Raw genomic sequence first — 112394 nt, 5'->3', positions numbered from 1 at the left:
GGACGAAACGGCCCTCGCGTATCGAAACCCTTACTCTCCGGAAGGCGGTTCGAACAGGTATGAGCGACGACGCCGTCAGTCCCGAGGAGGTCCGCCACGTCGCGGAGCTGGCTCGCGTCGACCTCGAGGACGACGAGGTCGACCAGTTCGCCCGGCAGTTCGCGGACATTCTCGAGTACTTCGAGACGCTGGACGAGGTCCCCGAGGTCGACCGCGAGGCCGACCTCGCGAACGTGATGCGCCCCGACGAGGAGCGCGACTCCCTCGACAAGGAGGCGGCCCTGCGCAACGCGTCGGAAACCGAGGACGGCTACTTCAAGGGGCCGAACGTCTCGTAATCCAGATCCACAATGTCCGAAAACATCTACATCACGGAAGAGCGGATCGAGGGCGCCGACGACGGCCCGCTGGCCGACGCCACCGTCGCGGTCAAGGACAACATCTCCACCGAGGGCGTCCGCACGACCTGCGGCTCGGCCATGCTCGAGGACTACGTCCCGCCGTACGACGCGACGGTCGTCGAACGCCTGAAAGAGGCGGGCGCGACCATCGTCGGCAAGGCCAACATGGACGAGTTCGGAATGGGGACGACCACCGAAACCTCCGCGTTCGGCGCGACGGACAACCCCGCCGCGCCGGGTCGGGTCCCCGGGGGCTCCTCGGGCGGCTCCGCCGCCGCGGTCGCCGCGGGCGAGGCCGACCTCGCGCTCGGCTCCGACACCGGCGGCTCCGTCCGCTGTCCGGCCGCCTTCTGCGGCGTCGTCGGGATTAAGCCCACCTACGGGCTGGTCTCGCGGTACGGCCTTGTCGCCTACGCCAACAGTCTCGAGCAGATCGGCCCGTTCGCGAACACGGTCGAGGACGCCGCCGCCCTGCTCGACGTGATCGCCGGCGAGGACGAGCGCGACGCGACCACCCGCGAACCGCAACTCGAGGGCGAGAGCTACGCCGCCGCCGCGACCGGCGACGTCGACGGGCTCACGATCGGCGTCCCGACGGAATTGCTCGAGGGCGCCGACGAGGGCGTCGTCGAGTCCTTCTGGGACGCGATCGCGGACCTCGAGGATCGAGGCGCCGAGTACCACGAAGTTTCGCTGCCGTCGGTCGAACACGCCGTCGAGGCCTACTACGTGATCGCGATGTCCGAAGCCTCCTCGAACCTCGCGCGGTTCGACGGCGTCCGCTACGGGCATTCGGGCGGCTACGACGGCAACTGGAACGAGGCTTTCTCGAAGGCCCGCCAGGAGGGCTTCGGCGACGAAGTCAAGCGCCGCATCCTGCTGGGTACCTACGCGCTCTCGGCCGGCTACCACGACAAGTACTACAAGCAGGCCCAGGACGCTCGAGCGTGGGTCAAGCAGGATTTCGACGAGGCCCTGTCCGAGGCCGACGTGCTCGCCTCGCCGACCATGCCCGTCCCGCCGTTCGAACTCGGCGAGAGCCTCGCCGACCCGCTGCAGATGTACCTCGCCGACGCCAACACCGTCCCGGTGAACCTCGCGGATCTGCCCGCGATCTCGGTGCCCGCAGGCGAGACCGACGGCCTCCCCGTCGGCCTGCAACTCGTCGGCCCGGCGTTCGGCGAGGAGCGCCTGATCCGGGCGGCGAGCGCGCTCGCCTGAGGGAGCCGGCGATCGGTACCGGACAGGTACAGACTTTTTACCGTGGGACGCAAAGTCACGATCCGCTGACCCTCCCCTGAGTAAACTGGTATGAAAATCACACAGCAAGCGGTCGAATTCGACGAATTCTCTCGGGTGTGCGACCTCGTCGAGGAGTACTTCGGCGAGACGCTCGACGACGTCGCACTCCACGCCCCCGTATCGCGCCGCCAACTCGTCGCGGTCCTCGCACGCGCCCAACTGTCGGGCCGGCGTCTCGCAAACGAGGGCGCCGGACTCACCGATGCGGGCGACATCGTCTACCAGTCGAACCGCGAGACGCTCTACTGGCTCGACGGCGACTTCTGGTCCGACATGCGCGGGCGTCACCACCTCGAGCCCGACGAAGGCCGCGCGGCGCGGGAAGTCCACCGGCGGATCCTCGAGGCGATCGACGGTGACGTTCCGTACTACAATCGCGAGCGGGACCCGTTCGTGCTGATCGAGCGATTCGGTCTCTACGAGTAGCTGCGGTCGCGACGCTCGATCTCGGTCGAAAATCGAAAACTATCGAATGCGCAGTTGCAGCGACCGTCTCGACGGTCGAGTCGACTACTCCTCGTACGCGAGGTTCATGATCCACTGCGAGAAGGCGTCGCTGTTGGGATCGACCTCTTCTTCGCCGATAAACGGCGAGAGCATGTCGCCGGCCATCAACAGCGTGAAATCCAGATCCCGCGCCGTCGGGCTGATGTAGTAGGTGTTGTGACCGTCGTAGATCGTCTCCTCGCGGTCAACTAATCCCTTCTCGACGAGCGATTCGACGATCCGGCTGCCCTTCCGCGAGGAGACGCCCAACTCCTTCCAGAAGTCGCTCTGGTGGATACCGCCGGTCTCGCGAACGAGTTCGAGGCCGGCGCGCTCGTCCTCGGAGAGTTCTGCTTCGGCCGCGGAAACGCTCACGGTGACCACCTCTCCGTGCTCGCCGCTACAGGCAGGAGTGCGTCCATGTCCATAGGAGCGTTCGGGAGCCGCTTAAATGTGCCCTTCGGCGTCGCTCGCGAACGCAGACGCGTCAGCGACTGCGGAGAGGTCGACAGTCTCGTAGCTCGTTCGACACGGCGGGCCGTCGGCGAACGCGTACCGAGCGCCGACCACACCTTCGCCGTCGCCGGCGCGGTCCCCGTCACGGATCGCGATCAGCGACGACGAGCGAGTTCCGAACCCGTCGCCGTGGATGCAGACCCCGTAGTCGTGATCGCCGAGCACCGATCCCGCACGTTCGAGCCACTCCGAGACCGACTCGGTCGCTTCGAGTTCGCCGCGCTCGTCGATGTCGACCCCGGAAACGGAGAGTTCTCGACGCACCGTTCGAGCGTTCTCGGCCTGCGCTCGAGCGGCCTCGGTCCGGAACGACGGGATAGCAACGTCGTCATCGACGGCGACGTTGACCACGACGTGAACGCCGGGGTCGAAGTTCGTCCGGACGAGGTCCCCATCCCACTGGAGGCAGAAAGCGTCGTCCGCGTCGGCGACGACGAGGTTGAACCCGTCGTACTCGTCAGTGGCGGTCGCATCCTCGACGATCGAGGCCGCCTCGGCCGCCGAGCGCGCCTCGAGCGCGTCGGCGACGAGCAAGCCGCGCGAGCGCTCGCCCGCCAGATCGGCGTCGGTCCACCGGTTGGTGATGCCGGCGAAGACGCCGAACTCGTTGTAACCGATCCAGGTGCCGCCGGCTTCCGCGTCTCGTGGGGCGACGATCAGCGGCTCCTCCCGGTAGACGCTCGGCGGCCGGGACTCGCGACCGACTGCCTCGTCCCGGTTCGCCGCGACGGCGACCGGCGCGTCGTCGAAGACCTGCCAGGCGAGAGTCAGCGTGCACACGATCCGAAGTAGGGGCTCGAGCGTCTTAACTCCAGTTTCGAAACGAAGTGGTGAGTCGCTCGAGGGGCGGTCACCGCTCAGTGACGTCGATCCCGCCCTCGAGCAGCCGTTTACGAGTAGCCTCGCGGTCGACGGTCCCCGATGCGGTACGTGGCAGCGAGTCCGCGAAGCCGACCGTTTTCGGTTTCTTGAATCCCGCGAGGTGTGCGTCGCAGTGTGCGAGCAGCGTATCGACATCGGGTTCGGTCTCCGCAGCCGGTACGACGAGCGCCGCGACGCGCTCGCTCCACTCGGGATCCTCGAGGCCGACGACGGCGGCGTCTTCGACGGCGGGGTACTCGCGCAGCGCCGCGACAACTTCTCCCGGATCGACGTTCTCCCCGCCGGTAACGATGCGGTCGCTGCGCCGGTTGAGGATCCAGAGTCGGCCGTCGTCGTCCCGGTAGCCGACGTCGCCGGTGTGGAGTCCGCGGTCGCCGAACGCCTCGTCGGTTCGATCGGCGTCGAGATAGCCCGGGGTCACAGTTGGCCCTGAGACGACGAGTTCTCCCGGTTCGCCGGCCGGAACGGGATCGCCGTCCTCGTCGACGATCGCGACATCAGTGTTCACGAGCGGCTGGCCGACCGTCCCTTCGTGCTCGCGAACGGCGGCCGGCGTCGCGGTCGCGACCTGCGAGGCCGTCTCGGTCATCCCGTAGGTCGGGTGGACCGGCACGTCCGCTTCGAGACAGCGCTCGAGCAGCTCGCTCGAGGCGGGTGCGCCGCCCAGCAGGACGAACCGGAGCGATTCGGGCGGCTCCCAATCCGCGTCGAGCAGCCGCTTGCACATCGTGGGCACGATCGAGACGCCGGTCACGTCGTACTCGTCCATCACGCGTGCTGTCTCTCGAGCGTCGAATTCGCGCTGGATCACGGCGGTCGTGCCGTACAGCGTCGACCGGACGACCGGCGCGAGCCCGCCCATATGGTACATCGGGAGACAGCAGAGCCAGCGGTCGTCGCGGTCGACGCCCAGCCGGAACGCCGAGGCGGTCGCGCTGGCGACCAGATTGCCGACGGTCAACCGAACGATCTTCGGCTGGCCCGACGTGCCCGAGGTAAACATCAGGAGTTGCGTGTGGTCGCGCTCGAGCGGGACGGGATCGACCGACGGCGAACTCGAATCGCCGTCCGCGGTCGTCTCGAGGAACCGGACGTCGGCGTCGGTCTCCGGTTCGGCGGCAGGGTCGTCCACGGAGAGTACCGGCAGCCGACGCCCGTCGGTCGTACCCGCAATATCGAGCGCCGTCGTCTCGGTCTCGCGCTCACAGACGATCGCCTCGAGTTCCGTGCGGTCGACCTTCGATGCGAGTTCGGCGGTCGTCTCGCGGACGTTCAGCGGGACGACCGTCAGTCCGAGCCGCATCGCGGCGAAGAAGACGGTTCCGAAGGCTGGTCGCGTACCCACGAGAACGCCGAGCCGGTCCTCTGCGACGTCCGCGGCCTCGAGCGCCGCCGCGGTTCGGTCGACGCGGCGGTCGAATTCGGCGTAGGTCCACGTCGCACCTGCGTCGCCCTCGTCCGCGTCGGCGTCGATCAGTGCCGTCCGTTCAGGCGTCGTCGCCGCTCTGTGCGCGAGGAGGTCGCGGGTGGGCCACTCAGTCGCCCCTGCCGGCCCCGTCACTCCTCCCACACCCCCTCGACGCCCAGACCCTTCGCCTGCGGCACGACGGCCGCTCCCTTCTCGAGCAGGACCGGATCGCGGCCGAGATCCTCGGCGAGCAGTTCGGCGGTGGCGAGCCCGCAGGCCGGCACGTCGGGGATCGCGGCCGCGAGGTGGACCGCGCCGGTTCGGGCGACGACGCCGTCGATGGTCGTCGTGACGATCGGCGTGATGTCGACCTCCATCACCCACGCCGCGACCCGGCGGGCGACGTCGACCCCGCCCAGCGCCATCGGCTTCAGCACGACGGCGTCGGCAGCCTCGGCCTCGCAGATCGCGTCCACGCCGTGTTCGAGCAGCCCCTCGTCGAGCGCGATGTCGACGCCGTTGCTCGCGGCGCGGAGGTCGGCGTGGCCCTCGAGTGCGCCCGCGGGAAGCGGCTGTTCGACCAGCGAGACGCCGAGGTCGGCGAAGGCCTCGAGGGCCGACTCGGCTTCCTCGTAGGTCCAGGCTTCGTTCGCGTCCGCGCGGAGTTCGACCTCGTCGCCGACCGCGTCGCGGGCTTCCCGGACGCGTTCGATGTCTGCCTCGACGCTACGCAGACCGACCTTGAGTTTGCAGCAGGCGTAGCCCCGCTCGCTCGCTTCGCGCGCCGCCGTGCGGGTCTCCGCGGGCGAGCCGTCGCCGATGGTCGCGTTTACCGGGACGCGTCCCACCATCGGTCCGTTGCCGAGGTAGCGGTACAGCGGCGTCGCGTGCCGGGAGGACTGCAGGTCCGCGAGCGCAAGCGAGACCGCGTGGCGGGCCGCAACCTGCCGGTCGACCGCCTCGAGCGCCTCGTTCGGACCGCCGGTACTGAAGGCGTCCTGCGCGCGCTCGAGGGCCGCTCGACAGTCGTCCCGGGATTCGGTCCAGCCCGGCAACGGGGTCGCCTCGCCGTAGCCGACTGCGCCGTTTTCGTCGGCCAGTCGGACGAGGAATCCCTCGCGGGTCTCGATCGTCTCGTTTGACGTCTCGAGCGGGCTGGCGAGGTCGAGCGAGAACGGCCGGAACTCGAACTCGAGAGTGGCGTTGGGGTCGGCGTCAGGGTCGTCGGGGTCGCGACCCGAACCCGGATCGGAATCGCTCATAGCACCACCAGCCCGGCGGCGAACAGTACCGCGTAGAGGGCGAGCAGCTTCCCGGTCCCCTCGAGGGCCGGGTTGAGCGCCTCCCCGTCAGTTCGGGTCAGGACCGTCCGCGCCACCGACGCGGCGTAGGGCAGCGAGATCAGCGGGAGCAGGGCGCCGAGGCCGAAGCCCTCGAGCCAGAACCACAACGGCGTCAGGTAGGCCAGCGCGAGCAGCGCCAGGTACTCGACGCGGCTCCACCGGTAGCCGAGCCGAACCGCGAGCGTTCGCTTGCCGGTCTCGGCGTCGGTCTCCTTGTCCCGGATGTTGTTCACGACGATGATACAGGTCGAAATGGCGCCGATGGGGAGGCTGGCGACGAACGCCTCGAGAGTGATCGTCCCTTCGGGAACGGCCGTCGGCAGCGGCCCGACGGGGGCCACAGCGGCCGCCTGCACGTAGAACGTCCCCATCACGGCAACGATCCCGAAGAAAACGAAGACGAAGGGGTCGCCGAGGCCGTGGTAGCCCAGCGGGTAGGGACCGCCGGTGTAGGCCCAGCCGCAGAGGACGCTGACGAGGCCGATCACGAGGATCGGCACGCCGCCGACGTAGACGAGATACGTGCCGGTGAGGATCGCCAGCGCGAACGTGACGATCGTCGCGAGTTTGACCTGTTCGGCGGGGATCAGTCCCGACTGCGTGACGCGGGTGAACCCCTCGCGGTCCTCCGTGTCCGCGCCCTTGATCGCGTCGTAGTAGTCGTTCGCGAAGTTCGTGCCGATCTGGATCAGCGCCGCGCCGACGAACGCCAGTAGCGCGGGCACCGGGGCGAATACGCCCTCGGAGACCGCGAGTCCGGTACCGACGATGACGGGCGCCGCGGCCGCGGGCAACGTCTGCGGGCGCGCCGCCATCAGCCACGCCTTCGTCCGTGACGTCTCCACCTCGGTCATACCTCGAGTGTCCCACTCGAGAGAGTGTCAACGTTGGCATTGCAGTCGAGCGATTGCGGCCCCGATCCCGCTTTCGCGTTCCGGGACTACGCTCCCGATTCCGGCACCGTCAGCTCGACCGGCGGCATCTCGAGAAACGCCGTCTCGTACCCCTGATGGCGGGCGACCTGCGGCGGCGACTCGATCTCGATCGTTACCGAATCGCCGGGCTCGAGGCCCTCGACGCCGTCGACGGCCGGCAGCGAGAGGCCGTAGTGCAAGCCGTACTCACCGTCGAGGGTCTGCTCGAGCGGCGCACCGCCGAGTTCCGCCCCGTCGCGTTCGATCGTCGCGCGCAGGGACATATCCGCCAGCGGCGCGCGGTTGTACGGCGTCCGCGGCGAGACGAGGAGGTACTGTCCGTCGTCAGCGAGCCGGTGGTCCGACTCGAGCAGCGTCGCGAGAAACGCCGCGTCACCGCTGCGGGGAAGGTCGGTCGTCTCGAGGGCCTCGCGGTCGGAACCAGCGTTCTCGTCGTCGGCATCGGACTCGAGGAGCAGCGTCCCGGGATAGGCGTCGACAGGCGGTAGCGTGGAGTAGGGAATCCCATCCTCTTCGTCGTGCTCGCCCGTCACCATCATCTCCATGGGCTCGAGGGCACCGCGCTCGCCCCACCGCTCCTCGTCGAGGTACTCGACGCCGCTGACGACCGACTCGCGGAACTCGTCGTCGTAGTCGAACTCGAAGGTCGCCGTCGCGCGCTCGTCCAACCGCCCCTCGAGGGCACCGGTTTTCCGGGTCGAAATCGGCGGGAGCGTGACCTCGACGGTGTAGGTGCCGTCGCCGGGGAGTCCGACGTTGTCGCCGAAGTGAAAGCCCATCTCCTGGGAGAGCATGGTCCAGGGCTGGCGCGGCGCACCGACCTGTTCGCCGTCCTGTCGAATCCTGATCTGGACGCCCTCGTCGACCGGGAGGACGGTTCCCGTTTCGGCGTCCCAGGCGACGAACATCACGTGGACGCCGCGGGCCTCCTCGGGCGTCGTCCGTTCGACCGCGTCGTCGGTGTCGCCCGCGATCACCCAGAACTGGTGGGGGTAGGAGAGCATCGCCGCGACCGCGTAGTCGCCGGCTTCGACTGGCTCGAGGGTCCGCATCGACTCGCGGTGGGTCGGCAGATAGACGGCCTCGGGTGGGTCCTCGACGGTGATCTGTCGGGGGAGCGCCGCGTCGCCGGCTCCGGCCTCGTTCTCGCTCTCGTTTCCGGCGTCACCGCCCGACCGATCGCTTTCGTTCTCGTCGGACTCGTCGTCAGTACTCGTACAGCCGGCGAGCGCGAGCGTTCCCGTGACCGCTCCCGTTCGGCGGACGAACGTTCGTCGGTCGATGGCGTCGAACCCGTGCTTTCGGTTTTGCATGTGTCTCGCGTCGTGTCCTCGTGAGCGTTGGTTTCGTTCGATTCCGGTCCGCGTCCGCGGCTCGAGTCAGTCGGCGTCGTTGTCAGCCTCACTCTCGGGAGTCGCCGGCGGCAGAGCGCGCAGCGACCGCGGCGGCACCAGGTAGTTGCCCCGCCGCTCGACGAAGATGTAGTGGCGAATGCCGTTGTTCGCCATCGGCACGTCCAAATCGGCGCCCGTCATCGCCTCGCGCGTCCGGACGAAGTCGTCGATGCCCCGCTGGAGCGCGAGGAAGTGGACGCCGGGCCGGTCGCCGTCGACGGTGTTGAAATCCCGGCGCAGGAGCGGCGGTTCGCCGTCCTCGCGGGCTCGAGCCGCCTTCTGCGCGTGGCCGACGACGTTGTGCTCGCGGGCGTCGGCCTCGGTGGCGTCGATCCGCTCGGTGGTCAGCCCGTTCGCCGTCGTCAGCTCTTCCCCGACGTCGCCAGTCAGACCTTCTTCGGCGTGTTCGCGGCTGAACAGCTTCGAGACGCGCTGGGTGTGGTTCTCCTGCTGGAACCACTGCTCGAGGTTGATCTCCAGGGACTCGACGTGCTGGGTCGTCCCGCCGGCGAACGGGCCCGACTCGATCGTAACGCGATCTTCGGTCGCCTGGCTGGCCCGGAAGCCCGACCGAAAGCCCATGAAGAAGGGCGCCTCCTCGGGTACCGACTCCGGGACGCCCGGGACGTCGGTGTGCTCGGCCGGCAACCCTGCGCCGACGAAACCGGTCCGGCGCCGCTCCTCGAGGCGCTCGAAGACGCCCGTGAGGTCGGTCTCGATCTCGAGCCCGTTGAGCTGGTCGCGCTCACCGAACAGCCACTCTTCGGCCTCGAGGACGACCTCGGGACGGTCGCTCGCGAGGTGGAGGACGGCGTCGAAGTCGTCGAACTCGGGGGCCTCCTGTGCGGTCAGTGCCTCGGGGTCCGGCAGGTCGACCGCGTCGGACAGCGAGGCGTCGAACCGGTGGAAGTACGCCGGCGTGTAGCCGAGCGTGAAGACGAGGCCGTCGTTACTCCACTCGTAGGCTCGCTCGAGCGTTCGGAGTGCGGATTCAGTCGTCTCTCGAGCGTCTGCGTCGATGGGGTCGCCGTCTCCGTTCCCGTCACCGCCGCCGGTGTCCTCGAGCACGTCGTCCCGGAGCGACAGTGCCACCAACACGTGGTGTTCCGGCGGCTGGACGTTGCCGTCGTCGTCCGTCCCCAATGCCTCGTTCCACGCGTGTTGGCGGTCCGGGAGCGACTCGGGGTCGTCCGTTCCGGTCGGCACGTCCGGGTCGCCGTCCGCCCCGTCGCTGGCGAACTCGAGGCAGGCGCTCAACGCCGTCGTCCCGCCGACGGCGACTAATGCACGGAGGTAATCCCGGCGGGGCAGCGAGGACCGATCGGGAAGCGTCACTACGTGAACAACCGGCCGTGAAGCCCAAATGGCTTTCTCTCAGCGGCTACGTACGTCTCCGCTCGAGTACGTTTCCCACCGTTCTCGCGGAGCCTCTACGTCGAGCGTCCGCTCCTCGAAAATCGACCCGGCCGTCAGTAGTGCCACGGGAAGTCGTCGAAATCGGGCTCGCGGCCCTCGACGAACGCGTCGCGGCCTTCCTTTGCCTCGTCGGTCATGTAGCCCAGCCGCGTCGCCTCGCCGGCGAACACCTGCTGGCCGATCATCCCGTCGTCGGTCATGTTGAACCCGTACTTGAGCATCCGCATCGCCGTCGGGCTCTTCGAGTTGATGCGCTCGCCCCACTCGAGGGCCGTCTCCTCGAGGTCCTCGTGGGGGACGACCTCGTTGACCATGCCCATCTCGGCGGCCTCCTCGGCGTCGTAGGTCTTCCCGAGGAAGAACACCTCGCGCGCTTTCTTCTGGCCGATCTGCTTGGCGAGATACGCGGAGCCGAAGCCGGCGTCGTAGCTGGCCACGTCGGGATCGGTCTGGAGAAACTTGGCGTGCTCCTCGCTCGCGAGGGTGAGGTCGCAGACGACGTGCAGCGAGTGACCGCCGCCGACGGCCCAGCCCGGAACGACGCAGACGACGACCTTCGGAATGTGGCGGATCAGCCGCTGAACCTCGAGGATGTGGAGGCGTCCTTGTTCGGACGCTCGTTCTTCGTCTCCTTCGTACTGGTAGCCGTCCTCGCCGCGGATCGTCTGATCCCCGCCGGAACAGAACGCCCAGCCGCCGTCCTTCGGCGACGGCCCGTTGCCGGTCAGCAGGACGCAGCCGACGTCGGTCTGGCGTTTCGCGTGCTCTAAGGCGTCGTACAGTTCGTCGACCGTCCCCGGCCGGAAGGCGTTGCGCACCTCCGGGCGATCGAAGGCGATCCGGACCGTGCCGGAGTCGACCGCGCGGTGATACGTGATATCGCGAAAGTCGTCGTTGAGCCCGACGGGCTCCCAGCGCTCGGGGTCGAACAGTTCCGAAACCATCGGCTCGTTGTTGGTCGGCGACGGCTGAAATAGATTCGCGTCCAGCCGAAAGCCCCTGACCCGGTCGATACGGTCGGTCGACCGGGTCAGCCCCTTTCAGTCCCGCCCGTTTCGGCCGTTTCCCGGGGTACCGGATCGAAACGAGAGGGGGACGTGGTCCGAGTTCGCCGATCAAAACCGTGTAATCGAGACCGGGTCAACTCACGCTCGAGTGGCGTTCAGTCCCTCCTGAATATCGACCGCGTACGTCTCGTCGACCTCGAGCGGCGTCGCGCTGTCGCGGACCGTGTTCGTCGCGACGACGCCCGCCGCGCCGGAGCGGATGCGGATTCCGGCGGCGCCAGCGCCGTTGATCGAGTTTCCCGTCACGGTGAAGCTGTGGGGACGTTCCGTCTCGCGGGTGGATTCGTCCTCGGGGTCCGCGGGGACGGTTCGGGCGAGGATCCCGACCGGACAGTTGTCGACCTGATTCCCCGAAATCGTGATGTCGTAGGACCGAGCGCGGTCCGTCCCGGCGATCTCTTCGCGGACGTGGGTTTCCTTGTACTCGATCTCGATCCCCGCCTCGCCGCCCGGATCGGGGGCGTACTCCTCGAGGTCGCGACAGACGTTGCCGACGATGGCGCCCTGCTGGGCGGGCGAGCACGCGATGAGGCTGTGGCCGCCGTCCTCGACGACGTTGCCGGAGACGGCGAAGTTGCTGACGTTGTAGGTCGCGATGTTGTTGTAGGTCACGCCGGCGACGTAGTTCTGCGCGACGAGCACGTTCTCGGAGCGGCGCAGGTCCCGTTCGTCGTCGGCGGCCCGAGCGGTGATGCCGTACCAGTTGGGATCGAGGACCTCGTTGCCGACGACCCGCACGTTCCGGCACCGCGAGAACGAAATCGCCATCTGGAAGCCGTCGACCGTGCGGTTGTTCGCGATCACCAGCCCGTCGCAGTCGTCGGCCTGAATCGCGTGGTTGTCGGTCTGCGTGCCGTTGGCGTCGAACTCGACGTTGGCCACCGTCGCGCCGTCGCCGCGAACGCGGAGCAGGTCGTGGCCCGACTCCCCGCTGGCACCGGCGACGACGAACCGGGTTCCGCCGCTGCCGACCAGCGCGGTTCCGTCGCCGGCCGTGGCCGGGCCGCCGAACTCGAAGGTGTCGCCGCTCGCGACGACGGTGCCGCCGGACCCAGAGAGTTCGTCGAAGGCGTACTGGAACGCCTCCTCGGCGGTGCCGTCCGTCGTAAATGCGATCGTTCCCGTCTGGCCCTCGAGGACCAGGTACTCGGCGTCGGTGAGTCGACCGCGTGCGTGTTCACCGTTGTTCGCGCCGTTGTGGTTTCCATTTCCGTTTTCACTCCTGTTCCATCCTCGTTTGCGACCCGGAAGCTCGAGATCGCCGATTCGGGCGACGTAGTACACCGTTCCGTCCGGGCTAGAAGCGCCGGTCGGCTGCGCTCGGCCGGAACCGGTCAGCGCGCCGAGTCCGACGGTCGCGCCGAGTCCGCCGAGGAACGATCGGCGCGTCGACTGTCCGTTTGCAGCAGGCCATCCGCCCGTCGTACCGGTATCGTCGAACATCATCCGGGACTGTCCGGGGGCGGCCGATAGCGTTTTATAATAGTCGTACGGTTGAATTTTAACTATTATGTCGAGAATATATCGGGCCCGACGGCTACGTACCGGGCAGCGTCGCTCGTCGAGAGGGGGCACGGCGAGCAACGCTGTCCACCGTATTCACCCTCGAGTCCTGCGCTTGTCACCGCGACCAAAACGCCTGGTCAGGCCCAGGCGGAGCGCGACCAACCGCGAGAAACATAGTCGTCGATTCCGTACCCCCGCCGATGGCAGACGACGACTCCGCGAGCGACGAGCGAACCGTCATCCGAGCAGGCCGCGAGTTCGAACAGGAGTACCGGCTCGACGCCAGCGAGGCGGGCGAGTTCCTGATCGCGCTGGGCGAGCAGCTTCGTGACGGCGACGAGCTGACGATCAGCGACACTACCGACGGCGAGGCGTGGGAACTCCCCTTCGCCTTCGGCGAACCGGTCGAACTCGAGCTCGACTTCGACGGCATGGGCGAGCCGGAACTCGAGATCGAACTCGAGTTACCCGGCCGTACGGACGAAAAGGCGCCCCAGATCGACTGAACGCAACGGCTCGAGCGGCTGGCGATCTCATTTTCGGCCTCGACGACGCAGTGACTCGAGCGTCGGACCGAGCCGCGGGACGGAGACGAACCGCGCCGCGAGCGAGCAATCGAACCGTTCTTGGCGCGGACTTTCGTGGGGTCGCGATATGGATGCCGGACTCGGAGTCGCGCTGGTCGCCGCCCTCGTCTGGGGCGTCTACATCTACGTGCTGAAGCGGTCGTTCGACGAGTATCCGCCGGCGGCGTTGACCGTCCTCATCAACGCCTTCGGAATCGCGTGGTACCTGCCGATCGCCGTCACGCAGGTCGACGGGTCAGCGGCGGCGCTTGGACGCTTCGGCGCCGCGGAAGCCGGTGTGACGGCGCTCACGATCGTCGCGACCGCCGCCGCGTTCGTGCTCTTTCTGCGGGCCATCGCGGAGGGCGACGTCTCCTACGTCACCCCGATCAACAAGCTCGTCCCGATGTTCGTGTTGCCCCTCGAGGTGGTGGTGCTCGGGCAGGTGCTGACGCCGCTCGAGGTCGGCGGCGTCGTCGTCGCGACGCTCGCCGTCTACGTCGCCAACTACGATCCCGGTGGCTTCTTCGAACCGTTCCGGAAGGCCGCGGCCTCGCGGCCCGCCCAGCTCGCGCTGCTGAGCGCGATGTGTTACGCGGTCAGCGACCTCGGCAAGCGCGTATCGCTGCAGGAATTGGCGATCCCCGAGCGGCTCTGGGTGCCGCTGTTGCTGTTCGGGGTCGCGGTCGTGCTCCTCCCGATCGCGGTTCGCAATCCGCCGACCGCGATCCGCGGCGACCTGCCGAAGCTCGCCGTCGCGGGCGGGATGGTCGCGCTCGGCGAGCACCTGACGACGCTCGCGTTCGCGATCCTGCCCGCTAGCATCGCCTCGCCGGTCATCAACACGCAGGCGATCGTCGCGGTCGTCCTCGGCGGCGTCCTCCTGGGCGAGCGCCACTTCCGGCTTCGACTCGCCGCCGCCGTGCTCGCGGTGATCGGCGTGACGCTGATTGCCGTCTGACGAATTCAGGGAGTAGATTGCGGACCCGAATTAAGCCCTGTTTGATATAGCGATATGAGATTTATTCGGTCGGTATCGGTCAGCGACCGTGGCCGTCGCGACGCAGCCTGAAGCAGGCAATCAGCAGGTCAACTCCTCGAGACTAGCCGGAGAAGGATCAACACTCAGTCGCGTCGCGTCTCGTCAACGCTGTCGGCCACACGCTCTGCGAGTTCCTCTCGCCGCCGATGACTCCGCTCGGCGTCGAACCCGACGGACAGCACCTGCGTTCCCTCGCGCTCGAGCGACTCGCAATACGCGTCGTCGAACTCGTGGGGTTCGACCCGCTCGAACTCGAGGCCGTACGCCTCCCCGAGCGATTCGAACTCGATCCCGTGGGGCGTCTTGAACTGGTCGGTAAACGGCGGGTCGAACGCCTCGATGGGGAGTTTGTGGAAGATGCCGCCGCCGTCGTTGTCCAGCAGGACGATCGTGGCGTCGACGTCGCATCGGTCGACGGCGAGCAACCCGTTCGCGTCGTGGTAGAAGGCCAGATCGCCGGTGACGAGCACGAGCGGTTCGTCCTGGTCGGTCGCGCTGCCGGCCCCCAGCGCCGTGCTCTCGATGCCGTCGATACCGCTGGCGCCGCGATTCGCGAGGACCGTCAGGTCGGCGGCTCGAGGCCGGCCGAACCGTTCCGCATCTCGGATCGGCATGCTGTTCGAGACGAACACCGTCGCCGGATCGGGCGCCGTTTCGAAGACCGACGCGAGGACGGCGCCCTCGAGCGGCTCGGACTCGAGCGCGTCGTCGGTTCGCGCCTCGTCGTGGACCGCCCAGTGGTTCCGCTCGGCGGCGGCGAACTGCTCGAGCCATGCGTCGTCCGTGTCCGTCTCGGCAGTAGATCCAGAGTCGAGCACCTCGAGTAGACCCTCCACGACCGACGCGGACGTCGCCGCGAGCAGATCGGTCGCGGTAAAGGTCGCCTCGCGCCACGCCCCCGCGGGGTCGACCACGAACTGGCGGGCGTCGGCGTCGCGCAGCGCGTGGCGCAGCGGTTTCGACGTCGGCGACGCGCCGAACCGGAGGACGACGTCCGGATCCTCGAGCGCGTCGACGTAGGTGTCGTAGCCGCCGTAGATCAGAGGATCCTCGCGCGCACGAACGTGCGAACCGAACCGCAGCCCCGACAGGGGATCGGCGAGGATCGGCGCGCCGACGCGTTCGGCGAGGTCGACGACCGCGTCGGGCTCGAGTTCCTGCAGGTCCCGCGGATCCGCGGGCCCGGCGACGATCAGCGGCCGCTCGGCGGTCTGAAGCGCCTCGGTAAGCGACCGCAATCCGTCGGCGTCCGCCTCGAGCGTCCGCCGCCCGCGATCCGTTTCGACGAACGGACCGTCCCGCCCGCGTCCGGCGAGCGTCTCACCGAAGGACTCGGGGACGGCGTCGGGAACCTCGAGCGGCTCGAGGGGTTTCTTGAACGGGCAGTTGAGGTGGACGGGGCCGGGTTCGACGCCGACGGTCTCCGAGAGCGCCCGCGCGGCGGTCGTTCGGAGGCTGCGGACCTTCCGCTCGTCGGCCTCGGGTTCGGGAAGCTCGGCGTACCACCGGACGGCGTCGCCGTAGAGCTTGACCTGGTCGATCGTCTGGTTCGCGCCGCTATCGCGGAGTTCGGGCGGCCGATCGGCGGTGAGTACGAGCAGCGGCACGCGGGCCTGGCTCGCCTCGATGACGGCGGGGTGGAAGTTCGCCGCCGCAGTGCCCGACGTGCAGATCAGGGCCGTCGGCTCGCCGGTGCGACGCGCCCGGCCGAGCGCGAAGTAGGCCGCCGAGCGCTCGTCTAAGTGCGAGTAGACGTCGATCTCTGGGTGTTCGGCGAAGGCAACCGTCAGCGGCGTCGAGCGGCTCCCCGGGGCGATACAGGCGGCCTCGAGGCCGCCGGCGGCGAGTTCGTCGGCGAGGACGCGACCCCAGAGGGTCGCGCGGTTCGGTGCGCTCATGCGTGTTGTGGAGTTGCAAACGGCAATGGAATCGTTATCGTAACTCGTCGAGAATCGGCCGGAACTTCAACTGCACTTCCTCCCACTCCTCGTCGGGGTCGCTGTCGGCGACGATGCCGCTGCCCGCGAACAGCGTGACCGCCTCGTCGGTCGCGATTCCGGAACGGAGGCCGACCGCAAACTCGCCGTCCCCGTCGGCGTCGAACCAGCCGACCGGCGCGGCGTACCAGCCGCGATCGAACGGTTCCGTCTCGCGGATCGTTTCCCAGGCCGCGTCGGGCGGCATCCCGCCGACGGCGGGCGTCGGGTGCAGCGCTTCGACGATCTCGAGGACGTGGCGATCACCGTTCAGCGTCGCCTCGATCGGCGTCCGGAGGTGCTGGATCGTCGCCAGCTTTCGGATCGTCCGCTCGTCGATCTCGAGATCCCGCGCGAGCGGCGCGAGCTGGTCGCGGATCGCGTCGACGACCAGTTCGTGCTCGCGTCGGAGTTTGTCGCTCTCGAGCAGCCGATCGGCGTGTCCATCGTCCTCCTCGGGGGTCTCACCCCGTGGCGCGGAGCCCGCGAGCGCCTCGGTCGCCACTCGAGGGCCGCGTTTCGCGACCAGCCGCTCGGGCGGCGCGCCGAAGAAGGTGACCCCGCCCTCGCGACCGATCCGGAACCGGTAGCAGTTCGGATACTCCCGGCGGAGCCGTTCGAGCGTCGCGCCGACGTCGATCGGGCCCTCGAGGTCGACCGACAGCGCCTGCGCGAGAACGACCTTCGTGAGGCGGCCGTCGGCGATTCGCTCGAGGGCGGTTTCGATCCCGGCTCGCCACTCGTCGGGTGCGGTGGTTCGGTGGGTCGCGGCGACGCCGGGACCCGCGCCGCTTGGCTGCATCGCCGGGAGCTCCGCAACGTGATCGTGCCAGCGCTCGAGTCGTGTCGTCGCCTCGTCAGCGTCGGCGCCGACGGCCGTGAGCCACGTGCCCTCGTCCTCGCCGTCGGCGCTTCGGACGACGAACACGCGGGGGATCACGAAGGAAGCGGCGTCGAACTCGTCCCAGTTCGGATGCGGGTTCGGCGTCGAACCCGCAGTAGCATCGGAATCCGTGCGGTCGGCGGCGTGATAATCGTGGAATGCGAAGCCGCCGACGGCCCGCGGGCGAGCGACGTCCGGGCCGTCGTGCTCGAGGCCGTCGAACGCGCGGCTCGCCTGTCGTCGGACCTCGGCGAACCGCTCGGGCCCGGTTGCGACGAATCGCGCGGCTACGCCGCGACCGACGAGCTCGAGGCCGTCGGGTGCCGCCCACTGGATGCGTGCGCGGTCGGTTCGGTCGGCCGCTGTGGCGGTGTCAGCATCGAGCTCGTCGACGTCGGCGGCCGCAATTGCGCCGAATGAGACGTCCTCGAGTTCACGGCTGCGGCTCACCAACTCGCCGTCGGCCGCCACACTCCGGGTGGCAGCGTCGCCTACCAGCCGGCCTTCGACCTCCCGCTCGCCCGACGTCCGGTCCATCGCACGATGGTCAGGACCGCCGCGCCTTCAGCCTAACTATATCGCTCCTCTCGCCACGGGTTCGCCGTCTGGGAGTAGCCGCGCTTCTCCCAGTAGCCGCGCTCGGGCTCCGTGAGGAACTCGACGCCGTCGACCCACTTCGCGCCCTTGTAGGCGTACTTGTGCGGCGTGACGACTCGGAGCGGGCCGCCGTGGTCTTCGGGGAGTTCCTCGCCGTTGAACGCCCAGGTGAACAGGACCTCCTCGCGCATGCAGTCCTCGAGCGAGAGGTCGGTCGTGTAGCCGTCCAGTGCGGAGAACATGACGTGAACGGCGTCGTCGTGGACGCCGGCACGATCGGCGATCTCGGTGAAGGGAACGCCGGTGAATTCACAGTCGAACTTGCTCCAGCCGGTCACGCAGTGGAAGTCCTGTCGCTGGGTCTCGCTGGGCAGGTCGCGGAACTCGTCCCACGAGAACGACAGTTCCTCGTCGACCGCGCCGGTGACGGTGAACTCCCACGTCTCGGGGTCCCAGTCAGGGGTTCCGCTCTTCGAGAGGACGGGAAACGCCGAGGTTTCGCGTTGTCCCGACGGGAGCCGATCGTCGCCGAACTCCTGGTAGAGGTCCGTAACGTCCTTCGTCATGTCCATCACTTCGTCCGGATAGCCGTAGGTGTGACGCTCTGCCCTGCTGGCTCGAGCAGCGCGGCGGACGCCATCAGCCGTTACCGAACTAATCCGGTCGCAAATGAGAGGAACGGCCGGAGAAAGACTCTGTTACCCACTGTAACGGGGGCTCGAAACGGTGTGAAACGGTCCTGCGTCCGTTATAATACCAGCATACGGGCTGAAACCCTCGTCATCCCTTAGTAGCAACTCGCCCACCAACGCAATGCATGGCGAGTAGACAACAGATGACGGAACAGGAAATGTCCGGAGAGGCAGCCGAGGAAGTCGGCGAACAAGCGATGGGGCCCGCGTTCCTCGCGTCCGCGGCATCAGTCGCCCTCTCGTGGTACTACTTCTTCCTGCGCGGAGAGACCGAACGCGGACTGTTCGTCGGCCTCTGGCCGCCGACAATCCTCGCGTTCGCGAGTTACTTCAACCAGCGCAAGATACGCCAGCAACTCGATTCGATCACCCAGCCCGGGACGACGCTCAAGAACGCGTTCGACTCGATGATGGGCAACCGGTAATCGGTTTCAGGGAACCGCTAACCGCTGACGACCGCGACATTCGAGTCGCGCCCTCCGTTGCGGATTCCGTTTCTGCGTCCCAGACCGAACCTCGTGAGCCGCTGGTGGCTCCGCGAGCGGATCGGAATGTGGCACAAACCGCCGATTCGAACGCCGACGCAAGGCTTTTCTGCGCGTGCAGAATCCCCGTCAAACCTAAATACCCCCTCACCGAAAGCCGAATCAGATGCCGAAAGTAGAGATCACCATCCCGGAACACCTCGAGATGCAGATCGCCCAGATGGTCGAGCGCGGCGAGTTCGTCAATCGCGAGGAGGCGATCGAGGACCTCCTCTCGACGGGCATTAAGGCCTACAAGACCAGCGGGCCGATGGACGAAGAGGAAGGTACAGGCACCGGTGGCGGCACCGGTCTCGAAGACGACGGAATGATGGGCCACGACGACGAATACGTCTTCTAACTCCGGCCTACAGCGCGATCGTGAGGAGGGGGATGCCGAAGGCAATCGCCGCCCCGACCACGAGCACGAACGCGCCGACGCCGACGGCTCGCGAGGAGTAGTCACTCATCGGTGCCGTCGTCCGCTCGGCCTCGAGATCGTGGCCGACGTCGGCGCCCGTGTCGCTCCCGTGCTCCGCTGGACTGTCGTGCGTATCGTCCGTGTCTGCCATACTCGCGTGTTGACCCCTCGCGGTCTTAAAAACACCTACACGGGAGAGAGCAGCCGTCGGATCATATCAAAGTATTTACTAACGGCGGGAGAAGCGGCGGCAATGCCCTCCACAACGGTTTCTCGCAGACGACTACTCGCTACTGCGGGCAGTACGCTTGCACTCGCCGTCGCAGGGTGTGCCGGCAGCGACGGCAGCGGTACCACCGTCGAACACAGCGCGAGCGAAGGGACGACGCTCGAGTCGAGCCACGAGTACGAATCGATCGCGGTCCGGTCGGCCGAAAACGAGATTTTCGTCCATCAGGACGAGGAAGCGGCCGAGGCGGCCGCCGACCGCGACGGCTACAGGAGCAGACGGGAGCGAGTATTCGTCGTCGACGACGAGGCTGCGACGGCCCTGCGAATCGAGACGAGCGAGCCCGACGCGAGCCGAATCCGCGAGTTCGTCGAGGCGACCGACTTCGAGAACGAATCGGTCGTCGTCGAACAGCGGTCGATCGAGGACTGCTACCGGCGGCGCCTCGTCGCGGTTCGGGCCGGCGACGACGAGTTTCGAACGGAGTACTGCCAGACGCTAAAAGACGCCACGACGCCCTGCGAGGCCGACAAAGAACTCGTCGAAGCGATCGTTATCCGCGTGCAGCGGCCTTACGACGAGGCGCCCTCGAGTTTCTCGAGTTCCGAGAGCCACAGGTGTCGGGATTCAGAGCGGGCAGCTCGCTACGGTGGTGAGTCGGCAGGCGAGGGGAACGAGTCGACCGAGTCGAACGCGACGGCCGGCGAATCGAATTCGACGGCAGTCTCTGGGGGAACGGAGGGCGGGGACGAATGACTGCTGACCGTCAACCGCGTCTCCGACGCCGCGGATTCCTCGCCGCCCTCGCGGCCGGCGGCAGCGTCGCCATCGCCGGCTGTGGCAGCACCGACCTCCCCTGGGAAGACGACGCCGCGCCGTCGTTTACCGCAGCGGACGCCGAAACCCTGTTGGCGGACCTGACGGGACCGACGATCGAGTGGCCGGCGCCGGTCCAGCCGACTCGAGGCGCGCTCGAGGACGAACTCGAGCGGATCGACTCGCTCCTCGAGTCGGTCCCGTCGTCGCTCACCGCCGACGACGTTCCGAACGGCGTCGTTCGCGAGGAGATCGCCGACGATCGGGACGAAGCCCGCGAAATTCGGGACCGCGTCAGTGCCGAGAGCGACGATTCGGACCCGGCCGCGAACCGGTACCGCCGACTCCGCGAAACGAGGGGCGCGCGGGACGCGGCTCGAGCGGCGGCGACGGCGCTGACCGCAATCGACGCCGATCGGGCGCAACTCGTCGGCGAACTCGAGGATGAACACGAAGCCGTTCGCCCGACGATCCGAGACCGGCGGGCGGCGACCGACTATCGGGGAGTCGATACCGATAGCGGACGGCTTCGAGCGGCGCTGTACTGGCACCGACGGGAGGACGACCTCGGGTGGGCCGAGCACGTGCTCGAGCAGTGGACCGTCGATCCGGCCGCGAGCGTCGTCGACATCGGGGACGCCGCGGGTGAGCTCGAGTTCGCGACCGCGACGGCACGCGTCTGGGACCACTTCGACGGCCGGTACGCAGCCGACATCGACGACGCCGCGACAGGGCCGATCGACCTCGAGTCGGCGTTCGACACTGCGCTCGAACGCTCGATCGATCGCGCCGACGAAACCGGGTTTCCGAGCCAAGACGGTGAGGAGTGGTACGAGGCGGTCGGGCTGGACGACCTCGAGGACCAGCGTCGTCGACTGTTCGCCTGGGACATCGGTCGGCGCGTCGAGGACGCCCGCGAGGGGATGACGGACGCCCGCGATGACGGTGACCTCGCGACGGGACTCGCACGCGCGCTCGAGTTCGAGCAGACATACCGGGCGTTCGAGACCGTCCGCGACCGGTTGCAGGACGGGGCGATCGCGACGCCGGAAACGATCGACGAGATTCGGACCGAGCGAACGGCCGCGCTCGAGGCGGCGACTGCGGCGCGCGAGGAGTTTCCACCGGATGTGCCATCACCGGGCGCGTTTCGCCTCGCCGAGACCCTGCGGTCGCTCAGTTGGGTCGACGACAACGTTCGGCGGGCCGCCGACAACGATCCCGACGTGGTCGTCTCGCTCGGCGAGGAGGTCGGTAACTACGCCCGCGTCCGGGCCCAACTCGAGGCCCTGCCGGCGGCCGTGACGGCGCTCCGAGAGCGGTTGTTCGCCGCGTGATCCCGTCCAGCAACTGACGGCGCGAATTGTCCGATCCAGACGCCTTTACTACCCCGGGTGCCAACACCCGATAAGAACCACCGTTCATGGCACTGACAAAGCGAATCATCCCGTGTATCGACGTCGACCTGGACGAAGACGGGGATCCGGCGGTCTACACCGGCGTCCACTTCGAGGACCTCGAGTACACCGGCGACCCCGTCGAGATGGCCAAGGCGTACAACGAGTCCGGGGCCGACGAGTTCGTCTTCCTCGATATCACCGCCTCCGCGGAGGGCCGCGAGACCATGCTGGACGTCGTCCGCGACGTCGCCGACGAGGTCTTCATTCCGCTGACCGTCGGCGGCGGCATCCGCACCACCGAGGACATCAAGGAAACCCTCCGCGCCGGCGCGGACAAGGTCTCGATTACCACCGGCGCCTTAGAGCGCCCCGAACTCGTCAACGAGGGTGCGAAGGCCTTCGGCAGCCAGTGTATCGTCATCAGCGTCGACGCCAAGCGCCGGTACGACGAGCGAGGCGAACACTACGTCGAGGTCGACGGCGAGTCCTGCTGGTTCGAGTGCACCAAGAAGGGCGGCCGCGAGGGGACCGGCATCGACGTCATGGAGTGGGCCGCCGAAGCCGAATCCCGCGGCGCGGGCGAACTCTTCGTCAACTCGATCGACAAGGACGGCACCAAGGACGGCTACGACCTCCCGCTGACGACGGCGGTCTCGGAGACCGTCGACACGCCGGTCATCGCCTCCTCGGGCTGTGGCGGTCCGGAGGACATGTACGACGTGTTCACCGAGGCCGACGCGGACGCCGGGCTGGCGGCGTCGATCTTCCACTTCGGCGACTACTCGATCGAGGAGACCAAGGAGTATCTGGACGAACGCGGCGTGCCGGTCCGGCTCTGAAGTCGCGTTCGACGGGTCGTGACGGCTACGCCGTCGTGGCCGTGCCGTCGTGCCGTCGTGCCATCGACCCGACACGCTTATTCTCTCGCAGTCAACCGCTAGAAGCAGTGAAGTGGCGGTGCACCTGGTGTGGGAAGCCTCACGCGGAGAACGACCCACCCTGCGACGAATGCGGGCACAACGTCTTCGAGAAGGCCGTCGTCCGCGCGGACGAGGACTCGAGCAACGCGAACGGCGGTGCGGGCACGAGCGGTGCGCCCGACGAACTCGACGGCGCCACACCGGGAACCGTCGACACCGGCACCCAGTACGTCTGGCGATGCCCGAACTGCGGGCGGGATCACGTCAGGAACAATCCGCCCTGTTCTCGCTGCGGCAATCCCGACCTCGAGCAAACCGAACAGACCTACGACGAGATCGATCGGGAGCTCGAAACGCCGAGCTGGCTCGAGTTGGCGAAGCCGTACGCGCCGATTCTGGTCGTCATCGGGCTCGTCGTCGCGCTGTTCGCGACCGGCATCGTGCCGCCGTCGGTGCTGCCGGGAATCGGGCCGCCGTCGCCGCCGGACGCACCCGGAAACGGGAGTCAGGCCGGCGGGATCGACCTCGATCGGACGGCGGAACTGGTCCACGAGGAACTCGAGACCGATCGCGGTGCGGCCGATTCGCGAACCTACGACGCCGACCTCGCGGCGTTCGCCGAGTACTGGAATCGAGCCCTCATCGCGAGCGACTACGGCGACGCGAACCCCGAGCCGGCCGATCCCGACGCGTTCGGCGTCGACTGTGCGGCCGAGGACGTAGTCGCCGTGCAGTTACCGCAACTCGAGGAGGATATCGACGGCTACGACGACGAATCGGACCTCGCAGCCGAGATCGCCGATGCCCTCCGACCGACGGCCGACAGCGGCTCGAGCGGCGACCTCTCCGCAGAAGGACTCGATCTGCACGTCACGGACGACGGAGAAATTCACGGGTTCTACGCGACGTGCTGAGGCGTCTCCGCCGACTGTTGCGACGCGATAGAGAGGAGAAATCCGAACGAAAACCGGAGCCGATTACGCCGCCTGCGCAGCGTCTTCGAACGTCTCGCGGAACGACATCGCCTTCTCGCGGACGTCGACAGCAGCTTCCTCGAGGGCCTCGAGCGGATCGACGCCGCTCTCGGTCTTGATCGTCAGGATCGGCTCCGTCTGACCGCCCGACTGTTCGGGGTTCACGTCGTAGGTCGCTGCGCTGACGTCCTCGTGCTCGAGCAGTGCGCCCTTGAGGACGTTCATGAACGTGTGATCCTCGCCCGCGATTTCGATCGAGAGTTCGTCCTCGGTGCTCTCGGTGACCCGCAGTTCCATACCCCTGTATCCGGCCGTCGGCCGCTTGTACCTTTCGAAGGCGGGCAGCCCTCGATCGCGGGTACCGGTCGCTCGAAGTGAGACGGGTACCGGCGGCGGGGTCTACGGACGAACGGCGGACAGCGAACGGTATATGGGCGTGCGGTCGCACCACAGGGATATGCGCTGGACCGCGGTCGCGCTCGCAACTGCCCTCGCGGCGACGGTCGCCCTCTCGCTCGCTACCGTCAGTCGGCTCGACCGTCCGGCCCGCCGCTGGCGCGACGTAGCCGGCGAGCGGCTCGTCATGGGGGTGCCGTGGGGAACGCTGGTCGTCGTCGCGTTCGTCGTCTGCGTCTACCTGTTCGTCCAGGACGGTGTCACCGACGTCAGCGATCCGGTGACGATTCCGTACCGGGCGTGGTCGTTCTTCTATCCGTTCGGGCTGGCGACGGCCGCGTTCTCCCACGCCGACCTGGGCCATCTCGTCGGCAACATGGCGGGGACCGTCGTCGCCGCGCCGATCGCCGAGTACGCCTGGGGTCACTACACACCCGATCGAGACGTCGACCCGACGGCTGACGGCCGCCGCTTCCTCGAGCGGTGGCGAACGAACCCGTGGATCCGGGCCCTCGTGCTCTTTCCGCTCGCGGTCATCGGCGTCGGGCTGCTCACGAGCGTGTTCGCGCTCGGCCCGATCATCGGCTTTTCCGGGGTCGTCTTCGCGATCATCGCCTTCGCGATCGTCCACTACCCGATCGCGACGCTCATCGCGGCGATCGGGCTACAGAGCGTCCTGCTGACGATCTACCGCGCGATCCGAAACCCGGTGTACGTCCACGTCGTCGAACAGAGTCCGCCGACCGCACCAGGGTGGGCCGGCATCGCGATCCAGGGGCACGCGCTCGGCTTTTTCATCGGACTCGTCCTCGGCGCGGTGGTCCTCGAGCGCCGCGACCGCCGGCCGAACGCACTCCACGTCTGGATCGCGATCCTGGTCTTCGCGTTCTCGCGGGGGCTGTGGCAGATCTACTGGTACGGCGAGGGGAACTCCTTTATCCTCTTTCGGGGTCCCGGCGTCGTCATCGTCACCGTCCTCGCGCTGGTGATCACGGTCGCGCTAGCAGGATCCGATAAGCCGGTCGTCCCACGGCGCGTCGGTCGGTTCGTCGCACGCTTGCGGGGTCAAGACGACCGTCGCTCGAAGTCGCTCGTCGATCGACCGCTCGAGATCGCCGCCGGCGCGTGGCCCCACAGTGCGGACGGCGGAGGCACTGACCGCGGCCCGAGGCGACTCGAGCGGATCCGCGAACTCGCCGGCGGCGGACGAACGCACGACTCGGACCGGTCGCCGTTGGCGGACGCGACGCGGCGCAGTTCGGCGTTTCTGGTCGTTCTCCTCGTGCTCGCGGTGCTGGCCGGGACGGCGATCCCGGTCAACCTCGCCGTCTACGAGTCGACCGAGGCCTCGAGCGACGCGATCCGCATTCAGGACTACACGATCGAGTACGGCGAGGAGGTCGAGAACGAACTCGTCTCCGGCATCGGCATCGACGCGGTGGTCGACGACAGCGGGCTCGAGGCCAGCGGCGTCATCGTCTCGAGCGAGCGACGGAACATCTGGATGGAGGCGGTCACGAGTCAGCGGCTCTCGTTCACCGGCGAGGAGACCATCGCGGTCGGCGGCCCCGGCTGGCGCGAGACGGTCCACGTCGAACGCGTCGGCTGGGAGCCGGTCGGCAACGAACCGGTGTACCAGATCCGGATGTGGGAGGCGGGCGAGGAGTCCGCGGTCGTCCACGAATCGGCGGGGTCGATGGCCGACGTCCTGATCGAGAATCGGCTGGTGACGATCACCTCGCAGGACGGCGCGTTCGTCATCGAGGTCGCCTCGAACGAAACCGGCCTGATCGCGACGACGCCGCTCCCCGAGGAGGGCGACACGACTCGGGCCGGCGGACTCACCTTCGAACGCAAGGACGGCACGCTCTACGCCGCCTCCGATGGAACGGCGGTCGCCGTCGCGAGTAAAGAGACGTACGACTAACGCCGACTCGTACGGGCCGGTTTCCTGCCAACTCTGGAACGTGTTTGCGGTGATTTCTCGAGACCGGAACCGATACTCGAACAGCGATTTGACGATATCGTCCGATACCCTCCGCGAGCAGCCGATTCCTGGGTCCGGCTCGTTTTCCTCGTCGAATATGTCACGGACGGCGAACAGTCGACTGTACGTGGATATTTCAGGCCTCGAGCGCGCCTCGAGCGATTGGCCCGGCGAACGCTCGCGATCGGTTGCCGCGGCGGCAATCGATTAACCGCCACGTGGCAGCGGGAAGTCGGCGTGAAACAATGACTCGACGGGGCGTTCGATCGGGTGAGTTGAATCCGGAGAGATGAGCCACCGTTCACTCCCGAAATCGGCGTCGGAGACGACTGACGCCGATGCCGACGCCGACGTCGATGCCACGTCCACCCGAGACGACGGCCGCGCCGATCCCCGGTCGCCGGCCGCCGTCCGTCTCGAGAACGTCACTCACGAGTACGGCGCCGACGGCGGCTTCCGATCGAGCGGGGGCCGGTCGGTGACCGCGCTCCGCGACGTCTCGCTGTCGATCCGCCCGGGCGAGATCGTCGGCCTCGAGGGCCCGAGCGGCAGCGGCAAGTCGACGATACTCCACGCCGTCACGGGGCTGTTAGTGCCGACCGACGGAACCGTCGAGGTGATGGAGACGGACCTCACCGCCCTCTCGGAGCGGGAGCGAACGCGGATGCGCCGGCGCCACGTCGGGATCGTCTTCCAGCGGTTCCACCTCCTGCCGTCGCTGTCGGCCCGCGCGAACGTCGCCCTGCCGCTGGTGCAGGTGGGCGTCCCCAAAGCCACCCGCCGCGAGCGCGCCGCGGAACTGCTCGAGGGCGTCGGGCTCGACGATCGTGCGGGCCACCTGCCCGGCGAACTCAGCGGCGGTGAACGCCAGCGGGTCGCGATCGCCAGGGCGCTGGCGACCGACCCCGACGTCATCGTCGCGGACGAACCGACCGGCGAACTCGATACGGCGACCGGCCAGAACGTGCTCGAGCTGTTGACCGACGTCGGCCGCGAGCGCGACCGAGCGGTGCTGGTCGCGTCCCACGACGACGACACGCTGGCGGTCGCCGATCGAGTGATTTCGCTCCGGGACGGGCGGGTGGTGACGGATGGCGGATAAGCGCGGCGACGACGGGACGACCGGAGAATCGGGCGACACGAGTACAGCGATCGACGGCACGCGCCGCCGGCGCTGGAGCGACCTCGTCGGGTTTTCGGTTACGCGGCTGTGGAACCGCGCGACGCGGACGCGATCGGGCCGCATCGCGGCGACGATCAGCGCGGTCGCGTTGACGATCGCCCTGTTGGTCGTCGTGACCGGCGTCGCGATGGGGCTCGCGGATGGGGGCGTCGTCAGCGACGACGATGCTGATGTCTGGATCGCACCGGAAGAAAGCGGCGCGCTCTCGGCCGTCGACGGCGTCGAACGACCTCGGCTCGGTGAGACGAACTCGCGCGCGGCGACCATCCGCGAGCGAGACGGGGTCGACCACGCCTCGCCGGTGCTCACCGAGACCGCTCGGCTCCAGCCGGCCGGCGAAGCCGACGGTGCGTCCGAATCGAAGCACGTGCTCCTCGTCGGCGTCGTTCCCGACGACGAGACCCGGACCGTCGCCGGCCTCCCGACGGACGCGCTCGAGCCGGGCGATCCCCACTACGCCGACGGCTCCTACGACGGCGTGCCGCGCCAGGAGATCGTCCTCTCGGAGGCCGCGGCGAGCAGACTCGGCGCCGAAGCCGGCGACGAACTCGAGCTTGCAGGCCCCGGTTCCGGTGCCGGGAGCGGGGACGGTATGAGTGTCGCGGGCGGCGAAACGACGCCGTCGGTCACGGTAACCGCCGTCGAACCGGCCGGCGACGGCGGCTCGGACGGGCAGGACGCGGAGAAGGCGGCGCCCGTCGCGCTCGTCCACCTGAGCGAACTTCAGACCGCCTCCGGAGCGGACGACGGCGAACTCGCGAACCGCGTCCTCGTCTGGGGCGAGTCCGACGCGGCCGAAGCGGCGGCTACCGACGCCTACCCCGACGCGGCCGTCGAATCGGCCGCCGAACTCGACCTCGAGTCGCTGTTCGACGACGGACTGGCGCTGGCGACGAGCCTGCTGGCGCTGCTGGCCAGCGTCGTGATCTGTGCGTCGTTCGTCGCGACGACGATGGGGATGACCGTCGACCAGGACCGGCGGACGCTGGCCGTCCTCGAGGCGGTCGGCTTCCCGGCCTCGAGCCGGCTGCTGGTCGTCGCGCTGTCGACGCTCGTCACGACGGTCGCCGGCGCGGTGCTGGGCGCCGCGATCGGAATCGGCGGCGTTCACGCCGTCAACGCCATTGCATCGGCGACGGTGGCGCCGGGCGCGGTCGCGACCGTCCACCCGCTGTTCGTTCCCTACGCCGTCGGCGTCGCCCTGCTTTCGGGGCTGCTCGCGGTTCCCTATCCGCTCGCGGTCGCCTCGCGCACGTCCGTCCTCGCGGAGGTGGGACGATGAGCGCGAGCGTCAGCGCCGCCATCGTCCGCGGAAAAGCGGTCGTCGGCCTCGCGCTCGCCCAACTGCGGCGCTCACCCGGCCGCACTGCGCTGACGGTACTGGCGGTAGCGGTCGCCGTGCTCGCAGTCACCCTGCTCGCGAGCCTCGGCGTCGGCGTCGTCGAGACCGGTGAACGAGGGCTGGACAACGCCGATCAGGACATCTGGATCTCGAGCGATCCCGTCGATCCCGCCGCCAGCGGCACCGAGAACCCCATCGTCGGGTCCCACGGGATCGCGGGCCAGCTCATGCAACGCGACGACGTCAGCTACGCCGCGCCGATCGGGATGTACGACGTCTACGTCGGGACGGACCCGAACGATCTCGAACGCCACCCCGCCGTGGGCGTCCGGGAAACCCACGAGGGGTTCGACTTCCAGTCCGGCGGCGGATTCGAAACGCCGCCGGAGGCCTACGAGGGCGGCCGCACCGAGGAGCCGATGACCGAAGAGATCGTGCTCGATCCGCGGGTTGCCGACGAGATCGGCGCCGAGGTCGGCGACACGATCTACGTCGGCACCAGCCGCCAGACGGCCCCCGAGTACGAGTTCACCGTCGTCGGCACCTCGAGCTACTACTCGCAGTACCTCGGCTCCGAGACGGTGACGATGCCGCTCGTGGATCTACAGGCCGTCGCCGGGACGACGGGGACCGATCGGGCGACGTTCATCACGGCCGACGTGGCCGACGGCGCCGACCGGGAAGCCGTTGCGAACGACCTCGACGAGGAGTATCCGGGCTACGACGTCCGCACGAGCGACGAGCAGATCGAGGCGATGTTCGCGGAGCGGCCGCTCGTGCTCGCCAGCGGCGCGACGCTGGTCGGACTGGCGATCGTCGGCGGCGTCGTCCTCACGGTCAACCTGTTCGTGCTCGTGGCCGCCCAGCAGCGCGACGAACTCGCCGCACTGCGAGCCGTCGGCCTCTCTCGACGTGTCCTCGCGGGGACGATCGCCGTTCAGGGGCTCATCACCGGTATCGTCGGGGGCGTAGTCGGCCTCGTCGCGACGCCGTTGCTCACGAGGGGATTCAACCGCGTCGCGGCGTCGATCGCCGGCTTCGAGAACCTGCTGCAAACGCCGCCGAAGGTCTACGCCGTCGGCCTCGCGGTGGCCATCGTCGTCGGGACCGTCGTCGCGCTCGTCGCCGGTTGGCGCGCCGGAAAGTACGCCAGTATCGAACACCTCGAGATCTGAGCCGTTACACCGGGCCGTCCCATTCAGCGCCACTCGATCCGGAACACTTCGGCCGCGAGCGTCTGCTCGGCAGCGTCGTGGAACTCGAAGCGGCGCTCGATCGGGAACTCGGCGCGGAAGGCGTGGGTCACTTCGCCGCCCTCGTCGGCCGCGAACGATTCGACGAATTCCTGGCTCCCCTCGTTGTGGATGGTGTAGGAGACGGTCGCGATCGAACTGGCGGTCTCGAGAAAGCGCCGATCCGCGTGGCGGTTGCCGCGCTGGGCGCCGAAGGGCGGATTCGAAAGGACGGTGACATCGGAGCGAGCGAGCGGCGGGCGGGTCGCGTCGCCGAGGATCCAGTCGATCGAGGTCGACCCCGTATCGACGCGAGCGGCGTTTTCCCGGGCGACGGCGAGCGCGTCGGGGTCCACGTCGATCCCCAGCACGCGGTCGGCGCCGGCGAGCGCAGCCCCGATCGCGAGCATGCCCGTCCCCGTTCCGAGGTCGACGACCGGGCGCTCGAGGTCGCCCGAGAGGGCGGCGCGGTGACAGACGTGGGCGGCGATATCGGGCGGCGTGAGGTACTGTTCCAAGGAAGCCGAGGGATCGGAAAAGTCCGCGAGCGACTCGAGGTCCCGGGCGAGCGAGCGACGCGAGGGGCCTGCCATGCCCGACCGTTACCGGTCGAGCGTAATCGGTCCGTCGACCTCGAGGACGAGACCCTCGCGCTCGGCCCGTTCGGCGCAGGCCGCGAGCGCGGGGCGGACCTTCTCGTCGTTGGCGACGTCGTCGACGGCGACCGTAACGGCGTTGACGCCGAGGAACGAGCCGGCGCGGACGTAGCCGCGGATGCGGTCGACCTCGTCCTGCGTCGCGAGCGAGCAGTCCTCGTCGAAGCAGGCGTCAACGGTTAGCTCGACCGGCGAGAGGTCTTCGGCGGCGAACTCGTGCTTGAGATCGCGGAGGTACTCGGGTGCGGTCGACTCCAGCGCGGTGGCCTCGAGGGTCACGGGGGTGACGTCCGCGGGTGAACAGCGTTCGATCGCTGACTCGCCGTCGGCGGGTGACGTGGTGCTCATTACGAGACCATACATAGGCTGCATACAAAAATGTTGTTGGATTCGTAGTAGTAATACACGAGCGGCGAGAGGGTGGCCGACCGACGGCGGATACGTTCTTCTTTCGTGATATAATCGAATAGAGTTAAGGACGGGCCGTTCGAAGTCTACGTATGGACGAGTGCCCCCGGTGCCAGGGCTCGCTCGAGGAACTCTCGCTCGGGGACGTCTCGACGGTTAGCTGTCCGCACTGCGAGTACGCGGACATCCCCGTCGAACACGAGAGCGTTCCCGAGACGCCCGAGTCCTGGCGGGACGCGCTCAATCGCTTTTACGAGGAGACGGTTCCCAAGGTCGATCCCGTCGAGGTCGAGTCGGCGCCGAATGCGAACGAGGAGCCGGAACCGATCGCTCGAGAGGACTGAGAAAACGAAGCGGCGTACGTAACGCTCGAGACGGCAAAGCGGCTGCGCTGTTGTGAAAGAGCGCCAGCCCAAGAAAATGAAAGCGAGAGGGAGAGTGAACGAACCGAAACGTCCGAACCGAGACCGCGAGGTTACTCGGCGGCGGCCGCTTCGGCTTCCTCGCCGTCGACGTCCTCGTCCGAGCGGGCGGCGACGAGGCCACCGCGAGCGACGCTGTAGAGCGGCTCGTCGGCGTGGGTCACGCCGCTGATCGAGAACGGGATGTTCGCGTCGTTGAGGTGGTCGCGGAACAGTTCCTCGAAGCCGTCGGGGCTCGAGGTGCCGCCGGTGACGACGACGGGGACGTCCAGGCCTTCCTCGACGTCTTCCTCGTCGACTTCCTCGACGATGTTGTCGATGACGTAGTCCAGCAGGTTCTCGTAGTAGATCGACAGTGCGCCTTCGACGCCGCCGACGTCGGTGGTGAAGTCGAGTTCGAAGTCGTCCTCCTTGATGGAGGTGACCTTGTCGACGGGCGTGCCGGTCGCGCGGGCGGCCTGCTCGTCGACCCAGTCGCCACCGCGGGCGACGGAGAACTTCATGACGGGGACGGCGTAGTAGGCCAGACAGACGTTCGTCATGCCGGCGCCGAAGGAGATCCCGAGGCCGGTGAAGTTGTTGTCCGCGAGTTCGGAGTAGATGACGGACATCCCCTCGTTGATGGGCTCGGCATCGTAGCCCATGTCGTCGAGGAAGGATTCGATCGTCTTCTGGTGGTACAGCGTCGAGAGATCGGAGTCGATCGGGTCCGCGGGCGTCGAGAAGTACAGTTTCTCGTCCGGATAGGCGGGCTCGCCGACGACCTGTTCGATGATGAGCTTCATCATCGGGATCGCGCTCTGCTCGTCGTTCGAGAGGATCCCGTGTTTCATCGGGCGGCGGGTCTCCTTATTGAAAATGTTCGCAAAGTTGAGGGCGTCGTCGCCGACGACGTAGACCTTGTCGTCCTTGCGAATGTGGAGGACTTCGCTTCGCGAGAGCATCTGCTCGGCCATATCCGAGTACTCGATCTCGACGAAGGAGTTGCGCTGCTGCACGAATACCGTGTCGTTCCCATCCTGCTGTGCAGACAGGATGTTCATCGTACCGACGTCCAGGCCTTTGGCCATAGTTGGGCAAGGCGGCCGACGGATTATAAATCTATGTGCGTTGATTTCATTTTCTCAAAATTAGGAAAAATATAGTGTTTACTGCGGTTTACGAGGTATTAATTCCTCTTGAGGAGGTTCCGCAAGGAGTTTCGCAGTGACGTCAGGAAGCCGCGACCGCCGTCGTCCGCCTCGGCGAGTTCCTCCGCTCGGCGCTGCTCGCGCAGTTCCTTTAACTTCTGGGTCTGGTCGTCGACCGTCGCGCTCGAGGTGGTGGTCTTCGTCTCGCCGCCTTTCAGCCCCTTGAGGCCGGCGACCTGCGCGTCGACGCCGGAGGAACGGGTGGTCGTCGTCCCGGCCTCGCTGACGTTGACTTCGTCGAACTCGTTTTCCGAGAAGCTCAGGCGCTTGTGCTCGGTCTTCTCGACGCCGCCCCAGGAGAGTTCGACGTCCTCCATGGCCTCGTCGATGTCCTGTTGGATCTCCTCGTCGGAGTAGGACTCGCCCTCGTCCTCGCTCGAGTCGACCGCGACGCGGTCGGCCTCGCGGGCCATATCGAGGTAGTGAGCGATCAGTGCGGCGCCGGTCGAGGCGGTCAGTCCCGCGAGGCCGACGGCGTAGGTGGCCGTCACTTCGACGGTGTAGTCGGTCTCGGCCATGAAGTTCCAGTTGTCCGGATAGGCGACGAGGAATCCGAGCGTCGCGCCGACGGTGACGGCGGCGCCGGCCGCCGAGACGCCGATCGTTTTGCGGTCAGCGGGCAAGAGGACGACCACGCCGAGGATCATCGCCGGTAAGGAGAGCATCCCGAGCGCGTAGGCCGGCTGGACCCACGTGAAGTAGGCCGGATCGGTTCTGCTGAACGTGCTGCTCCAGAGGAAAAGGAGCAGTGCGACGACCGCCAGACCGACGCCGCCGAGGAACAGACCGAACCCGAGATAGACGTCGGTCCGGTTCTCCGGCTCGCCGATATAGCGGCGGTAAAGGTCGAAGAGATAGCCGTCGAGGGGCTGTTCCGCTGGCATTAAGGCCTCGTTTACGCTCCAGTACTATGACTGTTGGGTCGCGAACGTATCGTCGCACCCGCGTCGCTCACACGTTACCGGGACGACGGATCGCGTCACCGAACGCCGGCGCGGACTCGGCTGTCGGCTCGAGGTCGAAGGTCGCTGGCGGCCTCCGAAATCGATCCCGTCTCGCCCTGCCAGACCAGATAGCGAAAAGCGCCGCCACTACTACGCGCTGTCAGTCAGTATCCGAATTCGCCGGCAAGTCGGCGAATTCGTACCGATTGTGACAGCGTGCAGTATATACGTCCGTGGCCGTTAGGACGGCTAATGAGTCAGGAGTCGGAGTACACCGAGGGGGACCTCCGTAACACCGGAATGCAGCTGCGCCACGATCGCGAGTGGGACTACGAACTGGACCGGATCGTCGACGCGATCGAGGAACGCGATGCGAAGAAAGTCGGCCTGCAGTTCCCCGAAGGACTGAAGCGGCGCGGCCCGGCCGTCGCCGACGACCTCCGCGAACTCGCGGACGACGACGTCACCTTCATGCTCTCGGGCCAGCCGTGTTACGGCGCCTGCGATCTCGATACCTATCTGATGAAACGCACCGACGTGTTCGTCCACTTCGGCCACTCGCCGATGAAGAACACGGACAAGGTGATCTACGTCCCGCTGTTCTCGAACGTCGAAGTTACACCCATCATGGAGGAGGCGCTGGACACCCTCGAGCCGCCCGAGGAGACCGAAGGCGTCGGCCTCGTGACGACGGCCCAGCACATGAACCGCTACGACGAGATGAGCGCCTTCCTCGAGGAACGGGGCTACGAGGTTCACAGCCGGCGCGGCGACGAGCGACTGACCCACGAGGGGCAGGTGCTCGGCTGCAACTACGCGAGCGCGGACGTGCCCGCGGATCAAGTTCTCTATGTGGGCGGCGGGAAGTTCCACCCGCTCGGGCTGGCGATGGAACACCCAGACAAGCACGTCGTCATCGCCGACCCCGTCAACAACGTCGTCACCGTCGCGGACACGGAGAAGTTCATGAAACAGCGGTACGCCTCGGTCCACAAGGCGATGGACGCCGAGAAGTGGGGTGTCATCTTCTGTACCAAGATCGGCCAGGGTCGCTGGGAAGTCGCCCAGGACATCCTCGAGGACAACGACGACGCCTACCTCATCACGATGGACGAGGTGACGCCGGACCGCCTGCGGAACTTCGACATGGACGCGTTCGTCAACACCGGCTGTCCGCGGATCACGACCGACGACGGTCCGCAGTTCCACAAGCCGATGCTCACGCCCGGCGAGTACGAGATCGCCGTCGGCAACAAGCCGCTCGACGAACTCTCCTTCGATACGTTCCACGGCACCTGGTAAGCCGGCCGATACGATCCGGTACGGCGCATCGCACTGCTGAATTCACGCGTCTCACTTTGAACGGATTGACCGGCCGAGACGTAACTGTTCGATCACCGATTCAGGTAGAGAGAGCAGTTCGATTACCGGAGGCTCACGACCGATACACAATCATTCAAAATAGTATATATCGGCGCAGAACCGGAAATGATGTTATACCATTCACGGAATTTTAGTTCTATACAACAGAATTTCAGTGAGAATTGCGTAATAGACTACTGATTCCAAATCTGTTTGGAGGAGTTCTTTTGCCCGAACGGCACGGACCAGTAGTCGATGAGTAACACAGCGGCCAGCGGACGATCGACGACTGCCCGAGATGACTGCTTCCGGTCGCTTGCGGACGCTACCCGACGCGCCCTCCTCCGACTCGTTTACGAGCAATCCCCCGACGGCATCGCGAAAGACGATCTTATTCGCGAACTGGCGGCGGTAACTGCTGATAAATCGGTCGACGATGTGACGGACGCAGAGTACCAGCGAGCCGCCGTCGCCTGCCAGCACACGCACCTGCCGATGCTGCTCGAGGCGGGCCTCCTCGCGGAAGCCGAGAACACCGACACCGATGACACCCTAATCGTCACGACGGACCACTGGGCCTTCGACGAACCCGCCCTCGAGAACGTCATCACGGGCCGACTCGACGCGCCCGCCGCGGAACTCGACACCCTGTTCGAGGCCGTCGCCGACTCGCGGCGCCGACTCGTGCTCTCCGTCCTCGCGGGCAACGCCCGTGCGGAATCGGACGCGATGGACCGCGAAACGCTCGCTCGAGCCGTGGCCGCTCGCGAAGCCGATACGGACGCCGACGACGTCTCGCAGGACCGCGTCGCGACCGTCTACAGTTCGCTCGTCCACGTTCACCTGCCGCTTCTCGAGGACGCCGGTCTCGTCGATACCGTCTCGGACGGCGTCGCCTACGACGGCCACCCCGAACTGCACGTCTCCTGGATCGGCGACGACGCGATCGAGGCGGGTGCCGACGGAACGGCGCTCGCGGAGATCGACATCCAGATCCGCTCGGAGTTTACGATCACCGTCGCCGCCGAGCAGTCGCTGCACGAGTAACGTCTCTGCCGGTTCCTTGTCCGTGGTTCTCGACTGTATCGACTCGAATCGTCTCGCGGTCGCGACGCCGGCGATCTCGGCTTCCGGGACGTCGGCGCCCCGCATTCCGCTGCGGTACACTCACGGTTCACCGTCTGCCGTCGTACACTCACGGTTTTCGAAGAGACAATAACACTTACCCAGTCGGTCCTCGCACCAATGCATATGATTCACAGCGACTGGGGCGATTGGTTCATTCAGCGGATCGAAGACGCGAATCCCGACGGCGTCGCGGTCTGGTACCTCGGCTGTAACGGCTTCGTCCTGAAGGACGACGCGGGAACGACCGTCTACATCGACCCGTACCTCGGCCTCGGCAACCCGCCGCGGACCGTCCGCATGATCCCCGTCCCGTTCACGCCCGGCGACGTCGAAACCGCCGATGCAGTGTTCGCGACTCACGAGCACACCGACCACGTCGACGGCCCCAGCCAGGCGCCGATCCTCGAGAACACGGGCGCGACCTTCTACGGCGCCGACGACAGCCTCGCGGTCACGCGCGAAGAAAATTGGACCGAAGAGTGGGACGTCGACGACGACCAGTTCGTCGAAGTGGCCGAGGGCGACACCTTCGAAATCGGTGATTTCACCGTCCACGTCGAGGAGGCGTACGACCCCGACGCGACCCACCCGGTGAGCTACGTCATCGAGCACGACGCCGGCACGGTCTTCCACGGCGGCGACACGAAACCCAGCGACGAGTTCGCCCGCATCGGCGACGAGTACGACATCGACCTCGGCATCCTCGCCTTCGGCACCGTCGGGATGATCCCGGACAAGGAGAGCCACGAGCCGAAGCGAACGCGCTGGTACAACGACGAGAACCAGATCGTCGAAGCGGCCGACGACCTCGCACTCGAGCGACTCCTGCCGAGCCACTGGGACATGTGGCGCGGGCTCACGTCGGATCCGAAGGTACTCCACCACCACGCGAAGAGCTTCGAACATCCCCGCGAACTGGAGCTCGTCGAGATCGGCGATCGCGTCGATCTCTAGATCGGTTCCTGAACTAAATTTGATATTCTCCCGTAGTATTTATAATAATGGTGGGGCAACGTTGCTCGCATGAGTAGCACCGCCGATACGGACGAGGTTATCGAGGTCAGTGCTGACGGACTATCAGTCCGGAAGACGTTTACGGCGGACGAGTTTCCGGTCCCCGCGATTCGATTCGAAATCGACTCCGAACGCGAGAGCCAGGTCGATTTTCGACTGTCCGAGGACATCCCCGACTCGTTCCCGATGGACAAGGTCGGCTTCCACCCCGACTACCACAGCGACGACTGGACGGCGTTTCAGGACAACCACGTCGAGTTCACCGGCACGCTCGAGCCCGGTGAAACGCTCGTCACGGTCTACGGCATTCGGATCGACGACGAGAGCACCGCCGAGGAGTTTCTCACCGAGCCGACGGTCGTCGAGGTAAGCGCCGAAGACCAACGGACGACCGAAGGCGATGAGATCGACGACGGCGTCATCGACAGCATCGTCTCGGAGGACCGCAACCAGGCCGTCCGGGACATGCTTTCGGGCGACTCGGCCTCGGTTCCCGGCCTCGACGCCGCCGATGTAGCCGCCGGCGACTCGAGTGCGGACGACGAGTCCGCGGCCGCCGATGGGGCGGCTGCTGACGAGGCTGCCGCCGAAAGCGAGAGCGCCGTTCCCGAGTCCGACGACGAATCCGGCGAGGACGAAGACGACGGCCTCGATCTCGACCTCAGCGACGTCGAAACCGATCCAGCCGAGGGCGCCGACGAGGACGCCGAAGGAGACGAAGACGACGCACCCGACATCGACCTCGGCTTCGAAGAGGAGGAGATTCCCGAGCCGGCCGACTCGGAGGACGTCGATCCCCTCGCCGAACCGGACGACGGCGAGGACCTCGATCTGGACTTGGACCTCGACGCCGATTCCGAGGCGGACGGCGAAGCCGAAGACGAAAGCGAGGCCGAGGCGGACGCCGATATCGATCTCGGACTCGAGGACGAGGATGAGGACGAGGCCACGGACGAAGCGGCAGATGCGGCCCTCGAAGATGCCGACGAGGAGGGGGACGCAGAAACCGAACTGGACGGCGAACCCGAATCAGAGGTCGAGTCCGAGCCCGCGTCTGAACCCGCTTCCGACGACGGCGACGAAGACCTCGAGGACAGCGGTGCTACTGCCATCGAACCAGACAGCATCGAAGCGGACGACGTGACGGCTGTCGAGACCGACGAAGGGACAGAACCGGACGAAACCGCGGCGGAGACGGCCGACCCGGCCGCCGAGACGGCCCCGACGGACGAAACGGCGTCGGCAGCCGAAGCGGACGCAGAATCCGATTCGGATTCCGATCCCGATCCAGAATCCGAACTCGAGACTGAGACCGAGGCCGCCGCCGAACCCGAATCCGGCTCCGAACCGGTACTCGAGGGTACCCTCGCCGAGCGCCTCGCCAGCGAGATCCGAAACGGCGAGGCCGACGAGGACGAACTCGAGGTGCTCCGCGCCGAACTCGCGACCGAACCGGAACTGAGCGCCCCCGAACTGGCGAAACTCGACCACCTCCAGTCCCGCGTCGAGGAGGTCGCCGCCTACACCGAGGCCCTCGAGGAATTCCTCGGCGAGAACGGCACCGGCGAGCAACTCATCGCGGACTTCCGGTCCGAACTGGAAGACGTACAGGACGCCCTCGGCGAGATGGACGACCGTCTCGCGGACACCGAATCGCAGGTCGAGGACGTCGAAACCGAAATCGACACGCTCACCGAGTGGACGACCGACCTCGAGGACGATCTCTCGGCTCTCGATCATCTCCCCGAAACCGTCGACTCGCTGACCGACCGGACCGACGATGTCGAAGACGAGATCGAAACGGTCGCGGACGACGTCAGCGAACTCGAGACCGGCCTCGAGACCGTCGAATCGGACGTCGAAACCGTCGCCGGCGATGTCGATGCGGTCGAAGGCGACGTCGACGATCTCTCCGAGGATCTCAGGGCCGTCGAGGAAGACGTCGAAAGCGTCGAATCCGACCTCGAGGATGTCCGAGAGGAGATCACCGACATTCAGGAGTGGCGCAACCAGCTCGGCTCGATGTTCGCGGACAACTGACGACCGAGGACCGACGAGAGGCAGCGATAGCCGAAAACACAACTCGTTTATCCGTCGCCGGCCGAGCACTGCTCGATGGGCGAGACGATTCCGATCGCCGTTCCCAGGAAAGGACGCCCCCTCGAGTCGGTACTCGATCGACTCGCGCGGCGGCTCGACGTGCCCGGCCTCGCGGACGAGATTTCGTCGACGCTCCGCCACGAGAAGGCCGTCACGAAAGGCGACCTCGAACCCGACGAGGAGAACGTCTACCATCGTCTCGCCGACTACAGCAGCGCCGACGATCCGACCGAACCCGAATACACTCTGCTGCGGGACGCCCGCGCCGGGAAACCCCGGCGGATCGTCTTCGATAGCGTCACGATTCCGCTCGCAGACGTCGATGCCATCGCTGTCGACGGCGGCGCGATCCAACTCGTCGGCCGCGAGGAGCCCTTCCGCGCGCTTCGAACCCACGAGTTCGCGCTCGGCTTCGACAGCGCCGACCTCGTCTTAGAGGAGGTCGTCGAACTGCGGCCCGAACCGCTCGACCGGATCGCCGACATCAACGCCCGGATCGATCCCTCCGACACCGACGTCCGGGTCGCCACCGGTCTCGGGGATACCGTCTACCACACGCTGATGGCCGCACCCGAGGTCGCTCCCGCCGACGACTCGCTCGACCGCGACTTCCTCGAGCGCTACGAGGGACCGCTGTGTATCGAGCCCCGGTACGAGCGACTCGTCCAGGCCGTCCTCGGCACGCGAACGCTCGACGGCGTGGAGTTTCGCTACCCCGCGGAAGGCCGGGAGGAGGAAGCGGCGATCGCCGACACCGGACTCGGCGTCTACCTCACCGTCACCGGCTCGACCGCCCGCGAACACGGCCTCCTGCTCGGAGAGCAACTGTTCCCCAGCGAAACCGTGCTGCTCGAAAACACCTCGGAACTGAACAAAACGGACGCAGCGGCGGCCGTCCGTTCGTTGTTAGACGGCGACGATCTCGAGACGGAACTCGCCGTCGACGGGGCCTCGCAGTAACGGTCGGAGCCGGGACTCGACTCGAGTCACGGCTGACTCGCCAGCGGCACGACGTACGACTCGACGAAATCGATCAGCCGCTCGACTAACTCTTCTCGATCGACGAAGTACCGAAATCGAAGATCGTACGCGTCGTCCATCTCGTCGATCGAGGCGCTGCTGAACCGCGGTTCGTAGACGGTTCCGGATTCGGCGCTCGCCTTCTCGGCTTCCGCGAAGATGCAGAACGTTCGCGGATCGCGCAGGCGGTGCTCGGCGTCTCGTAACCTGAAGTGTTCGGGAATCGCACCGGCTTCCGCACCGGCGCCCGTCGTGAGTCCGGCCTTCGTGAAGACGAACGCGTTCCCCGCACTGGCTTTCGCGAGCGCGACGGATTGGTCGATAACCGGCATTCCCGGCTCCTCGAGATCCTGCCGCTCCGCCTCGCGTCTGGTCGGGATCTCGACGTCGCTCGCGATGAACGCCGTCGTCCCGGTTTCGGCCGATACGCGGTCGCAGATCGTCCGCAGCGTCGCTTCGATCGCGTCGGGCGCGGCACCGTTCCCTCGCGGGGCGAGCGGATCCGGCGGCAGCGGGTAGCCGTCGTTCGGATACAGATAGGCGGGATCGAGCAGGCGGTACGGCCCCATGAGGAAGACGAAAGCGTCGTTCCGATCGGCGTCAGGAATCGACCGAGCGACCCACTCCTCGATCGGCCGTCCCTCGTACTCCGTGAGCGCGGTCATCCCTCGCCAGTCCAAACGGGCGACAGTTAAAGTTCGTTTCAGCAATTCGTCTTAACGTCGATTAAGTCTAAGTGGATCGAGCGCGTACCCTCGCCTATGAGCGAACGAGAGATTCCGAACGACGAACGCTCTGCTGCCCGAGACCGGGTCGAATCGGACCTACTCAACGGCACGCTCGACCTCGAGCGGGAGGCGAACCGACTGCAGGTGATGGGCGAACCGACGCGGTTTACCATCCTCTACCTCCTCGCCGAGGAGGGGCGACTCCGCAGCGGCGAACTCGCTGACCTGCTCGATCGACGCCAAAACGACCTGTACCACCACCTGAATACGCTCGAGGACGCCGGTCTCGTCGGAAAATTCCGTGACGGCAGCAGCCGAGTGTACGAACTGTCGCCGCTGGCCGAAGGATTCGTCCCGCAGATCTTCGACGCAGTCGGTGCACGCGCTGAGGCGGTGTAACGGCACAGCGCGCGAACCGACGCAACTACAGCGCTCGTTTTCTCCCTCAAATTCGCCAGTCGATTCGGCCAGTCGACGGCAACGTCCGTATTCCTTCTCGAGGACCTCTGACACGGCCGAATAGCGATCAAAATGCGTTGGCTCGGGGACCCAATTTCTATATATCGATATAGGATTTAGGAGTTCGATATAGGACAATCGACATCCCAGATTATAGTTATTATTCCAACAATATGTGGACCAGCAACTGCCGAATACGGAAAGTTCGATTGATAGCTCGAGCAGGACTTCATCGACGCGCAGTCGCTGCAGCCGCGACTACGCCGTCACTGAATAGATGTGCTCGAGGTACGTCTCCCGAACGCGGTCACCCCAGTTGTGGGTGTAGGTGTCGATCACGTCGCTGGCGACGTCACCTCGCAGATACTGGACGATCCCGCGATCACCGGTTCGATCCCGGAGGTGCGTGGTGAAGAAGTGCCGGAAGTAGTGGGGTGTGACGTTCTCCGAAGCCCCGCCACCGGTCCGGTACCAGCCGCGCTCTCTGGCGTACTGTTCGACGACGTGGTGGACGACGTTCGGCGTCAGCCGCTGGCCCCAGCAGTCGGCCGTGCCGACGAACAGCGGCTCCGTCGCCGTCGCAGACGGCGTTCTCGAGTCCGACGGCACATCTGGCCGGACGGCGAGCCACCGAACCAGCACGTCCTTCAGCTCCTCGTCGATCGGAATCACGGTCTCGCGCTTGCGCTTGTTCGACGCTGAGCGCCGTTCGCCTCCGGATTCCTCGCCGTAGGTGTGCTCCGTCGAGACGAACAGCGAGTCCGGACGACCGGCAATGTGAGCGCGTGGCTGCCAGGTCTGGGCTTCGTGTTCGAGGTGGCAGTCGATGAGATCCAGATTGCACAACTCGCCCGCCCGCATGCCGGTTTTCAGTAGCGTGACGATAATCGCTCGGTGCAGCGGATGGCGGACGTCCGCGACGAACGACCGCATCTCGGGCAGCGTGATATCGCGGCGAGTCGGGTTCGACTCGATCGACTCGCTCATTTCCTCCAAGACGACCGTCATCGGGTTCTCGTCGGTGTGGCCGACCCGCTCGAGGTAGCTGTAGAAGCGATTGAGATAGGAGGCGTACGTCGCGACGGTGCTCTCGGAGTGCGTGGACCGCAGTTCGTGGATCCAGGCCATGCAATCCCGGTAGCTCGCCTCCGGCGGCTCCTTCTCGAAGCGGTCGGCGAGGAAGGACTCGTAGTCCGTCAGCACGCGCTGATAGGCCGCTGCGGTCCGTTCGTTGCGGCCGTGGTGCTCGATGTCCTGCAGGAAGTATTCGACCGTATTGGCCTGCTGTTGGGGCTGCTGACCTTCACTCATCGTCGACCACCACGTACCCGCCCTCGCGGCCGCTGTACCGGACCTCGTTTTCGTCCTGCAGCTGCTGTAGCGCCGCGTCGAGGTCGTCCTCGACGTCGTCGATCAGCGCGTCGACGAGTTCGTCCCAGTCGTGGACGCCCTCGCGCTGGAGTACCTCGAGGATGCGGTCGGCGAAGTCCTCGCCCGCAGCGTCGGTCGTCTCAGCATCGGCGTCCGCCGCGCTCTGTTTGCCATCCCAGTCTCCCCCGCTCGAGGGAACATCGAAATCGCTCCGTCCGGCCTGGACCATCGTCCGGACGAACTCGCTTTGGCTCATCTCGAGATCGTCGGCGTGGTCTTCCCAGGTTTCCTTCTGGTATCGGGGAACGTATGTTTTCACGGCGACTCGCTCGTCGTCTGTCATCGACGACACCCACTCACGCCGCTCACTTCAATCTAACCCACATTCACAAATAAACATCCTTATTTGGGCTACTGGAACCCTATAGCCACCCGGGCAGAGATATTATTTGTGAGTATAGTTCTGCAATAAGTCACGTTTTAGTCCCAGATTGGAACATAAACTACTCGGGAGCGAACCGCGCTATCACTAACACAGCGGCAGGTCGTGACGAGATCCACCCCACCTATCGCGGCAGAAGAACAAATTACCAGATTCTAGAACTAATTCAGCGAGGCGATAGAGAGAAGTGTATACTTTGCAACCATATTTGGAAACCCATTCTAGGCGGTCAGACCCTAGGGGTTGCGGTCGAGAAACACCGCTCCAGCGAACTTTATTTCATACTATAATTGGATGGTTTTTGTCCGAGTGAAAGGATATTTTGTCGGCGTTTCGGCAGGTAAAATATGTGTTAGCAAACAACATATAGAATGGGCATTGGTATCAGCTACCGTCGTCGCTGGTGACGACCGTGACTTCCGATCCAACATGAACGAAGAATGAAGCCGAGGAACGAGCGCCGGCGAATGCGGACTCGAGGTGAACGTCGTGACCACAATTCGTCGTGGCGTCGAAGAGGACACGATCGATTACCGGACCGGCGACTCGATCGTGTCGGGTCAGTTGCCAGCAGTCTAACACGCCACCGAGAGAGTGCGTGGGCATCAACCCACACTTTCGGGTTGCTATCCCCGCCGTTGACTGCCCGCTCGAGGGTCGCCTCTTCGACAGAGCCCACCTGCCGCCTCGCCGTCGATCGGCGCAGGATACTCGGAATCAGGGTTTTGCGTCACCGGACTGGGGTCGTGCGAAGGGAGCAGTAGACCGGCGACAGGCGGAAGGGCCATACCGTCGGTATCGTGTGAGACGATTCAGTGACCGCGAGGCACCGTGACGGAGTCGTTCTGCTCGAGTCCGCCTTCTATCCCCAATTGCCGGGGCCTGTGCTGAGACCGGGAAATCGATTACAGTACGCTGCAGCAATACCTGAGCGTCGATCGATCGACAGCGAGGTGAAAACCGTACAGAAGCGGGTCGATATCAGGGAACTGAAAGTCCCTTCGTGGGTGGTTGAAGATGAGTGCATCTCTACGTGGACCGGCCAGTCGAAGCCGGCGACGCCAGGACGAGGGGAGAGACCGGGCTAGAAAGGAATTACACGAGATCGAGTTCGCTCGAGTGGTCGTCGCCGACGCCGATTGCAGACTCGAGTGCGACGATTTTCGCGTTCGTCTCGCCACCTTCGTGTCGCTACTGCTCTAGTATCTGTCCGCGGCCGTGTTCTGCCTCGTCCAAATGAATTCTATTTCGCTATATCGAACATCGCCTGATTTCCGATCGAACGACCCCGGTCTGGAAACCGACGGACGAACGAGAGCGACCACAGCGAGAAGACCGTCAAAACACCTGTCGGGAGTTATCCCCTCGCACGGTCAAAGGAGAGCAGACCGGGTCGAGATCTGAGAACGCTCGAAGAGACAGTTCGCGGCGCAGTCAGTTCGTCGTTACGCCGACGTCGTCGACGTGATAGAGATCGTCCTGAAGTCCGTCGCCCTCACAGTCCTCGTTCGGACACTCGTAGTGCCAACCGTCCTGAGTCGCGTCGCCTTCCCGGAATCGTTCGCCACAGACCTGGCAGAATAACTGTCCTTTCTGACAGGTATCCCGGTGGAGTTCGAGCGCGAGTTCGGTCTGAAACGACTGGTTGCAGTTGCGACAGGTGTGCATAATTCGTCTGACGCTGGCGTCCGACAAAACTGCTTGGATTTTTTATTCCGGCCGGGTCACCCGTGATTCGGGTCCACTGCGTCGATTTAGCCGATAGCGGTAGGGAAGAAAGAGCGTTCGTCGTGTCTGTTTATTCCGTTTCGAGTAGTCGTTAGTTCGGTAGTTCGCCCGTGTGCAGAGCCACCAAGCGACGGTCGGAGAATACTGTCGAGAACTGGAGGCGTCGGCGAAAACCGACTCGAGATCAGCGGCGGGACGACCGGCTCAGTCGTCCTGGCCGAGGATCCCACGTTCGGTCATCTTCGCGGGGTCGAGGACCTCGTCGGCTTCCTCCTCGTCGAGGTAGCCCTTCTCGAGGACGACCTCGCGGACGGTCTTCCCCTCCTTGAGCGCGGTCTTGGCGACCTCGCTGGCCTTGTCGTAGCCGATGTGGACGTTGAGCGAGGTGGCCATCGCCATGGACTGCTCGACGCGGTCCCGGCAGTACTCCTCGTTGGCCTCGAGTTCCGAGACGAACCGCTCGGCGAAGACCTGGCTGGCGTTCGAGATGAGTTCGGCCGACTCGAGGAAGTTGTGCGCCAGCACGGGCTTGTAGAGGTTCAGATCGATCTGGCCCTCCGCGGCGCCGGCGGAGACCGCGGCGTCGTTGCCGACGACCTGTTTGTGGACCTGATTGACGGCCTCGGCGACGACCGGGTTGATTTTCCCGGGCATGATCGAGGAGCCGGGCTGGTTCTCGGGCTGTTCGATCTCGCCGAGACCGTTGCGCGGCCCGGAAGCGAGCAGCCGCAGGTCGTTGGCGATCTTGTTCAGTGAGCCGGCAACGGTTCGGAGGGCACCGTGGGCCTCAGACATGGCATCGTGGGCGGCCTGAGCCTCGAAGTGGTTGTCGGCCTCGCGGAACTGAACGCCGGTCTCCTTCGTAATATATTCTGCCGCGCGCGAGGGGAACTCGGGATGAGTGTTCAGTCCGGTCCCGGTCGCGGTGCCGCCCAGCGCGAGTTCCGCGAGGTGTTCGCGGACCTTATCGACGCGGGCCAGCCCCTTCTCGACCTGCGTGCGGTAGCCGGAGAACTCCTGGCCCAGGGTTACGGGCGTCGCGTCCTGGAGGTGCGTGCGGCCGGTCTTGACGACGTCGTCGAACTCCTCCTCCTTCGCCTCGAGCGCCTCGCGGAGCGTATCGAGGGCAGGGATGACGTCCTTCTCGACGGCCTCGAGCGAGGCAACGTGCATCGCGGTCGGGATGACGTCGTTGCTCGATTGGCCGTAGTTGACGTGGTCATTCGGGTGGACGACGCGGTCGCCGATCTCGGCGCCCATGAGCTCGGCGGCGCGGTTGGCGATGACCTCGTTGGCGTTCATGTTCGAGGACGTCCCGGAGCCGGTCTGGAAGACGTCGACCGGGAACTGGTCGTCGTGTTGGCCCTCGATGACCTCGTCGGCGGCCTCGATGATCGCCTCGGCGACGTCGTCCTCGATCAACTCGAGGTCGCGGTTGGCCTGTGCGGCGGCCTTCTTGACGACGCCGAGCGCGCGGACGAATCGACGGCTGAAGGTGATCCCCGAGATGGGGAAGTTCTGGATCGCGCGCTGTGTCTGGGCGCCCCAGTAGGCGTCCGTGGGCACCTGCATCTCGCCGAGGCTGTCCTCCTCGATTCGGTAGTCGTCGTCTCCCATACGCGAGGCATCTCGGGGTGTCAGGTAAAATCCACCGGTACGACGACGAACCGCCCGCAGAGGGTCGGCGGACACTGGCGGAGCCGATTACGTTCGGCCGGATGTTAGTATAGCTATATCTTCACTCGTTTCTAAAATAATAATAGTAACTATTAAATATAGGTTTGGTGCCAGCTTTACTCGCATCTAAAATAATAATAGTAACTATTAAGTATTCGGTCTCCTACCAAGATGGTGAGGCTTAACATGGATTTCAATAGTGATCGTTCGCGGAGAACGGTTCTGAAGGGTGCAGGCCTGGCGGGAACCGGAGCGCTTACCGCGCTTGCGGGTTGTACTGGCGGCGGAAATGGCGACGGCAACGGTAACGGCGACGGTAACGGCAACGGTAACGGTGGCGACGGCCAGTGGAGCAACACGCTCGAGGTCCTCCACGGCTGGACCGGCGGCGACGGCGCGGAAGCCGCCGACGCCCTCTTCTCGGCGCTCCGGGAGGAGTACCCCGACATGGACGTCGACGACCAGCCGATCGGCGGCGGTGGCAACCAGAACCTCGACCAGACGGTCGCCAACCGCCTGCAGGGTGGCAACCCGCCGAGTTCGTTCGCCGGCTGGCCCGGCGCGAACCTCGAGCAGTACGAGGGCGTCCTCGGCGACATCGAGAGCGAGGTCTGGGACGAAGGCGGCCTGAAAGAAGCCCACGCACAGGAAGCGGTCGAACTGTGCGAAACCGACGACGGCTTCTCCGCGGTCCCCATCGGCTCCCACCGCCTGAACGACCTCTTCTACAACGTCGAGGTCCTCGAGGAAGCGGGCGTCGATCCGTCCTCGCTCAGTAGCGTCGACGACCTTATCGACGCGCTGGACGCCGTCGAGTCCGAGACCGACGCGACCCCGTTCGCGTTCTCGCTCGCCACGTGGTGTATCCTCCAGACGTGGGGCACCGTGATGCTCAGCGAGCACGGCTACGACGCCTACATGAACTTCATCGAAGGGGAAGGCGACCGCGACCTCGTCCTCCAGACCTTCGAGAAGCTCGAGGAGCTGCTGGGCTACATCAACAACGACGCGGCCTCGGTCGACTTCACCGAAGTCAACCAGGACATCATGAGCGGCGACGCCGCCTTCATCCACCAGGGTAACTGGGTCGCCGGCGCGTACATCACGGAAGGGCTGGAGTACGGTACCGACTGGGACGCAGTCCGCTTCCCCGGCACCGAGGACTACTACACCCTGCACATCGACTCGTTCATCTACCCCGGCGACAACCCGAGCCCCGAGGAGTCCGCCGCGTTCCTCCGATTCGCCGGCTCCGAGGACGCGCAGGTTGCGTACAACCAGTACAAGGGATCGATCCCGACCCGGACGGGCGTGGCGACCGACGAGTTCAACGACTACCTCACCGACACGATCGAGAACTTCGACGAAGTGTCGGAGAAGCCCCCGACGCTTGCCCACGGGCTGGCAGTTGACCCGAGCACCCAATCCGAACTCGAAGGCGTGCTCAACAACAACTTCGCCGACCCCTACGACCCCGAGGCAGCGACGGACGGCTTCATGGACGTCGTCTAAAAAACTGTTCTTAATTTTATGAAAGGTGTGTTAGCGTTACTGCGTAGCGTCCGTGACAGCCGACGCGTCGAGACCGACGGCGGGACGGTCGAGGAGCGATCGACGGTGCGTCGCTGGCTCGATAGCGACATCGTTCAGTCGGCGCCGTTCTGGTTCCCCCCGTTCTTGCTGATGGGCTTTTTCGTCTACGCAGCGATCGGGTGGAACTTCTTCCTGTCGCTGACGAGTTACTCGGGGTTCGGTGACCCGGACTACAGCGATCTGGGACTGGAGAACTATACGACGCTGTTGAGCGATCCGCAGTTCTGGGAGGCGACGCGGAACACCGTCGTGTTGCTCGTCGTCTTTACCGTGGCGTGTCTGGCGATCGGACTCGTCCTCGCGCTGCTGCTCGATCGCAAGATCCGCTTCGAGCGGTCGTTCCGGACGATCTACCTGCTCCCGTTCGCGCTGTCGTTCATCGTCACGGCACAGTTCTGGCGGTGGATGTACAACGTCAACAACGGCATCATCAATCAGGTCATCGGCGTGTTCGGGCTCGGACCGTACAACTGGCTCGGCGACCCGCGCCTCGTCCTCGGGGCCGTGATCTTCGCGCTCGTCTGGCAGTTCAGCGGCTACACGATGGTCATCTATCTCGCCGCGCTCCGGTCGATTCCGACCGACCAGTACGAGGCCGCTCGCGTCGACGGTGCGAGCACGATCCGGATGTACTGGCGCGTCATCATCCCGCAGCTGCGGGCTGCGATGGTCAGCGCCTCCGTCACCCTCGTGCTGTTCGCGCTGAAGGCCTTCGACTTCCTGTACGCAACCTTCGACGGCTACCGGCCCCGCAAGGGGGCGGACATCCTCGCGACCTTCATGGTCCGCGAGTCGTTCGGCAAGTCCGAGTGGGCGTACGGCTCCGCGATCGCACTCGTGCTGTTCGCGGTGTCGCTGGCCGTCATCGCGCCGTACCTGTACAACCAGTACAAACAAGGTAACCTATGAGCGAGGAATCAGTATCAGTTACGACCGAAGCGGCGGAGCAAAGCTGGGCCGACGCCATCGACTTCCAGCGAGTGGTGCTGTATGTGACCCTCGTCGGTCTCATCGGCTTTTACCTGATTCCGATCGAATCGGGCCTGGTAACGTCGATCAAAACGTCGGAAGCGCTGCGAACGACGTACCCGTTCATCCCGCCGGGGCTCGAGGGGTTCACGTTCGAGAAATGGCAGTTCGCGTTTAACGCGCTCAGCCGCGGGCTCGTCAACAGCCTGCTGTTTACCATCCCCGCAACGATCCTCTGTGCGATCTTCGGGAGTATGGCGGCGTACGGACTGACCCTGGTCGACTGGCGTGGACAAATCGCCGTCTTCACGCTGTTCATCGCGGGGATCTTCGTCCCGTACCAGGCCGTGATCGTGCCCCTGTTCGAGTTCTGGACCCAGTACGTCCAGTTCGACCAGCGGCTCTCGTTCCTCTGGGCGCTGCCGCTCCTCGAGCAACATCACGCGACGATCCTCGAGTTGATCATCACGCACACGGCGTACGGGATTCCGATCTGTACGCTGCTGTTCCGCTCGCAGTACAAGACGATGTCCTGGGAGATGATCGAGGCGGCCCGACTCGACGGCGCGTCGGTCTGGCGGATCTACCGCCGGATCGTGCTGCCGCTGTCGATTCCGATGTTCGCCGTCGTGTTCATCTTCCAGTTCACCCAGATCTGGAACGAGTTCCTGTTCTCGCTGACCATCATCGGCAGCGTGAACGATCCCGCCGCGTCCGCCACACTAATCTTGTCCGGGCTCGGCGAGGCACTCGAGGGCGTCGACTACCCGCTGCGAATGGCAGGGGCGTTCATTACGGCGTTGCCGACACTGATCGTCTACGTGCTGTTCGCCGACCAGTTCGCAGAGGGTGTCCGAGTATGACCGACCAGCGACAACCGATACGGAAACGGAGGATTTGACGATGGCAGAAACGAAACTCGACGACGTAACGAAAGTCTTCACGGACGACGACGGCAGCGATATCGTTGCCGTCGACGAGGTATCGATCGATATCGAGGACGGGGAGTTCCTCGTTCTCGTCGGCCCGTCGGGCTGTGGCAAGTCGACGACGCTGCGAATGATCGCGGGGCTGGAGACGATCTCGGACGGTCAGATCAGCCTCGACGACCGCGTGATCAACGACATCCCCGCGAAAGACCGGGACATCGCGATGGTGTTCCAGTCCTACGCGCTGTACCCGCACATGACCGTGCGGGAGAACATGGCCTTCGGGCTCGAGGAGTCGACGGAGCTCTCGGACGACGAGATCTCCGATCGCGTCGAGGAGGCCGCCGAGATGATGGGGATCGGCGACCTGCTCGACCGCAAGCCCGGCGAACTCTCGGGCGGCCAGCAACAGCGGGTCGCGCTCGGTCGCGCGATCGTCCGCGAGCCGTCGGTCTTCCTGATGGACGAGCCGCTGTCGAACTTAGACGCGAAGCTCCGCGCGCAGATGCGGACCGAGCTCCAGCAGCTCCAGGAGGAACTCGGCACGACGACGGTCTACGTCACGCACGACCAGACGGAAGCGATGACGATGGGCGATCGCATCGCGATCCTCAACGACGGCGAACTCCAGCAGGTCGGCACGCCGCTGGAGTGCTACCACGAGCCCGCCAACCAGTTCGTCGCGAACTTCATCGGCGAACCGTCGATGAACTTCCTCGACGTCGACGTCCGCGAGACGGCCGACGGCGCCACGCTCGTCGGCGAACACCTCGAGTACCCGATCTCGAACGATATCGCGACTTCGATCGGCAGCCGCAGCGACGTCGTCCTCGGCATTCGGCCGGAGGACATCGAGATCGAGCGCGACGAGGGACGACAGGCGGGCGGCCACGAGGTCGCCGCGCAGGTCTCGGTCGTCGAACCGACCGGCGACGAGAACATCGTCTACCTCATGCTCGGCGACGAGGAACTCGACACTGACACCGAGTTGCTGGAAGGCAACCGCGAATCGATTATCGCAACGATCGACGGGATGAGTACGGTCAACTCCGGCGACCGCGTCGTCGCCCACATCCCCGAAGACGCGATCCACCTCTTCGACGCGCGGACCGGCGAAGCGGTCCACAACCGCCGCGTCGAGAACACCGAGCCGCGAATCCCGAACGTCTAATCCGCCGTTCGAAACTGGCCTCGATCTGACTCGAGTCTGACGAGGCGCCGTTCGCCGTTCGCTGTTCGACGGTCGACTGTCGACTGGCTGGCCGTTCGAGTACGACGCGATCGGTCGCTTTCGCTCGCACCGTTCGTTCCCCGCGTTCTAGTTCCGCGTTCTACTTTGAATTGCAATCGAGGCCCAACGAAGCAGCCACCGCTACGGCAGTTTCTTACCGCGAATCCGCGACCGAGGTCCCCGACGCGTCAGCGTAGCCGACGCCGACCGCTCGAGCGCCAGCCACGAGGAAGTACGCGGCGGCAGCCGCAGCGAGGATCCCCGCTGCGTCGCCCCGCTGGAGGGTCATGAGGGCGCACCACGTGCCGAGCAGAACGAGCGAAAAGCCGACGATCCAGCGGAGGAGATACGTCGCGTCGGTGAGCACCGGCACGACGATGTCGGTATCGGCGGCGGCGCGCAACCGCCCGTGCGAGACGCTCGCGGCGACCGCGGCCGGATACGCGTACGCACACGCCAGCAGCGCAAAGAGCAGCAGCGTCGTCGAGACGAGCGTAAGCACTCCCGCACCGCCCTCGAGTGCCCCGCTGTCGACCGACTGCATCGCCGACAGCGCCAGCAGGCCGAGCGGCGGGGCGAGTCCCACGATCGACAACGCGAGCGCTGCGAGTCCGGGCCGAAGCAGTCCTCGAACGCCGGGCCAGTCCCGCTGAGCGGGCTCCCCGAGGAGGATCGCGGTCGTCCCGAGGAGGAGGAGAAGTCCGACGAGCGCGAGGACCGCCGGAACGAGCCCAACCACTAGCGGACCGAGCGCCGCCGCGTACCGCAGGCCGACGACGAGCAGGACGACGGCGAGCAGACACCTGAGCAACGCCCCTCGCCCGACCTCGTCGGCGACGGGATACCGAAGCGCGTCGCTAATCATTTCGACCACCGGCGCGCTCGGTAGCGCCATTTGTCATGTACGGCGAGTGGAACGGTCGGTGCAAAAACGTCGCGGTCCCCGCGCGGCGCAACCGTATCGGCGGCTCGGGTCTCGAGACAGATGCGTAGCGACGGAAAGGAGACCCGTCAAGAGGTCACGTAAAGTCGACGGAGACGCCCAGGTCGTCGGCCGCCTTGCGCTCGCGCAGGGCCGTCTGGAGGTGGTCGCGACTTGTCCCGTGGACGTCGCGGGCGTCCTCGAGCGCGACGTCGTAAATCGTCGAGGACGACCAGACGAACGAGCGGGAACTGGCCGTATCGACGACCAGCGAGGCGAGGCCGAGCCGGCGCTGGAAGATCGAGCGTCGCGTCGAGACCGTCTGAATCCGGTAGTAGGGGATCACGGTCGTCCGCCGGCGCCAGAACCCGCTGCGGATCACGAGGTGGTCGTCGCCGACGAAGTAGCCCAAATGTTTGTACCGGAGGTGTGCCGCCGGCGGCACCGCGACGAAGACCACCGCGGCGAGGTACCACCGCTCGAGCGGCGTCGCGTACGACACGCCGAAGGCGACGGCGACGATCACGGCGGCGATCAGCGAGTACCGCACCAGATAGCGCCGGCGGGCGATCGGGGACGGACTCTCGAACGACGGCGTCTCGACGCCGGTGAGGTTCTCGGTGAACGTATAGATCCGATCGCGGGCCGCCAGCGGGACGGCCGACTGGCTGCCGGCGTCGCTGTCGGGGCCGTAGCCGGCGGTCTCGACCCACAGCCCGGCGTAGCCGAGCAGCCGCTGGAGCGGGTTGTCGGTGACCGTGACCGACTGGACCTTCTCCGCGGGGATCGAGCCGCTGTACCGTTGTAACAGGCCGCGGTCGTAGACGAAGTCGTCGCCGATGCGGCCGAGCTCGAAGCCGTAGTACATCGCGAACGTGTACGCGACGCTGAGGAGGTACGTGACGCCGACACTGATCAGTCCCGAGACGATCGTCAGGATGCCGTAGCTCCCCGCATCGCCGGACGCGAGGTCCTGCGGACCGCCGAACGGTGCCGCGGCGGCGAGGAAGGCCTCGAGCACCGCGTCGGTCGCGAAGAAAAACAGGAAGAGTCCGGCGGCGCCGGCGGCTGGTCGGAACGTCGTGAAGGCGTACAGCAGCAGTTCCGAATCCGCGAGTTCGAACAGCCGTTGGCGGCGCTGTTGGGGGCTCGGCCGGGCCGTCGACTCGGTGGGCGATTGGCCAGTGTCCGGACTCGAGTCCGGCGCGACCGCGTCCGATTCGGCGTCGGCTCCGGCTGGACCGTCCGGTTCGGCGGCGGGAGGACGACCGGATTCGGCGTCGGGCTGGGAGCCGGGATCGACGTCCGCGTCCGACTCGGGTGCGAGATCTCGATCCTGGTCCCGCTCCTGCCGCCGATCCTTGACGCTTGCAGTACGCCGGCGGATCTCCGCCTGCAGCCGATCCGCTTCGTCCTCGCCGACGACGGACAACGTCGCTTCGGTCTCGCCCCCGCCGGCGGTTTCGATCGAAACGACGGCGACGCCGAGCAGGCGCTGGACGACGCCCTGGCGGATATCGACGTTCTGGATCCGGCCGTAGGGAATCTCTCGAGAGCGGCGGGCGAACACGCCGGAGGCGACGTCGACGGTATCCTCGGTTATCTGGTAACCGAACCGGTAGTAGTACGCGACGCCGTAGCTGAGCCCGAGCAGGAAGCCGAGCGGCGCGGCGACGGCCGTCCAGCTTCCCTGTATCGGCTCGAAGACGCCGGCCAGCGCGCCCACCAAGAAGAGTGGGAGCCAGAGTCCGAGGAATGCGTACCGGAGCGAGTACGTGACCGCACTGAACGGGTGCAAGCGGTTCATACTGGACATGTTAGACGGCGTCCTCGGCCTCGCTCTCGACGGCGAGTTCGCGAAGGGTGTCCTGCAGCTCCCGTGCGCGGTCCGGCGTCAGCCCCGGAATCCGGACGTCCGCGTTCCGGGAGCCGGCGGTATAGACGACCACGCTCGAGAGGCCGAACACGCGCTCGACGGGGCCGAACTGCGTGTCGACGTGCTGGACGCGGACGAACGGCACCGCGGTTTCGACGAACGTGACGACGCCCCGCTCGAGGTAGAGCGCGTCCGCTTGCAGTTCGAATTTCCAGACCTGGTAGAGCCGCACGGCGTAGGCGACGCCGAGCAGGAGAATGAGGGCGGCGACGCCGACGATCGCGACCGTGGGGACGTCGACGAACAACTGATCGACGGCCGCGAGGGCGATACCGACGACGATCGCCGCGAGGAGCCCCTGTCCGATCCAGAGGAGTCGAATTCGGGGGTTGAGCGCTTCCATACGCAATCCTATCAGCAGAGGTGGATAAACGTGCGGGTCGCGTTTCGTCGCGCGGCGTGCGACGGGCGGCCCGAAATCGGGTCGTCCGCCCTAGGCCTCGGCGTCCTCGTACTCCTCGGGCGTGTACGTCGACAGCTCGAGGGCGTGGATGTCGGTCGTCATGTGGTCGTCGAGGGCGTCGTAGACCTGCTGGTGCTGTTGCACCAGCGGCAGGCCCTCGAACGCGGGCGAGACGACCGTCGCCGCGAGGTGGTCCTCGTCGTGTTCGTCGCGGGCGTGCGTGACCGTCGCCTCGGCGTCCTCGAGTTCCGATTCGATGAGTTGCTCGACCTCGTCGGGCTTCATAGGGGGTTGAAGGGACGCTCGCGGCAAAAGGAGTGCGGTCGAGGCGCCAGAGTGTCGCGGCCCGATCCACCGGCTCAGAACGGCACGTCCGGCGGGACGTCCGGACCCGATCCGCCCTGCTCGGAGAGTCCGTCGAGTCCCGTACTGACGCTGACCGAATCGATCGCGTCGATCTCGTCGGGGAGCCGGCGCTGGATCGCCTGGGTCGTCATCGGACTGACGCCGCAGCCGCTGCAGGCGCCGGTGAGGTTGATCCCGACGCGCCGTTCCTCGAGGTCGACCTCGGTGATCGACGAGTCACCGCCGTGCATTTCGATCTGTGGGAAGTTCCGCCGGAGGAACAGGGAGACGGCCTCCCGAACGTCGTCCTCGGTAGTGGAAGCGGGGTGATCCGGTTCGGACGCGGTCATACCGTTCTCGAGGGGACGCAGGGGTTTAGCCCTGTTCGTGTTCGTGGCCGACGCCCATGTTCGAGATGCCGAGCCAGACGACCATCGCGAATGGCGGCGACTTTATGCCGATCCGGGACGCGCTCCCGATATGTCACTGGCAGCCGAGACGCGCCGGGCCGTCGCCGACCACCCGTTCCTCCTGACGGCGCTTCGCGCGGGCGTCGTCAACTACACCGCCGCCGCTCGCTTCCTCGCAGCCGACGGCGTCGACGGCGACACCGACGCGATCGCGACGGCGCTGCGCCGGTACGCCGAGGAGTTGCCCGACTACGAGACCGAGTCCCGAGACGTGCAGGTCCGCATGGAGAGCGGAATCGGCCCGCTCGAGGATGCTGCGAGCCGCGACGCGCTGCTGGCCGTCGGCGGCGCAGCCTTCGGGTCTGCCGGCGGCGATCGGACCGCGATCATCGCGACCGGCGACGTGGATCCGGCCGCGCTGGCCCACGCGCTCGAGCGACTCGCACTCGAGGACGTGTCGCCGACGGCGGCGGCCGTCGCCGAAGGAGACGGAGCGGAAGCGGGAACCATGGTGCTCGTCGTCGATCGACTCGAGGGGGCAAACGCCGTGCGGGCGGTCGAAGCCGCGCTCGAGGGTGTCGTATCGACGGCCGACGAATAGATCGCTGTCGCCGAATCCGGCAAGTCGTCCGTTACTCGTCGCTCGCCGCCGGAAGCGTAACGGCGAACGTCGATCCGTCGCCCGGTTCCGAGTCGACGCGGATGGCCCCGCCGTGGCGCTCGACGATCCGCTGACAGAGCGCCAGCCCGATCCCGGTGCCGGCGTACTCGTCGCGGCTGTGGAGGCGGTCGAAGAGAGCGAAGATCCGGTCCTGTTCGGCGGCCGGGATGCCGATCCCCTCGTCGCGGACCGAAATCGTCCACCCGTCGCCGGCGGGGGTGCGTTCGGCCGCGATATCGATCCGTGGCGGCTCGTCCCCTGAATACGTGAGCGCGTTATCCAACAGGTTCTGGAACAGTTGGCGGAGTTGCTCGGCGTCGCCCGTGACCCGAGGCAGGTCGCCCACCGTCAGGTCCGCGTCGGTTTCCTCGAGGCGGAGTTGCAGGTCGTCGCGAACGTCCGCGACGACGGCCTCGAGGTCGGTCGGTTCGAGCGGGCCGCCGCGGGACTGGACCCGCGAATATCGTAGGAGGCCGTCGATCATCGCGCGCATGCGTTCGGCGCCGTCGACCGCGTACTCGAGGTACTCGCGCGTTTCCGCGGAGAGATCGTCGTCGCGGCGCTCGATCAGTTGCAGGTAGCTCGAGACCATCCGCAGCGGTTCCTGCATGTCGTGGGAGGCGGCGTAGGCGAACTGCTCTAAGCGTTCGTTCGAGGTCTCGAGGCGGTCGACCGTGCGCTCGAGTTCGCGCTCGCGCTCGTGTTGCTCGAGTTCGTACGTGACCCACTGGCCGATCGAGCGAAGGAACTCGCATTCGTCCTCGGAGAAGGCCTCGTCGCGCGTGGACTCGCCGACGAACGCGATGGTCCGATCGGGTCCGCCGTCGATCTCGACGTACGTGCCGAGGTACGACCGGACGCCGAGTTCGCGGTAGGCGACGATGTCGTCGCACCCCGCGGATTCGGGATCGGCGACGCTCGCGACCGCTTTCGTCTCCGCCGGGAGGGCGCAGAAGGTCTCCGACAGCGGCAGCTCGACGCCGGATTCGAAGCGCTCGTGATCGTCGCTGACGTACTCGATTTCGAATCGGTCGTCGTCGGGATCGACCTGGGCCATGCCGCCGAGATCGAGGTCGAACCGCTCGCAGCCCAACTCGAACAGCGCGTCGAGCTTTTCCTCGAACGAACGGTCGGGGTCGGCGATGATCTCGTTCTGGCGCTGCTGGTACTCCTTTCGCTCCTGCAGTTCGGCTTTCGCCTCGGTCCGCTCGCGCAGCGTGCCCAGCATCCGGTCGAGTTCGTGGGCCGGCTGGTTCGGGCCGCAGAACTCCTCGGGCGGCGTGTAGTAGAAGTTGTGACAGACGGTGTCGTCGTAGATGAGGTGCGGGTGGACCCGGACGACGTCGCGGATGATCTCCGGCGGGAACCGGTTGCGATCGTACTGACAGACCGCGACCGCGTCCTCGTCGTCGAAGAGTGCGTTGACCTTGCTCTCGTAGGCCATCGTCTCCTCGATCGCGACGTCGCTCTCGAGGATCCAGGACATCTCGGCCGCCAGGCGAAAGCCCTCGTACTCGGCGACGGTCTCGTCGATGACGTCGCCGTAGAACGACATCATCTCGTCGACGTCGAACGAGCCGTTCCTGAGATAGGTGTCCTGGAACGTCTCGATGACCAGCGCCCCTGACGCGACGGCGGCGTCGACGTCGATTCCGCCGTCGCGAAGCGCCGTCCGAACGGCGTCCACCGAATCCTCGTCCGTGACGTAGACGCACCGCTCGCCGCGCTCGAGGCCCTGTCGGAGGAAGGGGACGACGGCGGCGAACTGGTCGTCGGGAGAGTCGTAGATCAGCGCGAAGTGATCGTTACAGAACTCGCCCTCGACCTGTTCGACGGGGCCGCGAAAATCCGGGCTCGTCGCAAGGGCGTTCAGCGGGCGCTCGAGGTCGAGTACGTCGTCGGCGGGGGAGGAATTTGTCTTACTCATTGAGATCGGAGAGCGCGGCTATCCATTCAAGCGGGTGGGAAGGGAAAAGGGCGCCGGTCGGAACACGAACGATCGTGTAGAATCGGACGGCTCGAGCCTCGAGCGACGGAATGACGGTTCGATCGCGATCGGCTCGAGAGGGAGCGGCTCACTCCCGGTCGTCGACGGCGGGCAGCGTAAACGAGAACGTCGACCCCTCGCCCGGCTCGGAGTCGACCCAGATGTCGCCGCCGTGGCGCTCGACGATCCGCTGGCACAGCGCCAGCCCGATCCCGGTGCCGGGGTGTTCGTCCCGGCTGTGGAGCCGTTTGAACACGTCGAAGACGGCCTCCTGCTCGTCGGCGTCGATACCGATCCCGTCGTCGGCGACCGAAATCTGCCACCGATCGCCGCGCCGTTCGGCGTCGACGCGGACCCGCGGCGGCGCGTCGCCGCTGTACTCGAGGGCGTTCGAGAGCAGGTTCTGGAACACCTGGCGCAACTGGCTGGCGTCGCCCTCGACGCGGGGCAGCGAATCGACCGCGATCTCGGCGTCGGTCTCCTCGATCTGGAGTTGCAGGTCCTCGAGCACGTCCTCGAGGATCGGCTCGAGGGCGATCGGTTCGAGCGGGGCCCCCTGCGTTTCGACCCGCGAGTACGCGAGCAGCCCCTCGATCATGTCGCGCATGCGCTCGGCGCCGTCGACCGCGAACTCGAGGAACTCCTCGCCGTCCTCGTCGAGCGCGTCGGCGTAGCGGCTCTCGATGAGTTGCAGGTAGCTCGAGACCATCCGCAGCGGTTCCTGGAGGTCGTGGGAGGCGGCGTACGCGAACTGTTCGAGGCGTTCGTTCGACTCCTCGAGTTGCGCGATCGTTTCCTCGAGTTGCCGCTGGTACTTCTTGCGCTCGGTGATGTCGTGGGCCATCGTCACCCCGGCGAAGACGTCGCCGCGGGTGTCGGTGATCGGCACCGCGTAGAGCACCCACTCGCGACCCGCGTACTCGAGTTCGACCGCCTCCTGCTCGCCCTCGAGCGCGGCCAGGATCGCCGGTTCGAGGTCGTCGACGGTCTCCTCGGGCCAGACGTCGTAGAAGTTCTCGCCTTCGAGGTCGTCGGGAACGACGGGGATCTTGTCGAAGCCCTGGCCGGCCGCCAGCGTGTACTCGAGGTCGTGGTCGAACAGGGTGACGATCCCGTTCGGGAAGTGCTCGGCTAAGGTACGGTAGCGCTGCTCGGACTCCTCGAGTTCGCGCTCGCGTTTCTTGCGTTCGGTAACGTCGCGGTCCGAGACGATGATCGAGACGACGTCCCCCTCGTCGTTCGTCACCGGCCTGAAGTAGCCGCTCAGGGTATACCAGTTGCCGTCCGGCCGCGTGAGGTCGGCCTCGAAGTCCACGTACTCGCCCGCGGCCGCCCGCTCGGTCCACTCCTGAACGTCGTCCTGCACGCCGTCGCCTTCGCCCCACCACGGCGTCTCCCAGAACAGTTCGCCGGTCACGTCCGCGAGGTCAGAATCGATGTACTCCATCGCCGTCCCGTTGATGTCGATTACCGTCCCGTCGGGTTCGAGCAGGCCGACGAGGATGTTCGGGTCCTCGAAGATCGCCTCGAAGCGCCGCTCGGTCCGCTCGAGTTCGCGCTCGCGCCGGACGCGGTCGGTGACGTCGCGGAAGTACACCGAGATACCGGTTTCGGAGGGGTAGAGGCTCGCCTCTACCCAGAAGTCCAGCGTATCGTAGTAGAGTTCGTAGTTGGTCGGCTCCTGGGTTTCCATGGCCGTGTGGAAGGCGTCCCAGACCTCGTCGAGGTCCCTGAGATCGGGAAAGACGTCCCAGAGGCGCTCGCCGAGCAGGTCGTCCTCCGAGCGCTCGAGCAGCTCCGCGGCGCGGTCGTTGACGTGCGTAAAGCGGAACTCGTCGTCGACCGCGTAGAAGGCGTCCGAGACCCGGCCGAGGATCCGCTGGAGTTCGCTCTCGAGTTCCTGCTCGCGCTCCCAGCGGTCCGTCATATCGCGGGTCACTTTCAGGAAGCCGTGGTGAGTCCCGTCGGCGTCCCGAACCGGCGTGATCGTCACGTTCGCCCAGAACCGCGAACCGTCGTTGCGGACGCGCCACCCCTCGTCCTCGACGGAGCCGTTCTCGAGGGCGCGCTCGAGGTTCCGCTCGGGAACGCCGGCCGCGCGGTCCTCCTGCGTGTAGAAGTTCGAGAAGTGCTCGCCGATGATCTCGTCGGCGTCGTACCCCTTGATCTGTTTTGCGCCCTCGTTCCAGCTGATGACGGTGCCGTCGGCGTCAAGCCGGAAGATGGCGTACTCCTCGACGGCGTCGACCAGCGACTCGAACGCCTCCCGGCTCTCCCGGAGATCGTTCTCCGAGCGCTTCCGGTCGGTGATGTCGTAGTAGCACTCGATCCGACCCCCGGCGTATTCGCCCGATTCGATCGGTTTACTCTGGTACTCGAGCCAGCGTGACCGCCCGTCGTCGGCGGTCACGCGACACTCGTACCGATCGAGGTAGCTGCCCTCCTCGTAGGTCGAGCGGACGCTCCGGACGAACGGGTCCGGCGCGGCGAGACGGTCCGCGATGGTGTCCTCGACTACCGTTCGGCCGTCCCGGCCGACGACCGCGTCCCGGTCGAGGTCGAGAAAGTCCGCGGCGGTGTCGTCGACCCAGGAGACCTCGAGGTCGTCGTCGAGTACGACGACGCCGACGTTCGGTCCGTCGGGTGCCCGTACGGACTCGAGCGTCTGCAGCCGCTCTTTGGTCTCCGCGAGGTCTCGAGCGACGCCGATGGTCCCCTGCAGTTCGCCGTCCGCTGTGATCGGCGACACCCGCAGTTCGCAGGGGATCGCGTCGCCGTCGGCGGTTCGGATCGCGAGTTCGAAGGTCGGGAGGGGGACAGCGGTCCCGCCCTCGCCCCCGCCGGCGAGGGCGGTGGCCAGTTCGCGCTCGATAGCCTCGACATCGGCGCCGTCGAGCAGAAGCGAGACGTGTTCGCCGAGCAGTTCGTCGCGGGAATAGCCCGTCGTCTCAACGACGGCGTCGTTGACCGCGACGAAGCGGCCGTCCCGGTCGAGTTGATAGAGTCCGTCGTCGATGGTCTCGACGAGGGTCCGAAATCGCTGGAGCGCCACGTCGTCGTCTGCCCCTCCCCAAAACCCCGGGCCCGTGGCGTCCGATTGGGTATGCATGTCATCCTAGTAGGCGCTGACGGGAATAAATCTCCTGCCGGTCGGCACGGATCGACAGTCGATCGCCTCCGGGAGTGCACGCGATCGCGCCGGGACCGCCGGCCCAGCCGGCGGTCAGCCGTCCGTCGGCCGGTACCAGTCCGGCGCCTCGAGGAGCCGGACGTCCCCCGCGTCGGAGGCGACGGCTCCCCTCGCCTCGAGTCGCGGGAGGTCGACGTGAACGAGTCGGATTCGGAGTCGATCGCGGTCCCGCTCGAGCGCCGGCGCGTCCGCCTCGGCGGCCAGTGCGTCGACGAGCGCGGAGACGGGTGCGGTTCCCCCGCGGGACTCGAGGTGAGAAAGGAGACGGGACCGTCGGCGGAGCGCGGCCGGTTCGGTTGTGGAGGAGAGCGTCTCATCGGCTCGGAGGGCGCGAAGCGAGACGGGCAGCGCCGAGTCGGAATCGTTGCGGACCATCGTCGGTCGCGGCTTCGGCGGGGCCGTCAAAGGCGGTTCTGGCAAATCCGTCCAATGGTCGGTCGCCCGGGTCGCCAGATCGGGTCGGCGAGACCCGAACGGGACGTTCGCGGGGCATCACACCGCTTAACTTTCAGCCGGGGGAAGTGCCGGTAATGACCCTGCACGTGACGAACACGTTGACGGGCGAACGGGAGCCGTTCGAGCCACAGGACCCGGAGAACGTCTTGCTCTACTACTGTGGCCTGACGGTCTCGGACCCGCCCCACCTGGGCCACGCGCGGTCGTGGGTCCACGTCGACGTCATGCACCGCTGGCTCGAGTACCTCGGCTACGACGTGCGTCACGTCGAGAACTTCACCGATATCAACGAGAAGATCGTCGCCCGCGTCGGGGAGGACGACTTAGGCGAGAGCGAGGACGAGGTCGCCCAAACCTACATCGAGCGCACGCTCGCGGACATGCGCTCGCTGAACCTCCGACGCGCGGAGGTCTACCCCCGCGTCTCCGAACACGTCCCGGAGATCGTCGACCTCGTCGAGACCTTAGTCGAGAAGGGCTACGCCTACGAGTCCAACGGCTCGGTCTACTTCGACGTCACCGCGTTCGACGAGTACGGCAAGCTCTCGAACCAGGAACTCGAGGAGATCGAGTCCCAAGGCGACCCCGACGAGCGATCCGAGAAGCGCCACCCGGCGGACTTCGCGCTCTGGAAGGCCGGCGGCGTCGGCGCCGACGCGATCGAGGAGCACCGCCACGAGGGCGCGGCGCCCGCCGAGGCGGCCTGCGAAACGTCCCAGACCTGGGAGTCGCCGTGGGGCGAGGGCCGTCCCGGCTGGCACATCGAGTGCTCGGCCATGAGCATGACCCACTTAGACGAGACGCTCGACATCCACGTCGGCGGCCGCGACCTCGTCTTCCCGCACCACGAAAACGAGATCGCCCAGTCCGAGGCCGCGACCGACCGGCAGTTCGCCAAGTACTGGCTCCACTGCGAACTGTTCCAGATGGACGAGGAGAAGATGTCCTCGAGTCTGGGCAACTTCGTCACCGTCGAAGATGCCGTCGAGCAGTGGGGCACGAACGTCCTGCGAACCTTCCTGACCGCGGGCTCCTACAACAGCAAGCAACTGTACTCCGACGAGACCATCGCCGAGGCCGAGGAGCGCTGGGAACGCCTCGAGCGCGCCTACGAGACGGCCGTCGAGGCGGTCGACTCGCCGGACGCGCGGACGAAAGTCGAGGACGCGGCGTTCCGCGACGCTGTCGACGAGGCCCGCGAGGCGTTCGTCGAGGCCATGAACGACGACTTCAACACGCGCGAGGCCCAGTCCGCGCTGCTCGAGATCGCGAGCGAGATCAACGCCCACGTCGAGGACAACGACGAGTACGACTACCGCGGGCTCCGCGAGGCCGTCGAGACGCTCGAGGAACTGGGCGACGTCCTCGGCCTGTCCTTCACCGACGAGACGTCGGGGACGGCCGAACTCGCCGGCGACGTCGTCGACCTCGTGCTCGAGGTCCGAGAACAGGAACGGGAGGACGGCAACTACGAGCGCGCCGACGAACTGCGCGACGAACTCGAGGCGCTCGGCATCGAGGTGCAGGACACGGACGAGGGACCGACGTACCGACTGCCGTCGGGCGAGTAGCGTCCCGATCGCCGCTGATTTTTCGACCGCTTTCGCGCTTTCGACCGCGAGTCACCGCGTGCAGACCGACGCGACACTTATCCGCCCCAGCGTGGTCGCTCCGCTATGAACCGACGGCTGTTCGTCGCGGCAGTTGGGGCGACCGGACTCGGCGCGACGGCCGGCTGTCTCGACCGGTTCCTCGCGAGCGCGACGACGTTCGCCGCGTCGCCGGCCGTCGTCGCGGACGCGGCCGCCGACGAGGTCGGCTACGAGTACCGCGGCACCGCCGAGACCGTCGAAACCGAAACCGTCGCCGGCGAGACCGTCGAGGCGACGAACTACGGCAGCGAGTACACGCGGACGATCGACGCATCCCTGGCCGATCTCGAGGGCGAGACGGAGACCGAAACCGGCGTCTTCGGGGTCGTCACAACCCCGAAGGTCAGCGTCGCCGGCGAGGACTTCAATCCCGTCGGCCACATGTCCCGCGCGGAAATCGCGCTCGAGGTCCAGCACCGGTACGACGACCTCGCGGTCGACGACGCACCGATCGGTCGGCGAACGGTCGAGACGCTCGGAACGGCGATCACGGTCGATACCTTCGAGGGAACGGCGACGTTCGGCGAGTACGACGACGTCGACGTCTATCTGGACGTCTCGCAGCCCGACCACGGCGACGACCACCTCGTCGTCGTCGCCATCTACCCCGACGCGCGGGGGTTCGACCGGGCGTCGGAGGTCGAACGGATCGATACGCTGATCCGCGGCCTCGAGCACGGCGATGACGTCGACGTCGATATCCGCGAGGCGTGACGGCTGCGGGAGAACGAGGTGAGAAGCGACGCCTTACAGTCCGACTGCGGTCGCGATCGACAGGCCGCTCGCGAGCGCGCCGAGCAGGTAGCCCCCGATTGCACCGCCGTTGAGCAGCGGCAGGCCGGCGTGCGCGCGGCCCTTGAGGACCATGTACATCAGCACGAGCAGCCCGGCGATCGTCCCGACCAGCGCGCCCAGCGCCGGCCAGTTCAGCGTGATGAGCGGGACCGCGATCGTTCCGGCCTCGAGGAAGAAGGCCGCGCTCACGACGAGGATCGTGGGGATGACGGCGTCGCCGAGGCCGATGAACAGGGCGTCGCGGTCGATGTTTCGGTCCTCGTCAGCGTCGTTGGCATCGCCACTGGCCTGCGCCTCGCTATCTGCATCGGAGGCGCCGTCGCTCCCGCCGTCCTCGAGCGTCTCCGCTTTGCTATCGGGCGCGAGATACGAGTACGAGAGCGTCGTCGGCACGACGAGGACGACGGGGATCTTGAGGTCCATCACGCCCTCGGCGAGGTCGAGCATGTGTTCGGTGCCGTAGACGCTGATGGCGTCGTAGACCGCCAGCACGGTCAGCAACAGCAGCGCCGGCAGGAGTCCGAAACTGATGCCGAACAGGGCGGCGGCGCCGGCGCCGATCAACACGCCGGCGCCGTCGATGACGTACCACTCCGGATAGAGGTAGAGAGCCGCGCCGACGCCGGCGGCGGCCGCCGCGGCGAGGGCGTTCGTCGAGCCGACCGTGACGACCGGGGGTACGAACTCGCTTAAGACGTACCACGCGAGCATGACGCTGACGGCGACGATCATCGCGCGGATGAGTCCCTGCAGATCGTACTTGAACGCCGCGAGCATGAATCCGGTCGCGACGAGGATGATGCCGAAGTAGACGATACTGTTAGTCGGGTTCGTGGGGTCGTCGACGGCCTGCCGTTCGGACTCGTAGAACGGCTCGAGCAGCGCCAGCGCACCGAGTTGGACGCCGAGAAAGAGCAGTACCGTCACGCCGACGGCCACGAGAACCCGTTTTCGATCGTCGTTCATAGCGCGGCGTTTGGCCCCGGGTCCTATGGTGTTTTTGTTACACGGATACTCGTCGGGGAACGTCTGGGAACGTCGGGAAACGGCCGCGAACGGACGTCGTCCGCTGTGGCCCGCTACCGGGACTACCGAGCGTAGAGCGTCGACCCGACCAGCGACGGCAGGTGGACGTCGTCGTCCGGCGTCACCGCCAGGTAGGGGCGATCGACCGGCCCGAAGACGTCGACGACGCGGCCGACTTCCTCGAGGTTGTCGTCGAGAACGGTGGTGCCGATCTCGTCACGGTGGGCATCAGTGTCGGCGTCGTCGCCGTCAGCGTCGTCCGCCCGCAGCACGGCCAGCCCCTGGGCGGTGCGGACGACCGATCCGATCCGGCGCATCTCACTCCCGCATCGCGACGACGTACGCCGCGACGGCCTGGATGAGATCGTTCTTCGTCGAGTCGTCGGCGCCGCGGACGACGACCCGGCCGCGCTGGGCCCACGGCTCTCGAGAGTAGGCTTTGTCCCGCTCGATCGTCGCGTCGTACCCGATCTGCTGGACCGCTTTGGCGATCTCGTCGACCGTCGGCTCCTCGACTGCCAGGTCCTGCGAGACGCGCCGTCCCTCGGATCGCGACAGGGTCGCATCGAGGTAGGCGGGCCAGATGACGTTCTCGACCATACGTTCGTCTGCGTAGGCCGTGGTGTAAATCCTTTTCAAAAGACTCGGCTGCAGCGACTCGAGCGAAACGAAACTCGAAGCGGGGGTGCGTTACTGTCGGCGGGTCAGCAGTGCCCCAACGGCGAGCACGCCGACGATCGCAACGGGCGCGCCGAAGCCGGGGATCGAATCGCCGCTCGAGCCCTCGTCTTCGTCGTCAGTGGTCCCATCGGCCGATCCCTCATCGGACGTGTCGTCCGATTCGTCGGCGGAACCGTCGTTCGACCCGTTGTCCGCCGTCTCGTTTTCGTCGGTAGAGACGTCAGTATCGATCTCGAGGTCGGATTCGGCTTCCTCGTAGGCGTCGGGGTGGACCGCGCTGGCGATCTCCTCGATCGCGGTGACGACGAGCGGACCGGGCTGGCTCATGTAGTTATCGTTGACCACGACGAACTGTTCGTTCTCGTAGGCGGTCGTCGACTCCGCGGCCTCGCTGACCGGCGGTTCGTCCATCGAGTCGCCGTAGACGATCCACTCCGGATCCTGCTCGAGGACGACCTCGTCGCTAACGGTCGCCCACCCCTCGATGCCGGCTTCCGCGCCGAGGTTGTCGACGCCGGCCGTCGTCAGGATCTCGTGCTGGAAGGTACCGTTACCGGCGGTGTAGCCGCCGCCCATCGCGTAGTAGGCCAGCGGCCGGTCCTCGTCGGGGATCGCCTCGTCGACGACCGAGAGCCGCTCGTCCATCCACTCGAGAGTCTCTTGAGCACCCTCACACTCGCCGACGAGTTCGCCGGTGAGTCGGACGTTCTCGGCGACGTCGTCCAGCGACTCACTCGTGGGGAAGACGTAGACCGTCAGCCCGGCCTCGCGGAGCTGGTCGATCACGTCGTCGCCCTCGAGGGCGTTGGCCGCGAGAACGACGTCGGGCTCGCGGTCGATGACCTCCTCGGCGACGGGCGTGACGCCGTCGTCTTCGGTGATGTCGAGGTCGGCGCTCGCGTCGAGGTAGTCGGTGTACGAGCCGACCGGCATGCCGACGACCTTCTCCTCGGCGCCGATCTCGAACAGCGTCTGCGCGTCGCTGGGCTGGAGCGCCACGACCGACTCGGGTTCCTCTTCGATCGTGATCTCCTCACCCGTCGCGTCCTCGAGCGTGAGCGGGTACTCGCAGGTCGGGTCTTCCTGTGTCTGTGCTAGCTGTGCCGCCTGTACCGTCTGTGCCGTCTCTGCCGTCTCTGCCGTCGACTGCCCGGCAGTCGCCGACGGGCTCCCGACGACGCCGGCGGGAACCGCACCGGCGAGGAGCACGGTCGCGGTGAGAAGCAGGATCAGTAGTCGTCGCATCGTCGGTACTTCCACCCGAGCCCAACAAATACTTGACTACTGCAAGCGAGGTTGCAATCGTGTCGCAGCCGGGCCGCATTCTCTCGTGGACGGTCGCGCTCGCAGCGGTGCTGCTCGTCGTCGTCGTCGCCAGTGCGATGTTCGGCCCCGTCCGGATCGACGCGCTCACCGTGGTGCGGGCGATCCTCAACCGAGTCGGCGCCGGCCCGTACGATATCTCCTCAGCCCACCAGGCGATCGTCGTAGACGTTCGTCTGCCGCGGATCGCGCTGGCCGCGGTCGTCGGCTTCGCGCTCGCGGCCGCCGGGACGGTCATGCAGGGCTTCTTTCGGAATCCGCTGGCCGATCCGTCGATCATCGGCGTCTCCTCGGGCGCGGCGGCCGGCGCGGTCGCCGCGATCGCGTTCCCGGCGCTCGTGCCGTTCGGCAGCCTCCACCTCGCGGCGTTCGTCGGCGCGCTGGCGACGGCGTTTCTCGTCTACGCGATCGCGACCGAGGGGGGCCGGACGCCGGTCGCGACGTTGCTGCTCGCGGGCGTCGCGGTGCAGGCGTTCCTGGGCGCGGCGATTTCGTACATGCTCGTCCACAGCGGCGACAGCCTCCGCGAGGCCGTCGTCTGGCTGATGGGGCACCTCCACAACAGCACCTGGGGCGACGTGCGCTTCGCCCTCCCGTTCGCCCTCGTCGGCGTTCTCGCGCTCTGTGCGTTCGCCCGCGACCTGAACGTCCTCCTGCTCGGCGAGGAGGACGCCCACCACCTCGGGGTCGACGTCGAGCGGACCAAGCTCCTTCTGCTCGCGCTGGCCAGCGTCGTCACCGCCGCGGGCGTCGCCGTCGCGGGCGTCATCGGCTTCGTCGGCCTCGTCGTCCCCCACATCATGCGGCTGATCGTCGGCCCCGATCACCGCATCCTGCTGCCGACCAGCGCGCTCGCCGGCGCCTCCTTTCTCGTCGCGACGGACACGCTCGCTCGAGCGGGGCCGGCCGAGGTCCCGGTCGGGATCGTGACCGCTGCGCTCGGGGCGCCCTTCTTCCTGTTCCTGCTCGTGCGACGGGAGGTGCATTCGGTGTGAACGACGACGGGCGCACCCTCGAGGCGGACGCGGAACTCGCGACCCCCGAACCGGCACCCATCACTGTCGAAAACGTCTCTCACGCGTTCGACGACCTCTCGGTCCTCGAGGACGTCTCGCTGACCGTCGAGCCCGGCGAGTTCGTCGGCCTCGTCGGCCCGAACGGCGCCGGGAAGACGACCCTCCTGCGGACGATCAGCGGCGCGCTCGAGCCCGATGCGGGAACCGTCGAAATCGACGAGACCGACGTCCACGACGTTTCCTCGCGAGCCTCGAGCCGGCTCGTCGCGGTCGTCCCGCAGGACACGACGCTCTCCTTTTCCTTCGACGTACGAGACGTCGTCGAGATGGGCCGTCATCCACATCGCTCGCGATTCTCACCGCCGCGGCCCGAGGACCGTGCGATTGTCGAACAAGCCCTCGAGCGCACCCGAACGGCCGATCTCGCGGACCGACCGATCGACGAGATCAGCGGCGGCCAGCGCCAGCGGGTCGTCCTCGCTCGCGCGATCGCACAGGCGACGCCCGCGCTCGTGCTCGACGAACCGACGGCCAGTCTCGACATCAACCATCAGGTCGAGACGCTCGAGTTGGTCCGCGAGCTGGTGTCGGAGGGCCGGACGGCGGTGGCGGCGATCCACGACCTGGATCTCGCCGCGCGGTACTGCGATCGGCTCGTGCTGCTGGCCGACGGCGACGTGTACCGAGAGGGGACGCCGTCGGACGTGCTCACGGGCGACGCGCTCGCGGAGTCGTTCGACGCGCGTACGGTCGTGACGCCGAACCCGGTGACCGGGAGCGAGACGGTGACGGCGCTTGCGGGCGGCGACAGAAACGCGACGGCGGACGGAGAGCCGACCGAACCACCGCTTCCGGACCGCGTCCACGTCCTCGGGAGCGGCCGCGCCGCCGCCGGCGTCCTCGCCCGCCTCGAGACCGCCGGCGTCGACGCGTCGATCGGCCCGGTTCCGGCCGGCGACGCCGCGGCGGAACTCGCCCGCTCGCTCGCGGCGGACGTGCTCGAGGTCGATCCGTTCGCGGGGGGTTCGGACGCGGACATCTCGGCGGCCACCGACGCGATTCGTGAGGGTGACGTCATTGTCTTCGCAGATTTCGTCGCCGGAACCGGCACTGCGGGACTTCTCGAGCGACTCCCCGACGGGACGCCGACGGTGGTCGTCGAAACGCGACCGTTCGCCGACCGCAACTTCGCCGGTGCGGCGGCTCGAGAGCAGTATGCGACGCGTCGCGAGCGAGCGGTGAACGCAGCGGTCGAGGACGTGCTCGAGGCGGTTCGGACGGCGAACGCGGATCGCTCGGACGGCCAGTCGCCACCGCAGTCGACGTCGGCGATCGACTCGACCGACGATTGATGCGGTTCAAACCGAACTTACGCGCGTCGAAGCTCGGGAGAAGCGACGCGGTCGCCGGACCGACGCCGACGACGCCGGGGTCGGTGCAACGGACGTAACTACGCGTTAGCGCCGTCCGGGACAGCGGGCGCGCCGGTCGACGGGCGAATGTGTCGCCGTTTCGGGGCGCAATCGGCTGCTGAACGCGGAAACGTGAGTGCGGCTTTTTCTCCGCCGTCGGCGTCGGTCGCTGTGGATGACCGACCCCGATACCGACGCAGACCCCGACCGAACTCGACGCACGGCGCTCAAGATTCTCGGCGCGACGGCGGCGACGACGGGGCTGACGGCCAGCGTGGCCGCCCAAGACGACGAGACCGAGAACGAAACCGAGAGCGACGGGAACGAAACCGACGCGACCGCCGACGGGGACGACGGCGAATCGGACCAGCTCCCGATCATCCTCGCCGGCCGCACGGAGTACTGGTACGGCGTCGCGCCCGAGGAGATCGAGGGCGAGGAGAACCCGACGCTACAGTTCGAGACCGGTCAGGAGTACGAACTGGTCTGGATCAACGTCGACGGCGCCGAGCACGAACTGATCGTCGAAACCGAGGACGGCGAAGAACTCGAGGCCTCCGACTCTTCGGAGACCGCCGGCGAGGCCGTCTCGATGACGTTCGAGCCGAGTGAAGACGCGGCCGAGTACTACTGCGAGTACCACCCGGAGAGCATGCGCGGGGACGTCGAACTCGGCGAGGCGTTCGACCTCGAGCCCCACGAGCACGGCGAACACGACGAACACGGTGAGCACGGACACGACGGAATGAACGAGTCCGAGAGCGAGGGCGGCGGCAACGAGTCCCACGGGTAAGAATTCGCGGCTGCGCCGACGGGTATCGCGGCGACTCGAGCGACGAGCGCACCCGCAGATCGGAACGGACGGACGCAACTCGCAACTGGACGGTTTTTTACCCCTCCGCCTCCCAGACTCGGGCAATGACTGAGACCGAGTACGACTACGACGAGCTCGGACTCGTCGCCGGGCTGGAAATCCACCAGCAACTCGATACGGCGACGAAGCTGTTCTGCCAGTGTCCGACCGAGCTTCGCGAGCCCGAGGAAGCCGAGCGCACGTTCACGCGCTACCTCCATCCCACCCGCAGCGAACTCGGCGAGATCGACGAGGCCGCCTTAGAGGAGAGCAAGGTCGAACGCGAGTTCGAGTACCTCGCGTACGATACGACCTGTCTCGTCGAGGAGGACGACGAACCGCCCCACGAACTCGACGACGAGGCCCTCGACACCGTCCTCGAGATCGCCCAGCTGATGGACATGAGCCCGGTCGATCAGGCCCACGTCATGCGCAAGATCGTCGTCGACGGCTCGAACACGACCGGGTTCCAGCGCTCGACGCTGATCGCCACGGATGGGGAAATCGAGACCGACGACGGTGCGGTCGGCATCGAGGACCTCATGCTCGAAGAGGAGAGCGCCCAGCGCGTCGAGGAAACCGACGACGGCGTGCGCTTCAGCCTCGATCGACTCGGCATTCCGCTGGTCGAGATCGGCACCAGCCCGGACATCTCGACGCCCGAGCAGGCCCTCGAAGCGGCTGAGCGGATCGGCATGCTGCTGCGCTCGACGGGCAAGGTCAAGCGCGGCCTGGGGACGATCCGCCAGGACGTCAACGTCTCCATCGAGGAGGGCGCCCGCGTCGAGATCAAGGGCGTCCAGAGTCTGGACGACATCGACGACATCGTCCGCAACGAGGTCGGTCGACAGGTCGAACTCGTCGAAATCGCGGACGAACTGATCGAGCGCGACGCGGAAGTCGGCGAGCCCGAAGATGTGACTGCGGTCTTTGAGGACACCGACAGCGGCGTCATCCAGGGCGCGCTGAACTCCGGCGGCTCCGTGATGGGCGTCCCGCTGTACGGCTTCGACGGCCTCGTCGGCCGCGAGATCGCCCCCGACCGCCGGCTGGGCACCGAGTTCTCCGACCACGCCAAGCGCCACGGCGCGGGCGGCATCTTCCACACCGACGAACTGCCGGCCTACGGCGTTACCGAAGACGAAGTCGAGGAACTTCGGGACGCGGTCGGTGCCGGTCCCGAGGACGCCGTCGCCATCGTCGCCGACGAGACCGACGTCGCCGAGAGCGCCATCGAGGCCGTCGTCGAGCGCGCCGAAACCGCCCTCGAGGGCGTCCCCGAGGAGACCCGCGGCGCGAACGACGACGGGACGACCCGCTACCTGCGGCCCCTCCCGGGTGCGGCGCGGATGTACCCCGAAACGGACGTGCCGCCGGTCGAACCGGACCCGAGCGAGGTCCCCGAGCCCGAACTGCTGACCGAGAAGGTCGAGCGCTATCAGGAAGAGTACGATCTGGACGCCGGCCTGGCCGAGCAGGTCGCCTACGGCGAGTACATGCCGCTGTTCGAGGACGTCGTCGGCGAGGGCGTCGATCCGACGCTGGCCGCGACCACCCTCGAGTCGACGCTGACCGAACTGCGCCGCGACGACGTCCCCGTCGAGAACCTGACAGACGAGCACCTCAAAGGCGTCCTCGCGATGGTCGAGGACGGCGACCTGCCCAACGAGGGCGTGGGCGACCTCCTGACGGCGCTGGCCGAAGAGCCGGGCCGAACTGCCGAGGAAGCGGCGGAGGAAGAAGGGCTCGGCGGCGCCGAGGAGGAAGAGGTCCGCGAGGCCGTCGTCGAGGTCGTCGAGCGCAACGAAGCGCAGGTCGAAGAGGAAGGGATGCAGGCCTTCTCCGGGCTCATGGGCGAGTGCATGGGCGCGCTCCGCGGGAAGGCCGACGGCGACCTCGTGAGCCAACTGCTGCGCGAGGAGATCCAGAAGCGAGCCTGATTTCGGATCGATCGTTTCGTGCTATTGAACGAACGGTGAGAACGTAATCGAGTCCGCTTCGATATCGACGTACAGTCCGCTCGCATCGGTCTCTCCGTCAGACCATTCATAGGTATTCTCCGGTCCGTTATCGACGGCGAGGCGGACCTTAACTCGAGCACCGCTCGCGACCTCCTCGTACGCCTCGGATTCGTCTTCGTCGAGCGAAATCGTGTCCTCGAGCAACTCCGCGTCGTCGGACAGTCGCGTCACGAGGAGGCTCGCCGATACTATTTGCGACGTTTCGTTCGTAACGGTGATGTCCGTCGTTCCGCCGGCGTTCGCGCCCATACAGCCGGCCGTCCCGACCGCCGCGATCGAAAGGCCACCGAGGAACGTTCGTCGGTTACGTGTCACCGTCGGCACAATTTGTTCCTGTAGTGAAGTGTGTTCGGGATAAACAAGACCCGTTAGTCGTCGACCAGCTCCTCGAGCAGCGTCTCCAACTCGTAGCTCTGGAGCGCGTCCCGTTCCTCGATCGCCGAGATGACGAACGTCGAGTCGGTGCGTTCGACGCCCTCGATCTGCTCGAACTCCGCGATCAGTCGCTCGACCATCTCGCTGCCGCTCAGCCGGGCGACGACGATGAAGTCCGTCTCGCCCATCGTGAAGTAGACGTTCGTGACCCCCTCGACGGTCAGCAGCCGGTCCGCGAACTCCTCGTAGGAGCCCTGGTAGTCGGCGTGGACCTGAACCAGGACGGTGACGCCGAGGCCCAACGCCTCGAGATCGATGTCGTACCGGTCGTTCTCGATGACACCCTCCTCGCGGAGGTTGTTGAGCCGGTAGTGGATCGTCGAGACCGGAATGCCGGTCTCCTCGTGGAGCCGTTCGGGGCTGCCCGTCTCGAGTTCGGAGATCGCCTTCAGCAGCCGGATGTCGCGCTCGTCCATAGCGGTGGTTTCGTGCCCGCGAAGGTGTGTCTTTCGCCCGATACAATTGGAGTATTCTACAATATAGTGGTTTTGATCCGGTAGCGAATCGGATTATATCCATATGTGTGGTTCATAATTCGAGAAATCGCGGAGTTTGGCAGAAGCTTCTAAGTAGGCGAAGGTTTTTCGGATCGAGTATGACTCTACTCGGATCAGTGCCAGACGGGTACCGCGAAGCGGTGCTCTTTTCGATACTGGCGCTCTGTTGGGGAAGTTCGTTCGTCGCGATCGAAGTCGGCCTCGAGTACGTGCCGCCGCTGCTGTTCGCCGGCTTTCGGTACGCGATCGCCGGCGCGATCGTGCTCGGCTACGCGGCGGTCGCGACCGATCAGGTTCGGCCGGAGACGCGCACGGAGTGGCTCGCAGCAGGCGTCGCGGGCGTCTTCGTCATCGCGCTCTACCACGGACTCCTCTATCTCGGCGAACTCTACGTCCCCGGCGCAGTCGCGGCGACGGTCGTCAGCACGGCGCCGATCCTCACCGCGGCGTTCGCCGGCGCCATCCTCCCGGAGGAGCGGCTCGCGCCCGCCGGCGTCGTCGGCTTCGTGCTCGGCCTGCTCGGCGTGATTGCCGTCGTCCAGCCCTCGTCGTCGGCCTTTACCAGCGAGGTGACCCTCGGCGTCGCGCTCGTGTTCGGCTCGGCGATCGCCTTCGCTCTCGGGAGCGTACTCACTCGACCGTTCAAGTCGGACCTGCCGATCGAGACGCTGCAGGCGTGGGCCATGCTCATCGGTGCCGGCGTCCTGCTCGCGTGGGCGGGCGTCCGCGGCGAGTCGATGGCGTCGATCGCGTACACGACGGAGGCGGTCCTCTCCTTTGGCTACCTGACGCTCGTCTCCGGCGTGTTCGCCTTCTTCCTCTACTTCGAACTGCTCGAGCGCAGCGGCGCCACGCAGGTCATCCTCGTCAGCTACGCCGAACCGGTGGTCGCGATGGGCGTCAGCTGGGTCGTCGTGGGCTACGTCGTCGACTCGCTGACGATCGTCGGCCTGCTGACGATCCTCGCCGGCTTCGTCATCATCAAGCGCCGGGCGCTGTACGACCTCGTGCGCTCGAGCGGGATCGGCCGGACGACGTCGTTCACGACCGACTCGCGGGCCGCGGACGGCGCCTCGAGTGCGCACACGCGCACTGACGGCGGCGTGGACTTCGAATCGGGGGATGACTGAGTCCGACTGTCGACGGGCCCGACGACGGACGGGGCCCGTAGCCGGACCGTTTTTCACCTGCACGCGAGCAGAGAGAGTATGAACCGCGTTCGGATGTGGACGCTCGGTATCTTTCTGTTCGTCTTCGGCGACGCGGTCGCCATGCAGGCACGAGGGCCGATTCTCGCGGAACTCAGCGATGCGTTCGACGTCTCGGAGGCCGCGCTGGGGTTGGTCGCGCCGGCGGGGACTGCGGGATTCGTCCTCGCGGTCGTCGCGACGGGGCTGCTCGCCGGTCGGCTTCCGATCCGCCGGATGCTGGCAATCGGTGCGATCAGCGTCGTCTGTGCCCTCGCGGCGATGGCGGCGGCGCCGATCTACCTCGTCTTTCTCGGCGCCCTCCTCGTCCAGGGCGGGGCCGCCGGGGCCTTCCGTGGCCTCGATCGGGCGGTGCTGAGCCACCTCCACGCAGCGCGTCGCGGGCGCGTGTACGCAGCCTACGCGTTCGTCTGGGCCGTCGGCGCAGTGCTTGGCCCGCAACTCGTCAGCGCCGTGTTGACCGTCGCCGACTGGCGGGCCGTGTTCGTCGCCATCGCCTGTTTCTTCCTGCCGACTATCCTCGTCGCGGGCCGAACCGAACTCCCGGCGGTCGACGCCGAACGATCGCTCTCTCGAGCGGCGCTGGGCGAACTGCTTCGGCGGCGATCGGTCGTCGCCGCCTGCGTCGGCATGGCGCTGGTCGGCGCCGTCGAGGGAATCCTCTTCACGTGGCTCGCCTACTACGCCGGCACCTTCTACCCGACGACGACGGCGAACCTGCTGCTGTCGGTGTACCTGCTCGCGTACATGCCCGCACGCCTGGGCTACACGTTCGTGATCGATCGCGTCCCCGCGCTCGTGCTGTTGCTCGTCGCGACGCTGCCGACGATTCCGGCGTTGGCGGTCGCCTTTTCGGGAGCGACCGGCCCCGTCCTCTTTCTGGCCGTCTTCGTCGCCGGCGCGGGACTCTCGAGCGTGTTCCCGACGCTGTCGGCCTACGCCGTCGAGGCGGCGCCCGAGTACAGCGGGCCGCTGACCGCACTGACGACCGGCGCGACGTACGCCGGGATCGCAACCGCGCCGGCGATCGTCGGCGTGCTCGCCGAGTTCGCGGGGATCGGGCGCGCACTCTGGCTGACCGTCGCGCTGGCGGCCGCACTCTTCGCGACCGTCGCGGGGACGTGGCTCTGGACGGGCACGCCGAGCGCGCCGTCGTCGGACGCGGCCTCGAGTTGAACAAAGCCGAGGAGAACGGAACGGTCCAGCTATTCGCCGTCGACCAGGTCGCCCGCGTACTCGGCGTCGACCACGGCAGTCGTCCCGTCCTGCACCGCCGCGACGGTGACCGAATCGGCGTCCGCTCCCAGCGACGATTCCGACTCGAGGCGCTCGCGGTCGAGTCGCTCGGCGTCGGCGTAGGTCGCGATGGCGCGTGCGCTGGCGTCGTTGCTCTCCCCGTTCCCGACCGAGAGGTGCTGGTGGAGGCCGTTTGCTCCCTCGAACGCGTCGAACGCGAACGTGAGTTGGTCGGCGTCGTCGGCCGCGCTCTCGAGCGTTTCGGCTGCGAACTCGTCGTTCGAGGTGAAGAGGCCGAGTGCGATTCCGTCGTTCGCGCCCGCGCGGAGAAGGGCAGCGAACCCGTCATCGACCGCGTGTTTCGGCTCGCGCTCGCCGGCGGCCGTCGCGACGGTTCGCTCGACCGCAGTGACCGGATCGAAGTCCGAGTCGCTCCCGCTGGGAGCGGAGAAGGCGAAGACCTCGTCCGTGACCCCGACGACCTCGCCGGTCTCGGGGTCCGTATAGGTCGCGTACTCGCCGGAGACGGTTTCGGGGTCGTAGGCATCCGCACTCTCGAGGTCGGCCGTGAGGCCGTCGAAGTCGTACGCGCCGACGAACGCGTAGACGCCGTCGGCGAAGACGAACGTCTCCTTCGTGTCATCGGATTGATTGGTTTTGCTGTTCGCCTGATACGCCTCGAGGCTCGGCGAGCTCCCGAGCAGACTGATGGCGTGCGAGCAGTACAGCGCGACGAGGATCGGATTGCCGAGCAGCGGGTCGCTCGGTTCGTCGCCGCCCTCGGCGTCGGACCCCTCGAGCAGCGACGCCATCGTCTCGACGTCGATCGCCCCGTAGAAGTAGCCGGTTCCGCTCGTCTCGGGGAGGACGGAGGCGTACGACGGGAGCTCCGTTCCGAGCGAGACGTCGGCGTCGGCGGTCGATTGCCCGTCTCGAGCCCCTTCGTCGGACTCCTCAGTGCCGTCGTCGTCCGTGCCGTCGGCGGTTCCGGCATCGGCGTCGTCAGCGGTTTCCGAACAGCCGGCGAGGGCGAGCATTCCGGAGCCGACGAGCGACAGCGTGGTTCGTCGATCGAACGTAGTCATGCCGTAGGAGTCGCCGCTAGACCCACATTATTGTACTGGCCTCTTTGCCGAAAATATGTCAGCGCGGTCACAGGCGACGACGGTTGGTGTGAGCCACTCTCGACCGCTACCGGCTAGACTGGTCGGTTTCCGACCGTTCTGCTGGCCGTTCCGTCGCGCGCCTGAGCAATCCGAGCAGCGTGTTGGCCTCGCGCTTGGTGAGATCGGCGCGGCCGTGCACGCGACGGAGCATCCGCATCGTCTTCTCGCGTTTCTCGTCGGGGTGATTGATCTCCTCGAGCAGGTCCGCCCACTGGTCGTAGAGCCGATCGTACATCGGTTCGGGCGCGCGGACGCGCTCGAGATCCGGAAGCTGGGTGTCCCCCTCGTCCAGGGTCAGCGTCCGGAGTTCGTAGAGCGTGACCGTCGCCGCCTGCCCGAGGTTGAGTACCGGATACTCCTCGGCGGCCGGGATCGAGCAGATTTCGTCGATTCGTTCGAGTTCCTCGTTGGTCAGGCCGACGCGCTCGCGGCCGAACACCAGCGCCGTCGGTGCCTCCACGGTCGGCAATCGCTCGGCGAGGTCCGCCGGCGTGGAGAACGGGAACCGGATGTGGCTGCGGTCGTCCTCGTTGGTCACCGCGGTACAGCCGATCGTGTGGTAGTTGTCGACGAGGTCGTCGAACGTGATTTCGGTCGCGTTCGGCAGGATGTCCTCTCGAGCGTGACCCGCGAAGCCGTAGGCCTCACCGTCGGGGTCGAGTTCGGGCGGGTCGATCAGTAGAAGATCCTCGAACCCGAAGTTCTTCATCGCTCGAGCGATCGTTCCCACGTTGCCCGGGGACTGGGCGTCGACGACGGCGACGGCGGGCGTCGTTCGATCGGTAGGGAGCGTCGTGTCGGAGTCGTCCGACCGGTTGCGATCAGTGTCGTCCGGCATGGTTAGCTATCGTCGTCCGATTTGGTGGGCGATTGCTCGAGCAACTGTCCCCGAGAGGATGGACCGTAAAGCCACGTAGATGATCCGATCATACGGGAGGTATCGAGCGGGTGTGGAAAAGTGATGCGTTCGTGACGGCGGATGGGACTCAGATACTGGTGCCTCGAGCGGTCGTGATTGGTGGGTTCCTCGAACAGTTGTGATTGGTGGAGTTTGCAGATCAGAACTAGTTTCTCTCCTTTTTCTTTCCTCGTCTCTTTCTTCTTTCCTCCTCTATCTCGTTAGACTAGTCTAGTATCGTCTAGTATCTAGTTCTCTAGTATAGATATTCACCTGTACCGAAGTCTGTTGCACAAACCGAGAGTAGAGGTCCATGGAATATCTAGTTCGTCCTCATTCTCGAGCGATAATCCCAGAGATTGCAATCTGACAGGGTGGGGAGGGACACACCCCCCTCGCGTTTGTAACCCCTTGTCGGTGGGTGAGGGTTCTGTACGGGAACACACCCCCGTCGCGGTTGTAAAATACCGCGACAGACGGACCGAATCTCGAGAAAATCGAGGATCAACCTACACCCCACCCGCCTATTTCCCGTTACATACGCGACGGTGGTGTGTGTGCCGAGCCCGGAATGCGGGCACCGATCCGAAAATCGCGTTTCCGTAGTTTTTGGCTCGAGTCGAGTCGGATTCTTCGTCGTAGTTCAGTAGCTCGCCGATCCTCGAACTCGGATTTCGACCGTAATCCGGCAGGGCGGCGACGTTCGGCGGTTACATCCGCGACGGGGGTGTCCGTCCGCGAACGGCAGGGCAACTGCCGATTAGACGCGCGATGGCGGCGATTCGTATCGGTGCCGTCGTTCGTCGGGTATTATCGCCATCTAGATGCTAACACAGGCGATTTACATCCGCGATCGATCTCCATAGCTTTATTTCAATCCAGCCAGTAGTCGCCCGACACTGCAATGTCCGCGAACGACGATCGTGATCCACTCTTTCGGTACGACGATCCGGTCTTCGCCGACGAGCGGCTGCTCGAGATCACGCACCTTCCGGGGCCGGACCGGATCGTCGGGCGTGACGAGCAGATGCAACGGGTCGCGGACGCTCTCAACCCGGCTATCTTCGGGAGCGAACCCAATCACCTGTTCATCTTCGGCAAGACCGGAACCGGCAAATCCCTCATCTCGCGGTCGGTCACCAAGCGCGTGATCTCGGAGGCCCGCCGCGACGACGTCACGGTGAAGTACGCCTTCATCGACTGCGGCGAACAGAACACGGAGGCGTCGGTCATCAAGACGATCGCCCAGATCGTCAACGAACCCGACGAGAGCGGCGTCTCCGTCCCCGACCGCGGTCTCGGCACCGGCGACTACTACAAGCGCCTCTGGCAGGCCGTCGACCACTGCACCGACGTGACCATCGTCATCTTGGACGAGATCGACATGCTCGAGGACGACGAGGTCCTCCGCAAACTCTCCCGCGCCGGCGAGAACCGCCGCATCTCGGACTCGAGCATCGGCATCATCGGCATCTCGAACAAGATCGACTTCCCCGATCACCTCTCCGAGCGCGTCAAGTCCAGCCTCTCGCGGGACGAACTCGTCTTCTCGCCGTACGACGCCAATCAACTCGTCGAGATCCTCGAGAAGCGCCGCGACGCCTTTCACGACGGAGTGCTCTCGGACGACGTGATCCCCCTGACCGCGGCACTCGCGGCGCAGGAACACGGGGACGCGCGCAAGGCGATCGACATCCTCCGAAACGCGGGCCGGATCGCCAAGAAGCAAAACGACACCCGCGTCACCGCCGAGCACGTCCGGGACGCCAAGGAGAAGACCGAGGCTGACCGCTTCAACGAACTGATCGAGGGCTCGCCCCAGCAGGCCAAGGCCATCCTCTACGCGTTGACGCTGCTGACCGAGAACAGCTCCGAGAAGGAGTTCCCGACGAAGATCATCTACAACCAGTACAAGGAGATCGCCCGTCAGCTCGATTTCGACGTCCTCTCCGAGCGCCGCGTCCAGGAGATCCTCCAAGAGCAGAACTTCCTCAACGTGATCCAGTCCGAGCGCGAGGGCCGAGGACGCGGCCGCGGCGCCCACGCCAAACACCGCCTGCTCGAGAACCCCTCGATCGTCAAGAAGGTGCTGTTGCGCGACGCGCGACTCGCGCCGCTCGAGGATACGGACGGTTCGGACGACACTGATCGCGAGGAAAGCGCCGGTTCGGGGCCGCATCCGTAACGAGTATCGAGTACTGAGTACCGAATACCGAGTGTCGATCGTCGCTCGCTCCCGACGAAATCGCTGCCGTCCTTTCCTGTCGCGTTCTCCGGAACCGGGTCGCCTTTGAGGCTCTACTCCTCAGTCGAGGTATGAACACGGTCGACGCAGCGGGACTAAAGATCGGCGACGACCATCCACCCCGGATCATGGGCGTGTTGAACGTCAGCGAGGAATCACCCTACGATCCGAGCGTCTACGACGATCCCGGCGAGGCCGCCGCGTACGTCGACGAGGAACTGATCGGCGAAGGGGCCGACATCGTCGATATCGGCCTCGAGTCGGCGAACAAGCGCTTCGAGGTGCTCTCGGCCGAGGAGGAACTCGACCGACTTCCGATTGCGCTCGAGACGATCGAGAGCGTCTCCGGCGACGCCGTCTTTTCGATCGAAACCCGCTACGCGGAGGTCGCCGACGAGGCCCTCTCGCGGGGGTTCGACATGGTCAACGACATCTGCGGCTTCGCGGACCCGGAGATACCGACCGTCTGCGAGGACCACGACGTCGCCGTCGCGAAGATGGCGAGTCCGCCGGACCTCGAGCGGCCGGGCGCGGTCGAGGAGACCGATTGGGCGACCCGCAAGTCCGCCGAGTGGGCCGCCGAGGCGGACTACGTCGATCAGGTCTACGAGGCGCTCAAGCAGAACGGGCTGACGGACAAGACGATCGTCGACCCCGCGTTCGGCGGCTGGAGCGAGGCGCAAACGCTCGAGGACGACCGCGAGACGTTCCGCCGACTGCGGGAGTTCCGGGCGCTCGACCGGCCGATGTTGGTCTCGATCAACCGGAAGAACTTCCTCGGGGCGATCGCGGACCGCGAGACCGAGGAGCGACTGCCGGTCAGCCTCGCGGCCACGTCGATGGCCGTCGAGCGCGGCGCTCACGTGATCCGCACCCACGACGTCGCCGAGACACGCGACGCCGCGCTGATCGGCGACGCGTTCACCGAACGCTCGAGCGTCGGGACGGACGACTTCTCGCTGACCCGGCTCGATATCAACTCACAGCGTCAGTTTCGCAGGTACCTCGCAGAGTACGAGATCGACCGCAGTGTTGCAGACGAGTGGCCGACGTATCTACTCGATATTGAGGGATTACCCGCAGCGCAGCGGGACCGGCTGACGGAAACGGCGGCGGATTCGGACGCGTCCGTGTACTGTGGTAACGGTAATCACGTATTACTGGCAGGAAATTCGGCGTCGATTTCCGGCGTATCACGGCGTCTTCAAGGCGAAGACGGTGTTATGACGAAACTAAGCGAGGAAATCGACAACGTACTATAGTAAGAGAAAGCTTATGCCGGAGGCTTCGAAATGAGGGAGTGGACGCCGGGCGGCCTCCCGGGTAGGGGTACTTTGGAGGCGACCCCCGGCCCACAACACGGAATTATTGTGCAATTACGTCGACCAGTGCCGACGCTGTCCTGATACATCGAGAGTCCTCGAGTAGTCGATCCGCGAGCGGCGATTGCTGCGAGACGGGAGACGAACAGTTACGTCGCCACGGCGCCGACACGACAGCGAGGGCTAATACACATGGAGTTCGACGTCTGGGAGCCGGTCTACGACGCGATCCTTCGGGACTTCGGCTACGACCGTACCGGCGACGAACGAGCGCGCGACGTCCTGGCGTCGCTGACCGACCCGTTCGATCTCGCGCTGCTGGGGTCCGTTCGCGGCGCCACCGTCGCGATCGCCGGCGCCGGGCCGTCGCTCGAGAATGAGACGAATCTCGAGCGCGCCCGCGAGGCCGACGCCGTAGTTGCGGCATCGACGGCGGCGGACGTCCTCCGATCGCACGATATCACGGTCGACTGCATGGTCACGGATCTGGACAAGAACCCCGATACGGTTCGGCAGTTGACCGACGGCGGCGTCCCGGTCGCGGTCCACGCCCACGGTGACAACGTCCCCGCTGTCCGGGAGGTCGTCCCGGACTGCGCCGGCGAGTTCGTCCTCCCGACGACCCAGGCGGCGCCGCGGGACCACGTCCGGAACGTTGGGGGATTCACCGACGGCGACCGCGCCGCGTTCCTCGCGGATCACCTCGGAGCAACGGAACTCACCTTCGTCGGCTGGGACTTCGACGATTCTACCGTCGATGCCGTGAAAGCGCAGAAACTCGAGTGGGCCGAACGACTGCTGTACTGGCTCGAGTCGCGCCGCGACGAGCGCTTTGCGGTGCTCGACGGTCGACGGGATGCGATCGAGACGGAGCCGCTGCCGGTCGAGTGAGCGCGAGCGACAAGCGGGTTCGAGAGCGAGCGCCGAGTCGGTGCCGTCCTACTGAATTCGATACTCGACGATGTCCCCGCAGCCACAGACGGGACAGTCCGCCTCCCGCGATTCGATCGTCTTACCGCAGCGTCGACACTCCTCGATGGTCGTCGCGTCCTCGCTCGAGCGCGAGAAGAGGACCGATTTGACGGCGTTTCGCATCGTCGATCGAGTCGTCGTCCGCGTCGTTTGCTTCTGTCCGCTCATACCCAACCCCATCCTGATATCATAGTTCGTTATTGTCTTTCTACTATTACTATCACGGGGTAGGATACGTTTAACGCCAGAGCGACGGTTACAACGACCGTACTCGTTTCTCTCGGCGGCTCGGATCTCCTCGAGTCACTCGGTCTCGTCCGGTGCGAGCGACGCAATCGTCGCCTCGATCTCGTCGCTCGAGGCGCCCCGCGGGAACCCGATCCCGATCTCGTCGACGCCGTCGATCCGTTCGAACTTCCGGAGTTCCTCGCGAGCCTGTTCGGGTGTTCCGACGGCCGCGAGATCGTCGAGCAACGCGTCGGGAATCGCCTCGAGCGCCGCCTCTCGATCGCCGTTCGCCCAGGCTGCGGCGATTTCGCTTGCTTCGTCCGCGTAGCCCTGCCGGGCCAGCGACTCGCGGTAGTAGGTGCCCATCGCGCCGACGTAGAACGCGAGGTGCTGGCGAGCCAGCGAGCGGGCCCGGTCGCCGTCCTCGAGGGCGCAGGCGGTCACGGAGAGGGTCACTCGGACGTCGTCCAGAGTTCGGTCGCCTAGGTCGGCGCCGCGCCGGAGGTCCTCGAGTCGCTCCTCGAGCCCCTCCGGTGTGAAGAGAATCGCGTGCCAGCCGTCGGCGAAGCGGCCGGCGAGTTCGACGGCCTTCGGCCCCATCCCGGCGGCGTCGATCCGGACCGGTTCTTCGGGCGGGTCACAGCGCAGCCGAAAGCCCGACAGCGAGAATATATCGCCGTCGTACTCGACGCGCTCGCCGGAAAGCACCGCTCGCATGATCTCGATGTACTCGCGGGTGCGTCGCAGCGGCCGGTCGAACTCGAGGCCGTGCCAGCCCTCGACGACGGCGGGGCCGCTGGGCGCGATCCCCATTCGTAATCGGCCGTCGGCGGCCTCTTGTAAGGTTGCGGCGGTCTGGCCTAGCAGCGCGGGCGAGCGCGAGTAGACGTTGACGACGCTCGGACCGATCCCGATCCGTTCCGTTTCGCGGGCGATCGTCGCGAGGATGGTGACGGCGTCTCGGCCCCACGTCTCGGGGAGCCAGGCGAATTCGTAGCCGTGGCGCTCGCCGAGCCGAGCGAGGTCGACGAGCGCGTCGAGGCTGGGCTGTGCTGCGACCGGAAGGTGGAGACTTCGATCTGTCATGGGTATCGAAACTGGGACGACGCAGCCGAACGGCGAGCAGCGTGCGAACCGTTCCCAGCCCGACAGATGGCGTCAGTTCACTTAACTGTCGGCGGCGAACGGACGGTGAAGGAGAGAAACGGGATGGGATGGGATGGGATGGGATGGAGCGGAGGGCCGGATACCGAACGGCGTCAGCGGGGACCGAATCGGCTGCGTGGAGAGGTCGGATGGATGGGAGTTACGGGTATCGAACGCGAGGACGTCGACGCGTCAGAACAGCGCGTCGAGTTCGCCGCCGGTGTCGACCAGCGACGAGAACTCCTCTTGAGCGTTCGCGCGAACCGTCTCGGTCGTCTCCTGGGCCTCGATGGCGACCTGCTGGAGCTGGTCGACGCGGGGCACGTCGGTCACGCCCGACAGGAGGACGATCGCACCGACCTCGTCCTGACCCGTCCGCGGGTAGTCGCCCCCGCGGATCTCCATGCTGCCGGTCTCGTCCTCGAGCCACTGGCGGCCGCGCTCGACGCCCTTGCGGTTGAGGTGTTCCGGCGGGCCGGTGGCGACGACCAGGCCGCGGTCTGCGCTCGAGACGTCACAGGGGAGGGTCAGTCGGCCGAGCGTCGCCTTGCGAACGAGGCTGGTCAGCCGGTTGACGGCAGCGCCCTCGTCGAACTCCTCCTCGCCGCGGAACGAGGAGAGGAGGCCGCCGGAGGTGTCGACCGTTTCGCGCGCGTAGCCGATCGTCGAGATGCCGTCCTCCAGGGTGTTGATGATCTCGGAGGAGTCGACGACGCTCTCGGCGACGTGGTCGCCGTGGCCGACCTCACCGGCGGCGAACAGGAGACCGAATCGCTCGACGATTTCCTTGTTGATCCGGTCGTAGCCGCCTTCGACGGACTCGCCGGCGCTGCGCCAGACGTCGTTGTCGAAGACCAGCAGGTTGTCGACCTCGCGGACGAACGTCTGGAACGAGCGGGCCGCGTTGAGCGTGTAGATGCCGCCCTCGTCCGTGCCGGGGAGGATGCCGAGCCCGTAGACGGGTTCGGTGTAGATCCGCTGCAGGTGTTTCGCGAGGACGGGCGCGCCGCCCGAGCCGGTGCCGCCGCCCATGCCGGCGACGATGAGGAAGGCGTCGATCTCGTGGACCTGAATCCGATCGATCGCGCCCTGGATTTCGTCGATGTCCTCCTCGGTGACCGTCGCGCCGAGTTCGTTGTCGGCGCCGACGCCGTGTCCTTTGACGCGCGCCTGTCCGATGAGAACGCGATTCTGCTGTGGAACGTGCTCGAGTCCCTTGAGGTCCGTCGTCGCGGAGTTGACGGCGATCGCCGCTTCGACGAAGCCGCCGTCGACCGCGTCGTCGTACGCCAGGAACTCGTCGACGATCTTCCCGCCTGCCTGACCGAAGCCGATGAGTGCGAGTTTCATGGTTGTCTCTCGTGGCCGTTCTGCGGACGATCACGACCGCGATCGAGCGTGACGGTTCCGGATCGCCCGGCGTTGGGAACGGGTGCCACGTCTCCACGATCCCTCCCGTTAGCCATTGTTATGGCCATCATACGAACGCAGAAAAGAGATTCATCGATTCACTACTCTCATTATTTCCGGATAGTCGTCGATTAATGACTTCCATCAACTCGTGACTATCGTCGTTCGATACTGCTCTCTCCCCGGGAACACCTAATTCTATCCGTGCAATAACCGTGTAAAATTGGGTTACGGCCCCTCTGACGCCGAATTTCAGGGTCAACTTTCGAAAGTAACTCCTATACATCGTGACGGCATATCCGTGACAATATGGACGACGCTCCGTCGATCACCCGGACCCGGCGAGGAGTGCTCGCCAGCGCTGCCGGGATAGCGACCGGTGCCCTCGCCGGCTGCTCGGAGCGTCTCTGGTCGCGAGCGGAAAACTCCGGCCCCGAACAGGTCGAACTCACGATCAAGACGCTGCCGACGGAGGACGACGAAATCGCCGCGATGATCATGAGTCAGTTCCGGGAGAACCTCCGGCGGGCCGGCATCGCCGTCAGCCACGAGCCGGTCAACGAGGCAGACCTCTACCGGAGCGTCCTGCTCGAGGGCGATTACGACGTCTTCATCGCTCGCCACCCCGGCCTCGACGAGTACGACGCGCTCCGCGGGCTGCTTCACTCGCAGTACGCCAACGAACGGGGCTGGCAGAACCCCTTTCACTTCACCGACGTGACCGTCGACGACCACCTCGAGCGCCAGCGGACGACCCGCGGGACCGAACGGCGCGAGGTGCTCGGCGACCTCTTCGAGTATCTGGGCGAGACGCCACCCTACACGACAGTTGGGTTCCCGAACCGGATCGGGGGCGTCCACGACGCCGTCGCGGCAAGCGTGCCGCCGCGTCGCCCCCTCGACTACGTCGAGCTTCTCAGCCGAGAACCGGAAGACGGCCCCCGCGAGGGCCCGCTGACGGTCGGAATCTACGGCGGCGGGCTCGGCGAGCGGTTGAACCCGATCGTCGTCGATCGGAACCGCGTTCCCGGGTTGCTGGGACTGCTGTACGATCCGCTGGCGCGCCGCCGCAACACCCGTCTCACGAACGCAGCGGACGGGTACGTTCCCTGGATAGCGGAGACGATCACCTGGACGGAGTCCGATTCGCTCGAGGCGACCGTCACGCTTCGAGAGGGACTCACCTGGCACGACGAGACGGACTTCGACGCGGACGACGTCGCCTTCACCTATCGATTCCTGCAGGACACCTCGATGGGCGAGGTCGAGGGCGGCGTCCCGGCGCCGCGGTACCGCGACCGACAGACCCTCGTCGAGACGGTCGAGGCGGTCGGGGACAGGACCGTTCGCTTCGCCTTCGGCGACACCACCCGGTCGGCTGCGGCCCGCGTGTTCGCCGTGCCGATCCTGCCCCAACACATCTGGGAGCCGCGGTCGGCGATCGTCGCCGAGCACCAGCCCGAAGCGCTCGTCACCGACAACGTGGAAGCGATGGGGTCCGGCCTGTTTCAGTTACACGCCGTGACGGACGACGGAATCGAACTCGAGCCGTTCGCCGACCACGTCCTCCGCGACGAAACGACCGATCGCCCGGGCGTCCTCGAGGGATTCTCGCAGTTCGACGGGCTCACGTATCAGATCGAGCCCAACCCCGGGTCGATGATCGAATCGCTCCGAAACGGCGAGATCGATATCACCGGGTCCCCGGTCCCGCCCTCGGAACTCGAGGGGATCCGCAGCGGGGAGGAGACGTCGATCCTCACCGGCCGGACGAACGCGTTCTACATGATCGGTTTCAACAGCAGTCAGCACCCCGACCTCGGGAATCCGAACTTCCGACGGATCCTCGCGCGGCTGATCGATCGGGAACACGCCGTCAGAGAGTTTTTCGACGGCCACGGCGAGCCCGCAACGGAGTTCAGTTCGCTGCTAGGGGTTCGCAACGAGGAGTGGACGTTCGACGACCGCGCGGCCGTTTCGATCTTCCCCGGTTCCGACGGGAAGATCGACGCTGACCGGGTCCACACCCTCTTCGAAGACGCCGGCTATCGGTACGAGGACGGCGCGTTACTCGGTTGAGCCCGCGGGCTACTGGCGGTTTCTCCGGCAGCAGATAACCGGTCGCTATTAATGCCGTCGCAATCGTAGTACCGCGAGACCCGCATGTCGTTCCTCGCCGTCCTCCTCGAGCTCGCCCTCGTCGTCGTCACGATGCTCGTGACTGCGTCGCTGGTGATCGTCGGCCCGCGGCGGATCGTCTCGTCGCTCGGCGACTTTCGCTGGCGGCTCGAGATCTGTTTCATCCCGCTGCTCGCGCTCGCGAGCGTGTTGATCCTCCGGTGGTCGACGGCCGACGTCGTCTTGCGACTCGAGCGTCGCGTCTTCGGGAACAACATCACGCAGTGGCTGTTCGACTTCGACCGGCTGTTCGGCCCCGGGGGGCCGGTTAGCCTGCTCCAGTCGTTCCAGTCGCCGACGCTGACGTCGTACTTCGTCTTCGCGTACGTCTACGGCTACGCGTTTCTGCTGTTGTTCCCCTTTATCGCGTACTTCGCGCTCGACGATACGGACGATCTGGCGGATCTGATCCTCGCGTTTACGGCGAACTACGGCATCGGCCTGTGCTGTTACGTCGTCTTTATGGCCTACGGGCCGCGCAACTTCGATCCGCTACTGTTCGACGGCCTGCTGTACGACGCGTTCCCCCGCATCCGGGATCTGACGGGCAACGTCAACCAGCCGACGAACGTCTTTCCGTCGCTGCACACGTCGCTGTCGATGACCGTGTTCTTCTTCGCGTGGCAGACCCGCGAGAAGTATCCCGCGTGGGTTCCGGTCGCGGGCGTCCTCGCGATCAGCATCGTCGTGGCGACGATGTACCTCGGTATCCACTGGTTCTCCGACGTCGTCGCCGGCACGCTGCTGGCCGCGGTGAGCGTCTATATCGGCCGCAACTACACCGTCCGCGAGGCCACCGAATCCGTGCGCGGCTATCTCGGCACCCGGCTCGGATCCGGCGGTCGGACGGACGGCGACTGACCGGCACCGATATCGCGACCGTTCAACTCTGACCGACACCGACACCGTATCACGGTTCACACCCACACACCGTTGGGACAGTGTTAGGTCCGACCGTTTTCAACCCCCGACTCCTCACTCCGACTATGAACCTCCACTGGCACCGGCGGGACCTCCGCGGTCCGGATAACCGCGCCCTCGCCCGCGCGGCGACCACCGCTGAGGATGCAGTCGTTCCGGTCTTCGTTCTCGATCCAACCGTTCTCGAGCACGCCTCGCCGATTCGGGTGGCGTGCCTGCTCGAGGCGCTCGAGTCGCTGCGGGCGTGGTACCGCGAACGAGGCAGCGATCTGGTGATCGCTCGGGGAGAAGCGAGCGCGGTGATTCCACGGCTCGCCGACGAGTACGGCGCCGACGCCGTCACCTGGGCCGAGGACTACAGCGGCCTCGCCGCCGACCGCGACCGGGCCGTCACCGCGGCCCTCGAGGACCGCGAGATCGAACCGCGGCCGGTTCACGACGCGCTCCACCACGAGCCGGGCTCGATCACGCCGAATCAGGGGGACCACTACTCGGTCTTCTCGTACTTCTGGAAGAAGTGGCGCGACCGGGACAAGCGGGACCCAGTCGATGCGCCGGCCGCCAGCGAGCTCGCAGATCCGAGTGTCGACGGGGCGGACGCGAGCACGGACGCCGGAACGGGAACGGGAACGGGCTCGATCCCCTCGCTCGCCGACCTCGGCTTCGAGGAGCCCGAGGCGACGCCGCCGACGGTCACCCGCGCGGCCGCCCGGGAGCGCCTCGAGTCGTTCTGTTCGGAACCGATCTACCGGTACGACGAGACGCGCGACGATCCGGCCGCCGATGCCACCTCTCGGCTGTCCGTTCACCACAAGTGGGGCACGATCGGGCCGCGAGAGGAGTACGCCGCGACCGAACGGGCGCTCGAGGCCGCCGAGACCGAGGCCCAGCGGGAGGGCGTCACGGCGTTTCGCCGGCAGCTCGCGTTCCACGAGTTTTACACCCACATCCTCGCGTTCAACCCCGCCCTCGTCGCCGAGGACTTCACTGCGTACGAGAACGGAATCGACTGGCGGAACGACTCCGACGAACTCGCGGCCTGGAAAGCGGGGCGGACGGGGTATCCGATCGTCGACGCCGGGATGCGCCAGCTACTGACCGAGGGCTGGGTCCACAACCGCGTGCGGATGATCGTCGCCTCGTTCCTGACCGCGGATCTGCTCGTCGACTGGCGCGAAGGGTACGACTGGTACCGGCGGCATCTAGCGGACCACGAGTCGGCGAACGACGCCGCCGGCTGGCAGTGGGCGGCGTCGACCGGTCCCGACGCCCAGCCGTACTTCCGCGTGTTCAACCCGATGAAACAGGGGCGGGAGTACGATCCGGACGCCGAGTACATCCGCAAGTACGTCCCCGAACTCGCCGACGCCGACCCGGACGCGATCCACGACTGGCACGAACTGTCCGCGGACCGGCGCGCTGCGGTCGCTCCCGACTACCCCGCGCCGATCGTCGACCACGCCGAGCGCCGGGAGCGAGCGATCGCGGCGTTCGAGCGAGCGCGCGGCTCGGAGTCGTAAACCGAGCCTGTAGAGGGGTTATACGGCTACATAGTTGGCGCCACCCTTATCCCGCGGTATCCGCTAGCCGGAGATATGTCCTCGCCAGTGGATCCGTCGGCGCCCGGCGATTCGGTCCCGCCGAGTCAGGCGATTATCGCCGCCGTCGCCGACCACGAGGGCGTCGACGTCACCGAGATCGAGCCCCCGGAGTACGACCCGCTGTTTACGGTCATCAACCCGGAGGCGCTCGACGAACTGTTCGATCGGCCGTCCGCCGGCCCCGCCCGCGTCCACCTCGAGTACGCGGGCTACGCGATCACCGTCCACAGCGACGGCCGCGTCGACGTCGACGATCCCCCGTCGTCGGACGAATCAGTAGGCCGACGGGCGGAAGAGTAGCGCCGGCGGTTATCGCGAGGCGATGCGAGGGCCGCGCCCGACCGTCGACGCGGGGACGGCCCTGACGAGAGCGGTCGCCGGATCGTACGCGACGCGGTCGGTGTCGGCCTTGCGCGCGACGAGTTTCCAGAACCCCGGCGCGTGGAACGTAAACTCACATCGACCCCGAACGTCGGTTCGTTTTCGTTTCGCTCCCGAACCGGCTTCGACGACCGCCCCCTCGATCGGCCGCCCGCTGACATCGCGGACGCGGACCACGAGCGGCGTCCCGACGGCGATCTCGTGGCGCGCGACCTCGAGCGCGAGTGATCGTTCGACTTGCATGCGACAGTATACCACGAGTATGCGGAAAGCGGGTTCCCTGCAGCAGCACGCGCATTGAAGGCGGCGCGAACGGACAGTCGGAGAATCGACGGGCCAGACAATGGGTCGTCTGTCGGGCAGCCGGCCGGCAATCTGCGTCGCCGTCCCTGCTATCGCTCCCGTTCGTCGACAGTGATCGTCTGCCCCTCGTCGCTCGAGCGGTAGATCGAATCGATGATTCGCTGGACCGACAGCGCCTGCTCGATGCTGTCGTCGCGGTCCTCACCCGTCACGATTGCGTCGAAGAAGTTCTTCTGTTCTTCCGTGTGCGTGTCGTTCTGCCGGGTTTCGACGGACGTATCCTCGAGGTGGTCGGGGCCGACCGTACTCGCCGAGTGGAAGCTAAGATCGCCCTCGAGCAGGTCGAACCGCGCAGCCGACTCGGTGCCCTGAATGACGAACTCGTGGTCGGCCGGACGGTTGGTCGCCCACGCCACCTCGAGGCTGATCGTCCGGTCGTCCGCACAGCGGACGAACGCGCTGGCGGAGTCGTCGACGTCGAACCCGTCCGGGCCGGCGTCGTCGCCCCACATCTCGAGGTAGGCGTACTCCTCTCGTGACCCGAAATCGCCGCGCGTGACGCCGCTTACCTCCCTGACCTCGGGATAGCCCAGCAGGTAGAGTGCGAGGTCGATCGCGTGGACGCCCAGGTCGATGAGCGCGCCGCCGCCGGCGATCTGTCTGCGGGTGAACCACGAGCCCCGTCCCGGGATGCCCCGCCGCCGGACGTAGTTGGCCTCGACGTGGGTCACGTCACCGAGGTCGCCGCGTTCGATCCGGTTTTTCACGATGCGGACGGTGTTCGCGAACCGGTTGTTAAAGCCGACCATGGAGACGCCCTCGGAGTCGGCGGCCGCGTCGGCGATCCGCTGGGCGCTCTCTAACGAGTGCGCGAGGGGCTTCTCGAGGAGGACGTGTAAATCCCGTTCGAAGGCGTCGATGGCGTACTCCTCGTGGTACTTGTTCGGGGTCGTAATGATGACGGCGTCGATGGTGTCGTACAGTTCCTGATGATCCTCGTAGACCTCGACGTCGTAGCGGCGGCCGAACCGCGTTCGCGCCTCCGCGGCGACGTCCATCCCGCCGACGATCGGGACGCTGAGGTCGACGAGCCGCTCCGCGTGGTACTGTCCGATGTTACCGAGGCCGACGATTCCTGTCCTAATGTCGCTTCGATTCATTGTCATCGCTCGTGTTGGGTCACTCGTTCAGTTCCGGCACTATACACTCGATATTGCTATATCGAATCTATGTACTGCACGTCCTTTGGTGCACTGCCAAACGGCAGGGTGTGAAGCCGAGACGGGCAGTCGTTGATACGTCGAAATCGAGCCGGTCAGCAGTGCTGTCACCGCCCCGTCGCCGCTCGATTCCACGCCTGGATCTCAACTATCCGCTTCCGTCGGCGTCGTTCCGGGTTCGCGCTCGGAGCGGTCAGTCAGGCCGTGGCGCAGCGCCTCTCCGGTCGTGGTATCGAAGAGGTGAATATTCGAGCGGTCGAGGACGACGTCGACGTCCTCCTCTTCGTGTACCTCCGTATCGGGGCTGACGCTCATCAGTAACTGGTCGGACGACGTCGCCGGATCCTGCTCCATCGAACTCTCCGCGCCCTCCGAGAGCAGCAGGTAGACGAAGATTTCGTCGCCCATCGGCTCGAGGACGTCGGTTCGAGCGTCGATCTGTGTCGTCGTGTCGGCCAGGGAATCGGCCGTGTCGACGAGGTGGACGTCCTCGGGCCGGACCCCGAGCGTAACGGTGTCACCGACGGCCGCACCCGGGACGTCGTCCGGACGGAGATCGATCCGGAAATTCTTGGTCTCGAGGCCGTCCGCGGCGAGTTCGCCCTCCACGAAGTTCATCGAGGGCGAGCCGATGAAGCCGGCGACGAACAGGTTCGCCGGCTCGTTGTAGCAGGTCAGCGGCGGGGCGATCTGCTGGAGTTTGCCCTCGTTCAGGACGGCGATCCGGTCGGACATGGTCATCGCCTCGGCCTGGTCGTGGGTGACGTAGATGATCGTCGTCCCGAGCTCGCGATGGAGTCGCTGGAGTTCCGTCCGCATGTGGACGCGGAGCTTGGCGTCTAAGTTCGCCAGCGGCTCGTCCATCAGGAACACGTCCGGGTTGCGCACGATCGCGCGGGCGATCGCGACGCGCTGGCGCTGTCCGCCGGACATCTCGTCGGGCATCCGATCGAGCATCCCCTCGAGTTGGACGATATCGGCGGCCTGTTCGACGCGATGTCTGATCTCGTCGTCGCTGTACTTCCGGAGCCGGAGGCCGAAGGAGATGTTCTCGAAGACGTCCATGTGGGGGAACAAGGCGATGTTTTGGAAGACCATCGCGACGCCCCGGTCCTTCGGCGCGAGATTAGTGACGTCGTCGTCGCCGATGTAGACCCGGCCCTCCGTCGGCTTCGTGAGGCCGGCGACGGTCTCCATCGTCGTCGATTTGCCACAGCCGGAGGGACCGACGAAGGTGACGAACTCGCCGTCTTCGATCTCCATACTGATGTCGTCGACTGCCGTGACGTCTTCGTAGCGTTTCGTGACGTGTTCGAGTTGTACGCGTGCCATTGTGATCACCTAGTGTTATTCTTTGAGTGCGCCTGCGGTCAGTCCGCTCACGATCTTTTCCTGCGCGATCACCACGAGAATCGCAACGGGAATGACCCCGATGATGCTCGCGGCGGCCATGAGGTGGTACATCACCTCGTACTGGCCCTGGTAGGCGAGGATCCCCTCGAGGATCGGCGCCCAGTTCTGCGGTTGGCCGTCGGTCATCAGGAACGAGAAGAAGAACTCGTTGTAGACGGCGATGAACGTCAACACGCCGGCGGTCGCGACGCCGGGCGCCGACAGGGGGATGATGACCCGGAACAGCGCACCGAGCCGAGTCGTCCCCTCCACTCTCGCGGCGTCTTCGAGGCCGTCCGGAATCTGCGCGTAGAACGTCGTGAGGATGAAGATCGCCAGCGGCATGAAGATCGCCGACAGCGGCGTCACGAGGGCGAAGGGCGTGTTGTAGAGCGTGCCGTCGCCGGTGATCGGCTCGAGGAAGAAGAAGCTCGTGTTGAACAGGTCGTTCAGGGGGATGAAGAAGGCCGCCGGCGGGAAGAACGAGATGATCAGCACGAGCAGCATGAGCGGCGTTCGGCCGGGGAACTCGAGGCGGCCGAACGCGTAGCCGGCGAGGCTGCCGACGACGAGGACGACGACCGTCGACCCCAGCGCGATCACGAAGCTGTTGAACATGTACCAGTGGAACGGAATGGTCTGGAACACCTCGACGAACGAGCCCGGATTGAACCCGTTCGGCGTGAAGAGGATGTCCTGAAGCTGCCCTTCCGGCGTCAGCGCGACCATGAGCAGCCAGTAGAAGGGGAACAGCGTCGTAAACAGGAAGAAGATCGCCGCGACGTAGAACATCGCGCGGTAGACCCGGCCGGGGTTCGAGATGGAGTTGGCGACCCACTGCTGGAACGGGCCGCGGTCGAGTTCCGCGTCGCGATCGTTCTCGAGGACGTTGCTGCCGCCGTCGGGGCGGTGGAGCGTCGGATCTCGCTGCGCGTCGATACCGCCGGCGTCGTTCGCGTCGCCGATGCGTCCGTCGTCGGTGTCGGGATCGGTCGTCGGATCGGTGGAGTCGTTCGGTTCGGTCATCAGTAGAGCCCTCCGTCGGTGTCGCGGAACAGGAGCACGTAGCCGCCGATGATAATGCCGATCACGAGCGCCGTCGAGAACGCGACCGCAGCGGCCGTCGCGAAGATACGGGTGCCGCCGAACATCGCCTCGACGACCAGGCAGGTCAGCGACGGGACGGTCGTACAACCGGCCGTCGACTCGATCAGGCCGAAGACCCGCATGGCGTCCATCGTGCGGAACAGCATGGCGACCAAAAGCGCCGGCATCACGAGCGGCAGCGTGATCAGCTTGAACCGCTGCCAGGGCGAGGCCCCGGCGACGCGGGCCACGTCGTAGAGGCTCCGGTCGACGCTCTGGAGCCCCGCGAGGATCAACAGCGCCATGAACGCCGAGGACTTCCAGATGTCGGCCACGAGGATGATGATGAACGCGTCGCGGCTGTTGGCCAGCGGGCTGGCGCTGAAGACGCCGAGCCACTGCATCAGGTCGGTGCCGAAGCCGACCTCCGGCTGGAACAGCAGGAAGAAGATCATCCCCTGAATGACGATCGGCACCGCCCATGGGAGGATGATCGCCACGCGAACCCACCGGCGACCCCGGAAGTCCTGATCGAGCACGTACGCCTGACCGAAGCCGATCACCGTCTCGAAGACGACGCTGATGACCGCGAACGCGAGCGTGACGAACAGCGCCTGCTGGAAGAAGGGAACGCCGAGTTCGACGAACGGGAACGAACCGCTCAGCGAGACGTCGAGGAACTGCCTGGCGAGCCGTGCGTTCCCCGTGAGGATGTCGACGTAGTTCTCGATGCCGACGAACCCGCCGAGCGGATTCATCCCCCGAGTCTGGTCCGCCTGCAGCGACATCACGAACGTTCGGATCAGGGGGTAGAACGCGATCAGTGCCAATAGCGCGAACGCCGGCAGCAACAGCAGGTACGCGTAGGCTGCTTCACTCAGGTTCTCCATCCAGTTGACGACCGCGTTGCCGGTACGGTCGTGCTCGGTCTCCGTTCCGCCGGTCAGGGTATCGGCGTCAGTCGACATTCTGTTCAGCCACCTCCGTTTCGCTCTGTGCTAGCTGCTCCTCGAGATCGTTCATCGCCGTTTCCGGTGATTTTGCGCCTCGATACGCCGCGTTTACCTGCTGATAGATCAGCGCCGACTGCTCCGGCCAGACGTCGGTGACCGGCCGCGGGATCGCGTTCTCGCTGGCGCGCTGGACAGTTTCGGTGTAGCGGGCGATCGGCCCGATCTCCTCCTCGCTGGCTTCGGTCACCAGTTCGATGATCGGCGGCAGGAATCCCTGCAGTTCGAAAATCGTCATCATGACCTCCTCGCTCGCGAACGCCTCGAGGACCTGCAAGGCCTCGTCCTGACGCTCCGAGTACGGACTCACGACGAGGTTCCAGCCGCCCAGCGCCGAGGTCGTTCCGCCGACGCCGCCGTACTCGGCCTCTTCCTGTGAGACCGCGTACGGTTTCGTCGTGACCCCGAGGTGCTCGCCGAAGGCCTCTTCCGAACCCGTCGCAGCGATCGAGAACGACCAGTTGCGGTGGGCGACCGCCTCGCCGTCCTCGAACGGGCTCAGCGACTCCTGTTCGGTCCACTGGACGATCGCCGACGGGCAGATTTCGGGATAGCCGTCGAGGGCGTTCGGATCGTCGCCGTCGATGAACGCCCGCATCATGCGGATCGCGTCCACGACGTTCTCGTCCGTGACCGTGATCGGGCGGTCGCCGGCGGTGAACAGGTTGTCGGCGCCGCCGTAGTACGCGCCACCCCAGGAAGTCATCACTTCGTTGAACGTACAACACGACAGTCCCTCGTAGGCGGCTCCCTGCGTGGTGTACCCGTAGTTGACGCCGCTTTCGGCCTGCGCGTCGGCGACGGCCGTCGCGAACTCCTCCCAGCTGGGCGGCTCTTCCCCCCAGCCGCTCGGATCGTGGCCCGCCTCCTCGATGAGATCCTGCCGGTACAGCGTAAATCCCAGGTCGGGAAACAGCGGCAGTCCGTGCAGGTCGTCGGTCTCCGGATGCCGGGCCGTCTCGACGACCGCCTCGAGGTAGTCGTTCTCGACGGTCTCGAGGGTCTCGTCCGAGAGGTGCTCGCTCAGGTTGACCGTCTGATCGCGGAGGATGAACGGAATCGTCCACCCGCTGTCCATCATGTGAATGTCGGGTGGGGCACGACCCGCCTCGAGGGCCGACTGGGTCGTCTGCATCCGCTGTGCGGAGTCGCTGACGACGGTCTGGATCTCGACGCGGATGTTCTCGTCGAGGCCGGCGTCCCAGAGGGCCTGCTGGACTGACGGCTCGTCGCCGTCGCTGTGCATGATGCCCTCGACGTCGGTGGCGGCCGTCATCACCACGGTCCCGGATTCCCGACCCTGTCCGACACACCCGGCGACGGCGACCGCTCCGGTAGCGGTTGTCACCGACGCGGCTTTCAGGAACGACCGACGTCCCAGGCGCCCTGGTGGACGGTCGCGCCTCCCGGCGGTATCACGTCCCATGACCAGTGATCAGTCCACGTTCGGTGACTTAGTTGTTGGCAATAAATGCTGTAATAAATTGTAACACTCACGATTCCGTGGCGGTTACGAGCGTGCTGCCGATCGAAACCGGCGTGATACCGTTTCGGTACCGTCTTCAGGGCCGCCACCTCGAATTCCCAATCGGCTATTGCCGATCGCCGGTCGGCACCTGCCGGCAGATAATCAATATTCCGACCGGTCGTACCCACCGAAACGACAGTCTGGCGGTCTCGAGTGGTGCGATTATGACTAGTAGCGGCGCAACTGACGGCGTCGACAGCGGCCGATGCTGTGGGCGGGTTCTGAATCGACGATTCGACAGTTCGGGGAAGTCAATGGATCGCTGACGGACGGGTTCGGACCCGCACTGGCAGTCGGCGGACGAACCAACGGTTGCTGCAGTGATTCGGGTCGATCGAACAGCGGCGACAGGATCGAATTCGGCGGGATCGGACTCGAACTCACGCTCGTGCTCGAGCGGTCAGTCGTTAGTCGCTATTCGCTAGTCGTCAATCACCGGTCGTCAGTCGTCGACCGCCGGCGGTTCGTGGCGACCGATATGGATCTCGTGAGCCTCGACGTCCTCGAGGGCGGCGACGCGGCCACCAACGGTAACGTGGTCGCCGTCCGCGGTCTCGAGCGTCAGCGCCGCGACCTCCTCGCTCACCTCGAAGGAGACGTCGAGGATGCGGCCCTGCACGACCCGGGAGCCGCCGACTTCGACGTCGCGGCCCTCGATCGTCGCGTAGAAGTCGCCGCCCTCGTCGATTAAGTCCTTCACGCACCGGCGGATCGAGGCGTACTTGCGCGGGAAGCCCCGAACCGAGCCGTCTTCGCCGAGCGTGCGCTCGGCGGTCGTCCAGAGTACGGTCCCGAAGAAGCCCGAGACCAGAAAGCCGAGCGCCGACCGGTTGAAGATCACCCCGTACCGGTCCTGGTCGTCCCGCAGCGCGTCCTGAGTTGCGTACACCGAGTAGTTGCCGTCGGCGACGGCGACGACCGGCGTCGTGATACCGCGTCGGGCCCGGGCCGACGTCGCGACCGACTCGTAGTCGAATTCGGCGGGATCGGGTGCTTCCGCGGCCGGTGTGACGATCAGGTCGACGCTAACCCCGGATGTGACCGCCGCCTCGAGTTCCTCGCGGAACCGGCTCAACAGATCCGGCGTCAGCGACAGCGAGAGCTCGTAGTCGGCCTCGGTGATGACCTCCTCGAGATAGCGCAGAATCGTCGATCGGGATTTGACAAGCGAGACCGCCTCCGTGTCCCGGGCGGGGGCGGTGTAGCGCGCCTCGAGTTCGTCGATCATCTGCTCTAAGGAGTTTTGGACGTCGTCGAACGCCTCCGCGGGATCGAGCGCGACGACCTTCATCGGCCGGGATTCGCGGAGTTCGACGAGTCCGCGGTCGCTCAAACTGCGGACGGTATCGTAGACGCGCGGCTGGGGAATCTCCGTCCGATCGGCGATTTCACTGGCCGTGAGCTGCCCCTGCTCCAAGACTGTGAGATAGGCATCGATTTCGTACTCGCCGAGGTTGAAGCGGTCCCCGACTCGCTCGACGGTCGAGCGTAGCTCATCTGGTGCCATATCACTCGCAACGAATCCTACGAATAAATTATTTATTATTGCTCGAGTAGCACCTATTTTCGAAATCGGGTAGTTTCGTGCGGATTGCGCCGTCGAGTCGTTCGGGTACGATCGATCCGATTCGGCCGAGTACGCGGGCTCTGACGGCTGAACTGTCGGGGCGGAAATCGTGACCGTTCAGAACCCTTATCCAGCGCGGGACTGAGTGTGTTGCCATGCGCACGGTCGGCCAGTCCGACGGAAGCGATCCCCCCGAGAGCGGCGGGAACACCACGGGCGGGGCCAACCAGACGAACGAGAGCGACATCGGCCGGATGAACGAGAGCGAACCGGTCGAGGGCCTTCAAGAGTTCATGCCGACGTGGGCGCCCGAGCACACCGCACAGATCATCCTCGCGCTCGTCGTGATCGTCATCGGCTGGTACCTCTCGAAGGTCGTCGTCCGACTCGCCGGCCGGACCGTCGCCCGTCGGATCCAGCGACCCAGCGTCACGCGAACCGTCCTCCGGGGCGTGCGGGTGTCCGTGCTGCTCGTCACGCTGGGGATCGCCGCCAGCATCCTCGGCGTCGGGAACACGCAGATCCTCCTCTCGGTGGCCGTCGTGTCGGCCGTCATCGCCGTCGTCCTCGCGCCGCTGGTCGGGAGCCTGATCAACGGCTTCTTCGTGCTGGCCGACCGGCCCTACGAGATCGGCGACATGATCGAGGTCGCCGACGCGGGCCACCGCGGCTTCGTCGAGGACATCACGATCCGCTACACCAAGATCTTCACCCTCCAAAACACCTTCATCGTCATCCCGAACTCCGAAATCCAGCAGCGCGACGTCGTCAACTACTCCGCGGAGGACGAGCGGACGCGTATCACCTTGCAGTTCGAGATCACCTACGAGAGCGACCTCGAGGCGGCCCGTCAAGCGGCCGAGCGGGCGGCCCGGAGCGTCGACACCGTCATCTCCGGCGGCCCCGATATCCGAATCGGCAGCGCGCGGTACGGCGCCGCGCCGATGTGTGCCATCAACGAGTACGGCGACAACGGAATCCTGCTCGAGCTGTTCTTCTGGATGAAACACCCCTACAAGCAGGCGGTCGTCCGCTCGGCCGTTCAGGAGGCCATTCGGGAACGCTTCGCCGACCTCGACGTAGAGTTCGCCTACCCGCGGCGTCACCACGTGTTCGACGAAACCAGCGGCGTCGCACGGATGGCGGTCGACGGCCGCCGACCCGAGCAGTCGCCGGCAGACGATGACCGAGCATCCGCCGCCGAGTCGGCCCCCGGTACTGAACCGACCGCCGACACCGAGCGGGACCGCGATCGAACGGGCGCTCGTGACACATCGGGCCCGCGCCGGGACGAATCGGCCGATCGGAGCGAGTAAGTAGCGTCGCTCACCGTGGTGGCGACGCCACAACCCTGGAACTCGCGGGTGGCTTTATGTGTTCGTTGACCGAACTATCGGCTATCGATGTACGACGACATTCTCATTCCGACCGACGGCAGCGAGACCGTCGACGAGACGCTGGCCCACGCCTTGCCGATCGCGACCGACAACGACGCGACGGTCCACGCGCTGTACGTCGTCGACAGCCGTATCACCGCCGCGGCCGGCGAGAGCGACGCGGACCTCGAGCCGTCCCTCGAGGCGGAAGGCAAGGAGGCCGTCGCCGAGGTACGGGAGCGCGCCGCAGAAGAAGGGCTCGAGACCGCCGGCGAGGTCGCACAGGGGACGCCGGCGAAGACGATCCTCGAATATGCCGACCAGCGCGAGATCGATCTCATCGTCATCGGGACGCGAGGCAAGAGTCCGCGGGAGAAGGTGACGTCGCTGGGGAGCGTTTCGGAACGCGTCGTCGACAACGCCGCGATTCCGGTTTTCGTCGTGCGCAACGCAGGAGACGAGTAACTGCGCAGCAACGGTACGAGACTCAGGCCCGCGCGCTTTCGACCGTAATCACTTCGCAGTCGAGGTGGTTCCGTAGGTAGCGGTCGATGTCCGGATTGTCTGTAAACCGACGGAAGATCCGCCGCAATCGGCTCGCCTGCTGACTGCCGATGACGACGACGTCGGCGTCCTCGGCCGCCACCTCGTCGAGGATGCTCTCCTCGACCAGAAAGCCCGTCCGGACGACGTATCGCGCGTTCTCGAGCGGGCCGAACGCACGCTCGACGGCCTCTTTCAGGTCGATTCGCGTCACTTTCTTCCCGTTCTGATAGAGGTCCACGTGCAGGACGGTCAACGCCGCATCCCGCTCGCGAGCGACCTCGATGGCCCGCTCGAGGGTTCGTCGCGAGTGCTTTGACAACGGATAGCGAACGGGAACAACGACCAGCGCCATTATCGGACCGACGATTCCCGTGCGGGTAAAGGTTTCAGTTAGCGACGCAAGGGGTGAGTAACGGACTCATACCGCATTACTCGGTCCGCGTTCTGCGGCCCTGACCGGCCGATGCCGTGAGGGCGGACGGACAGTCATTTATCCGGTGCGCGAGAAGGTGTCACTATGCAACGGACCGCAACGGACGACGGAGAGACCGTCTACGTGTCCAAAACCGACGGCGACAGGGGATCGAAGGGACCGTTCCTCGTCGCCTACGAGAGTCAGGACGCGGACCGCCGGTACGGCTGGTTCTGCGCGAACTGCGAGAGTTTCGACAACGCCATGGACTCCATGGGCCGCATCAAGTGCAACCAGTGTGGCAATTTCCGCAAACCGACCGAGTGGGACGCCGCTCACGAGTGACCCGATCGCTCGGCCTCGCCCGCTATCGCCGTCCGTCGACACTCGTTTCGAAGTAATTCGCAATTATCGATCACGGTTCGAATTTTCTCACCGATCGTACGTCCGTCGGAGTTGAACGGTCGGGAACGTCAAACTGTTCTCGCGAAACTGTACCCAATACCAACGTTTATGATGGAGGCCCGCGTATCAACGTAGTGAATGGGACCTGTTAACATGCAACTCGTCGAGCAGGCCAGGTCGATCTTCGCCGACCTCGGCTACACCGTCGAGGGCAACGGCCCCGAGTTCCGCGCCGAACGAGCATGGAAAGTCGTCCACGTCAATACAGTCCTCGAGACAGATGAACTGCCGTCGTCGGCATCCGGACAGTTCCACTGTTTCGTCGCCGAACCGGACGACGCCGACGACCTCGAGGATCGGCTTACCAGCGCCGAGCCGAACTACGAGTGGGCGATTATCGTCGTCGACGGGGACGACTATCAGGTCGAACGCGCCCCGCCGGGCCCACGGGCCTCGGCGTAAAATAGCGGTCAGTCGCGGTCCCGACTTCGAGTTTCAATTTTCAGGTCGCTACTCGCCCAGCGCCCGCCGCGTCGCCGTCACGCCGGCGCCCGGATCGACGTCCGCACCCATCGACTCGAGGACGTCGCCCAGCGCCGTCACGACGTAGATCACGTTCTCAGGCCGCGCGGAGTGGCCCATGCAGCCGATGCGAAAGATCTCGCCCTCCAGATCGCCGAGGCCGCTGGCGATCTCGAGATCGTACTCCTCGATGAGGCGGTCACAGACCGCGCCGTCGTCGACGCCGTCGGGGACGCGGACGGCGTTCAGACTCGGCAGCCAGTACTCGTCGGGCGCGTTCATCTCCAAGCCCATCGCCTCGACGCCGGCCTTCAGCGCGCCGGCCGTGCGTTCGTGGCGGTCCCACCGCCGTTCGATGCCCTCCTCGGCCACGAGACGGAGGGCCTCGCGGATGGCGTAGACGTTCGTGATCGGCGCGGTGTGGTGATACGAGCGGTCGTCGCCCCAGTAGCCCTCGAGCAGGGAGAGGTCGAGGTACCACGAGCGGGGGTCCTCCTCGCGCGAGAGGACCTTGTCCATCGCCGCGTCCGACAGCGTGAGGGGGCTCGCGCCCGGCGGACAGGAGAGACACTTCTGTGGTCCCGAGTAGGCCACGTCGACGTCCCACTCGTCGACGCGCAGCTCGACGCCACCCAGCGAGGTGACGGTGTCGGCGATCACGAGGGCGTCGTGGTCGTGGGCCGCCGCGGTCAGTTCGGAGACGTCGGGCTGGAGCACGCCGGTACTCGTCTCCGCGTGGACGAACCCGAAGACGTCGGGATCGTGCTCGGCCAGCGCGTCGGAGACCGCAGCGGGCTCGAGCGGTTCACCCCACGGCGCGTCGACCTCGACGACTTCGCCGCCGGCGCGGCGGGCCATCGAGGCCATTCGGCCGCCGAAGTAGCCGTTCGTCGGCACGAGCATCGTATCGCCGGGCTCGACGACGTTCCCGATTGCGGCCTCCATCGCCGCGGAGCCGGTTCCCGAGACCGGGATGGTCCACCGGTTGTCCGTTCGGAAGGTGTAGCGCAATAGTTCCTGGACCTCGTCCATGATCTCGATGAACGAGGGATCGAGGTGTCCCACGAGCGGCGTACTCATCGCGCGCAGCACGCGCGGGTGGACGTCGCTCGGACCGGGCCCCATCAGGGTTCGGTCCGGCGGCGTGAGTTCGTCGACGGATGGCGCATCGGCTGTCTCGTTCGACGCGTCCTGAGCCATGAGTGTGTGATCGATAGCCACTCGCAAAGATTTATCGACAACGGCGAACGAGCGGGCCCGCCTCGGAGTCGCTGTATCGTTGCCGGAGACCGAGAGCAGGCACAGCCCCCGGGGCGAGTCGCTTAAGCCGACTCATCACGTACACGATACGTCGTGTTCGTCGGTCACGCTCTGCTCGCGTTCGCCGTTGCGGCGCTCGTCGCCGAGCGACGCGGCTGGAACGGTCGACGGGCCCTCCTCGTCGGCGCCGTCGCCGGCGCGTTCGCGGCGGTTCCGGACATCGACGTCGCGTACGCGCTCGTCGGCCTCGCCGACTGGCGCCTTCTCGGCGGCTCCCTCGGCGCGCCGGCGGCCTTCTGGGACGCCAGCCGGGCCGTCCACCGGTCGGCCACCCACTCACTTGTCGTCGGCGTCGTCGCGGCACCGGCGTTCGCCCTCTTCGTCGTCCGCGACTCGAGTCGCGCTCGGATCGCCCGTCTCGTCGGCGGCGGCCTGCTCGCCGGTCTCGTCGCGCTCGCACTCGTCGTCGACGGTCCGCTCTCCGGGTTCGTCATGGCGCTGTTCGCCGCGAGCGGCGTCCTCGTCGCTGCGGTCGCCGCTCGGCGGACGTCGCTCTCGCCGGCCGCAGTTGCGCTGGCCGCGCTCTGGGGCCTCTGGTCCCACCCGTGGGGCGACCTCGTCACGGGCTCACCCCCTGAGTGGCTCTACCCGCTCGAGTCGTCGCTGCTCGCGTCGCGGGTCGTCCTCCACGCGGACCCGACGCTGCACCTGCTCGGCGCGTTCGCTATCGAACTCGCCACGATCTGGCTCGCGCTCGCGGCGGTCTGCCGACTCACCGACCGCTCCCCCCTCGCGCTCGTCGATCGCCGGGCTGGCGCCGGCGTCGCGTACGGTCTCGTTGCACTCGCGGCGACGCCGCCGACGCTCGCCGTCTCGTACCACTTCGTCTTCTCGATCCTGGTGGTCGGTGCCCTCTGCGGTGTCAGCTGCGGGGTCCCGTCGACGACGGCCCTGCGGGCCGATGGCGGCCGCTCCGTGCCGATTCCCGCGGCCAGCCCGCTGCTCGAGAGGGCACTGACAGCCGTTGGGGCCGTCACGGTTGCGCTGCTCGCGTACGCGACAGTCTATACGTTCGTCGCGCCGCTGTGAAACACTGGTGATACGAATAGTCGACTGTCCGTCCGTCGGGGACATTCCTTTTATACGACCACTCGATACCAGTGAACGTGACGGAGACTACGCTCGAGGGACTGATCGCTGACGGTCGGACGAACGCGGCGCTAGCCTGGATGCTGATCGCCGCGATCGCGGTCGTTGGCGTCGGTGAACTGCTAACCGGCGGACTGCTGTGGGCGACGTTCGCGGCGGTGCTCGTGGCCCTGGCATTGTTCCCGCCGATCGCCTTTCGATCGACCACGGCCATGCTCCCCTGGGAGGTGTTGCTGTTGGCTGCGCTTCCCGTGCTGGGGATGGCCTTCGGCGCCGACCGACTGACGGGCCACTTCGCGTCGTACCTCTCGGTCGCCGCGATCGCGCTCGTCCTCGCGGTCGAACTCCAGTCGTTTACGTCGGTGCGGATGACCCCAAGCTTCGCCGTCGTCTTCGTCGTCGTCGCGACGCTGGCCGCGGCCGGGCTCTGGGCGCTGTTCCGGTGGAGCGCCGCGCAGACGCTCGGGGTCCCCTTTACCGACGATCACGACGCGGTGATGTGGGAGTTCGTCTACTCCGCGGTCGCCGGACTCGGCGCGGGGATCGTCTTCGAACTGTACTTTCGCCGGCTCGCTCGCCCCGAGACGCGGCTGCCGGACGACGTCGCGCCGGAGGTGGACGATGCGTAACCGCACCGGCTGGCTGCGCTCTCCGGACGGACAGCGTCGGCTCACTTACCTCCTCGAGATCTGTCTGATCGGCATGCTGTTCGTCGGCGTCGAGCGCGGCAACGTCGGCATCCTCGTCAACACCGGCGTCGCGCTGGCGGTCACCCAACTCCCGCCGCTGCTCGAGCGCGACTACGAGATTCCGATGGACCCGCGGCTCACGCTGTGGATCACGACCGCCGTCTTCCTCCACGCCTTCGGCACCGTCGGCCTGCCCGGCGCGACCGCCACGCTGTACAGCCAGGTCTGGTGGTGGGACCACATGACCCACGCGCTGTCGGCGTCGCTGGTCGCCGGCGCCGGGTACGCGACGGTCCGCGCGTTCGACGAACACGCCGACGGCGTCCACCTCCCGCGGAAGTTCGTCGCCGTCTTCCTGCTGCTTTTCGTCATCGCCTTCGGCGTCCTCTGGGAGATCCTCGAGTTCGCCATCGCGCTGTCGGCCGACGCGCTCGGAGTGAAGGCCGTGCTCACCCAGTACGGACTCGGCGACACGATGCTCGATTTCGTCTTCAACTCGATCGGTGCACTCGTCGTCGCCGTCTGGGGCGGTGCCTACCTCGGCGACGTCTCCGGCGCGATCGGCGAGCGCCTCGAGTCCCGGCGGGAGTGAGCGCCTCACCCAGCGAAACTGTCACCCAGTTTTACGTCCCGCGGTGTCGAACGGCGAGCTATGGTCTTCAAGAAGATCACGCTCATCGGCACCAGCCCCGAGAGCTTCGACGCAGCGGCCGACGACGCCATCGACCGGGCGGAAGATACCCTCCAGAACATCCAGTGGGTCGAGGTCGACGAACTCGGCGTCGAACTCGCGACCGCCGAGGACCGCGAGTACCAGGCCGAAGTCACCGTCGCCTTCGAACTCGAGGAGTAAATTCGATTCAGCGCGGCGCGCAGTCCAGTGGTAGCGTTCGCGTCCGCGTCGCCTTTCCATCAGTTTCGTACGATTCCGCTTCGCTGGCCGTCTCGACAGCAGCCGGTCCGGATCGCTCGAGGCGGCTCGGCGAACCGCCGATACAAACGCGACACGGGTGACTGATCGACGGTGGGATTCGTCTTTGAACCGAACGACGGCGAGAAAAGCCCGACTAGCTCCCTAACCGACTGACGGATCGACTGACGTCGGCCGTTACGTCCGGAACGATTCGCCACAGCCGCACTCGCTGACGACGTTCGGGTTCTCGACGTGGAACCCTTCGGCCTGGAGGCCGCTCTCGTAATCGAGAATGCTGCCCTCGATGTACTTCAGGCTCGCCGGATCGACGAAGACGCGCAGGTCGTGGTGCTCGTAGATGGTGTCGTCCTCGTCGGGCGAGTCGTCGAACCGCATCCCATAGGACAGGCCGGCACAGCCGCCCTGCTGGACGAACAGCCGCAGTCCCGCCTCGTCCGCATCGAGCCCCTCGCCGTCGAGCAGCGAGAGGGCCTGTTCGGCCGCGTCCTCGGTGACCTCGATCTCGGGGTGGGTCTCCGCGTCCGGCTGCCCGCTATCCGCGCTGTCCGTGCTCATATCACTCCCTTTCGTCGCAACGATGTTAACAGTGACGCCACGATAGCGGCAAGACGTAACGAGTCGTGGCTAGCGCCGTCAGCTACCAGTTTCACCGCTCGGGGTTCGGTTGCCAGTACTGCCGCGTCGTACCCGTTACGCGCTCGACCTGGACCGCCGTTTGACCGACCGGTAGTACGACCCGAACAACCGCTCGTCGTTCGCCGACAGCGAAATGTCGTTCTCCGCGAGCAGCTCGACCATCCGCTCTAAGTCACACTCGTACCACATCGAAAGCAGACGGACGTTCCGCTGGGCGTAATCGTAGTTTCGTTCGAGGACCCGCGCATCGGTCGGGTCGACGGTACGCGGTTGCATCTCAGCTAGAGTCTACGCTCTATCGCCGTAAAACCAGTTCGTCCCTTCCGAGAATTATCCGTTTGCTAACCGTTCAATTTCGGACTGTTCGACCGACTTCGGTACGCTTGCCCTACGTTTCGCGAGCGGCCGTCCGATCGACGGTTTCCTCGTCGGCCAGCCGCTCGAGGTAGTCGACCATTTCGTCGATCGCGTCGCGCTGGGCGGTCGTCCGCTCGGTCACGTCCCCGATCAGCTCCTCGATCCGGTCGGCGTCGTCCGCGACGCCGTCGGCCTGCGAAGCGACCTCCTCGACCGACGCGGCCTGATCGTCGTTGGTCTCGGCGATCTCGGTGATTCCGTGGGCGGCCTCGTCGACCGCTTCCGAGATCTCCTCTAAGTTCGCGATCGCCGCGTCGATCCGCTCGCTCGCCCCTTCGACCTGTTCGTTCGTCTCCTCGGTGACCTCGACGGTCTCCTCGGTCCGGATCTGGAGGTCCTCGACGCGCTCGGAGATCTGGTTCGTGTGCTCTTTCGTCTCGCTGGCCAGCGACTGCACCTCGTTCGCGACGACGGCGAACCCGTCCCCGTCCTCGCCGGCCTGGGCCGCCTCGATGTTCGCGTTCAGCGCCAGCAGGTTCGTCTGATCGGCGATGTCGTTGATGACCTCGATGACCTCGTCGATCTCGTCCATCCGATCCTCGAGTTGGCCGACCGTCTCGACGAGGTCGTCGGCCGCCTCGAGCACCTCGTCCATCTCCTCGCGGGCCTCTTGGCTGGCCTCGACGCCGTCGTCGGCGGCGGCCTGGGCCTGCTTGGCCGCGGCCGAGACCTGATCGGAGCTGGCGGCGACCTCCTCCATGGTCGCGCTGAGGTCGCTGATCTCCTCGACGATCGCCCGGATCGCCTCGTTCTGGTCGCCGACCTGCGAATCGGCCTCGCTCGCGGAGTCGGCGATCTCCGCCGCGTCGGCCGAGAGGTCCTCGACCTCCTCGCTGAGCCCGTAGATCACGTCCTCGACGTGGGCCGCGATCTCGTTGATCGTCGCGGTGATCTGCTTGATATCCTCGTCGAGCACGTCGTGCTCGTCGGTGTACTCGACCCGCGCCGTCAGCGACCCGTCGTTGATCGCTTCGCCGGTTTCGGTGACCTCGCCCACGAGGTCGGCCATCGCCTCGCGCCGACGGATGACCTCGGTGTTGTCTTGGACGAGCTGGATGACGCCCTGCAGCGCGCCCTGTTGGTAGATCGGCGTCGCCACCGAGTGGACGTGCAGCGTCTCGCCGCGGGCGTTCTCGAGTTCGCGCTCGAGTTCGTAGGCGCGCTGGTCGCGGCCCGACCGTTCGGCGTCGGTCTCGCGGTGGGCCTCGCGGGGGTGGTCGACGACCTCGTCGGCCAGGGTCGTCGTCCGCCCGTCGCGGAAGAACGATCCGGCCGCGTCTTCCCCGAGGACGTCCTCGCGGTCGACACCCGTGAGTTCCTCGGCCTCGCGGTTCCAGCCGATGACGCGGTGTTCGGTGTCGATCATGAACGCCGGCTGCGGGAGCGTGTTCAGCAGGGCGTCCGTGCCGATGTCGATGTCCTCGTCGGCGGAGTCGCGCCCGCCGAGCGTGTCGTCCGAGTCGGGCTCCCCTGTCGAACCGGCGTCCTCGAGATCGGCCCCGCCAGCCCCGGTTGCGTCGCCCGTCGGTTCCGCGACCGTCTGTCCGCCGTCGCCGACGGCTTTGCTATTGGTCGGCGATTCCCCAGCGGAGAGACTGCTGCTCGAGTCGTCGCCATTTGCGTCCGATACCGACTCGCCGGCCGTCGAGTCGCGTTCGTCGTTCGTCGTATCGTCGGTACTCGAGGCCGCTGCCGTCTCCGTCTCCTCGGTAGCCGACGCAGTTCGTTCGTCGGACGTCCCGGAGCCCGCCGCTCGAGAGATCCGCGAGAGAATGTCAGTAACCGAATTTCCCATAGCTAATCTGTCGAGTAACGATACCTATTCTTTGGGGCCGACCGCTCGGACGGGCGGCTGGCACAGGACAACTCGGTTCCCGACGACTCGAGAACGGGCGCGAAAACGGGAGCGCTACTCGTCGTCGGTCAGTCGCTTCCGAACGCTCTCGGCGTGGGCCTCGAGTCCTTCCGCCTCGGCCAGCGTCGTGATCGTGTCACCGATGTCCGCCAGTCCCTCGCTCGAGAGGCGCTGAACCGTCGTCGAGCGGACGAACGTCTCGACGGAGAGGCCGCCGGTCACGCGGGCGCCGCCGTTCGTGGGGAGGACGTGATTCGTCCCGCTGGCGTAGTCGCCCGCGGCGACGGGCGTGTTCGGCCCGAGGAAGACGCTGCCCGCGCTGTCGATGCGCTCGAGAATCGACTCGTCGTCGTCCGCGATGATCGAGAGGTGTTCGGGGGCGTACTCCTCGCCGAAGAGGATGGCCTCGCTCATCGATCGGGCGACCAGGACGCCGCTGGCGTCGTTGGCCAGCGCCTCTCGGATTACGTCTTCGCGCTCGCGCGCGTTGGCCTGCTCGTCGACGGACTCGGCGACCGCCGCACCGGTCTCCTCGTCGTCGGTCACCGCGACGACCGACGCGTTCGGATCGTGCTCGGCCTGTGCGACCAACTCGGCTGCGACGAGGTCGGGATCCGCCGTCTCGTCGGCGACGACGAGCACCTCGCTCGGCCCCGCGAGGAAGTCGATCTCGACGTCCCCGCGGACTTCCGCCTTGGCTGCGGTGACCCACTTGTTCCCGGGGCCGACGATCTTCTGTACCCGCGTGATCGTCTCGGTGCCGTACGCGAGGCCGGCGATCGCCTGCGCGCCGCCGACGCTGTAGACCGCGTCCGCGCCCGCGGCGTGGATCGCCGCCAGCGTCACCGGATTCAACTCGTCCGCGGGCGGGGTGACGACCGAGACGTGATCGACGCCGGCCACGACCGCCGGAACGACGCCCATGATCGCACTCGAGGGGTAGGCCGCCGCGCCGCCGGGGACGTAGACGCCCACGCGCTCGAGAGGTCTGAAGCGTCGGCCCAGTTCCCGGCCGTCGTCGAACGCCTCGCGCCAGTCTTCCGGCACTTGCGCCTCGTGGAACTCGCGAACGTTGGCCGCGGCCGTCTCGATCGCCTCGCGAAGGTCGTCGTCGAGGTCCTCGTAGGCGCGCTCGCACTCGTCGGTGATCTCGAGGTTGCCGACCGAGACGCCGTCGAACTCCTCGGTGAACTCGCGGACGGCGACGTCGCCTTCCGCGCGGACGCGGTCCACGATCTCCCGTACGTCGCTTCTGACCGCCTCGATACCGGCGTCGCGCTCGAAGAACGCGGTCCGATCGTCCGGCCCGAGATCGGCGATCGGCTCTACGTCGATTGTCATACTCCCGAATTCGGCCGGCGCGCGAAAAACCGTTTCCTTATCCGTATGCCCGCGGTCACCCGTCGGACTCTTCGACCGGCCAGATGCCGACGGCGTCCAGCGTCGCCCTGACGAACAGGTAGACGAGCAGGGCAAAGCCCGCGAAGATCAGCGGCGCCTGGAGCAGTTCCGCGAGTTCGCTGCCGATGATCAGTCGGGTGACGCCGCGGACGACGAAACTCGAGACGACGAGGCCGAACCCGATCGCGGCGAGTTTGACGAACCCGGCTCGATTCATACCTCGTCCTACGGCGCCGGGTACTAAATCGACGGTGGTCGTGGTCAGTTCCGACAGGGCCGGACTCGACGACGCGACTCAGTCGACCGGTGGCAGCCCTTCGGCGACGCCGATCGGTTCAGAGGCACCTCGCGGCGTAACCGACACTAACCGTTTTCTACCCGGCTTACCAGTTACAGCCCGATGGACGAGGACCGCGAGCACGCGGCCACTGCATCGGACGAGACGGGAGACGATACGCGCACGGGCGCGAACGCGGACGGGGCCGCCGGCGCGAGCACCGACGACCCCGTCTACTACTTCATCAGCGACCTCCACATCGGCGGCGACGAGGAGCTCGAGCACGTCGAATTCCTCGACGAACTGCTCGCCTTCCTTCAGGATCTCGAGACCACGGACGAGAACGCCGAACTAATCATCAACGGCGACGCGTTCGGCCTCTGGGAGTTCACCCGCGTCGACGGCATCGAGAAGTTTCACGCGCTCGTCGATCGATACCCCCAACTATTCGAGCAGTTCGAAGCGACGGGCGAGAACACTCCGATCACGATCATCCCGGGCAATCACGACTACGAACTCGCAGCGTATGAAGCGTACGTCGACCTATTTTCGGAGTACAACGTCTCGCTCGAGCAGGAAGAGGCGATTACCCGCGAGGTCGGCGACCGGTCGATCTGGATCGAACACGGGATGCAACGCGATCCGAACAACCGCATTCCCGACTTCGGCAACCCCCACGCGAACCCGCTCGGCTACTACATCAATCGCCGCGTAACCGCACAAGCGGGTCGGCTCTCCGAACTCGGCCGCTACAACTGGCTCAAAGACATCCAAGCCGTCGCCCCGCTCGAGCGCATTCCGGAGTGGCTCATCTCGAAGTACTTCTACCGAGAGATGCATCCCCTGCTCCGATACGCCGCGTTACCCTTCCTCTTCCTGTTCAATCTGAGCGTTTTGCTGCTGCTCGTCGTGTTGCTCGATTTCGCCGGGATCTGGTCGCGGCCGTTCGCCGCCCTCGAGGGACTCACGGCTCGGCTCGGGACCGTCGGGTCGGCGGTCGAGATCGTCGCTGCGGTCAACCTCGCGGTCATCGCGCTGTTGGTCCTCATCTCGATTCCCCTGTACTTCGTCGTGACCGACATCAGGCGGACGCTCGACCGGTTCGGCATCGTCAGAACCGACGAGCCAGACCCGGGGAACCCCGACGAGCCCTACCTCGAAGCCGCCCGCGAGGTCTTCGACGACCACCCCGAGACTGCGGTCTTCATCTACGGCCACACCCACCGGCCGTCCGTGACCGAACTGCAGGACCGGCTCGTGGTCAACACCGGCACCTGGCTCAAGCGCCTCCACCGCAGGGAACCGTTTTTGGGCCTGCTCCCGGCCGTCTTCTACCCCTCCTTCCGGTTGACCTACGTCCGGATCACGCCCGCTCCGGAGGGCGTTGCCGTCGAGTACCGCGACATCGAGAAATCGGATCCGGTTCGGGAGGAGCTCACTCTCCCTGAACGGCTCGTTACTCGTTCTCCGACGATCGAGACGTCAATTCCAGAGCGCACGATCGTCCGTCCCGACGCTCCGGTCGCGACCGACCTCGAAGCCGACGGTCAAACGGCACAGACTGAGCCGACGGCAACCGACGACTGACGGTCGCTGCCCGCGAGACTGCGCGTTTTGATCGTTCTAGGTACTGTCTCAGTAGGACTGCAACTGCTCGCTCGAACCCGTGTTCTCGAGACCGTTTTCGGTCGTTCGACTCCCGAACCACGTTCTCTACCTGACTATCCGTCTCATGGGGTACTCCACCCCGCGTGACTAATCAACGTAGTACAGACTGCCCTCGAGACGACGGCCTTATGTATCAACCCGGCCTTCGATACTAATGCGAACGACGTGGCGTACTCCGCCACGTTCCCTCCGGCCGAAATCCGGCGCGGAGGCAGGCGCTCCATCCACTCCTCGTCCAGCGGCCATCCGCCGCTGCCTCGAGGGTGATCGGATCGACTCGATACGTGGCCCTTATATATTCAGGGCGCGTATCGAGTAACACGCAATCGGCCCGCCGGCTGCGATTTCCGGCGTGGCTGCGATCCGTTGCCCTTAAGTGTATCCGGGGACTCGGATGGATTGCAAAGAAACAGTGATCGACGACTCGTTCAATTCGGGTCGTCATCTCGGGCGATTCGCGATCCGCGGTCCGAAGGGGTTAAGTACCCTCCGCGGATTACGAATACGTCCGAAGGAGATGAGGATTCCACCCCTGCGGTCTTCCGTACAGATGGGATCTGATGTGAGCCTTGGTAGTTCGGTGACGCCCGACCGGTCCACG

The 112394-nt window shown here is 66.1% G+C and carries 106 protein-coding genes and 1 pseudogene; 51 read left to right on the top strand and 56 right to left on the bottom strand.

The annotated features are described in order from the left end of the window. Nucleotides 1-59 precede the first annotated feature (59 nt). From gatC to ATJ93_RS00525, 3 genes are all read left to right on the top strand, one after another. The gene (gene gatC, locus ATJ93_RS00535) at nucleotides 60-338 is read left to right on the top strand and encodes an Asp-tRNA(Asn)/Glu-tRNA(Gln) amidotransferase subunit GatC (protein WP_120242699.1); all 279 of its coding nucleotides are present in this window, start codon (nucleotides 60-62) and stop codon (nucleotides 336-338) included. A 12-nt stretch (nucleotides 339-350) separates the two neighbouring features. Further along, nucleotides 351-1622 carry an Asp-tRNA(Asn)/Glu-tRNA(Gln) amidotransferase subunit GatA gene (gene gatA / locus ATJ93_RS00530; RefSeq protein ID WP_120242698.1) on the top strand — a complete coding sequence of 424 codons (1272 nt, stop codon included), beginning with the start codon at nucleotides 351-353 and terminating at the stop codon, nucleotides 1620-1622. 90 nt (nucleotides 1623-1712) lie between these two features. Next, nucleotides 1713-2129, top strand: coding sequence for a hypothetical protein (locus ATJ93_RS00525; protein ID WP_120242697.1), 417 nt, complete (start codon nucleotides 1713-1715; stop codon nucleotides 2127-2129). An 84-nt stretch (nucleotides 2130-2213) separates the two neighbouring features. Here the strand turns inward: ATJ93_RS00525 and ATJ93_RS00520 are convergent, their stop codons facing one another. From ATJ93_RS00520 to ATJ93_RS00480, 9 genes are all read right to left on the bottom strand, one after another. Next, on the bottom strand, nucleotides 2214-2564 hold the full coding sequence (locus ATJ93_RS00520) for a helix-turn-helix transcriptional regulator (RefSeq protein WP_120243873.1): 351 nt from the start codon (nucleotides 2562-2564) through the stop codon (nucleotides 2214-2216). 72 nt (nucleotides 2565-2636) lie between these two features. Then, nucleotides 2637-3485, bottom strand: coding sequence for an NRDE family protein (locus ATJ93_RS00515; protein ID WP_120242696.1), 849 nt, complete (start codon nucleotides 3483-3485; stop codon nucleotides 2637-2639). A gap of 70 nt (nucleotides 3486-3555) precedes the next feature. Then, nucleotides 3556-5157 carry a class I adenylate-forming enzyme family protein gene (locus ATJ93_RS00510; RefSeq protein ID WP_245977490.1) on the bottom strand — a complete coding sequence of 534 codons (1602 nt, stop codon included), beginning with the start codon at nucleotides 5155-5157 and terminating at the stop codon, nucleotides 3556-3558. Continuing rightward, nucleotides 5145-6257 carry a mandelate racemase/muconate lactonizing enzyme family protein gene (locus tag ATJ93_RS00505; RefSeq protein WP_120242694.1) on the bottom strand — a complete coding sequence of 371 codons (1113 nt, stop codon included), beginning with the start codon at nucleotides 6255-6257 and terminating at the stop codon, nucleotides 5145-5147. The genes ATJ93_RS00510 and ATJ93_RS00505 overlap by 13 nt, the downstream gene beginning before the upstream one ends. Next, nucleotides 6254-7192, bottom strand: coding sequence for a 1,4-dihydroxy-2-naphthoate polyprenyltransferase (locus ATJ93_RS00500; RefSeq protein ID WP_120242693.1), 939 nt, complete (start codon nucleotides 7190-7192; stop codon nucleotides 6254-6256). The genes ATJ93_RS00505 and ATJ93_RS00500 overlap by 4 nt, the downstream gene beginning before the upstream one ends. Before the next feature lie 86 nt (nucleotides 7193-7278). Beyond that, the gene (locus tag ATJ93_RS00495; RefSeq protein ID WP_120242692.1) at nucleotides 7279-8586 is read right to left on the bottom strand and encodes a DUF7350 domain-containing protein; all 1308 of its coding nucleotides are present in this window, start codon (nucleotides 8584-8586) and stop codon (nucleotides 7279-7281) included. 66 nt (nucleotides 8587-8652) lie between these two features. Next, a complete protein-coding gene (locus ATJ93_RS00490; protein WP_120242691.1) occupies nucleotides 8653-10002 on the bottom strand; it encodes a DUF7405 family protein in 1350 nt (449 codons plus the stop codon). Nucleotides 10003-10136: 134 nt separating this feature from the next. Beyond that, nucleotides 10137-11027 carry a 1,4-dihydroxy-2-naphthoyl-CoA synthase gene (locus ATJ93_RS00485; RefSeq protein WP_120242690.1) on the bottom strand — a complete coding sequence of 297 codons (891 nt, stop codon included), beginning with the start codon at nucleotides 11025-11027 and terminating at the stop codon, nucleotides 10137-10139. Between the two features lie 201 nt (nucleotides 11028-11228). Continuing rightward, nucleotides 11229-12596 (bottom strand): right-handed parallel beta-helix repeat-containing protein, encoded by a 1368-nt coding sequence (locus ATJ93_RS00480; RefSeq protein WP_394338790.1) that lies wholly within the window; start codon nucleotides 12594-12596, stop codon nucleotides 11229-11231. A gap of 260 nt (nucleotides 12597-12856) precedes the next feature. Between ATJ93_RS00480 and ATJ93_RS00475 the strand changes: the two genes are divergently transcribed. Both ATJ93_RS00475 and ATJ93_RS00470 read left to right on the top strand, forming a co-directional pair. Then, nucleotides 12857-13162: an amphi-Trp domain-containing protein gene (locus ATJ93_RS00475; protein WP_120242689.1), complete on the top strand. Its 306-nt coding sequence runs from the start codon at nucleotides 12857-12859 to the stop codon at nucleotides 13160-13162. Nucleotides 13163-13310: 148 nt separating this feature from the next. Next, nucleotides 13311-14183 (top strand): DMT family transporter, encoded by an 873-nt coding sequence (locus tag ATJ93_RS00470; RefSeq protein WP_120242688.1) that lies wholly within the window; start codon nucleotides 13311-13313, stop codon nucleotides 14181-14183. A gap of 164 nt (nucleotides 14184-14347) precedes the next feature. Here the strand turns inward: ATJ93_RS00470 and menD are convergent, their stop codons facing one another. Genes menD through ATJ93_RS00455 form a run of 3 tightly spaced genes read right to left on the bottom strand, consistent with a single transcriptional unit; the run spans nucleotide 14348 to nucleotide 18286 of the window. After that, nucleotides 14348-16162 (bottom strand): 2-succinyl-5-enolpyruvyl-6-hydroxy-3-cyclohexene-1-carboxylic-acid synthase, encoded by a 1815-nt coding sequence (gene menD, locus ATJ93_RS00465; RefSeq protein ID WP_120242687.1) that lies wholly within the window; start codon nucleotides 16160-16162, stop codon nucleotides 14348-14350. Between the two features lie 34 nt (nucleotides 16163-16196). Continuing rightward, complete coding sequence (locus ATJ93_RS00460) at nucleotides 16197-17660, bottom strand: isochorismate synthase (RefSeq protein WP_120242686.1); 1464 nt, start codon at nucleotides 17658-17660, stop codon at nucleotides 16197-16199. 32 nt (nucleotides 17661-17692) lie between these two features. Further along, nucleotides 17693-18286 (bottom strand): sulfite oxidase-like oxidoreductase, encoded by a 594-nt coding sequence (locus ATJ93_RS00455; RefSeq protein WP_120243871.1) that lies wholly within the window; start codon nucleotides 18284-18286, stop codon nucleotides 17693-17695. Between the two features lie 251 nt (nucleotides 18287-18537). On the opposite strand from ATJ93_RS00455, the gene ATJ93_RS00450 reads away from it, so the two are divergent. After that, nucleotides 18538-18837, top strand: coding sequence for a hypothetical protein (locus ATJ93_RS00450; protein WP_120242685.1), 300 nt, complete (start codon nucleotides 18538-18540; stop codon nucleotides 18835-18837). A 226-nt stretch (nucleotides 18838-19063) separates the two neighbouring features. Then, nucleotides 19064-19297: a ribbon-helix-helix domain-containing protein gene (locus tag ATJ93_RS00445; protein WP_013880805.1), complete on the top strand. Its 234-nt coding sequence runs from the start codon at nucleotides 19064-19066 to the stop codon at nucleotides 19295-19297. A gap of 7 nt (nucleotides 19298-19304) precedes the next feature. Here the strand turns inward: ATJ93_RS00445 and ATJ93_RS00440 are convergent, their stop codons facing one another. Further along, a complete protein-coding gene (locus tag ATJ93_RS00440; protein WP_120242684.1) occupies nucleotides 19305-19508 on the bottom strand; it encodes a DUF7550 family protein in 204 nt (67 codons plus the stop codon). Between the two features lie 102 nt (nucleotides 19509-19610). On the opposite strand from ATJ93_RS00440, the gene ATJ93_RS00435 reads away from it, so the two are divergent. The 4 genes from ATJ93_RS00435 to ATJ93_RS00420 all read left to right on the top strand — a co-directional run bounded on the left by ATJ93_RS00435 (nucleotide 19611) and on the right by ATJ93_RS00420 (nucleotide 23636). Next, nucleotides 19611-20342 (top strand): hypothetical protein, encoded by a 732-nt coding sequence (locus tag ATJ93_RS00435; protein WP_211334007.1) that lies wholly within the window; start codon nucleotides 19611-19613, stop codon nucleotides 20340-20342. Further along, nucleotides 20339-21739, top strand: coding sequence for a hypothetical protein (locus ATJ93_RS00430; RefSeq protein WP_120242683.1), 1401 nt, complete (start codon nucleotides 20339-20341; stop codon nucleotides 21737-21739). The genes ATJ93_RS00435 and ATJ93_RS00430 overlap by 4 nt, the downstream gene beginning before the upstream one ends. An 86-nt stretch (nucleotides 21740-21825) precedes the next feature. Beyond that, nucleotides 21826-22641, top strand: coding sequence for an imidazole glycerol phosphate synthase subunit HisF (hisF, locus tag ATJ93_RS00425; RefSeq protein ID WP_120242682.1), 816 nt, complete (start codon nucleotides 21826-21828; stop codon nucleotides 22639-22641). Nucleotides 22642-22748: 107 nt separating this feature from the next. Next, nucleotides 22749-23636 carry a hypothetical protein gene (locus ATJ93_RS00420; protein WP_120242681.1) on the top strand — a complete coding sequence of 296 codons (888 nt, stop codon included), beginning with the start codon at nucleotides 22749-22751 and terminating at the stop codon, nucleotides 23634-23636. A 63-nt stretch (nucleotides 23637-23699) separates the two neighbouring features. Here the strand turns inward: ATJ93_RS00420 and ATJ93_RS00415 are convergent, their stop codons facing one another. Continuing rightward, nucleotides 23700-23993, bottom strand: a complete 294-nt coding sequence (locus ATJ93_RS00415; RefSeq protein WP_120242680.1) for a DNA-directed RNA polymerase subunit L — start codon at nucleotides 23991-23993, stop codon at nucleotides 23700-23702. Between the two features lie 160 nt (nucleotides 23994-24153). Between ATJ93_RS00415 and ATJ93_RS00410 the strand changes: the two genes are divergently transcribed. From ATJ93_RS00410 to ATJ93_RS00395, 4 genes are all read left to right on the top strand, one after another. Continuing rightward, nucleotides 24154-26019, top strand: coding sequence for a rhomboid family intramembrane serine protease (locus tag ATJ93_RS00410; protein ID WP_120242679.1), 1866 nt, complete (start codon nucleotides 24154-24156; stop codon nucleotides 26017-26019). Nucleotides 26020-26368: 349 nt separating this feature from the next. Next, nucleotides 26369-27181, top strand: coding sequence for an ABC transporter ATP-binding protein (locus ATJ93_RS00405; RefSeq protein WP_120242678.1), 813 nt, complete (start codon nucleotides 26369-26371; stop codon nucleotides 27179-27181). After that, complete coding sequence (locus tag ATJ93_RS00400; protein ID WP_211334006.1) at nucleotides 27171-28544, top strand: ABC transporter permease; 1374 nt, start codon at nucleotides 27171-27173, stop codon at nucleotides 28542-28544. Before ATJ93_RS00405 ends, ATJ93_RS00400 begins: the two co-directional genes overlap by 11 nt. Beyond that, nucleotides 28541-29779 (top strand): ABC transporter permease, encoded by a 1239-nt coding sequence (locus ATJ93_RS00395; RefSeq protein WP_120242677.1) that lies wholly within the window; start codon nucleotides 28541-28543, stop codon nucleotides 29777-29779. Before ATJ93_RS00400 ends, ATJ93_RS00395 begins: the two co-directional genes overlap by 4 nt. Before the next feature lie 23 nt (nucleotides 29780-29802). Here the strand turns inward: ATJ93_RS00395 and ATJ93_RS00390 are convergent, their stop codons facing one another. After that, nucleotides 29803-30429 (bottom strand): METTL5 family protein, encoded by a 627-nt coding sequence (locus ATJ93_RS00390; protein WP_120242676.1) that lies wholly within the window; start codon nucleotides 30427-30429, stop codon nucleotides 29803-29805. Between the two features lie 9 nt (nucleotides 30430-30438). After that, on the bottom strand, nucleotides 30439-30840 hold the full coding sequence (locus ATJ93_RS00385; RefSeq protein ID WP_120242675.1) for a hypothetical protein: 402 nt from the start codon (nucleotides 30838-30840) through the stop codon (nucleotides 30439-30441). A gap of 152 nt (nucleotides 30841-30992) precedes the next feature. Here ATJ93_RS00385 and ATJ93_RS00380 point away from each other — a divergent pair. Further along, nucleotides 30993-31160, top strand: a pseudogene (locus tag ATJ93_RS00380) (zf-TFIIB domain-containing protein); the annotation flags it as partial. A 215-nt stretch (nucleotides 31161-31375) separates the two neighbouring features. Here ATJ93_RS00380 and ATJ93_RS00375 read toward each other — a convergent pair. Next, nucleotides 31376-32392, bottom strand: a complete 1017-nt coding sequence (locus ATJ93_RS00375) for a disk-shape morphogenesis protein volactin (RefSeq protein ID WP_120242673.1) — start codon at nucleotides 32390-32392, stop codon at nucleotides 31376-31378. Nucleotides 32393-32490: 98 nt separating this feature from the next. Beyond that, on the bottom strand, nucleotides 32491-33396 hold the full coding sequence (locus ATJ93_RS00370; protein WP_120242672.1) for a DUF7139 domain-containing protein: 906 nt from the start codon (nucleotides 33394-33396) through the stop codon (nucleotides 32491-32493). 312 nt (nucleotides 33397-33708) lie between these two features. Between ATJ93_RS00370 and dph2 the strand changes: the two genes are divergently transcribed. The 5 genes from dph2 to ATJ93_RS00345 all read left to right on the top strand — a co-directional run bounded on the left by dph2 (nucleotide 33709) and on the right by ATJ93_RS00345 (nucleotide 40020). Next, on the top strand, nucleotides 33709-34758 hold the full coding sequence (gene dph2 / locus ATJ93_RS00365) for a diphthamide biosynthesis enzyme Dph2 (protein WP_120242671.1): 1050 nt from the start codon (nucleotides 33709-33711) through the stop codon (nucleotides 34756-34758). Nucleotides 34759-35073: 315 nt separating this feature from the next. Further along, complete coding sequence (locus ATJ93_RS00360) at nucleotides 35074-35865, top strand: DUF7344 domain-containing protein (RefSeq protein ID WP_120242670.1); 792 nt, start codon at nucleotides 35074-35076, stop codon at nucleotides 35863-35865. 204 nt (nucleotides 35866-36069) lie between these two features. Then, nucleotides 36070-36900, top strand: a complete 831-nt coding sequence (locus ATJ93_RS00355; RefSeq protein ID WP_120242669.1) for an MBL fold metallo-hydrolase — start codon at nucleotides 36070-36072, stop codon at nucleotides 36898-36900. 69 nt (nucleotides 36901-36969) lie between these two features. Further along, complete coding sequence (locus ATJ93_RS00350; RefSeq protein WP_120242668.1) at nucleotides 36970-39000, top strand: coiled-coil domain-containing protein; 2031 nt, start codon at nucleotides 36970-36972, stop codon at nucleotides 38998-39000. Nucleotides 39001-39075: 75 nt separating this feature from the next. Then, on the top strand, nucleotides 39076-40020 hold the full coding sequence (locus ATJ93_RS00345) for a hypothetical protein (RefSeq protein ID WP_120242667.1): 945 nt from the start codon (nucleotides 39076-39078) through the stop codon (nucleotides 40018-40020). Nucleotides 40021-40046: 26 nt separating this feature from the next. Here the strand turns inward: ATJ93_RS00345 and ATJ93_RS00340 are convergent, their stop codons facing one another. Then, nucleotides 40047-40745 (bottom strand): DUF7509 family protein, encoded by a 699-nt coding sequence (locus ATJ93_RS00340; RefSeq protein ID WP_120242666.1) that lies wholly within the window; start codon nucleotides 40743-40745, stop codon nucleotides 40047-40049. Between the two features lie 96 nt (nucleotides 40746-40841). Between ATJ93_RS00340 and ATJ93_RS00335 the strand changes: the two genes are divergently transcribed. Beyond that, nucleotides 40842-41207 (top strand): ArsR/SmtB family transcription factor, encoded by a 366-nt coding sequence (locus tag ATJ93_RS00335; protein WP_120242665.1) that lies wholly within the window; start codon nucleotides 40842-40844, stop codon nucleotides 41205-41207. A 318-nt stretch (nucleotides 41208-41525) separates the two neighbouring features. Here the strand turns inward: ATJ93_RS00335 and ATJ93_RS00330 are convergent, their stop codons facing one another. From ATJ93_RS00330 to ATJ93_RS00315, 4 genes are all read right to left on the bottom strand, one after another. Next, on the bottom strand, nucleotides 41526-42578 hold the full coding sequence (locus ATJ93_RS00330) for a tyrosine-type recombinase/integrase (protein WP_120242664.1): 1053 nt from the start codon (nucleotides 42576-42578) through the stop codon (nucleotides 41526-41528). Continuing rightward, the gene (locus ATJ93_RS00325) at nucleotides 42571-42981 is read right to left on the bottom strand and encodes a DUF5805 domain-containing protein (RefSeq protein WP_120242663.1); all 411 of its coding nucleotides are present in this window, start codon (nucleotides 42979-42981) and stop codon (nucleotides 42571-42573) included. The genes ATJ93_RS00330 and ATJ93_RS00325 overlap by 8 nt, the downstream gene beginning before the upstream one ends. Nucleotides 42982-44514: 1533 nt before the next feature. After that, entirely contained in the window at nucleotides 44515-44748 is a 234-nt protein-coding gene (locus ATJ93_RS00320) for an HVO_2901 family zinc finger protein (RefSeq protein ID WP_120242662.1), read from the bottom strand. A gap of 264 nt (nucleotides 44749-45012) precedes the next feature. Then, on the bottom strand, nucleotides 45013-46425 hold the full coding sequence (locus tag ATJ93_RS00315) for a class II fumarate hydratase (RefSeq protein WP_120242661.1): 1413 nt from the start codon (nucleotides 46423-46425) through the stop codon (nucleotides 45013-45015). A 246-nt stretch (nucleotides 46426-46671) separates the two neighbouring features. Here ATJ93_RS00315 and ATJ93_RS00310 point away from each other — a divergent pair, with 246 nt between their 5' ends. Genes ATJ93_RS00310 through ATJ93_RS00295 form a run of 4 tightly spaced genes read left to right on the top strand, consistent with a single transcriptional unit; the run spans nucleotide 46672 to nucleotide 51147 of the window. After that, on the top strand, nucleotides 46672-47997 hold the full coding sequence (locus tag ATJ93_RS00310; RefSeq protein WP_120242660.1) for an ABC transporter substrate-binding protein: 1326 nt from the start codon (nucleotides 46672-46674) through the stop codon (nucleotides 47995-47997). A gap of 18 nt (nucleotides 47998-48015) precedes the next feature. Beyond that, complete coding sequence (locus ATJ93_RS00305) at nucleotides 48016-48987, top strand: carbohydrate ABC transporter permease (RefSeq protein ID WP_120242659.1); 972 nt, start codon at nucleotides 48016-48018, stop codon at nucleotides 48985-48987. Next, nucleotides 48984-49910, top strand: coding sequence for a carbohydrate ABC transporter permease (locus ATJ93_RS00300; RefSeq protein WP_120242658.1), 927 nt, complete (start codon nucleotides 48984-48986; stop codon nucleotides 49908-49910). Before ATJ93_RS00305 ends, ATJ93_RS00300 begins: the two co-directional genes overlap by 4 nt. 40 nt (nucleotides 49911-49950) lie before the next feature. Continuing rightward, on the top strand, nucleotides 49951-51147 hold the full coding sequence (locus ATJ93_RS00295) for an ABC transporter ATP-binding protein (protein WP_120242657.1): 1197 nt from the start codon (nucleotides 49951-49953) through the stop codon (nucleotides 51145-51147). A gap of 214 nt (nucleotides 51148-51361) precedes the next feature. Here ATJ93_RS00295 and ATJ93_RS00290 read toward each other — a convergent pair whose 3' ends face one another. The 5 genes from ATJ93_RS00290 to ATJ93_RS00270 form a co-directional block, all read right to left on the bottom strand. After that, complete coding sequence (locus tag ATJ93_RS00290) at nucleotides 51362-52072, bottom strand: DUF4013 domain-containing protein (RefSeq protein WP_245977517.1); 711 nt, start codon at nucleotides 52070-52072, stop codon at nucleotides 51362-51364. Nucleotides 52073-52226: 154 nt separating this feature from the next. Continuing rightward, complete coding sequence (locus ATJ93_RS00285; RefSeq protein ID WP_120242655.1) at nucleotides 52227-53936, bottom strand: PH domain-containing protein; 1710 nt, start codon at nucleotides 53934-53936, stop codon at nucleotides 52227-52229. Between the two features lie 10 nt (nucleotides 53937-53946). Continuing rightward, a complete protein-coding gene (locus ATJ93_RS00280; RefSeq protein ID WP_120242654.1) occupies nucleotides 53947-54408 on the bottom strand; it encodes a PH domain-containing protein in 462 nt (153 codons plus the stop codon). A gap of 90 nt (nucleotides 54409-54498) precedes the next feature. Beyond that, nucleotides 54499-54753, bottom strand: a complete 255-nt coding sequence (locus ATJ93_RS00275) for a BolA family protein (protein WP_120242653.1) — start codon at nucleotides 54751-54753, stop codon at nucleotides 54499-54501. A 74-nt stretch (nucleotides 54754-54827) separates the two neighbouring features. Continuing rightward, entirely contained in the window at nucleotides 54828-55163 is a 336-nt protein-coding gene (locus ATJ93_RS00270) for a NifU family protein (RefSeq protein ID WP_120242652.1), read from the bottom strand. Nucleotides 55164-55293: 130 nt separating this feature from the next. On the opposite strand from ATJ93_RS00270, the gene ATJ93_RS00265 reads away from it, so the two are divergent. Next, nucleotides 55294-55824, top strand: coding sequence for a DUF7523 family protein (locus ATJ93_RS00265; protein WP_120242651.1), 531 nt, complete (start codon nucleotides 55294-55296; stop codon nucleotides 55822-55824). A gap of 31 nt (nucleotides 55825-55855) precedes the next feature. Here the strand turns inward: ATJ93_RS00265 and ATJ93_RS00260 are convergent, their stop codons facing one another. The 3 genes from ATJ93_RS00260 to ATJ93_RS00250 form a co-directional block, all read right to left on the bottom strand. Further along, nucleotides 55856-57811 carry an MEDS domain-containing protein gene (locus tag ATJ93_RS00260; protein WP_120242650.1) on the bottom strand — a complete coding sequence of 652 codons (1956 nt, stop codon included), beginning with the start codon at nucleotides 57809-57811 and terminating at the stop codon, nucleotides 55856-55858. Nucleotides 57812-57959: 148 nt separating this feature from the next. Continuing rightward, entirely contained in the window at nucleotides 57960-60980 is a 3021-nt protein-coding gene (locus ATJ93_RS00255) for a PAS domain-containing sensor histidine kinase (protein ID WP_120242649.1), read from the bottom strand. 114 nt (nucleotides 60981-61094) lie between these two features. Beyond that, nucleotides 61095-61436, bottom strand: a complete 342-nt coding sequence (locus ATJ93_RS00250; RefSeq protein ID WP_120242648.1) for a DUF7344 domain-containing protein — start codon at nucleotides 61434-61436, stop codon at nucleotides 61095-61097. 155 nt (nucleotides 61437-61591) lie between these two features. Between ATJ93_RS00250 and cysS the strand changes: the two genes are divergently transcribed. Next, nucleotides 61592-63088: a cysteine--tRNA ligase gene (cysS, locus tag ATJ93_RS00245; protein WP_120242647.1), complete on the top strand. Its 1497-nt coding sequence runs from the start codon at nucleotides 61592-61594 to the stop codon at nucleotides 63086-63088. A 105-nt stretch (nucleotides 63089-63193) separates the two neighbouring features. Continuing rightward, nucleotides 63194-63883, top strand: a complete 690-nt coding sequence (locus tag ATJ93_RS00240) for a DUF6517 family protein (RefSeq protein ID WP_120242646.1) — start codon at nucleotides 63194-63196, stop codon at nucleotides 63881-63883. Between the two features lie 33 nt (nucleotides 63884-63916). On the opposite strand, the gene ATJ93_RS00235 is transcribed toward ATJ93_RS00240, so the two are convergent. From ATJ93_RS00235 to ATJ93_RS00220, 4 genes are all read right to left on the bottom strand, one after another. Further along, the gene (locus tag ATJ93_RS00235; RefSeq protein WP_120242645.1) at nucleotides 63917-64930 is read right to left on the bottom strand and encodes a presenilin family intramembrane aspartyl protease PSH; all 1014 of its coding nucleotides are present in this window, start codon (nucleotides 64928-64930) and stop codon (nucleotides 63917-63919) included. A 122-nt stretch (nucleotides 64931-65052) separates the two neighbouring features. Then, nucleotides 65053-65307 (bottom strand): H/ACA ribonucleoprotein complex subunit GAR1, encoded by a 255-nt coding sequence (locus ATJ93_RS00230; protein WP_120242644.1) that lies wholly within the window; start codon nucleotides 65305-65307, stop codon nucleotides 65053-65055. Nucleotide 65308: 1 nt separating this feature from the next. Beyond that, nucleotides 65309-65590: a signal recognition particle subunit SRP19 gene (gene srp19 / locus ATJ93_RS00225; RefSeq protein WP_013880847.1), complete on the bottom strand. Its 282-nt coding sequence runs from the start codon at nucleotides 65588-65590 to the stop codon at nucleotides 65309-65311. A gap of 90 nt (nucleotides 65591-65680) precedes the next feature. Then, complete coding sequence (locus ATJ93_RS00220; protein WP_120242643.1) at nucleotides 65681-66916, bottom strand: PGF-CTERM-anchored ABC transporter substrate-binding protein; 1236 nt, start codon at nucleotides 66914-66916, stop codon at nucleotides 65681-65683. Nucleotides 66917-66975: 59 nt separating this feature from the next. On the opposite strand from ATJ93_RS00220, the gene btuC reads away from it, so the two are divergent. The 4 genes from btuC to gatE all read left to right on the top strand — a co-directional run bounded on the left by btuC (nucleotide 66976) and on the right by gatE (nucleotide 72215). Next, on the top strand, nucleotides 66976-67989 hold the full coding sequence (gene btuC, locus ATJ93_RS00215; RefSeq protein WP_120242642.1) for a vitamin B12 ABC transporter permease BtuC: 1014 nt from the start codon (nucleotides 66976-66978) through the stop codon (nucleotides 67987-67989). Further along, on the top strand, nucleotides 67986-69362 hold the full coding sequence (locus ATJ93_RS00210) for a heme ABC transporter ATP-binding protein (RefSeq protein ID WP_120242641.1): 1377 nt from the start codon (nucleotides 67986-67988) through the stop codon (nucleotides 69360-69362). Before btuC ends, ATJ93_RS00210 begins: the two co-directional genes overlap by 4 nt. Nucleotides 69363-69597: 235 nt before the next feature. After that, nucleotides 69598-70215 carry a cupredoxin domain-containing protein gene (locus tag ATJ93_RS00205; protein ID WP_120242640.1) on the top strand — a complete coding sequence of 206 codons (618 nt, stop codon included), beginning with the start codon at nucleotides 69598-69600 and terminating at the stop codon, nucleotides 70213-70215. 125 nt (nucleotides 70216-70340) lie between these two features. Then, a complete protein-coding gene (gatE, locus tag ATJ93_RS00200) occupies nucleotides 70341-72215 on the top strand; it encodes a Glu-tRNA(Gln) amidotransferase subunit GatE (protein ID WP_120242639.1) in 1875 nt (624 codons plus the stop codon). A 21-nt stretch (nucleotides 72216-72236) separates the two neighbouring features. Here the strand turns inward: gatE and ATJ93_RS00195 are convergent, their stop codons facing one another. Together ATJ93_RS00195 and ATJ93_RS00190 are read right to left on the bottom strand one after the other, a co-directional pair. Then, nucleotides 72237-72611: a hypothetical protein gene (locus ATJ93_RS00195; RefSeq protein ID WP_120242638.1), complete on the bottom strand. Its 375-nt coding sequence runs from the start codon at nucleotides 72609-72611 to the stop codon at nucleotides 72237-72239. 53 nt (nucleotides 72612-72664) lie between these two features. Then, the gene (locus tag ATJ93_RS00190) at nucleotides 72665-73147 is read right to left on the bottom strand and encodes an Lrp/AsnC family transcriptional regulator (protein ID WP_120242637.1); all 483 of its coding nucleotides are present in this window, start codon (nucleotides 73145-73147) and stop codon (nucleotides 72665-72667) included. A gap of 179 nt (nucleotides 73148-73326) precedes the next feature. Here ATJ93_RS00190 and ATJ93_RS00185 point away from each other — a divergent pair, with 179 nt between their 5' ends. Both ATJ93_RS00185 and ATJ93_RS00180 read left to right on the top strand, forming a co-directional pair. Further along, on the top strand, nucleotides 73327-74358 hold the full coding sequence (locus ATJ93_RS00185; RefSeq protein ID WP_120242636.1) for a DMT family transporter: 1032 nt from the start codon (nucleotides 73327-73329) through the stop codon (nucleotides 74356-74358). A gap of 78 nt (nucleotides 74359-74436) precedes the next feature. Beyond that, entirely contained in the window at nucleotides 74437-75612 is a 1176-nt protein-coding gene (locus ATJ93_RS00180) for an MFS transporter (protein WP_120242635.1), read from the top strand. 29 nt (nucleotides 75613-75641) lie between these two features. On the opposite strand, the gene ATJ93_RS00175 is transcribed toward ATJ93_RS00180, so the two are convergent. Together ATJ93_RS00175 and ATJ93_RS00170 are read right to left on the bottom strand one after the other, a co-directional pair. Next, nucleotides 75642-76757: a hypothetical protein gene (locus ATJ93_RS00175; protein ID WP_120242634.1), complete on the bottom strand. Its 1116-nt coding sequence runs from the start codon at nucleotides 76755-76757 to the stop codon at nucleotides 75642-75644. A 106-nt stretch (nucleotides 76758-76863) separates the two neighbouring features. Further along, nucleotides 76864-77676 carry an RNA methyltransferase gene (locus ATJ93_RS00170; RefSeq protein ID WP_120242633.1) on the bottom strand — a complete coding sequence of 271 codons (813 nt, stop codon included), beginning with the start codon at nucleotides 77674-77676 and terminating at the stop codon, nucleotides 76864-76866. 964 nt (nucleotides 77677-78640) lie between these two features. Between ATJ93_RS00170 and ATJ93_RS00165 the strand changes: the two genes are divergently transcribed. From ATJ93_RS00165 to ATJ93_RS00155, 3 genes are all read left to right on the top strand, one after another. After that, nucleotides 78641-79921, top strand: a complete 1281-nt coding sequence (locus tag ATJ93_RS00165; protein WP_120242632.1) for a Cdc6/Cdc18 family protein — start codon at nucleotides 78641-78643, stop codon at nucleotides 79919-79921. A 131-nt stretch (nucleotides 79922-80052) separates the two neighbouring features. After that, nucleotides 80053-81243, top strand: a complete 1191-nt coding sequence (folP, locus tag ATJ93_RS00160) for a dihydropteroate synthase (RefSeq protein ID WP_120242631.1) — start codon at nucleotides 80053-80055, stop codon at nucleotides 81241-81243. Nucleotides 81244-81495: 252 nt separating this feature from the next. Then, entirely contained in the window at nucleotides 81496-82194 is a 699-nt protein-coding gene (locus ATJ93_RS00155; protein WP_120242630.1) for a 6-hydroxymethylpterin diphosphokinase MptE-like protein, read from the top strand. 48 nt (nucleotides 82195-82242) lie between these two features. Here ATJ93_RS00155 and ATJ93_RS00150 read toward each other — a convergent pair whose 3' ends face one another. The 3 genes from ATJ93_RS00150 to ATJ93_RS00140 form a co-directional block, all read right to left on the bottom strand. Next, complete coding sequence (locus ATJ93_RS00150) at nucleotides 82243-82443, bottom strand: hypothetical protein (RefSeq protein WP_120242629.1); 201 nt, start codon at nucleotides 82441-82443, stop codon at nucleotides 82243-82245. Between the two features lie 135 nt (nucleotides 82444-82578). Beyond that, the gene (locus ATJ93_RS00145; protein ID WP_120242628.1) at nucleotides 82579-83589 is read right to left on the bottom strand and encodes a TIGR04024 family LLM class F420-dependent oxidoreductase; all 1011 of its coding nucleotides are present in this window, start codon (nucleotides 83587-83589) and stop codon (nucleotides 82579-82581) included. A gap of 252 nt (nucleotides 83590-83841) precedes the next feature. Further along, the gene (locus ATJ93_RS00140; RefSeq protein WP_120242627.1) at nucleotides 83842-84999 is read right to left on the bottom strand and encodes a tubulin/FtsZ family protein; all 1158 of its coding nucleotides are present in this window, start codon (nucleotides 84997-84999) and stop codon (nucleotides 83842-83844) included. Nucleotides 85000-85368: 369 nt separating this feature from the next. Here ATJ93_RS00140 and ATJ93_RS00135 point away from each other — a divergent pair, with 369 nt between their 5' ends. The 4 genes from ATJ93_RS00135 (at nucleotide 85369) to ATJ93_RS00120 (ending at nucleotide 90059) form a co-directional block, all read left to right on the top strand. Beyond that, a complete protein-coding gene (locus ATJ93_RS00135; protein ID WP_120242626.1) occupies nucleotides 85369-87138 on the top strand; it encodes an ABC transporter substrate-binding protein in 1770 nt (589 codons plus the stop codon). An 84-nt stretch (nucleotides 87139-87222) separates the two neighbouring features. Further along, the gene (locus ATJ93_RS00130) at nucleotides 87223-88098 is read left to right on the top strand and encodes a phosphatase PAP2 family protein (RefSeq protein WP_120242625.1); all 876 of its coding nucleotides are present in this window, start codon (nucleotides 87223-87225) and stop codon (nucleotides 88096-88098) included. 125 nt (nucleotides 88099-88223) lie between these two features. Further along, the gene (locus ATJ93_RS00125) at nucleotides 88224-89678 is read left to right on the top strand and encodes a cryptochrome/photolyase family protein (protein WP_120242624.1); all 1455 of its coding nucleotides are present in this window, start codon (nucleotides 88224-88226) and stop codon (nucleotides 89676-89678) included. Nucleotides 89679-89753: 75 nt separating this feature from the next. Then, nucleotides 89754-90059, top strand: coding sequence for a HalOD1 output domain-containing protein (locus ATJ93_RS00120; protein WP_120242623.1), 306 nt, complete (start codon nucleotides 89754-89756; stop codon nucleotides 90057-90059). A 9-nt stretch (nucleotides 90060-90068) separates the two neighbouring features. Here the strand turns inward: ATJ93_RS00120 and ATJ93_RS00115 are convergent, their stop codons facing one another. The 7 genes from ATJ93_RS00115 to trmB all read right to left on the bottom strand — a co-directional run bounded on the left by ATJ93_RS00115 (nucleotide 90069) and on the right by trmB (nucleotide 98186). Continuing rightward, nucleotides 90069-90383 (bottom strand): carboxypeptidase regulatory-like domain-containing protein, encoded by a 315-nt coding sequence (locus tag ATJ93_RS00115; RefSeq protein ID WP_120242622.1) that lies wholly within the window; start codon nucleotides 90381-90383, stop codon nucleotides 90069-90071. A 149-nt stretch (nucleotides 90384-90532) separates the two neighbouring features. After that, the gene (locus ATJ93_RS00110; RefSeq protein WP_120242621.1) at nucleotides 90533-91609 is read right to left on the bottom strand and encodes a Gfo/Idh/MocA family protein; all 1077 of its coding nucleotides are present in this window, start codon (nucleotides 91607-91609) and stop codon (nucleotides 90533-90535) included. Nucleotides 91610-91807: 198 nt separating this feature from the next. Beyond that, complete coding sequence (locus tag ATJ93_RS00105; RefSeq protein ID WP_120242620.1) at nucleotides 91808-92995, bottom strand: ABC transporter ATP-binding protein; 1188 nt, start codon at nucleotides 92993-92995, stop codon at nucleotides 91808-91810. Nucleotides 92996-93010: 15 nt separating this feature from the next. Beyond that, the gene (locus ATJ93_RS00100; RefSeq protein WP_120242619.1) at nucleotides 93011-94081 is read right to left on the bottom strand and encodes a carbohydrate ABC transporter permease; all 1071 of its coding nucleotides are present in this window, start codon (nucleotides 94079-94081) and stop codon (nucleotides 93011-93013) included. Continuing rightward, entirely contained in the window at nucleotides 94081-95109 is a 1029-nt protein-coding gene (locus ATJ93_RS00095) for a carbohydrate ABC transporter permease (RefSeq protein WP_120242618.1), read from the bottom strand. The genes ATJ93_RS00100 and ATJ93_RS00095 overlap by 1 nt, the downstream gene beginning before the upstream one ends. After that, complete coding sequence (locus ATJ93_RS00090; RefSeq protein WP_120242617.1) at nucleotides 95099-96577, bottom strand: extracellular solute-binding protein; 1479 nt, start codon at nucleotides 96575-96577, stop codon at nucleotides 95099-95101. Before ATJ93_RS00090 ends, ATJ93_RS00095 begins: the two co-directional genes overlap by 11 nt. A gap of 544 nt (nucleotides 96578-97121) precedes the next feature. Beyond that, entirely contained in the window at nucleotides 97122-98186 is a 1065-nt protein-coding gene (gene trmB, locus ATJ93_RS00085) for an HTH-type sugar sensing transcriptional regulator TrmB (RefSeq protein WP_120242616.1), read from the bottom strand. 314 nt (nucleotides 98187-98500) lie between these two features. On the opposite strand from trmB, the gene ATJ93_RS00080 reads away from it, so the two are divergent. After that, nucleotides 98501-99562, top strand: a complete 1062-nt coding sequence (locus ATJ93_RS00080) for a mechanosensitive ion channel family protein (protein ID WP_394338793.1) — start codon at nucleotides 98501-98503, stop codon at nucleotides 99560-99562. Nucleotides 99563-99649: 87 nt separating this feature from the next. After that, a complete protein-coding gene (locus tag ATJ93_RS00075; protein WP_120242614.1) occupies nucleotides 99650-100087 on the top strand; it encodes a universal stress protein in 438 nt (145 codons plus the stop codon). A gap of 22 nt (nucleotides 100088-100109) precedes the next feature. Here ATJ93_RS00075 and ATJ93_RS00070 read toward each other — a convergent pair whose 3' ends face one another. Then, entirely contained in the window at nucleotides 100110-100520 is a 411-nt protein-coding gene (locus ATJ93_RS00070; protein WP_120242613.1) for a universal stress protein, read from the bottom strand. Nucleotides 100521-100685: 165 nt separating this feature from the next. Here ATJ93_RS00070 and ATJ93_RS00065 point away from each other — a divergent pair, with 165 nt between their 5' ends. Both ATJ93_RS00065 and ATJ93_RS00060 read left to right on the top strand, forming a co-directional pair. Next, nucleotides 100686-100925: a DUF5816 domain-containing protein gene (locus tag ATJ93_RS00065; RefSeq protein ID WP_120242612.1), complete on the top strand. Its 240-nt coding sequence runs from the start codon at nucleotides 100686-100688 to the stop codon at nucleotides 100923-100925. A 213-nt stretch (nucleotides 100926-101138) separates the two neighbouring features. Beyond that, nucleotides 101139-101447: a DUF7116 family protein gene (locus tag ATJ93_RS00060; protein WP_120242611.1), complete on the top strand. Its 309-nt coding sequence runs from the start codon at nucleotides 101139-101141 to the stop codon at nucleotides 101445-101447. 48 nt (nucleotides 101448-101495) lie between these two features. Here ATJ93_RS00060 and ATJ93_RS00055 read toward each other — a convergent pair whose 3' ends face one another. Continuing rightward, a complete protein-coding gene (locus ATJ93_RS00055; protein WP_120242610.1) occupies nucleotides 101496-102707 on the bottom strand; it encodes a pyridoxal-phosphate-dependent aminotransferase family protein in 1212 nt (403 codons plus the stop codon). A 153-nt stretch (nucleotides 102708-102860) separates the two neighbouring features. Here ATJ93_RS00055 and ATJ93_RS00050 point away from each other — a divergent pair, with 153 nt between their 5' ends. The 4 genes from ATJ93_RS00050 to ATJ93_RS00035 all read left to right on the top strand — a co-directional run bounded on the left by ATJ93_RS00050 (nucleotide 102861) and on the right by ATJ93_RS00035 (nucleotide 105458). Continuing rightward, nucleotides 102861-103856, top strand: coding sequence for a metal-dependent hydrolase (locus ATJ93_RS00050; RefSeq protein ID WP_120242609.1), 996 nt, complete (start codon nucleotides 102861-102863; stop codon nucleotides 103854-103856). A gap of 77 nt (nucleotides 103857-103933) precedes the next feature. Beyond that, a complete protein-coding gene (locus tag ATJ93_RS00045) occupies nucleotides 103934-104545 on the top strand; it encodes a hypothetical protein (protein WP_120243869.1) in 612 nt (203 codons plus the stop codon). Then, complete coding sequence (locus tag ATJ93_RS00040; RefSeq protein ID WP_120242608.1) at nucleotides 104538-105197, top strand: hypothetical protein; 660 nt, start codon at nucleotides 104538-104540, stop codon at nucleotides 105195-105197. The genes ATJ93_RS00045 and ATJ93_RS00040 overlap by 8 nt, the downstream gene beginning before the upstream one ends. Before the next feature lie 60 nt (nucleotides 105198-105257). Continuing rightward, the gene (locus ATJ93_RS00035) at nucleotides 105258-105458 is read left to right on the top strand and encodes a dodecin (protein ID WP_013880886.1); all 201 of its coding nucleotides are present in this window, start codon (nucleotides 105258-105260) and stop codon (nucleotides 105456-105458) included. 255 nt (nucleotides 105459-105713) lie between these two features. Here the strand turns inward: ATJ93_RS00035 and ATJ93_RS00030 are convergent, their stop codons facing one another. The 5 genes from ATJ93_RS00030 to ATJ93_RS00010 form a co-directional block, all read right to left on the bottom strand. Beyond that, nucleotides 105714-106094 (bottom strand): HesB/IscA family protein, encoded by a 381-nt coding sequence (locus ATJ93_RS00030; RefSeq protein ID WP_120242607.1) that lies wholly within the window; start codon nucleotides 106092-106094, stop codon nucleotides 105714-105716. Between the two features lie 135 nt (nucleotides 106095-106229). Then, nucleotides 106230-106451, bottom strand: coding sequence for a hypothetical protein (locus ATJ93_RS00025; protein ID WP_120242606.1), 222 nt, complete (start codon nucleotides 106449-106451; stop codon nucleotides 106230-106232). Between the two features lie 112 nt (nucleotides 106452-106563). Beyond that, a complete protein-coding gene (locus ATJ93_RS00020; protein WP_120242605.1) occupies nucleotides 106564-108387 on the bottom strand; it encodes a methyl-accepting chemotaxis protein in 1824 nt (607 codons plus the stop codon). 114 nt (nucleotides 108388-108501) lie between these two features. After that, a complete protein-coding gene (gene hisD, locus ATJ93_RS00015; protein WP_120242604.1) occupies nucleotides 108502-109788 on the bottom strand; it encodes a histidinol dehydrogenase in 1287 nt (428 codons plus the stop codon). A gap of 55 nt (nucleotides 109789-109843) precedes the next feature. Then, entirely contained in the window at nucleotides 109844-110065 is a 222-nt protein-coding gene (locus ATJ93_RS00010) for a hypothetical protein (RefSeq protein ID WP_120242603.1), read from the bottom strand. 183 nt (nucleotides 110066-110248) lie between these two features. On the opposite strand from ATJ93_RS00010, the gene ATJ93_RS00005 reads away from it, so the two are divergent. Continuing rightward, entirely contained in the window at nucleotides 110249-111712 is a 1464-nt protein-coding gene (locus ATJ93_RS00005) for a metallophosphoesterase (RefSeq protein WP_120242602.1), read from the top strand. Nucleotides 111713-112394: the final 682 nt, after the last annotated feature.

The sequence above is a fragment of the Halopiger aswanensis genome, from assembly GCF_003610195.1.
GTDB classification, from domain to species: Archaea; Halobacteriota; Halobacteria; order Halobacteriales; family Natrialbaceae; genus Halopiger; species Halopiger aswanensis.
This window is presented reverse-complemented; position numbering and strand designations above follow the sequence as displayed.

Bases quoted from the DNA above. Each gene is read 5' to 3' on its own strand.
- hisD (WP_120242604.1), bottom strand. From the start codon at position 109,788: ATGACAATCGACGTAGAGCCGATCGCCGATCTCGGGCCGGACGATCGG.
- gatE (WP_120242639.1), top strand. From the start codon at position 70,341: ATGACTGAGACCGAGTACGACTACGACGAGCTCGGACTCGTCGCCGGG.
- ATJ93_RS00300 (WP_120242658.1), top strand. From the start codon at position 48,984: ATGAGCGAGGAATCAGTATCAGTTACGACCGAAGCGGCGGAGCAAAGC.
- ATJ93_RS00270 (WP_120242652.1), bottom strand. From the start codon at position 55,163: ATGACCGCGTCCGAACCGGATCACCCCGCTTCCACTACCGAGGACGAC.
- ATJ93_RS00230 (WP_120242644.1), bottom strand. From the start codon at position 65,307: ATGCGCCGGATCGGATCGGTCGTCCGCACCGCCCAGGGGCTGGCCGTG.
- ATJ93_RS00095 (WP_120242618.1), bottom strand. From the start codon at position 95,109: ATGTCGACTGACGCCGATACCCTGACCGGCGGAACGGAGACCGAGCAC.
- ATJ93_RS00450 (WP_120242685.1), top strand. From the start codon at position 18,538: ATGGCGAGTAGACAACAGATGACGGAACAGGAAATGTCCGGAGAGGCA.
- ATJ93_RS00020 (WP_120242605.1), bottom strand. From the start codon at position 108,387: ATGGGAAATTCGGTTACTGACATTCTCTCGCGGATCTCTCGAGCGGCG.
- ATJ93_RS00285 (WP_120242655.1), bottom strand. From the start codon at position 53,936: ATGAACCGCTTGCACCCGTTCAGTGCGGTCACGTACTCGCTCCGGTAC.
- ATJ93_RS00190 (WP_120242637.1), bottom strand. From the start codon at position 73,147: ATGGACGAGCGCGACATCCGGCTGCTGAAGGCGATCTCCGAACTCGAG.
- ATJ93_RS00175 (WP_120242634.1), bottom strand. From the start codon at position 76,757: ATGACTACGTTCGATCGACGAACCACGCTGTCGCTCGTCGGCTCCGGA.
- ATJ93_RS00010 (WP_120242603.1), bottom strand. From the start codon at position 110,065: ATGAATCGAGCCGGGTTCGTCAAACTCGCCGCGATCGGGTTCGGCCTC.
- ATJ93_RS00185 (WP_120242636.1), top strand. From the start codon at position 73,327: ATGACTCTACTCGGATCAGTGCCAGACGGGTACCGCGAAGCGGTGCTC.
- ATJ93_RS00025 (WP_120242606.1), bottom strand. From the start codon at position 106,451: ATGCAACCGCGTACCGTCGACCCGACCGATGCGCGGGTCCTCGAACGA.
- ATJ93_RS00470 (WP_120242688.1), top strand. From the start codon at position 13,311: ATGGATGCCGGACTCGGAGTCGCGCTGGTCGCCGCCCTCGTCTGGGGC.
- ATJ93_RS00480 (WP_394338790.1), bottom strand. From the start codon at position 12,596: ATGATGTTCGACGATACCGGTACGACGGGCGGATGGCCTGCTGCAAAC.
- ATJ93_RS00100 (WP_120242619.1), bottom strand. From the start codon at position 94,081: ATGACCGAACCGAACGACTCCACCGATCCGACGACCGATCCCGACACC.
- ATJ93_RS00205 (WP_120242640.1), top strand. From the start codon at position 69,598: ATGACCGACCCCGATACCGACGCAGACCCCGACCGAACTCGACGCACG.
- ATJ93_RS00355 (WP_120242669.1), top strand. From the start codon at position 36,070: ATGATTCACAGCGACTGGGGCGATTGGTTCATTCAGCGGATCGAAGAC.
- ATJ93_RS00370 (WP_120242672.1), bottom strand. From the start codon at position 33,396: ATGCCAGCGGAACAGCCCCTCGACGGCTATCTCTTCGACCTTTACCGC.
- ATJ93_RS00445 (WP_013880805.1), top strand. From the start codon at position 19,064: ATGCCGAAAGTAGAGATCACCATCCCGGAACACCTCGAGATGCAGATC.
- ATJ93_RS00035 (WP_013880886.1), top strand. From the start codon at position 105,258: ATGGTCTTCAAGAAGATCACGCTCATCGGCACCAGCCCCGAGAGCTTC.
- ATJ93_RS00280 (WP_120242654.1), bottom strand. From the start codon at position 54,408: ATGGAAGCGCTCAACCCCCGAATTCGACTCCTCTGGATCGGACAGGGG.
- ATJ93_RS00055 (WP_120242610.1), bottom strand. From the start codon at position 102,707: ATGGCTCAGGACGCGTCGAACGAGACAGCCGATGCGCCATCCGTCGAC.
- ATJ93_RS00040 (WP_120242608.1), top strand. From the start codon at position 104,538: ATGCGTAACCGCACCGGCTGGCTGCGCTCTCCGGACGGACAGCGTCGG.
- ATJ93_RS00295 (WP_120242657.1), top strand. From the start codon at position 49,951: ATGGCAGAAACGAAACTCGACGACGTAACGAAAGTCTTCACGGACGAC.
- ATJ93_RS00500 (WP_120242693.1), bottom strand. From the start codon at position 7,192: ATGACCGAGGTGGAGACGTCACGGACGAAGGCGTGGCTGATGGCGGCG.
- ATJ93_RS00375 (WP_120242673.1), bottom strand. From the start codon at position 32,392: ATGGCCAAAGGCCTGGACGTCGGTACGATGAACATCCTGTCTGCACAG.
- ATJ93_RS00345 (WP_120242667.1), top strand. From the start codon at position 39,076: ATGGGCGAGACGATTCCGATCGCCGTTCCCAGGAAAGGACGCCCCCTC.
- ATJ93_RS00415 (WP_120242680.1), bottom strand. From the start codon at position 23,993: ATGGAACTGCGGGTCACCGAGAGCACCGAGGACGAACTCTCGATCGAA.
- ATJ93_RS00505 (WP_120242694.1), bottom strand. From the start codon at position 6,257: ATGAGCGATTCCGATCCGGGTTCGGGTCGCGACCCCGACGACCCTGAC.
- ATJ93_RS00110 (WP_120242621.1), bottom strand. From the start codon at position 91,609: ATGACAATGAATCGAAGCGACATTAGGACAGGAATCGTCGGCCTCGGT.
- ATJ93_RS00430 (WP_120242683.1), top strand. From the start codon at position 20,339: ATGACTGCTGACCGTCAACCGCGTCTCCGACGCCGCGGATTCCTCGCC.
- ATJ93_RS00180 (WP_120242635.1), top strand. From the start codon at position 74,437: ATGAACCGCGTTCGGATGTGGACGCTCGGTATCTTTCTGTTCGTCTTC.
- ATJ93_RS00260 (WP_120242650.1), bottom strand. From the start codon at position 57,811: ATGAGTAAGACAAATTCCTCCCCCGCCGACGACGTACTCGACCTCGAG.
- ATJ93_RS00390 (WP_120242676.1), bottom strand. From the start codon at position 30,429: ATGGCAGGCCCCTCGCGTCGCTCGCTCGCCCGGGACCTCGAGTCGCTC.
- ATJ93_RS00220 (WP_120242643.1), bottom strand. From the start codon at position 66,916: ATGCGACGACTACTGATCCTGCTTCTCACCGCGACCGTGCTCCTCGCC.
- ATJ93_RS00125 (WP_120242624.1), top strand. From the start codon at position 88,224: ATGAACCTCCACTGGCACCGGCGGGACCTCCGCGGTCCGGATAACCGC.
- ATJ93_RS00310 (WP_120242660.1), top strand. From the start codon at position 46,672: ATGGATTTCAATAGTGATCGTTCGCGGAGAACGGTTCTGAAGGGTGCA.
- ATJ93_RS00255 (WP_120242649.1), bottom strand. From the start codon at position 60,980: ATGCATACCCAATCGGACGCCACGGGCCCGGGGTTTTGGGGAGGGGCA.
- ATJ93_RS00120 (WP_120242623.1), top strand. From the start codon at position 89,754: ATGTCCTCGCCAGTGGATCCGTCGGCGCCCGGCGATTCGGTCCCGCCG.
- ATJ93_RS00290 (WP_245977517.1), bottom strand. From the start codon at position 52,072: ATGATTAGCGACGCGCTTCGGTATCCCGTCGCCGACGAGGTCGGGCGA.
- ATJ93_RS00460 (WP_120242686.1), bottom strand. From the start codon at position 17,660: ATGGACCGGACGTCGGGCGAGCGGGAGGTCGAAGGCCGGCTGGTAGGC.
- ATJ93_RS00455 (WP_120243871.1), bottom strand. From the start codon at position 18,286: ATGACGAAGGACGTTACGGACCTCTACCAGGAGTTCGGCGACGATCGG.
- trmB (WP_120242616.1), bottom strand. From the start codon at position 98,186: ATGGCACCAGATGAGCTACGCTCGACCGTCGAGCGAGTCGGGGACCGC.
- ATJ93_RS00170 (WP_120242633.1), bottom strand. From the start codon at position 77,676: ATGCCGGACGACACTGATCGCAACCGGTCGGACGACTCCGACACGACG.
- ATJ93_RS00335 (WP_120242665.1), top strand. From the start codon at position 40,842: ATGAGCGAACGAGAGATTCCGAACGACGAACGCTCTGCTGCCCGAGAC.
- ATJ93_RS00350 (WP_120242668.1), top strand. From the start codon at position 36,970: ATGAGTAGCACCGCCGATACGGACGAGGTTATCGAGGTCAGTGCTGAC.
- ATJ93_RS00005 (WP_120242602.1), top strand. From the start codon at position 110,249: ATGGACGAGGACCGCGAGCACGCGGCCACTGCATCGGACGAGACGGGA.
- ATJ93_RS00080 (WP_394338793.1), top strand. From the start codon at position 98,501: ATGAACGAGAGCGAACCGGTCGAGGGCCTTCAAGAGTTCATGCCGACG.
- gatA (WP_120242698.1), top strand. From the start codon at position 351: ATGTCCGAAAACATCTACATCACGGAAGAGCGGATCGAGGGCGCCGAC.
- dph2 (WP_120242671.1), top strand. From the start codon at position 33,709: ATGAGTCAGGAGTCGGAGTACACCGAGGGGGACCTCCGTAACACCGGA.
- ATJ93_RS00140 (WP_120242627.1), bottom strand. From the start codon at position 84,999: ATGAAACTCGCACTCATCGGCTTCGGTCAGGCAGGCGGGAAGATCGTC.
- ATJ93_RS00410 (WP_120242679.1), top strand. From the start codon at position 24,154: ATGCGCTGGACCGCGGTCGCGCTCGCAACTGCCCTCGCGGCGACGGTC.
- srp19 (WP_013880847.1), bottom strand. From the start codon at position 65,590: ATGGTCGAGAACGTCATCTGGCCCGCCTACCTCGATGCGACCCTGTCG.
- ATJ93_RS00065 (WP_120242612.1), top strand. From the start codon at position 100,686: ATGCAACGGACCGCAACGGACGACGGAGAGACCGTCTACGTGTCCAAA.
- cysS (WP_120242647.1), top strand. From the start codon at position 61,592: ATGACCCTGCACGTGACGAACACGTTGACGGGCGAACGGGAGCCGTTC.
- ATJ93_RS00405 (WP_120242678.1), top strand. From the start codon at position 26,369: ATGAGCCACCGTTCACTCCCGAAATCGGCGTCGGAGACGACTGACGCC.
- gatC (WP_120242699.1), top strand. From the start codon at position 60: ATGAGCGACGACGCCGTCAGTCCCGAGGAGGTCCGCCACGTCGCGGAG.
- ATJ93_RS00305 (WP_120242659.1), top strand. From the start codon at position 48,016: ATGAAAGGTGTGTTAGCGTTACTGCGTAGCGTCCGTGACAGCCGACGC.
- ATJ93_RS00165 (WP_120242632.1), top strand. From the start codon at position 78,641: ATGTCCGCGAACGACGATCGTGATCCACTCTTTCGGTACGACGATCCG.
- ATJ93_RS00265 (WP_120242651.1), top strand. From the start codon at position 55,294: ATGTCACTGGCAGCCGAGACGCGCCGGGCCGTCGCCGACCACCCGTTC.
- hisF (WP_120242682.1), top strand. From the start codon at position 21,826: ATGGCACTGACAAAGCGAATCATCCCGTGTATCGACGTCGACCTGGAC.
- ATJ93_RS00235 (WP_120242645.1), bottom strand. From the start codon at position 64,930: ATGAACGACGATCGAAAACGGGTTCTCGTGGCCGTCGGCGTGACGGTA.
- ATJ93_RS00250 (WP_120242648.1), bottom strand. From the start codon at position 61,436: ATGGTCCGCAACGATTCCGACTCGGCGCTGCCCGTCTCGCTTCGCGCC.
- ATJ93_RS00090 (WP_120242617.1), bottom strand. From the start codon at position 96,577: ATGGGACGTGATACCGCCGGGAGGCGCGACCGTCCACCAGGGCGCCTG.
- ATJ93_RS00155 (WP_120242630.1), top strand. From the start codon at position 81,496: ATGGAGTTCGACGTCTGGGAGCCGGTCTACGACGCGATCCTTCGGGAC.
- folP (WP_120242631.1), top strand. From the start codon at position 80,053: ATGAACACGGTCGACGCAGCGGGACTAAAGATCGGCGACGACCATCCA.
- ATJ93_RS00115 (WP_120242622.1), bottom strand. From the start codon at position 90,383: ATGCAAGTCGAACGATCACTCGCGCTCGAGGTCGCGCGCCACGAGATC.
- ATJ93_RS00495 (WP_120242692.1), bottom strand. From the start codon at position 8,586: ATGCAAAACCGAAAGCACGGGTTCGACGCCATCGACCGACGAACGTTC.
- ATJ93_RS00435 (WP_211334007.1), top strand. From the start codon at position 19,611: ATGCCCTCCACAACGGTTTCTCGCAGACGACTACTCGCTACTGCGGGC.
- ATJ93_RS00385 (WP_120242675.1), bottom strand. From the start codon at position 30,840: ATGAGCACCACGTCACCCGCCGACGGCGAGTCAGCGATCGAACGCTGT.
- ATJ93_RS00440 (WP_120242684.1), bottom strand. From the start codon at position 19,508: ATGGCAGACACGGACGATACGCACGACAGTCCAGCGGAGCACGGGAGC.
- ATJ93_RS00145 (WP_120242628.1), bottom strand. From the start codon at position 83,589: ATGACAGATCGAAGTCTCCACCTTCCGGTCGCAGCACAGCCCAGCCTC.
- ATJ93_RS00135 (WP_120242626.1), top strand. From the start codon at position 85,369: ATGGACGACGCTCCGTCGATCACCCGGACCCGGCGAGGAGTGCTCGCC.
- ATJ93_RS00315 (WP_120242661.1), bottom strand. From the start codon at position 46,425: ATGGGAGACGACGACTACCGAATCGAGGAGGACAGCCTCGGCGAGATG.
- ATJ93_RS00240 (WP_120242646.1), top strand. From the start codon at position 63,194: ATGAACCGACGGCTGTTCGTCGCGGCAGTTGGGGCGACCGGACTCGGC.
- ATJ93_RS00105 (WP_120242620.1), bottom strand. From the start codon at position 92,995: ATGGCACGCGTACAACTCGAACACGTCACGAAACGCTACGAAGACGTC.
- ATJ93_RS00150 (WP_120242629.1), bottom strand. From the start codon at position 82,443: ATGAGCGGACAGAAGCAAACGACGCGGACGACGACTCGATCGACGATG.
- ATJ93_RS00485 (WP_120242690.1), bottom strand. From the start codon at position 11,027: ATGGTTTCGGAACTGTTCGACCCCGAGCGCTGGGAGCCCGTCGGGCTC.
- ATJ93_RS00525 (WP_120242697.1), top strand. From the start codon at position 1,713: ATGAAAATCACACAGCAAGCGGTCGAATTCGACGAATTCTCTCGGGTG.
- menD (WP_120242687.1), bottom strand. From the start codon at position 16,162: ATGAGCGCACCGAACCGCGCGACCCTCTGGGGTCGCGTCCTCGCCGAC.
- ATJ93_RS00320 (WP_120242662.1), bottom strand. From the start codon at position 44,748: ATGCACACCTGTCGCAACTGCAACCAGTCGTTTCAGACCGAACTCGCG.
- ATJ93_RS00325 (WP_120242663.1), bottom strand. From the start codon at position 42,981: ATGACAGACGACGAGCGAGTCGCCGTGAAAACATACGTTCCCCGATAC.
- ATJ93_RS00030 (WP_120242607.1), bottom strand. From the start codon at position 106,094: ATGAGCACGGACAGCGCGGATAGCGGGCAGCCGGACGCGGAGACCCAC.
- ATJ93_RS00060 (WP_120242611.1), top strand. From the start codon at position 101,139: ATGCAACTCGTCGAGCAGGCCAGGTCGATCTTCGCCGACCTCGGCTAC.
- ATJ93_RS00275 (WP_120242653.1), bottom strand. From the start codon at position 54,753: ATGAAGCCCGACGAGGTCGAGCAACTCATCGAATCGGAACTCGAGGAC.
- ATJ93_RS00340 (WP_120242666.1), bottom strand. From the start codon at position 40,745: ATGACCGCGCTCACGGAGTACGAGGGACGGCCGATCGAGGAGTGGGTC.
- ATJ93_RS00475 (WP_120242689.1), top strand. From the start codon at position 12,857: ATGGCAGACGACGACTCCGCGAGCGACGAGCGAACCGTCATCCGAGCA.
- ATJ93_RS00130 (WP_120242625.1), top strand. From the start codon at position 87,223: ATGTCGTTCCTCGCCGTCCTCCTCGAGCTCGCCCTCGTCGTCGTCACG.
- ATJ93_RS00360 (WP_120242670.1), top strand. From the start codon at position 35,074: ATGAGTAACACAGCGGCCAGCGGACGATCGACGACTGCCCGAGATGAC.
- ATJ93_RS00070 (WP_120242613.1), bottom strand. From the start codon at position 100,520: ATGGCGCTGGTCGTTGTTCCCGTTCGCTATCCGTTGTCAAAGCACTCG.
- ATJ93_RS00330 (WP_120242664.1), bottom strand. From the start codon at position 42,578: ATGAGTGAAGGTCAGCAGCCCCAACAGCAGGCCAATACGGTCGAATAC.
- ATJ93_RS00075 (WP_120242614.1), top strand. From the start codon at position 99,650: ATGTACGACGACATTCTCATTCCGACCGACGGCAGCGAGACCGTCGAC.
- ATJ93_RS00400 (WP_211334006.1), top strand. From the start codon at position 27,171: ATGGCGGATAAGCGCGGCGACGACGGGACGACCGGAGAATCGGGCGAC.
- ATJ93_RS00395 (WP_120242677.1), top strand. From the start codon at position 28,541: ATGAGCGCGAGCGTCAGCGCCGCCATCGTCCGCGGAAAAGCGGTCGTC.